Genomic DNA, 91989 nt, shown 5'->3' on the forward strand with positions numbered 1-91989 from the left:
GCCTGGGGCGCCCTCACCCCCGGCGGGCCGCCGCGCCCCCCCCCCGGGCGGTTGGTGCGGGCGGCCCGCGCGCCCCCGGCGGGGCCCCCCCGGGGGGCGGGGCCCCCCCGCCCCCCCCCGGCCCTCGGGTGGGATGGTGCCGGCAGGATCAGACCTGCTCGTCCTCCGGAATGCTGACCAGCCAGCGGGTGTCCTTGCGCGGCCGCAGGTACAGCGCCCAGTAGAGGGTGGCCACCGCCGTGATGCCGCCGGTCCACAGCAGGTACTCGACGTCCTGCATGTAGAGGACGTACGCGAGGACCGCGATGAGGACCACCGGGACGGCCGGCCACAGCGGCATGCGCCACGCCGCGACCTCGCGGTGCGCGCCCCGGCGGCTGAACAGGGCGGCCACGGCGACCAGCAGGTACATGCCGGTGACGGAGACGCCGGTGACGCCGTAGAGGGTGTCGAGGTTCACGAAGCACAGGCCCGCGCCCGGGACGCCGACCAGCAGGGTGGCCACCCACGGGGAGCCGAAGCGGCCGAGGCGGGACAGGGCGTTGTTGACGGGCTCCGGCCAGGCCTTGTCACGGGCGGAGGCGAACAGCACACGGGAGTTCTGGATGACCATCACGATGCCGGCGTTGATGATCGCGAGGGCGACGCAGAGGCTGATGAACGTGCCGACGGCCGAGTTGGACCAGGCCGCGATCATGCCGCTGATGTCACCGCCGGTGAGGGTCTCCAGGTCGCCGGCGCCGAGGGTGATGGCGACGACGGGCACGAGGATGACGGCGGTCGAGATGGCGAGGGTGGCGAGCACGGTGCGGGCCACGGACTTGCGCGGGTTCTCCAGCTCCTCGGAGAGGTAGACGGCCGTCGAGAAGCCCTGGGTGATGAAGAGGGCGATGGCGAGGCCGGAGACGACCATGGCGCCGGTGACGAGCGAGTGCGTGCCGCCCTCGGCGGCGACCTGGCCGTGGACGAGGGAGCCGATGCCCCGCTCCGAGTGGGCGAAGCCGAGGACCGCGACGATGCCCGCGGCGATCACCTCGAGGACGAGGAAGATGCCGGTGATCCAGGCGTTGGCGCGCAGGTCGAGGAGGCCCGCGAGGGTCGCGAGGAGCATGACGCCGGCCCCTGCGATCGGGGCGGGGATGTGCACCAGGGGCGCGAGGTAGTCGGCGGTTCCCATGGCGATCACCGGTGGCACGATCATCACCACCAGCAGGGACAGGACGAACACCAGCCAGCCGGCGAGACGGCCCGAGAGGGTGGAGACGATGGCGTACTCGCCGCCCGCGCTGGGGATCAGGGTGCCCAGCTCGGAGTAACAGAACGCCACGCCGATACAGAGCAGCGAGCCGATCGCGATGGTGAGGGCCGCGTACGTGCCGACGCCGTCGAACAGGTCGGGTACGACCACGAAGAGGGTGGAGGCGGGCGTCACGCACGACAGCGTGAGCAAGGTGCCGCCCACGACACCGATGGAACGCTTGAGCTTCTGCGGCACGGGGCCGGTCGGAGGGGCCAACGCGTGCGGTGCGCTGAGGGTGTCGGTCATCAGGCGGTTCCGATCGATGCGAGCGGTGGTTCTGAGCGGGAGCTGTATCGCCTCCGAGGCGGCTGGTGATCAGGTGGTTCCGGCGCTCCCGGGCTGAATGGAAGCGTGAGCAGAACCGCAGGTCAATGGGCTCTTCGCTGCGGAATCCGTTGCTCCGACACGCCCGGGCGGGGTGTCGGGGCGCTAAGAACGCGCCAAGACGGCGGAATCGCTCCGTGCGGGAACCGCAGCCCGCCGGCCAGGACTTTTCCCGCGCTTTACCGCCGCTCCACATTCCGGAACGCCGGACGACGCCGACGGCGCCCGGAAGCGCCGTGTCACATTCCCGGCCGCCGTGGCGTCCTAGAGGCGAAACGTCCTGCCCGAGCACAGAAGGAGGCTCCGCATGCCGGCAGCCGAGGCCATGAGCAACATCGCGGTGATCGAGCGCTTCCACGCGGCCACGAACAGCGGCGACCCGGTCCTCGTCGCGAAGGCTGTCGACGAGCTCACCGCACCGGACCTGGTCTTCCACGCCCCGGTGGCGATGGGCGCGACGGGTCGGGAGGCCCTGAAGCGCGTCTGGGAGGTGTTGCTGCGTGCGTTCCCCGACATCCACGTCGCCGTGGAGGAGACGATCGCGGAGGGCGACAAGGTCGTCTCCCGGAACGCCGTGACCGGGACACACCTGGGTGAGTACCGGGACATGCCGCCCACCGGGAAGTCCGTCGCCTACGGCGAGATCTTCGTCTTCCGCTTCACGGACGGACGGATCGCAGAGATACGGGGCGTCGTGGACGTCCTCACCCAGCTGCGGCAGCTCGGCGCCCTCCCGTCCTGACCGACGCCCGGGGCCCGGGTGCCGAGGTGCCCGGGTGCCGAGGTGCCCGGGTGCTGAGGTGCCCGGGTGCTGAGGTGCCCGGTGCTCAGGACGAGCGAGAAATAGTAGCCATGGACATAGTAGCCATGTACTGTATCCCTCGTGAGTTCAGCAAACGAGAGCGCCACAGCAGGCTTCCTGGTCTGGCGCCTGTCGATGAAGTGGCGGGTGGCCGTCGACCGGGCGGTCGCACCGCTGGGCCTGACCCATGCGCAGTACGCCCTGATGGGGTCGCTGCACGGCATGGCACGCTCCGGGCTCGAACCGAGCCAGCGGCAGCTCGCCGACCACACCGGGCTCGAACCCCTGTACGTCTCCAAGCTCGCCCGCGCGCTGGAGGCGGCCGGACTCGTCGCCCGCACCCGGGACCCGAACGACCCGCGCGCCATGCGGCTCTCGCTCACCGAGCAGGGCCGCGACGTCACACGCCGTGCCATCACGGTGGTACAGGGCCTCCTGGACCAGATGCTGGCACCGCTCGGGGGGCAGGACAGCCCGCGCGCCCGGCAGTTCACCGCCGACCTTGCGACCCTGCTCGACGCACCGCTCGATCCGCGCACCGACCACGACGAGGAGCAGTCATGACCACCACCGCACCCACGACCAACGGCCGCGTCATCGCCCTGGCGCACTACTCCGCACGCGCCCTCCTGGAGGGAGTCCTGACCCGCCACGGCGCCACGTTCGAGCAGAGCGTGACGCTCCGGGCCGTCGCCGTCGCGGGCGACTCCATCGGCCGGGACGAGCTCGTCACCGACGTCATGGGCTCGCTGAAGGCCGAGGAGTCGGTCGTGCGCGCCGTGATCGACGGCATGACGGCCGCGGAGCTGCTGGAGCAGGACCCGGCGGCCGACCCCCGGCTGCGGCTCACGGCGACCGGACGGGAGCTGTACGAGTCCACCACCGCCGAGACCGCCGAGATCTCCGCCCGGCTGTACGCCGGCATCCCCGCCGAGGACCTCGCGGTCGCGGGCCGCGTGCTGACCCTCCTCACGCAGCGCGCGAACGCCGAGCTGGCGGGAGCCTGAGTCGCCGCGGGGGCGCGGCAGCGCCGGGGAGGCGCTGTCGCGGCGTTTCGGCCATCACCCGGCAGGGCCATGACCCACCTCCCGCAAGGGTCGATGCATCCCGCACGAACGCGCATTCGCTCTGCTCCGGGGTTCGGGCACCGTCCGAAACACATGTGTTCGACCGGGCCGGCCTTGTCGTTGACCCCTCCGACAGCCAAGACCCCGGCCCCGGAGAACGCCATGTGCCCCTTTCCCGACCATCTCCCCCTCCCCCACCCCCACCCCGACCCCCTCCCCATTCCCCTTCCCTCAGGACCCCGCCGGCCGTGCGGCCGGGATGCGAGGTGGGCGGCATGACGACCACCACGGACGACGCGTCGTCCACGCCCCCGACCGAGACCGTCTCGGCCTCCGAGCGGCTGCTGTTCGGCGGTGAGCTCGCCTACGACCAGGGCTGGAGCCAGCACCGCGGCACCTGGGTGAAGCTCGGCATGTGGCGCATGGCCGTGACCTTCCCCCGCCAGGTCGGGATCGCCGTGCGCCTCGCCCGGCAGGCCGACCGGCGCGCCCTGTACACGGTGGCGGTCAGCGAGATCGGCCGCGGTGTCACGCAGGCATTCTCCCTCGTCGCGGTGAACGCGCTGCTCGCCGAGCTCCTCGCGTCCGGAATCCTCGTCGACCGGTTGCGGGCCGCCCTCCCCTCACTGGTGTTCGTCTCGGTGATGGCGATCGTCTCCTCACTCCTCAAGTCGGCGTCGACCGCCTCCACGGGCATCCTGGAACCCAAAGTCCAACGGGTCGCCACCGAGCGGTACCTGGGTCTCGTCGCCCGGGTGGAGATGGACGCCATCGAGGACGACGCCTTCCACAAACTGATGGACTCCGCTCAGTGGGGCGCCGACGGGGCCCGGCGCATGGTCGGCTACTGCACGGCCGTCGTCGCCTCGGCGATCTCCCTGATCGCCGCCGCGAGCGTGCTGACGGTCCTGCACCCTGCGCTCCTTCCTCTCCTCGTGGCGATGGCCCTGCCGAGCGCCTGGGGATCCCTGACCATGGCCCGGGCGCGGTACGAGAGCTGGCACCGGTTCGTCCAGCACGCGCGCGCCGCGCAGCTGCTCAGCCGGCTCCTGATCGACCAGCAGGCGGCGGGCGAGGTCCGGGTCCACGACGTGGGTCCTTTCCTGCTCGAACACTTCCGGGGCATGGCGGAGACGAGCGAGCGGGAACAGACCCGGCTCGCGTGGATCGGGGCCCGCACGGGACTGCTCGCCGACGGCGCCCGTGGTGTGGCCACGGTCGCCGCGTACGCGGTGCTCGGTCTCCTCCTCTGGAACGGACAGATGGCGCTCGCCGTCGGCGGTACGGCGGTGCTCGCCATCAGGGCCGGGTCGGCGAGCATCACCGACCTGGTGCTGCGCGTCGCCGACCTCCAGGAGGAGTCCCTCTTCGTCGCCGACCTGGAACGGCTCTGTACCGAGGCCGAGCGGCGGGCGATCCCGGAGGCGGGCCTTGACCTGCCCGAGGACTTCGACGCGATCCGTTTCGAGAAGGTCACCTTCTCCTACCAGGGGGCCGAGGAGCCGTCGCTGCGGGAGGTGGACCTGGTCATCCCCCACGGCAGGACCGTGGCGCTCGTCGGGGCGAACGGGTCCGGCAAGACCACGGTGTCCAAACTGCTGTGCGGCCTGCACATGCCCGCGACCGGCCGGGTGATGTGGGGCGAGGTGGACGCTGCGGCAGCCTGCCGGGCGCGGCTCTTCTCCCGCGTCGCCATGGTCGCCCAGAACTTCCAGCGGTGGCCGTTCACCGCCCGGGTCAACATCGGGATCGGCCGGCCCGGCGGCGCGATCGACGACCGCGACGTCGAGGCCGCGGCCGCCTACGCGGGCGCCGACGACGTCGTGGCGAAGCTCCCCCGCGGCCTCGACACGCTCCTCGCCCGCGGCTATCAGGGCGGTCAGGAGATCTCCGGCGGACAGTGGCAGAAGGTCGGCCTCGCCCGTGCGCGGTACCGGAACGGACAGGTCCTGGTCGTCGACGAGCCGACCAGCGCCCTGGACCCGGTCGCCGAGCAGCGTGTGTTCGACCAGATCCACCGGCTCGCCGGCACGGGCCAGACCACGGTCCTGATCACCCACCGGCTCCACAGCGTCCGCCACGCCGACCTGATCTACGTCCTGGAGCGGGGCCGGGTCGTCGAGCACGGCACGTTCGAACAGCTCATGGACCCGGCCTGTGGCACCGGAGCCTTCCGGGAGGCGTACAACCTGCAGGCCCGCCAGTTCCTGGCGCCCACCGTCCCCGAACAGACCGGGCCCGAGACCGCCCCCCGGTGATCCGCTGGGTGACCCGCTAGCGACCCTGCCCCCGCACACGCGGGGGCACGGTCACATCGGCCACGCCTGTCACACCGATCACACCGACCTATCGCTCACACCGGCGAACGCGGCGCCAGCTACGTCCTGTATGTAGTCGCCGTACTGGCGCCCCGTCCCGGTGCCGTTGGGGTTGAAGGAGTAGACCAGGCGGCGCTGGAGGTCACGGGTGGCGAACATCCCGTTCTCCCAGCCGGGGCGGGACCCCGTCTTGCCCCAGACGGTGACGCCGTTGTTCAGCGTGAGCCGCATCATCCCGCCGGGGCTGAAGCACGCGGTGCCGGCCTTGAGGCAGTTCTTGTTCGCCGGGGAGTTGGGCACCTCGGGGACCGAGAAGGCGACCTCCTGCTCGGCCGGCGGAAGCAGTCGGCCACGGAAGAGGGCGGTCATGAAGCGGTCCAGGTCGGCGGCGGTGGATATCATCCCGCCCTCCGCCCACGGGTAGGGGTTCTGCTCGGTGACGTCGTCGCCGCCGACGTACACGCGGGTGTGCGGGCTGGGGAGGCTGAAGTCGTCGGCGGCGGGCAGGCTGGTGTCCCGCAGCTGGAGGGGGCGGAGGATGCGCCGGTCGAGCTCGTGCCCGAAGGTGTGGCCCGTGACCTTCTCCACCAGCAGGCCGATGATCACGGTGTTGATCCCGTTGTACTGCTGGACCGTGCCGGGGGCGGGCCGGTGTGCGTTCCACTCGTGGTCCTGCGCGGCGAGCGCGAAGGTGTCCCGGACTCCGTCCGAGGGCGTCACGCCCTTCAGCCACCACCCGGGCTCGCCACCGGGGCTCGGCGGCGGGCCCGGTGTGGGCGCGGGCTTCGGAAGTCCGCTGGTGTGGTCGAGCAACTGCCGTACCGTGACCGTGCCGTAGTCCGCCGGGATCAGCTCCGGGAGGTGGCGCCGTACCGGGTCGTCGAGACCCATGCGGTGCTCGGCGACCAGCTGCAGGGCCACCGTGTGGGTGAAGACCTTCGTCACACTGCCGATGCGGAAGTGGTCGTCCGCGGTGACGGGACCGGCCGTACCCGTCCACAGCGGCCCGCGGCCCGGTCCGTCGACTCTGACGAGTACCCCGGCCTGGTAGCTCGGCAGGGGCGTGACCAGCTTCCGCAGGGGCTCGGGGTCAAAGACGGACGCGGTGCCCGCCGTGCGCGGCTGCCCCGGGGCGAGGGCCGTCGCGGCGGGGACGCCGGCTCCGATCGTGAGGACCGAGGCGGCGAGGCCGGCCACGGCGAGGCGGCGGAGAGTGATCGGACGGACGAGCACGGGCTGCTCCGTTCTGCTGAGGCGGTGGGGCTCACTGCGCCCCCCTGACACCCTCAACTCTCGCTTCTCCGCGGCCCGGTGAGTATCCGTGATCACCCGGAGTCGACCCCGAATCCCCCGGACCTGGCCCCTGAGACTCGACCCCGAGCCCCCGAAGCCGAACCCGAGCCCCGCACCCCCGAACCCGACCCCGAACCCGAGCCCGGAACCCCCGAACCCCCCAACCCCGAACCGGTTCCCCTACCGCCCGCGCATCAGCTCCAGGTCCTCGCCCCATGCATCCAGTACCCCTCCGTGCCCGTGGCGTCGGGCCGCTTCCTCCACGCGGGCGAAGAGCCCGTGTTGGGCGGCCACATCACCCGAGCCCGAGATGCGGCCCAAGGCGTCGAGCAGCGCGTCGGTGTCCCAGCCGGGCAGGGGGTACCGGGCGAGCTCCCACTCCAGGTACTTGTTGTAGGGACGGGGGCGACGGTCGAGCGCGAAGAGCAGTTCCAGCAGGTGGCCGATGCTGTCGCCGGCGTCGAGCCGGGCAGCGAGGCCGTGTCCGTCCCTGTCGTTCTTCAGGGAGCGGTAGAGGGAGTTGGCGTAGGCGTCGAGCCACGTCGCGGCGGCGCGGGACGCTTCGTCGGCGCTGAGGCGCGCCTTGGCGGCCAGGATCCGGCCGATCTCTCCGTCGAGCCGGTCAAGGACGACCCGGGCGCGGGAGAGGGCGTACCGCTCGAAGCCCGGCATCCCCACGGCCCGGAAGGTGTCGAGGGAGAGGAGGACGAGGTCGAGCTCCCGGCTGCGGTGCCCCGCGTACTCGGTGAGCGGCGTCGACACGCCTTCGGCGAGGACGACGTAGAGGTCGTGGTCGGAGTGCTCGGTGGTCATACCCTCGTGCGCGCTGGACCCTTTCAGGACGAGGCCGAGGACCGCCGGGTCGGCCGAGGCGAGCTCGACGAACGCGTCGTAGGTGAGGGGCTGTTGGGCGCTCATCGCGAGATCCCGCATGCTCCGAGCACCAGGTGCAGCCGTTCCTCGGTGGTCCGGGTCAGGGGCGGGAGGAGGAGGGTCGCGAGGCCGGCTTCGACGGCTCCGCCGTCACGGGCCGAGCGGTCGCCGACCATCAGGGCCTCGCCGGGGCGCACCCCGAGCTGGTCGAGGGCCACGCCGAAGAAGGCGGGGTCGGGCTTGCACAGGCCGTGCTCGAAGGAGAGGGCGTAGCCGTCGGCGTACGCGTCCAGGCCGGTCTTCTCGAAGGCGGGCCGGATGTCGAAGTGGATGTCGCTGATGACGGCCACCTTCAGGCCGGCGGCCTTCAGCGCCGCGAGGGTGGGTGCGACATCCGTCGCGAACGGGTTGCCGGCGGGGTCGGAGAGGGTCGTGTAGAGGGCGTCGGCCAGGTCCGGGGCGATCGCCGCCGCCCGCACCCAGGTGTCGTAGCCCCCGCGGTGCGCGGCGGCGGACACGTCGGACCAGCCCCCTGCCACCTCCGGCAGTCTGCCCGCCTCGCTCAGGGCCTCGCTGATCCGCCGTATCTCCGGTTCCGACGCGTCACGGCCGAGCTGGAGCAGGGTCCGCTCGATCCACGTGGCCCCCTTCGGCCGGTCGTCGGGTGCCGGGCCCCACTTGGGAACGACGAGCGTTCCGACCCAGTCGAACAACACTGCTTCGAAGTAGGGCATGTCTCCCCCGAGACCGTCAGTTCATGATCGCAGGCAGATTCTCAGGCGCGTTCGGAGGCGTCAATGCCTCCTCCTCACCAGGGGTGTTCAGTCGTCGAGCAGGCGCCATGTGGTGAGGGCCAGCCGGGCGCGGGTCAGGCCCGTGGGGGTGGTGAGGTCCAGGGCGAGGCTCTTTCCGATGTGGTCGAGGCGGCGGGCGATGCTGCTGTGGTGGAGGTGGAGGAGGTCGGCCGCGCGACGCACGGAGGCCGTGGCGCAGTACGTCTCCAGGGTCTCCAGGTCTTCCGGGGAGAGCCGGGCGATCGCGGTCACGTCGGGGTTGTCCCGTACGGCGTCCTCGGGGATGTCCGCGAGGAGGGCGAGTGCGCCCAGCTCGGCGTGGTGGACGACGGGTTCGCGCGGGGAGGTGAAGCGGAGCGCCGTGCGGGCCTGACGCCAGGCGCGGTCGGGGCTGTCGGTGGCGCCGATGCCCGCCCGTACCCCTGCGGGGAAGCCCGTACGGTCCAGGGTGGTGGCCAGGATGACGCCCACGTCGGCGAGCGGGGCCGCCTTCACCGGGCGGGCCGGGCAGACCAGGGTGCCGACGCGGTCGAGCGGCAGGCACGTGCGTACGGCGACGACGTGGACGGGCAGGTCGGGGGCGAAGCCGAGGAGGCGGAGGGCGCGGGCCCGGGCGGCGTCGTCGCTCTCGGCGCTGACGGCCAGTTCGACGAGGGCCGGGTCGGCCATGGTGGTGCGGGCGGGGCCGTAGCGTTCGGCGGCGGCAGCGGCGGCGAGGGCGAAGCGGTCGAGAAGGACCTCGTCGAGGGGGTTGGGCGGGCCGGGGCGCTCCAGCCAGACGGTGCCGATCTCCTCCTCGTCGAGGGTGATCGGCGCCTCGGTGGAGGCGGGCGCCGGCGGGGTGGACGCCTGGGTGCCGTGGGGCGAGACGCGGGTCGAACGGCCGGTGCCGTGGAGCCGGATGCCGGCGACGCATTCGGCCAGGCCCGCAGAGGCGCGGGCGAGCGCCGCGAGGTCGACGCGGCGGCGCATCAGGGTGTCGTAGAACGCGACGATGCGCATCGCGCCGTCGACGTACGGATCGAGTCCCGACAGCCGTACGGCCAGTGCCTCCATGGCACAAGGATCGCAGAAGGACGGGCGGACGGGGCGCGCCGACCGGCGCGTGATCGGGGCGGGACGCGCGACGGATGGCGGGTGACCCCGCGGACGCCCGCGGCGGAGGATGGTCGTCATGGACCCCGAACTCGAAGCGTTCATCCCCTTCTTCCCGCGCAACGACCTGTCCGACCCCGTCTCGTCCCGCCTGTACTTCGCCTGCCTGGCGGCCGCCGTGCCCGCTCCGGACACCTCGGAGATGGAGGTCGAGGACCGTGTCGTGCCCGCCGATCCGGACGTAATGGTACGGATCTACCGGCCGCGCGAGGCGCAGGGCGCCGTGGTCTGGCTGCACGGCGGCGGATTCGTCATGGGCGACGTGGACACGGAGCACCCGTGGGCGAGCCGCATCGCGGAGAGTTCCGGCGCGGTGGTGGTCTCGGTCGGCTACCGGCTGGCGCCCGAGCATCCCTTCCCGGCCGCCCTGGACGACGCCTACGCCGTACTGAACTGGACCGCCGAGCACGCCGCCGAACTCGGCATCGACCCGGCGCGGATCGCGGTCGGCGGCCACAGCGCGGGCGGCGGGCTCGCGGCGGCGGTGGCGCTGCGGGCGCGTGACGAGCAGGGGCCGCCGATCCGTTTCCAGCTGCTCAACCAGGCGGGGCTCGACGACCGGCTCGACACGTGGTCGGCCCGGAACTTCACGGACACGCCGTGGTTCCACCGGGACAAGGCGCTCGCCGCGTGGCGCCACTACCTGGGCTCCCGGCCCGCCACGCCGTACGCGGCCCCCGCACGGGCCACGGATCTGTCCGGCCTCCCGCCGGCGTACATCGCCTCCGCCGAGTTCTGCCCGAACCGCGACGAGGACCTCGCCTACGCCCTCCGGTTGCTCCAGGCGGGTGTCTCCGTCGAGGTCCACCAGTGGCCCGGCACGTTCCACGGCTCGCAGGCCATCCTCTCCGCCGAGGTCTCGCAGCGGCAGAACGCCGAACTCGGCGCCGCACTGCGCCGCGCCCTCGCCGACTGAGCCCGCGGACACCGGTCGGTCAGACCGGGGTCGCGGGCACCCGTCGGTCAGACCGGCCCGCACACCGGTCGATCAGGCCGAGCCCGCGGACACCCCTCGTCAGACCGGCCCCGCGGCACACCCGTCCGTCAGGCCCGGCCCGTCGCCAGGTCCATCAGGCGGGCGAGGACGCGGCCGCCCGAGGCGGAGAGGCCGTCGTGCTCCCACTCGTTGGTGACCCAGACGCGCGTGGCGCCGACCTCGCGGGCCGTACGCAGGGAGAGGCCCGCGTCCACGTACATGTCGTCGTGGTAGACGACCGCGGCGAGCGGCACCTCGTTCGCCGCGAGGCGGCGCGGGTCGTACAGGGGCTGCCAGTCGGAGCGTGCGGCGAGGAGGTCGGCGGCGTCCGCGAACGGTCGCAGGCCGCGGATCTCGCGGACCATCCAGGGGTACATCATCTCCCCGGTGAGCAGGAGCGGGTCGGCGTCCTCGGCGAACTCGGGAAAGTCCGCGAGGGCGCGGGAGGCCGCCCATGCGGTGGGGCCGCCGCCCTGCCCGTACAGGCTCTCCTGCAGGACGGCGAAGAGCGGGTTGTCGGCGAAGCCGGTCAGGGACATCACCTGCTGGAGGAAGGTGTCGGTCGGCTCGCCGTCGGAGTCGAGGGCTTCGTCGAGCAGCCAGTGGAGGCGTTCGAAGCCGTCCCCCATGCCGAGGACGAGTCCGAGCGTGCGCAGCCGGCGCGGGGTGAGCCGGTCGCCGTCCGGCAGGCGGACGTCGCCGGCCGCGAGGAGGTCGGCGAGCTTCCGCAGCCGGGGAGCGTCCTGCGGGTACCGCGCGTAGAAGTCGAGGACCCGGTCGCGGACCCGGGGATAGGTGCGGGCGTACACGTCGTCGGCGGTGGCGGTGAGACCGGGCAGGCCTCCCGTGACGTAGCAGGCGCGCAACCCCTCAGGGGCCTGCGAGAGGTAGGTGAGGGTGAGGAAGCCGCCGTAGCTCTGCCCGAGGGTCTCCCAGGGGGTGTCGCCGCAGAGTTGGCGGCGTATCAGCTCCGCGTCGGCGACGATCGAGTCGGCGCGGAAGTGCGCCAGGTGGCCGGCGAGGAGCTCCGCGGACGCGAAGCGGGCGGCGGAGCGCGCGGTGACCGGGCTGGAACGGCCGGTGCCGCGCTGGTCGAGGAGCAGCACCCGGTGGGTCTTCAGGGCATGGGGCAGCCAGCCGGGCGAACCGGCGGACGGCCGGGGCGATTTACCGCCGGGCCCGCCCTGGAGGTAGAGCAGCCAGGGCAGTTCCTCGCTCGCCCGGGCCGGGTCGGTGACCTCGCGGGCGAAGACCTGGAGGGTGGGGCCGTCGGGGGCCCGGTGGTCCAGGGGGACGGTGAAGGTGTGGTCGACGGTCGCGTACGCGGGATTCACGGCTTCTCTCGCTGTCGTGGGGGCGGGCGGTCCCTCGGTGCGTACGGTGGTGAGCCGGGCCGGACTCGCCACCGTACGAGGTCAGGCCGTCGGGCCCGCCGGCGCCAGGGTGTACGTCCGGCCGGACGTGTAGAACTCCAGGGCCGCGCGGCCCTGCTCGCGCGGCCCGTGGCTGGAGGCCTTGGAGCCGCCGAACGGCAGATGGAAGTCGACGCCGGTGGAGGGGGCGTTGATCCGGATCATGCCGGTGTCGAGCAGGTCGAGGCCGTTCAGGGCCGTGTTCAGGTCGGCGGTGTGGACCGAGGTCACCAGGCCGTACGGGACGGAGTTGGTGATCCGGATCGCGTGGGCGAGGTCGTCGGCGGCCAGCAGGGTCGCGACGGGGCCGAAAACCTCCTCGCGCAGCAGCTGGTGTCCGGGCGCGACCTTCTCGACGAGGGTCGGGGCCGCGTACCAGCCGGGCCTGTCGAGCGCGGTGCCGCCGGCGAGCGTGCTCAGTCCGCGGCAGGCCTCGACCATCCGGTCGCGGGCGCCTTCCTGGATGAGCGGCCCGCACACGGTGGCCGGGTCGGCGGGATCGCCGACGGGGAGGGCCTTCAGCGCTTCGGAGAGCGCCTCGCGCAGCGGGTCGAGTGCCGCGCCGACCGCGATGACGCGGCTGGTGGCGGTGCACTTCTGGCCCGCGTATCCGGCGATGGAGGCGGCGATGTGGCCGGCCGCCTGCTCGATGTCCGCGTCGGGCAGGACGAGCGCCGCGTTCAGTCCGCCCATCTCCGCCTGCGCCGGGATGCCCCGGGCGGTCGCGGCCCGGGCGACGGCCCGGCCGACGGGGGTGGAGCCGGTGAAGGAGACGACGTCGGCGGCCGAGACGAGCGCGTTGCCCTCGGTCGCGCCGCCGGGGAGGACGGTGAACACCGCTTCCGGGACGGCCTTCCGGACGATCTCGGCGAGGCGCTGGGCGCAGGCGGTGGCTTCGGGCGCGGGCTTGAGGACGACCGTGTTCCCGGCCGCGAGGGCGGGGGCGGCCTTCCAGGTGGGGATGGCGAAGGGGAAGTTCCAGGGGGTGATCAGGCCGGCCACGCCGTGCGGGCGGCGCCGGGTCAGGAGCAGTCCGGCCCCCGCCGCCGTCTCGTGGACGGCTCCGGTGGGCTCGTACGGGGCCTGGGCGTAGTAGCGCCAGATGGCGGCGGTCCTGGCCACCTCGGCTCTGGCCTCGGAGAGCGGCTTGCCGACCTCGCGGACGGCGAGCTCGGCGAGTTCGCCGGCCGCGGCCTCGACGGCGGCGGCGATCGCGCCGAGGGCGGCCGACCGCGCGGCGGCGCCGGCGAGCAGCCAGCCGGGCTGGGCGGCACGGGCCCGCTCGACGGTGTCGACGGCGGCGAATGCACCGGGCGCGGCCGTCCGCAGGAGCACGTCGGCCGGGTCGGCCGGGTTGCGGGAGACGAGGGTGGGAAGTGCGTCGGTCACGGGAGGAGGCCTCCAGGGAAGGGGTCGTCCGGGAAGGTGCCGCGCGGCGCCGACGGCGGGTGTCAGCCAGCGCCGTCGGTGAGCCGCTTCAGCGGGGGCGCGTCAGTGGTGGCCCTCCGCGACGGCCTTCTCCGTCGCCGTCCGGACCGCGGCCTCCGTCGCGCCCGTCAGCGGGTGGCGCGGCGGGCGGGTGGGGCCGCCGGGGCGGCCGGCGATGTCCATGGAGAGCTTGATGGACTGGACGAACTCCGTCTTCGAGTCCCAGCGCAGCAAGGAGTGCAGGGATTTGTACAGCGGCAGCGCGGTCTCCAGGTCGCCCGCGACGGCGGCCTGGTAGAGCGTGGCGCAGCTGGCCGGGAAGGCGTTGGGGTAGCCGGCGATCCACCCGACGGCGCCCGCGACGGCCAGCTCCAGGAGGACGTCGTCCGCCCCGATCAGCAGGTCCAGCTCCGGGGCGAGTTCGGCGATCTCGTAGGCCCGCCGGACGTCGCCGCTGAACTCCTTCACCGCGACGATGCTGCCGTCGCCGTGGAGCCGCGCGAGCAGCTCGGGGGTGAGGTCGACCTTCGTGTCGAAGGGGTTGTTGTACGCGACGACCGGGATGCCCACGCCGGCCACCTCCGTGTAGTGGGCGCGTACGGCGGCCGCGTCGGCGCGGTAGGTGTTGGGCGGCAGGAGGAGGACCGAGCCGCAGCCGGCCTCGGCGGCCTGCTCGGCCCAGCGGCGGGACTCGGCGCTGCCGTAGGCGGCGACGCCCGGCATGACCCTGGCTCCGTCGCCGGCCGCTTCGACGGCGGTACGGACGACCTGGGCGCGCTCGGCGTCGGTGAGGGTCTGGTACTCGCCGAGGGAGCCGTTCGGGACGACGCCGTCGCAGCCGTTGGCGATCAGCCAGGCGACGTGCTCGGCGTAGGCGTCGTGGTCGACGGAGAGGTCCTCGCGGAAGGGGAGGGTGGTGGCGACCATGATGCCGCGCCAGGGTCGGTCGGTGTTCCAGGTGGTGGCGACCATGCCGATGACCTTTCGATAGTGTGTGACATTTTACAGAGGGGCGAAAGCAGAGAGGCCTGCACAGGCCTCTCCTGCGGGCTCTAGGAAGCGTCGGGGTCCGGATCCTCGTCCAGCTCGGCGAGCACGGAGAGCCGGACCGGGACGGCGAACGGGCGTCGTTCCGCGGGTGGTTCGGCGGCGCCGTCGCGGGCGGCGAGGCAGGCGACGGCCGTCCCGCACATCCGCCCCTGGCACCAGCCCATGCCGGCCCTGGTGAGGAGTTTGACGGTGCGCGCGTCCCGTGCGCCGAGCTCGGTGACGGCCTCGCGGACGCGGCCGGCGCTGACCTCCTCGCAACGGCACACGTCCGTGTCGTCGGTGAGCCAGCCCTGCCATCCGGGGCCCGGGGCGTGGGCCGCGGCCATGACCTCGGCGAAGGCGCGCATCCGGTTCCGGCGGCGCCGGAGTTCGGCGACACGGCCCGCGCCGGTACGGCGGCCGAGGAGTCGCGCGGCGATGGCCCGGGCGGCCAGCTCACCCTCCGTACGGGCAAGTTCCGCCCCGCCCACGCCCCCGGTCTCCCCCGCCGCCCACAGTCCGCGCTCCGAGGTCTCCTGGAGGTCGTCCAGGGCGAGGCCGAGGGTGCCGTCGGGGAGGGGCCGGGTGGCGCAGCCCACGGTCGTGGCCAGTTCGATCTGCGGGACCAGGCCGTGTCCGACGGCCAGGGCGTCGCAGGCGATCCGGCGGCCCGTCCCCGGCACGGGGCGCCAGTCGGCGTCCAGGCGGGTGACGGTCACGGCCTCGACCCGGTCGGTGCCGTGGACTTCGGTGACGGCACTGCGCAGCCGGACGGGGACCCGGTGGCGGAGCAGTCCGGCTCCGTGCAGCAGGGCCTCGGCGGCCTTGCCGGGGTTGGCGAGGAGGGTCCGGGGGCTGCGGGCGTAGCGGAGGTATCCGGCGGCCTCGACCACGGCCGGCACCTGTGCGCCGGCGGCGGCGAGGGAGGAGGCGACGGCGAGCAGCAGGGGGCCGCTGCCGGCCACGACGATGCGGCGGCCGGGCAGCACGAGGCCGGACTTGAGCATGGCCTGGGCTCCTCCGGCGCCGACGACGCCGGGCAGGGTCCAGCCGGGGAAGGGGAGTTGGCGTTCGTACGCGCCGGTGGCGAGCAGCAGCGCCCGGGCCCGGATGCGTACCGGCCGCTCCCCGCCGCCGTCGGCCCCGGTGACCGCGTGGACGGTCCAGGTCCCGTCGTCCGCCCGTACGGTGGACCACACGTGGTGTCCGGCGAGGTGGGCGACGCCGCTTTCGGCGAGGCGTCGGCGGAGGTCGGTGTAGGCGGACCAGTCGTGGTGCAGGGCCTCGGGCCGTACGGCGCCGAGCGCGGGCGCGGGGTGCCGGTAGAACTGCCCGCCGGTCTGGGTGGAGGTGTCGAGGAGGGCGACGGAGAGGCCGAGTTCGGAGGCGGTGACGGCGCCGGCGAGTCCCGCGGAGCCGGCTCCGACGACCACCAGGTCGTAGGTCTCGGGCTCAGACGGTGAGGCGGTCATGGCCGTGTCCCTCCTGGGTGGTGATCGCGTCGCCGGGGCGGGCCGGCACCAGGCAGGCGCGCCGGTTGGGTTCGCCGTTGACGGTGGCGAGGCAGTCGTAGCACTGGCCGATGCCGCAGAAGGCGCCGCGCGGCCGCCCGCCGTCCCGGGTGGTGCGCCAGGCCAGGATGCCGGCGCCCCAGAGGGCGGCGGCGACGGTCTGGCCCGGCAGGGCGGTGACGCGACGGCCGTCGAAGGTGATCTCGAACGGCGGATCGGGCTGCGCGCCGACGAGGTCGGCGGGGGTGCGGGCCACGGGCCCTCCTCTCGTGACGGTGGGTGCGCGGTCAGTCCGCGAGGTCGGCGAACCGCTCCGGTCGGAACGGATGGATGTCGAGGGGCGGTTCGACGCCGGTGATGCACGCGGCGATGATCTGCCCCGTGACGGGCGCGAGTCCGATGCCCGCTCCTTCGTGGCCGCAGGCGTGGAGCAGTCCGGGGACGCGGGGGTCGGGGCCGATCGCGGGCAGGTGGTCGGGCAGGTAGGGGCGGAAGCCGAGGTAGGTGCGCAGGGCCCGTACGGTCCCGAGGACCGGGAACAGCGCGGTGGCCCCGGCGGCGAGCCGGCGCAGGACCTCGGTGGAGAGCGTGCGGTCGAAGCCGACCCGTTCGCGGCTGGCGCCGATCAGGACCGGGCCGGCCGGGGTGCCCTCGACGACGGCGGAGGTCTGGAGCGCGGCGGAGCCGCTGGCGACGTCGGCCACGTAGTCCGCGGCGTACACCTTGTGGCGCACGACGCGCGGGAGGGGTTCGGTGACGAGGACGAAGCCCCTGCGGGGCAGTACGGGCAGGTGCACGCCGGCGAGTTCGGCGAGGGAGCCGCCCCAGGTCCCGGCGGCGTTGACCACGTACGGGGCATGGAGCTCGCCGCGCGTGGTCCGTACGCCGCGGATCTCGCCGGCCGCGCCGGTGAGCAGGGCGGTGACCTCCTCCCCCAGGCGCAGCCGGATCCGGTCGCCCTCCGTGCGGAGCAGTCGGGCTGCCGCGTGGGCGGGCATCACCTGGGCGTCCTGGGGATAGTGGAAGCCGCCCGCCGGGGTGGGTGCGAGGTGGGGCTCCAGGTCGTGGAGCCGGTCCGCGGGGACCTCCTGGCTGGTGACGCCCGCCTTCTCCTGGCGGGCCGCGAAGTCGCGCAGGGCGCGCATCCCGGACTCGTCCGAGGCGACGACGAGGCCGCCTTTCGCCTCGTACTCGACCTCCGGCGGGAGCAGTTCGGCCAGCTCCTGCCACAACGTGGTGGAGATCAGGGCGAGTTCTAGTTCGGGCCCTGGTTCCTTGTCGGAGACCAGGAGGTTTCCCTCGCCCGCTCCCGTGGTTCCGCCGGCGACGGAACCGCGGTCGACGACGGTGACGGAGAGGCCGGCTCGGGCGGCGTAGTGGGCGCAGGCCGCGCCGACGACGCCGGCGCCGACGACGATGACATCCGAGGTGTTTCTCGTGGGCACAGCAGTAATATTTCACATGGCACTGGAGTTGCCAAGGCCCGCGGGGAGCTTCTCAGTTGGCGCGTCGCCGCCGGACCCGACGCCCGGACACGGATCAGTAACGGAGCTCCCGACACCTTGTCAGTACAATTTCACATTACTATGTTACCGGTCACATTCCAGCCGCTCGCTTCCTCGACGCCGGCTGTCCGACTGCTGCTCTCTCGGAGTGACCACCCATGAACCAGCGCACCCGCACCTTGGCCACCGCCCTGGTGACCACCCTCGCCCTCGGCGTGACCGGCTGTTCCGGCGGCGGGAAGTCCGGCGGCTCCCCGGACCGCAAGAACCCCGCGACCTCCACCAACGGCGCGATCGTCGGCGGGACCCCGCAGCAGGGCGGCACGCTCACCGTCCTGTCCAACCAGGACTTCACCCATCTCGACCCGGCCCGCAACTGGGTCATGAGCGACATGGACTTCGGCACCCGGCTGCTCTACCGCACCCTCGTGGCGTACAAGGCGGAGCCCGGCGCGAAGGGCGGGCAGCTCACGCCCGACCTCGCCGAGGACCTCGGCACCTCCTCCAACGGCGCCAAGACCTGGACCTTCCGGCTCAAGCCGGGCCTGAAGTACGAGGACGGGTCCCCGATCACCGCCCAGGACGTCAAGTACAACGTGGAGCGGTCCTTCTCCCCCGACCTGCCCGGTGGCCCCGACTACGCGGCCCGCTACCTCGTCGGCGCCGAGGGCTACCAGGGCCCCGCCAAGGGCAGGCACCTGGACTCCGTGAAGACGCCGGACGCCCGCACCATCGTCTTCGAACTCCGCAAGCCCTTCGCCGAGTTCCCCTACGCGACCGTCCTGCCCACCTTCGCGCCCGTCCCCCAGGCTCAGGACAAGGGACCCCAGTACGACAACCGCCCCTTCTCCTCCGGCCCGTACAAGATCGACTCGTACGCCCGCGACAAGCAGCTCGTCCTCGTCCGCAACACCCACTGGGACCCGAAGACCGACGCGGTCCGCAAGGCGTACCCGGACCGGATCGTCGTCACCATGGGCCTGAAGGCCAACCAGATCGACGACCGGCTGATCGCGGCCGCCGGCGCCGACGCCTCAGCCGTCGCCTGGGACAAGCTCCGCCCCGAGTCCACCCCCAAGGTCCTCACCAGGCCCGAGGTCAGGGCCCGGCTCCTCGCCGAGTCGACCAGCTGCACCGAGATGGTCCAGATGCACACCGGCCGGGCGCCCTTCGACGACGTCAGGGTCCGGCAGGCGGTGCAGTACGCCCTCGACCGCGAGGCGATCCTCACCGCCTCCGGCGGCCCCGCGCTCAACGACCCCGCCACCGCGCTCATGCCCGCGTCCCTCTTCGGCGGCAAGCAGCCCGACACCCTGAAGATCCCGCTCACCGGCGACGTGGAGAAGGCGAAGCAGCTCCTCAAGGAAGCGGGTAAGAGCGGCGGCCTCTCGACGAGCATCACCGTCTCCAACGGCGACAAGTCGGTGGGAGAGGCGATCCAGCAGTCCCTGGGCCGCGCCGGGATCAAGGTCACCATCGAGACCGTCGACCCCTCCGCCTTCTACGACACGATCGGCGACACCAAGAACCGCACGGACCTCGTCTACACCGGCTGGTGCCCCGACTTCCCCTCCGGGTCGACCTTCCTGCCCTTCGTCTTCGACGGCCGCTACATCAAGGAGAAGGGCAACTCCGGCAACCACTCCCTCTTCCGTGACGACGCCACCATGAAGCGGATGGACGCGATCGCCGCGATGACCGACGCCGCGCAGGCCGACAAGGCATGGCGGGAGCTCGACGGCGAGATCCTCGCCAAGGCCCCGACCGCGCCCGTCGTCATCGAGCGCAGGCCCCTGCTGCTCGGCACGAACATCGCAGGCGCCTTCGGCCACACCTCCTTCGGCGGACAGATCGACTTCGCGACGGTCGGCCTCAAGGACCCGTCGAAGAGCGCGAGCTGACGGCAGCCATGACCACCACCTCGACCTCCCCGCCCCTGACGGGGAGCAGCGGGCCCTGGCAGCTCGCCAGGACCGAGCTGCGCCGCCGTACCTCCGTGAAGCTCTCGCTCGCCGTCGTCGTCTTCTTCGCGCTCCTGACCGTGGCCGCCCCGCTGATCGGCTCGCTGGGCGGCTGGGGCCCGGAGGAGTTCGACAAGAGCGCCGTCGATCCGTACCTGGGCGGTCAGCCCATCGGGCCGCTCGGCGGCGTCTCGGCGGAGCACTGGCTCGGCGTCGAACCCGTCACCGGCCGCGACCTGTTCGCCCGGGTCGTGCACGGCGCCCAGGTCTCCCTGCTCATCGCGTTCGCGGCGACGGCGATCGTCGTCGTCGCCGGGACGGCGGCCGGCATCGCCGCCGGGTACTTCGGCGGCCGCACCGACACCGTGCTCTCCCGGCTGATGGACCTCACCATGTCCTTCCCCTCCCTCATCTTCATGATCGCGATGATGTCGGTGGCGCGGGACGTCAACCGGATCGTCCTCATGACCGCCGTCATCGGCCTCTTCGGCTGGCCCGGCATCGCCCGCGTCGTCCGCGGCCAGACCCTGTCGCTCAAGCACCGCGAGTACGTCGACGCCGCACGCGTCGGCGGCTCGGGACCGTGGCGGATCCTCGCCCGCGACATCCTCCCGGGCGTCGCCGGGCCCGTCATCGCGTACACCACCCTGATCGTCCCCGGGATGATCGCCACCGAGGCGGCCCTCAGCTATCTCGGCGTCGGCGTCCGCCCGCCCACCCCGTCCTGGGGCCAGATGATCGCCGAGAGCGTCGCCTACTACGACACGGATCCCATGTACTTCGTCGTCCCGAGCCTCTGCCTCTTCCTCACCGTGCTCGCGTTCACCCTCCTCGGCGACGCGCTGCGCGACGTCCTCGACCCGCGCGGGAGCGGCACGTGATCCTCTACCTCGGGCGCCGGCTCCTGGGCGTGCTCGGCGTCCTCGTCGCCATCGCCGCCGTCACCTTCACCATCTTCTACGTCCTGCCGTCCGACCCGGCGGCCGCGGCCTGCGGCAAGTCGTGCAGCGCCGAACGCCTGGAGGCGATCCGCGCCCACATGGGCCTGGACGCCCCGCTGTGGCGGCAGTTCACCGACTTCGTCACGGGCATCTTCACGGGCCGCACGATGGGCAGCGGCCAGTACGCCCTGCACTGCGACTTCCCCTGCCTCGGCTACTCGTACGAGAACAGCCAGGGCGTGTGGGACCTGCTCGTCGACCGGCTGCCGGTCTCCGCCTCCCTCGCCCTGGGCGCGGCCGCGATCTGGCTGCTGCTCGGGCTCTCCGCCGGCGTCACCGCCGCCCTGCACAAGGACACGCTCACCGACCGGGCCCTGATGGTCGGCGCGGTCGCCGCCGCCTCGCTGCCCGTCTACTTCACCTCGGTGCTGCTGATCTACGGACTGATCCGGGTCTCCGGACTGCTCCCCTACCCGCAGTACGTGCCCTTCGGCTCCGACCCGCTGTCCTGGGCCACCAACCTGCTGCTCCCCTGGCTGGCGCTCGCGATCCTGTACGCCGCGATGTACGCGCGCCAGAGCCGCAGTTCGATGATCGAGTCCATGGCGGAGCCGTACATCCGCACCGCACGCGCCAAGGGGCTGCCGCGCCGCACGGTGGTCGTCAAGCACGGGCTGCGCGCGGGCATGACACCGATCCTGACCATCTTCGGGATGGACCTGGGCGGACTGCTCGCCGGCGCGGTGATCACCGAGTCCATCTTCGGACTGCCCGGCATCGGGCGCCTCTTCTACGGCGCCCTGTCCACCGGCGACCAGCCCGTCATCCTCGGGGTGACCCTGCTCGCCGCCACCTTCATCGTCGTCGCCAACCTGGCCGTCGACCTGCTGTACGCCGTCGTCGACCCGCGAGTGAGGTACTGATGGGCGACCTGGCCCCCCTACTGTCGGTACGGGACCTCACGGTCACCTTCCCGACCAAGCGCGGCCCCGTCCGGGCGGTCGACTCCCTCTCCTTCGACGTCCCGCCCGGGCGCACCCTCGGCATCGTCGGCGAGTCCGGCTCCGGGAAGTCGGTCACCTCGCTGGCCGTGATGGGGCTGCACACCGGAGCCGAGGTCACCGGCTCCGTCGCCCTGGCCGGCCGCGAACTGATCGGCCTGCCGGAGCGCGAGCTCAACCGGCTGCGCGGCCGGAGGATGGCGATGATCTTCCAGGACCCGCTGTCCAGCCTGCACCCGTACTACACGGTCGGGGAGCAGATCGCCGAGCACCACCGGGTCCACTTCGGGTCCCGCCGCGCGGCCGCCCGCGAGCGGGCGGTCGAGGCGCTCGGCGAGGTCGGCATCCCCGAGCCGCGCCGCCGGGCCGGTGAGTACCCGCACCAGTTCTCGGGCGGCATGCGGCAGCGCGTGATGATCGCGATGGCGCTCGCCTGCGAACCGGACCTGCTGATCGCCGACGAGCCGACGACGGCGCTCGACGTCACCGTCCAGGCGCAGATCCTGGAGCTGATCGCCCGCCTCCAGCAGGACCGGGGCCTCTCCGTCGTCATGATCACGCACGATCTGGGCGTGGTGGCCCGGGTCGCGCACGACGTCCTGGTGATGTACGGCGGCCGGGCCGCCGAACACGCCCCGGTGGACGATCTGTTCGCGGTTCCGGCCCATCCGTACACCCGGGGGCTGCTCGACTCGCTGCCCCGCCTCGACGACCGCGACGACGCGCCGCTCCGGGCGATCCCCGGCAGCCCGCCGTCCCTGCTCGACCCGGCACCGGGCTGCGCGTTCGCGCCCCGCTGCTCCCGCGCGGCCGCCGGCTCCGAGGAGGAACGGGCCCGCTGCACGGGCGAACGCCCGCTGCTCGGCGGCCCGGACGGACACCCGGCCGCCTGCCACTTCCCCGCGTACGAAGGCGTTCCCTCATGACCACCACTGCTCCGTCCCTGTTGAGCGTCCGGGACCTGACCATGACGTTCCCCGGCCGCCGGGCCCGCTCGGCGCCCGTCCGGGCCGTCGACGGCGTCTCCTTCGACGTGGCGGCGGGCGAGACCCTCGGTCTCGTCGGCGAGTCCGGCTGCGGCAAGTCGACCACCGGCCGCATGATCGTGCGCCTCCTGGAGCCGACCGCGGGCTCCGTCTCGTACGACGGGCGCGACATCAGCCATCTCTCCCCGCGCGAGCTGAAGCCGCTGCGGCGCGAGCTCCAGATGGTCTTCCAGGACCCGCACTCCTCCCTCAACCCCCGGCAGACCGTGGCCCGGATCATCTCCGACCCGCTGCTCGTGCAGGGGAGTCCGGCCGCCGAGGCGCGCAAGCGGGCCGCGGAACTGATGGAGCTCGTCGGGCTCATCCCGGAGCACATCGACCGCTACCCGCACGAGTTCTCGGGCGGCCAGGCCCAGCGCATCGGTATCGCCCGCGCGCTGGCCACCGGTCCCCGCCTCGTCGTCGCCGACGAACCCGTCTCCGCCCTCGACGTCTCCGTGCAGGCGCAGATCGTCAACCTGATGGAGCGGCTCCAGCGCGAACTCGGCCTCGCCTACCTCTTCATCGCCCACGACCTCTCGGTCGTGAAGCGGGTCTGCGACCGGGTCGCCGTGATGTACCTCGGGCGGATCGTGGAGATCGGCGCGAAGGAGCGGGTGTACGAGGCGCCCGCCCACCCCTACACCCGGGCGCTGCTCTCCGCCGTACCCCTGCCCGACCCGGCGGCCGAGCGGGCCCGGGAGCGGATCACGCTGCTCGGCGACCCTCCGAGCCCGGCCGCTCCCCCACCGGGCTGCACCTTCCACCCGCGCTGCCCGAAGGCCCGGGACATCTGCCGCACCGAGGCGCCGCTGCTACGGATCGCCGCCCCGGGCGAGGCCCGGCAGGTGGCCTGTCACTTCCCCGAGGGTCGGGAGGAAACCTGAGGGCCCACCCGGACTCTTGACAACTGCTCATGTTTCTCGTCCTCATGTCCCTGACAGAACTGTCACCACACCACGGGGGGACGATCAGAGCATGACCAAGCCCGAGAGCGCCGGACCCGACCACGACGTCGTCATCAGCGGGGCCAGCCTCGCCGGCTGCACCGCGGCGATCCTGCTCGCCCGGCGGGGTGCCCGCGTCGCACTGCTCGAACGCCGCTCGCGCCCCACGGCGTACAAGGCGCTGTGCACCCACTCCATCACCGCCAACGCCACCCCGATCCTCCAGGAACTCGGCCTCGTACCGGCGCTGGAGAAGGCGGGGGCCGTGCGCAACGAGGCCCGCTGGTACACCCGTTGGGGCTGGATCGAGCCGAGCGCCGCGCCCGGCCCCGAGCTGCCGTACGGCTACAACGTCCGGCGCAGCGTCCTCGACCCGCTGATCAGGTCCCGTGCGGCCGAGACCCCCGGCGTCGACGTCCTCCTCGGCCACAAGGTGACTGGTCTGATCGAGGAGGACGGACGCACGGTGGGGGTGCGGGCGTCGACGCCCGAGGGGGAGCGCGAGATCCGGGCCCGTCTGGTGGTCGGCGCCGACGGCAAGGACTCGGCCGTGGCCGGGTTCGCCGGGGTGCCGGCCCGACAGCACGAGAACGCGCGCTTCGGCTATCTCGCGCACTTCCGGAACCTGCCCCTGCGGGACGGGATCAGTCACGCCTGGTTCCTGGTGCCGGACATGGCGTACGCGTTCCCGAACGACGACGGGGTGACGGTCGTCGCGGTGCTCCCGGACAAGAAGCGGCTTCCGGCCTTCCGGGAGGATCTGGAGGGCAGCTTCCTGGAGTTCGTCCGCTCCCTGCCCGACGCGCCGGCCATCGACGCCGCCGAACGCGTCACGAAGTTCACCGGCGCGGTCGACTACCCGCTCCACACGCGCAAGGCGGCCGCACCGGGGCTCGCGCTCATCGGCGACGCCGCCCTGACGGGCGATCCGCTGTGGGGCGTGGGATGCGGGTGGGCGCTGCAGTCCGCGCAGTGGCTGACGGACGCGGTCGCCCCGGCCCTCACCGGCTCGGGCGACCTCGACAAGGCGCTCGCCGTGTACGCGCGCAGGCACCGGCGCCGGCTCGGCGGGCACCAGTACCTGGCGGCCGACTTCGCCAAGGGCCGGCCGTTCAATCCCCTGGAGCGGCTGATGTTCTCGGCGGCGGCGCGCGACGGGGCCGTGGCCCGGCACATGCACATGTTCGCGTCCCGGCTGATCGGTCCGCCGGGCTTCCTGAACCCCGTGATGGTGACCAGGGCGGCGCTGGTGAACCTCAGGCATCGCGGGGCGTGACCCTGTGCGGGTCTTCCGTCCGGGCACGCCGACGCCGGCACCGCTTCACACGAGCGGTGCCGGCGTCGGTGTGCTCAGGCGGCCTCGCGGGCCGCGCGGTACAGGGCGCCCGCGACGGCGAGGTCCTCCCAGGCCATGCCGACGCTCTTGAAGAGCCGCGGGCGCCCGGAGGGGACCCGGCCGCGCACCAGGTCGGCGAGGGTGCCCGTGATGTGCTCCTCGCCGATCGCCCCCTCGGCCAGGGGGACGAGCAGGTCGCCGGCCTCGCGGAGCGCCGCCGAGCGGGCCTCCACGTAGACCTCGGCGCGGGCCACGAGGGCCGTGTCGGTCTCCCGGGCCGCCGGCTCGTGCGAGCCGACCGCGACGACGGTGGCGCCGTCGGCCACCAGCGTGCCGTCGAAGAGGGGTTCGCGGGCCGTGGTGCAGCAGACGACCAGATCGGCCCCGGCCACGTCGTCGGCCGTGCCGGCGCGGGCGGACACGTCGAGCGTCCGCGCGTATCCGGCGAGGGCGCGGGCGCCCACCTCGTTGCGCCCGACGACGACCGCCTCGGCGACCTCGCGCACGCCGAGGACGGCCTCCAGATGGCCGTACGCCTGGGGCCCGGTGCCGAAGAGGACGAGCCGCAGGGGCCGGTCGTCCGGCGTCAGATGCCGTACGGCGAGCGCCGATACGGCCGGGGTGCGCAGCTCGGTGAGGACCGCGCCGTCGAGCAGGGCGAGCGGCTGGAGGCTGCCGCCGTCGAGGAGCAGGTAGGAGCCGGTGATGCGGGGCAGCCCGAGGGCCGGGTTGCCGGGGGCCACGCCCGCGATCTTCACTCCGGCGTACGTGTGATCGGCGGCCGCCATGAGGAGGAGCTCGCCGGCCGGGACGGGCACAGCGGTGCGGGGCGGGGCGGTCTCGGGGTCGAACCCGGCGCGCAGGACGTCGGCGAGGACGTCGACGGTGGCCGCCGGGGTCAGGAGGCGGGTCATGGCGGGGGCGTCGATGTGCAGCAGGCCGGTCCTGGCCGTCGTGGTCGTCGTCATGCTGCTGCTCGTGGACGTCAGGCTCGTCTCGGTCGTCAGGCTCGTCTCGGTCGTCAGGCTTGTCTTGGACGTCAGGCTCGTCTTGGTCGTCACAGCAGGAATCCTGTGCCCAGCTCGTCGTGGGGGTCCAGGACGAAGGTGTGGGTGCCGGTGCGGTGGGTCGCGCCGGTCACCTCCGTGATCCCGCCGGGCAGCAGCCGGCCCGTGAACACGGTGTCCGCCACGGACTCGTGCGTGAGGGTGTCCCCGGGGGCGAGGCGCCCGTCCTCGCCGAGCAGGGCGAGCCGTGCGGAGGTGCCGGAGCCGCAGGGCGAGCGGTCGATCTGGCCGTCGGCGAAGACGGTGACGTTGCGCTGGCGAGGCCCCTGGGGAGTGTCGGGCAGGTCCTCGTACAGGATGACGCCGTACACGTCGTGCTCGGGGAGCGCGGCGCGGATCTCCCGTCCGGCCCGGACGAGCGCGGGCAGGGAGCCGCGCGTGGTGTCGAGGCCGAGGGCGGCCGCGGGGACGGAGGCGTAGCAGGCGCCCGAGTCGGCGAGGTCGACCTCGACGGTGCCGGAGGCGAGGGTCACCGGGACCTTGCGCGCCAGGACGCGGGTCGGGACGTTGCGGAAGGTGACGCCGGTGGTGCGGCCGCCCGCGCGGTGGACGGTCGCGGTGACGCGCCCGGAGGGCACGTCGATGCGGACGGGGACGTCCCCGTCGTCGGGTGCGGGGACGCGGCCGGTGTCGACGGCCCAGGCGCCGAGCGCCATCGTGCCGTGCCCGCAGGCGGTGGAGTAGCCGTCCTTGTGCCAGAACAGCACGCCGAAGTGGGCGCCGTCGTCGTCGGGCGGGACGATGAAGCCGCCGTACATGCCGGAGTGTCCGCGTGGTTCCCGGACCAGGAGGCGGCGCAGCTCGTCGAGGGGGCCGAGCCGGAGCGCGAGGGCGCGGCGTTCGGCGACGGTGTCGCCGGGGATCGGCGGCAGGTCCTCGTCGACGATCCTGAAGGGTTCGCCTGCGGTGTGGTAGTCGGTGGTGCGGACCGAGTGCGGGGTGGTGCTCACGACGTACGGCCTCCGGAGGAAGGGTTTGTGGTGCCGGGCCGGCCCCTCCCCCCGTGGAAGGACCGGCCCGGACGGTGTGCGGTGCGGTGCGGTCAACTGCGGAGGGGGCCCTCGCAGCTGTAGGACGACGTGCCCGCGACCTTGGTGGACCAGATGTCGATCGGTCCGAAGCTGCAGTTCATGTCGGCCAGGTTGTTCGAGGCGGCGCCTGCGCGGTCGAGGATGAAGTAGTCGACGGTCTCGGACATGTCCTTGAAGTTCTGGTCGGAGCTGGCCCAGTTGGACAGGTTGGCGGTGATCCGCCCGGTGCAGAGGAAGCGTCGCTTGCCCGGCTCGCCGTTCTCCACGCAGTCGGGGTTGCTGGCGGTGGCGGCGGAGAAGGAGGACTTCACGGACGCGACGTCCGCGTCGCGCAGCTGGGCGTTGGGCGTGTACGTCGTGTTGGGGACGTACAGCTGGTCGACCTTGGCGATCTGCGCGTCGAGGAAGCGGTCGTAGTCGCGCTGGAGGGCGGCGTCGGAGCTCAGCCGGCTGCGCCAGGCGTCGTACGCCGTCACGTCGTTGTTCCGCAGGTGGGTGTACATCTCGCGGAGCAGCGAGGGCTTCTCGGTCCAGAGGAACTCGAAGAACGTGCCGGCGTAGTTGTAGAAGCGGAAGCCGTCGCCGTCGTAGGTGGCGTGGAGGATCTGGTGGAGGTTCATCCGGGGGCCGCCGCCGGCGGTGTCGTTGATGATGCCGCGGACGAGGGACTTGCGGACGGCGATGCCGTTGTCGCGGGTGGCTCCGTCGAAGAACTCGGCGGTGCCCTCGTCCATGGCGGTGGTGCGGTCGCCCTGGTACCAGGGGCCTTCGCCGAAGGAGCCGGGGACGGCCCAGCGGCCGTTGAGGTAGTGGGTGTACTCGTGGCGGAAGAGCTCTTCCAGGGTGAGGGAGGAGTCCTGGGGGACGCGCCGCTGGTAGGTGTAGAAGGTGGCGCCGCGCTCGATGTAGATGCCGCCGTTGTTGGTGCCCATGCCGGTGAGGATGGGGTGGTAGTTCTCGTAGTCCGCGCGGGAGGCGTAGAGCACGATGTTCAGGGTGGAGTTGGTGTCGCCCGCGAGCGGCTGCTCCGTGCCGAGCACGCGGTGGTACTGCGCCTTGACCTGCTTGCTCGCGTAGTAGAGCTGGTCGACGGTGGCCCGGTCGAGGGCGGTACGGACCTTGATGGCTCCGTTGTCGTAGGTGTACGTGTACGGGAAGAGCTGCTTCTCGATGTCCTCCTTGCACACGCCGTACGGCTTGCAGGCCTCGTAGAAGTTCAGCCAGGAGACGACCTTCGCCCACTGCTCGCTGCCGCGGCCGAAGGTGTTGACGACGGTGGTGAGCAGGGTGCCGAGGTCGGCGACGGTCGCGTCCCTGAGGCCGTCGACCTGGCCGAAGCGTCCGTACTCGCCGACGGCGTCGCGGGCGACCCAGGCGTTGGCGGTGCCCTTCAGGTGTCCGTAGCCGGCGAAGGCCTTGTAGACCGCGCGGTACGCCGGGTCGGCGGCGACGGCCGCGTGGAAGGCGCTGTCCTGGTTGCCCGGGTAGATGCCGAGGTAGTTCACCGAGAGACCGGCGAGCGCGGCGCCGGCCCAGGCCGGGTCGAGGTTGGTGGCGGTGTGCGAGGGGTCCATGGTGGCCAGGACCCGCTTGATCAGACCGAGTTGGTACTGGCGGAGGCCGGGCGCGCTGGCCGCGTAGAGCGCTTCGCGGAGGGTGTTCGCGTTGGTCTTCGTGACGTCGAAGGTGCGGGCGGCGGCTCCGAAGTCGGCGACGGCCTGCCGGATCGCGTTCACGGTGGGCGCGTCGGTGGTGTCGATCTCGTCGCGTGAGTAGTCGTGGTACGCCACGGCGTGCAGGTAGGTGAACATCTCCTCCAGGTGCGAGGAGTTCCGTCCGTCGTGGGCGGCGGACAGGGTCGATATGCGGCGGGCGACGGCCTGGACGTGGGCGTCGGACATCACGGGGGCGAGCCGGGCGTCCCAGGTCCATATGAGGCCGCGCAGACAGCCGTCGGCGGTGACCGCGGGGTCGGCGAGGAAGTCCGCGAACCGGTCGGGGGCGAGGCCGGTGATCCCGTCGAGGGTGCAGGGGACTCCGGTGGTCGTGGTGGCGGCCGCCGCGAACGAGCGTGCGGTCGTGCCGGCCGGGGCCCGGCCCGGAACGCGGCCCGTGGCGTGGCCGCCGGGGGCGGGGGCGGGCCCGTAGCTGGTGCGCGGGGCGGCGGCCAGGTGCTCGACCTCGTCGAAGGGGTTGGCTCCCGGCTGCGCCTGCGGGGCCGGTGCGCCGAGCGCGGGGGCCGGGGCGGGCTTGTCGTCGGTGCTCGCCGCGGAGGCACCGGCCTGGCCGACGGAGGCGAGGAGGGTGACGGCGATGGCGGAGGCGAGCAGGGACGAGCGCACACGTCTGTGGAGGGACAACAGAACTCCTGCTGGTGAGGGGGGTTGGTGCGGGGATGGGTCCGCGGCACTGGTCAGGTGCGCGAACTGGTCGCTGTCGCACGGCGTATGACGGACGTTCATCAGACCGTGTGCGCTGTAACATAGTAATGTGAAATTGCACTGACAACCCCTGTGGCGGCATCACTTCCCCGGCGGCGCCCGCAAGCCCCCGCCGAAGTGGGTCAATCCGTCGCACAAGCCTCAGGATTCGGCGTGCTCGCCGCGCTGCCGCAGCAGGTACCGACGATCTCCATCGCCCGCAGGTGTCCCGCCCCGGCCGCCGCCCGCGGCAGCGGCTCCGCCTTCGCGATCGCCCGACGGACCCCGGGGGCCGACGAAGCCGCGCAGGGGGCTGGTCTTCCGCCCCCTCAACCCCCACCATGCTCGTGACTACTCGTGCGTAACTCATCTGAGGGGGAAGCGTGTTGAGACTCCGTGGCCGGACCGCCGTCGCACTGCTCGCCGTCGTCGCGTCCCTGTCCCTGCCGACGGCTCCGGCCCAGGCCGAGGCGTCCGCCCGTACCCCCGTCGTCTTCGTCCACGGCTACAACGCCGACCCCGGCGTCTGGGGCGGGCTGCGCGCGGACCTCAAGGCCGACGGGTACACCGACGCGGAGCTGTTCTCCTTCGGCTACGACACGCACCAGTCCGTCAACGAGGTCCTGTCCGGCCAACTCGCCGCCTACGTCGACGGCGTGAAGCGGCAGACGGGGGCGAGCCGGGTCGATCTCGTCGCCCACTCCTTCGGCAGCCTCGTCACCCGCTGGTACGTGAAGTTCGACGCCGCCGGCCCGTCCTCCGTCGCCCACTGGGTCTCCCTCGCCGGACCCAACCACGGCACGAGCACCGCGTGGGCGTGCGCGCTCTGGGACCAGGCCTGCCGCGACATGACCCCGGGCTCCTACGTCCAGAAGCGGCTCGCGGAGGGCGACGAGACGCCCGGAGCCGTGCGCTACGCGACCTGGTGGTCGAACTGCGACGAGGTCATCAACCCGGACAGCAGCGTGCCGCTGGCCGGCGCCGCCAACAACGGCGCCGGGTGTCTCGACCACAACGAACTCCTCGGCGACGACACAGTCTCCCAGGGGGTCCGTGCCTTCCTCCGCTCCTAGACGAGTTCCCGGACCGGCGCCCGGTCGGCGACGGCAGCAGGGGGAAGGTCAGAAGCGCGCGAGGCCGGCGGCGGGGGCTTCGTGCGGCGCGCCGGCGTGGTAGTCGATCGCGCAGTGGGTGACGTCGAGGCCGATGGTGAGGAGGGTCCCCCACTGCTCGTGCCGCGGCTTGTTCGCGTCGGGCCGCATGCAGACGACGGCCTCGGCCCCGCCGTCGCCGCAGAAGGCCCGTGCCCGTGCGGCGGGCGGGAGGCCCGGCATCGCGGTGCGCACCTCGCACAGATGGGCGAGCCGCTCGGCCGTCATCGAGTCGGCCGGGCCGGTGTCCGCGGCCGCGAGTCCGGCGTCGAGGAAGTGGTTGGTGTGGAGCAGCCAGCCGTCCTCGGCCGCCGGGATCACCGCGAGGCCGGCCGGGGAGAGCTCCAGGCTCGCGGCTGCGGAGGCGGTGACCACGGTCAGCGAGGTGGACGCGCTGACGCGTGCGGTCGAGGCGATCTCGACGGCCCGGTCGAGGGTGTCCGCCTCGTCGAGGATGCGGCGGGCGACGGCGTGCACGGGTACGCCACCGCTCGCGGAGTCGGACGCGTGGAACAGGATGTTGAAGTGCACGCCGAGGCCGCCGCTGTTGACGCCGATCTTGCCGGGGGCGCCGAACTCGGTGAAGAGCTTGACCGTGCGTCCCTCGCCCGGCGTCAGCTCGTGCAGCAGCGCGTCCGGGACGAGCAGGTCGTGCCAGTCCCAGGTCTGCACGGTCTGGGGCGCGGCCCCCGCGGGTGCGAACACGGCGGTCGAACACTCGCCCTTCCCGGGCTGCGGACATGCGGCGAGGATCTCGGTGCGGGCGCCGACGGCGGCCACCGTCCACCGCTCGACGCCGGCCGCGTCGGCGCAGGCGTCGGACTCCTCGGCCAGGTGCGGCGCCCAGGCCCGCAGGGCCTCGTGGCTGCGGGTGGCGAGGGAGCGGACCTGGCCGGCGGGCATGCCGAGTGCGGCGAAGTGCTCCCGGTAGAGCTCGGCGACGCGCCGGACCCGGGCGCCGAACCGCGTGCCGAGCAGGGTTCCGCGTTCGCGGGGGTCGGTCGTCTCGGTGGTGAGGGTGTGCAGTTCCACGCGGGTCCCTTCGAGGCTGGTGTGGCCGCATGCCAACGGGGGCGACGGGCATCAAGCTAGGAACGTAAAACGTTTTATGCAATGCTTCGGGGACGCATTCGGGAGGATTCGTTTCGGGACGGGCGGCACGATGGCACGGACGCGGGGCATCACGATCAAGGACGTGGCGCACAGGGCGGGGGTCTCCGTCACCGCCGTCTCGCACGCGCTCAACGACAAGGGCACCCTCAGCGCGGCCACCCGCGCGCACATCCGGACCGTCGCCGACGAGATGGGCTACGAGGCGGACGCCCTGGCCCGGGGCCTGCGCCGCTCCCCGATGGGGGCCGTGGGTCTCGTCCTGCGCTCGCTCGACGCCCTGGGCGACTACGCGCCGGCCGGCGTCGACGTCTTCGAGCGCTTCGTGGGCGCGGCCGCCTCACAGGCCCTGGCCCGCGGCCTCAGCCTCATGCTGGTGCCGGACCTGTCACGGACGCCGGTCCCGCCGCTCGCCTTCTCCCTCGACGGCTACGTCGTCACCAACCCGCACGTGGACGACCCGGTCGTCGCCCGCCTCGAGGAGCGCGGCATCCCGTACGTGACCTACGGACGCCCGCCGGGACGCCCGGACTTCACGCACTGGGCCTCGGAGGACGACGAGGTCGCGGCCCGGCTGATCCTGGACCACCTGACGTCGGCCGGGGCCCGCTCCGTCGCCTTCGTACGGGGCACCGACCCGAACGCCTGGAACCTCGAACACCAGGACATCTACCTCGCCTGGTGCGAGGAGCGGGGCAGTACGCCACGGCTGTACGAGCTCCCCGAGCGCGCGGGCGTCGAGGGCGGCGCGGCCCTCGCGGACCGGCTCGTCGAGGACGGGCTGCCGGACGCCGTCTTCTGCCTCACCGGGCGGCACGCGGCCGGCGTGCAGCGGGGGCTCATGGCGCGGGGCGTACGGGTGCCGGCCGACACGATGGTGGTCGCCGGGTCCGACTCCGAGCACGCGCGCACCAGCCGGCCCGCCATCTCCGCGCTGGAACTGAACCCCGTCGACAGCTCGGCGGCCCTCCTCGACATCCTCCAGTCGCTGATCGCCGGCCGCCCGGCCGACTCCCCCCGCCTCACGCGGGCCCGGTTCCGCCCGAGGGCATCGACCCGGCGGTAGGCCGAAGGGAGGAGCCGGGTCAGCGGGAGAAGAGCCGACCGGTCGGCCGGGGAGCGCGGCCCGAGCGGGCCGCGGCGAGCAGGGCCTCCCTGTCGACGATCTTGACGCGGGGGCGGCCCCGGAGCCGGCCTTCGGCTCGCTCCTGTTCGTCGATGGCCCGCCAGCCGTCGAGGCCGACGGCGTCCGGGTGCGCGCCGGACGCCGGGGTGCCGCCGACGGGCCCGGTGAGGAGCCCGGCCTCGAGATCGTCGAGCAGCGCCGAAACGGTCTCCTGGGCACAGGACTTGTTGGTTCCGATGAATCCGCTGGGGCCGCGTTTGATCCAGCCGGCCACGTACACGCCAGGCCGGACCCTGCCCCGGTCATGAGGCACCGTGCCGGTGGTCTCGTCGAACGGGAGGCCCGGGACGGGCCGGGCGCGGTAGCCGATCGCGCGCAGGACGAGCGAGGTGTCGACGGTCTCGACGGTCCGGGTGTCGGGGGCCGTCCCTTCGACGGTGAGACCCGTCACCCGGTCGTGGCCGACGATCCGTACGGGCCTCGTCCGGAAGCGCAGGACTATGCGGCGCCGCCCCGGTACGGGGGTCCGGGCGGCCAGTTCGGCGAGGACCGCGGTCTTCGGCGTGGCGTCCGCCGGCAGGTCCGCCGGCCACCCCTCGACGAGGATGTCGATGCCGTCGAGGGCGGCGAGGGCGAGCAGTTCGGGCAGGGTGAAGGCCGCCTCGGCGGGTCCGCGGCGGCCGAGGACGACGACCTCGCGGATGCGGCTCGTGCGCAGTGCGGCGAGCGCCCGGTCGGAGATGTCGGTGCGGGAGAGGCTTTCGGGGTCCGCGGTGAGGATGCGGGCCACGTCGAGGGCCACGTTGCCGTTGCCGATGACGACGGCCCGTTCGCCGTCCAGGGCGTAGCGGGTGGCGCTGTGGTCGGGGTGGCCGTTGTACCAGGCGACGAAGTCGGTGGCGGAGGCGCTGCCGGGGAGTTCCTCGCCGTCGATGCCGAGCCGTCGGTCCGTGGCCGCGCCGACGGCGTAGATCACGGCGTGGTGGTCGCGGAGCAGGTCCTCGTGATGCAGGTCGCGGCCGATCTCCGTGTTGAGCCGGTACGTGAAGCCGGGCTGGCTCTCGACGGCCCGGAAGAGCCGGGCGACCTGCTTGGTGTCCTGGTGGTCGGGCGCCACTCCCGCGCGGGCGAGCCCGTACGGGGTGGGGAGCCGGTCATGGACGGTCACCGTCACGCCGGGATACCGGAGGAGCTCGTCGGCGGCGAAGAGGCCGGCGGGTCCGGCGCCGACGACGGCGACCCGCAAGCCCTGCGCGGAGGTGCGGCGTTGCGGGGGCACGACGGCCATCGGCGCCCGGTCCTCGTGCGGATGCTCGTCGTAGTAGGCGCGGTTGAGCGCGAGGAACGGCAACTCGGCGTCGGTGAGCTTGGTGTGCGGCTTGAGCGCGTCCACCGGGCAGGCGGTCGTGCAGGCGCCGCAGTCGACGCAGGTGCGGGGGTCGACGTACAGCATCTCGGTCTTCCCGAAGTCCGGTTCGCCCGGGGCGGGGTGGATGCAGTTGACCGGGCAGGCGAGGACGCAGGAGGCGTCGGCGCAGCACGACCGGGTGACGACGTAGGGCATGGCTCTCCGTTCCAGGGGCCTGCGGGCCGCGTCGGGCGGCGTGCGAGGCGGGTCAGGCGGCCCGCGGGCCGCGTCAGGCGGCGTGCGGGGCGGGTTCGCCGCGGTGGCGGGACGGGCGGCCGTCGATGCGGAGCGCCTTCCACACCCGCCGCGAGGTCCTGTTCATCAGGCCGATGTCCTCGGCGAGCATCCGTACGTCGGAGAAGAGGTCGCGGAGCATCTTCTCGCCGTCGGGCGACTTCCAGAAGATGTCCTTGATCACCCAGTGGGGCACCCCGATGGTCTCGGCGGTCTTCCGGTCGGGAACCATGATGACGTCCCCGAGCACCCGCATGATCACCGGGAAGGCGACCGACAGCGCGCCCCTGCGTGCCCTGCCGTAGCCGGGGACCTTGGCGCGGAGGAACTCGTGGGCGAAGGAGATGTGCCGGGCCTCCTCGGCGACGTGGATCTGCATGAGCCGGCGCATCAGGGGGTGCATGTCCTCGCCGCCGCGCAGGATCGCCTTCTGGAGGTGGTCGATGGGTTCCTCGCCGGCGAGGACGCCGGTGAAGAAGGACTCGGGGATCAGGGAGCCGGCCAGCGGCAGGAAGCGGCTGAGGACACGGAAGGAGCGCCGACCGCCGGGCACGTCGGCGCCCGCGCGGTTCACGAACTCCTGGAACATCTGGGTGTGGTGGCACTCCTCCGTGACCTCGTGGGTGAGGTAGCGGAACTCCGGGTCCTGGTTGCGCAGCGAGAAGAGGTAGTCCATCACACCGCGTATGAGGACGTTCTCGAACTGCATGCCCACCTTGACGATGTTGGCGTACCGCCACAGTCCGATGCGCGTCCGGACCTCCAACGGCTGCTCCTGGTACCACGGGTGGCCGCCCAGGGGGTCGGCCGCGGGAAGGACCCAGCGGGGGTCCGCCGGGTCGATGGCGAAGTCGGGGTGGTCCCAGTCGATGTCGGTGAACGCGTCGAAGTGGATGTGCACCGAGGCCTCGGAGAGGGTCCGGAGCCGCTCGTGATAGCTCTGCACACTGGTCATCGTGGTCCTCCTTCGCTGAGCGCGTGGTCGAAGCGGAGTGCGGGGTCCTCGATCGGCGACCGCCGCAGGGCGCGGCGGTCGCGGTAGTAGTTGTTCCAGATCCGCCACGGGTCGCGGGTGCCCTGGCGGGGCATGATCGCGTCGCCGCGTGCGATGTAGCCGGAGGTCAGCGACTCGCCCATGACGGAGACGGAGGAGCGGTCGGCCTCGGCGGCGACGGGGGTGACGGTGCTGAGGCCGTGCCGGTCCATGTGGGCGACGAGCCGGCTGATGTAGTCGGCGGCGAGGTCGGCCTTGAGCGTCCAGGAGGCGTTGGTGTAGCCGATGATCATCGCCAGGTTGGGGACGCCGTCCAGCATCACGCCCTTGTAGAGCAGGTGGTCGCGGGTGACGACGGGCTTGCCGTCGACGGCGAGTTCCATGCCGCCGGCGAGCTGCATGCGCAGGCCGGTGGCGGTGACGACGATGTCGGCGGGGATCTCCTCGCCGGACCTGACCTTGACGCCGGTCTCGGTGAAGGTCTCGATGTGGTCGGTGACGACCGAGGCCCGGCCGCTCTTCAGCGTCGTGAACAGGTCGCCGCCGGGGACGACGCAGAGCCGCTGGTCCCAGGGCTTGTAGGCCGGGGTGAAGTGGCGCATGTCGACGCTCTTGCCGAGCCGGGCCCGTACCGCCCCGAGGAGCACCCTGCGCATGAGGCGGGGGGCCTTGCGGCACAGGGCGTAGAGGCCGCGCTGCATCGCGATGTTGCGGGTGCGCCCGACCCGGTGGACGAGGGCGGCCGGGACGCGCAGCCGGCGCAGGAGGACCGAGAGGGGGTCGTCGGCGGGGAGGGCCAGGATGTACGTGGGCGAGCGCTGGACCATGGTGACGTGGGCGGCGTCGGGGGCCATCGCGGGGACGAGGGTGATGGCGGTGGCGCCGCTGCCGATGACGACGACGCGCTTGCCGGTGTGGTCGAGGTCCTGCGGCCAGTGCTGGGGGTGTACGAGGGTCCCCCGGAAGCGCTCCTCGCCGGGGAACTCGGGTCGGTGGCCCGCGTCGTAGTCGTAGTAGCCGGTGGCGCCGACGAGGAAGCGGGCGGTGAGGACGTGGGTCTCGCCGGTGGCCTCGTCGAGGGTCTCGACCGTCCAGCGGGCTTCCTCGCTCGACCAGTCGGCCCGGACGGCCCTGCGGCCGAAGCGGATGTGGTCGGTGACGCCGTGCTCCTCGGCGGTGGCCCGGATGTAGCGGCGGATGTCCGTGCCGCCGGCGAGGACCTTGGTGCCGTGCCAGGCGCGGAAGCCGTAGCCGAAGGTGTACATGTCGGAGTCCGAGCGGATGCCGGGGTAGCGGAACAGGTCCCAGGTGCCGCCGATCGCGGAGCGCCGCTCGATGAGGGCGTACGTGGTTCCGGGGTTCCCGGCGAGCAGGTGGCAGGCGGCACTGATGCCGGAAAGCCCCGCACCGATGATCAGCACGTCGACGTGCCGGTTCTCCATGTCCATCCCCTCTGCGGCCGGTGGTGGCGGTGCATTCTCCCCCGCACTCTCCCGGGCACCGGAATTTACCTGCGTCACCGCGTCCAGGGTACCGGCGGTAACGTGACGCGCGCCACCCCCGACGCGCCGCTCCTTCTTGATCGCCGGGTACGATCCACGCCGTGGCCGAGGACAGACACACACGCAACGACGGGCGCCCCGACGGCCGCGACACCCGCTGGACCGGCCACCGGGCCGAGCGCCGGGACCAGGTCCTCACCGCGGCCCTCACCGTCATCGGACGCGAAGGAACGGCGGTCAGCGTGGCGGCGATCGGCGCCGAGGCCGGCATGCCCCGCTCCGTCGTGTACCGGATCTTCCGCAGCCGCGAGGACCTCGACGAGCAGATCCGCGCGCGGATCACCGACGAGCTGATGGCCTCCCTCTCCCCCGCGCTCGACCCCCGGGGCACCATCCGGGAGTCGATCGAGCTCGCCGCCGCCACGTACGTCGGCTGGGTGGCACTGCACCCCGAGCTGTACCGGTTCCTGGGCGCCGGCTCCCCCGCCGTCACGGGCACCCGCACCGCCGTCGCCCTCCACCTCGCGCGGCTCCTGGACTCGTACGCCGACCGGTTCCTCGACGGCGAACCGGCGCCCACCGGCTTCAACCTCAACCTGGCGTTCGGCATGGTGGGTCTGGTGGACGGCGTGGTGAACCAGTGGGCCGCCCACCCCGAGTCGAGGAGCTCCCTCGACGACCTGACCGTCTTCCTGAGCGACGCCCTCTGGGGCCTGCTCGCGAGTGCCACCGCGCGCCTGGGCATCAAGCTCGACCCGGACCAGCCGATCGGGCCGAGCTGACCCGCGTCGACGGGCCGGTGTCCACCGACCGGTGGACACCAGGTTCAACCGGCCGATCCTGTCGGCCGCACCCCTCCGCCGACGAGTCTGGGCGCATGACGAACCCGACCGTACGCATGGCCCGCCACAGCTCCCGGCACCCCTGGCGCGCGCTGATCGGCTGGCTCCTCTTCGTGGCCCTCTGCCTCGGCGCGGGCATCGCCCTCGGCGCCCGCCCCGCGACCACGGAGGACTTCCGCATCGGCGAGGCCGGCCGGGCCGAGGCCCTCGCCGCCGAGGGCGGCCTCCAGCAGAAGCCCCTCGAACGCGTCCTCGTCCAGGCCGCACCCGGCACCGGTCCCGCCGACCGGGCCGAGGCCGAGTCCGCAGCGCGCGAGATCGCCTCCCGCATGCGGCAGTTGCCCGAGGTGCTGTCCGTGGCCGGCCCGGTCGCCGACGCGCACCACACCGCGCTGCGTGTCGACGTCACCATGAAGGGCGCCGAGTTCGACGGGAAGAAGCACGTCGACGCGCTCCTCGCGCAGACCGCCGAGGTACAGGCCGCGCACCCGCGGCTGCTCGTCGAGGAGGTCGGCAGCCCCTCCATCGGCAAGGGCGTCGACAAGCTCCGCGGCGACGACCTCTCCCGTACGGAGGTCATCGCACTGCCCGTCACCCTGATCACCCTGCTGCTCGTCTTCGGCTCCGTGGTGATGGCCGTCGTCCCGCTGCTGCTCGCGCTCTCCTCGATCGTGGCCGCCGTCGGCCTGTCGATGATCGCCTCGCACGTCTTCCCCGACGCCGGGGTCGGCACCAACGTCATCCTGCTCATCGGCCTCGCCGTCGGCGTCGACTACACGCTCTTCTACCTGAAGCGGGAGCGCGAGGAACGGGCCCGGGCCGCCGGCGGACGCCTCGGCACCCAGGCCGTCGTGGAGCTCGCCGCCGCGACCTCGGGCCGGGCCGTGGTGGTCTCCGGGCTCGCCGTGGCCGTCTCCAGCGCCACCCTGTACCTGGCGGACGACGTCATCTTCTCCTCCATCGCGACCGGGGCCGTCGTCGTCACCCTGGTCGCCGTCCTCAGCTCCCTGACCGTCCTGCCCGCCGTACTCACCCTCCTCGGCGAGCGCGCCGAACGCCGCCGGGCCCGCGGCAAGCGGGTACGGGACCGCGCTGCGCGTACGGGCCGTACCGGCGGCCGGCTCACCGCCGCGGTCCTCCGCCCCGTCGCCAAGCACCCCGCCGTGACCCTCGCCGTCTCCACCCTCGCGCTCCTCGCGCTCGCCCTGCCCGTCCTACAGATCAACATCACCGAGATGAGCCGCGAGACGCACTCCCGCGCCATCCCCGCCATGCGTACCTACGACCGGCTCATGGCCGCCTATCCCGAACTGAAGGCCATGCACCAGGTGGTCGTACGAGCGGACGCGGAGCAGTCCGACGAGGTCGCCGGCGCCCTGCGCGCCCTCGCGGACCGGGCGGGCGCCGAGGACCCGGCGATCGGCGGCACTCCCGTCCTGCGGACCTCCGCCGACCGCCGCACGACCCTGCTCGAACTGGCCGTCCCGCGCTCCGTGAACAGCCCCGAGGCCCGGGCCTCACTCGACCTGCTGCGCACCGAACTCGTCCCCGGAACCGTCGGCACGCTCGCCGGAACCGAGGTCGCCGTCACCGGCGAGGTCGCCCGCTACGCCGACTACCCCGACCACCAGAAACGGAAGCTGCCGCTCATCGTCGGGGCGCTGCTCCTCGTCACCTTCGTGATGACGGTCTGGGCCTTCCGGTCCGTGGTCCTCGGGCTCGTCGGCGTCCTCCTCAACCTGCTGTCCGCGTTCGCCTCCCTCGGCGTCCTCGTCCTGGTCTTCCAGCACCGATGGGCCGAAGGGATCCTCGACTTCACCTCCACGGGCTCGATCGGATCCCGCGTCCCGCTGTTCCTGTTCGTGATCCTCTTCGGACTCTCCATGGACTACCAGGTCTTCGTGATCAGCCGGATCCGTGAGGCCCGCGCCGAAGGCGTCCCCACCCGGCAGGCGGTCCTCCAGGGACTCTCCTCGTCCGCAGGGGTCGTCACCAGCGCGGCCGTGGTGATGGTGACGGTCTTCGCGAGCTTCGCCGCGCTCCACCTCATCGAGATGAAGCAGATCGGCTTCAGCCTGGCGGTCGCCGTCCTCCTCGACGCCTTCGTGATCCGCGTCCTGGTCCTGCCCTCCCTGATGCTGCTGCTCGGCGAGGCGAACTGGTGGCCCGCTCGCGGCTTGGCCCGGTCCGCGGAGCCCGAGCCGGCCCGCATCCCGCCGCTGTCCGTAGGCTGACCGCATGACTGACGGGACGACACACGCGGTGCCGGAGCGGCCGGCCCTCACCGCCCTCCGCCGCTGGTACACGGCCGCCTGGCTGCTCCTCGGCCTGGTCCCCTCCGTCATCGGCGTCGGCAACGACTCCGGACCCGTCAAGTGGGCCTCCCTGTCCCTGGTGGCGGCGGCCCTCGCGTACACCGCCGTCCACCGGGCCCGCCACCACGCGCCGGTCTACCTGGCGGCCCTGGCCGCCGGGCTCGGCGTGATGGCGGCCCTCCCCGGCGGCGGCGCGGCCCTCCTCATCGCCGCCCTCCCCCAGTTCTGGTTCCAGAACCGCGGCCCCCGGACCGCCGTGCTGCTCAGCGGCTGCGCGGCGGCCGCGACGGCGGCCGGGAGCATCTGGCGCGACTCGCCGGGGAACGCGGCCGCCGCCCTGACGGGATACGCCGTGTCCGTCCTGGCCGGGCTCCTGCTGCACCGGCTCGTCGCCGACGGCGAGGCCCGCGCCACCGCCCTGGCCGGCGAACTCGCCCTCACCCAGGAACAGTTGGCTGCCGCTCATCGTGCCCAGGGCGCGGCGGACGAGCGGGAGCGGATGGCCCGCGAGATCCACGACACCCTCGCCCAGGGCTTCGCCTCCATCATCGTCCTCGCCGAGGCCGCCCGCACCGGACTCGACGCGGACCCGGAGCAGACGGACCGGCAGCTGCGCGCCATCGAGGCGATCGCCCGCGAGAACTTCGCCGAGGCCCGCGTCCTGGTGGGCTCGGCCCCGCACAGCGGCCTCACCCCCGGCTCCGTCGTCCCGACCCTGCGGCGCACCCTGGAGCGGTTCGCCCAGGACACGGGCATCACGGTCGACGCGGAGCTCGCCGAGGACGTCGACTGCGACCAGCAGACCCGGATCGCGCTCCTCCGCTGCACCCAGGAGTCGCTCGCCAACGTGCGCAAGCACGCCGACGCGAGCACCGTCGGCGTGGTCCTCACCCAGGGTCCGTACGCCATCGAGCTGGAGATCACCGACGACGGGCGCGGCTTCGTGGTCGAGGAGTCACGCGGCTTCGGCCTGGACGGCATGCGCAAGCGGCTCGCCGAGCTCGACGGGGAGCTGACGGTGACCAGTTCGGTGGGGGACGGCACCCGCGTCCTCGCGACCTTCCCCACGCCTGTGCCCACGCCCACGCCCGTGCCTACGACCTCGCCCACGCCCTTGCCTACGACCTTCCCCACGAACGGACGGCCCTGACATGACCGAAGCGCACGCGCCCCTCCGGGTCGTGGTCGTCGACGACCACACCGTGATGCGCGCCGGAGTGGTCGCGCTCCTGGCGCCGGTCCCGGACATCACGGTCGTCGGCGAAGCGGCCGACGGCCGCGAGGCTCTCGGTCTCATCGAGCGGCTGACGCCCGACGTCGCGCTCGTCGACCTGCGGATGCCGGTCATGGACGGGGTCGAGGCCACCGCCGCGATCACCGCGGGCCCCGCCCCGACCCGGGTGCTCATCCTCACCACGTACGACACCGACGTGGAGATCGAGCGGGCGGTCGAGGCCGGCGCGATCGGCTACCTCCTGAAGGACACCACCGCCGAGCAGCTCGCCGAGGCCGTCCGCTCCGCGGCCCGCGGCGAGACCGTCCTCGCGCCCCGCGTCGCCGAACGCCTGGTCGCCCTCATGCGCCGGCCCGCGCCGGTCGTCCTGACCGCGCGCGAACAGGACGTGCTCGGCGCGGTGGCCGACGGCCTCTCCAACGCCGAGATCGGCCGCCGTCTCGTCATCGCGGAGGCCACGGTCAAGACCCATCTCCTGCGCGTCTTCGCGAAGCTGGACGTCAGCGACCGCACCCACGCCGTGGTCGTGGCCCTGGAGCGGGGCCTGCTGCCGGGCAGGGGCTGAGGACGGGCCCGCCAGATCTCGTCCGGCGGGCCCGCTCGTGCGGAAGGCCCGGCATCGTGGGGTCAGGGGCAGCTGATGCGGGAGTCGCCCGGGTCGGTGGTGCAGGAGTCGATGCCGGAGCCGCCGTTGGCGATGTCGTTGCCGGAGACGCCGTCGGTGGTGGTGAGGCGGTCGTTGCCGTAGTAGCCGGCCAGGGTGTCGCTGCCCGGGCCGCCGTCGAGGGTGTCGTCGCCGAACCCGCCGTCGATGTTGTCGTTGCCGAAGCCGCCGTACGCCGTGTCGTTGCCGTAGCTCGCGCGGATGGTGTCGTTGCCTCCGAGGCCGCAGATCACGTCGTTGGAGAAACTGCCGGTCAGGGTGTCCGTACCGCTGGTGCCGATGAGGGTGCAGCCGCGGGAGTTGTTGACGGCGGTGGTCGCGGTGGCCGTGTTGTCGGCGGTCACCGGGTCCGTCTGGGTGGCGCTGACGCCCGCGGTGTCGGTGAGCGTGCCGGTGGCGCGCGGCTCGGCCGTCACCGTGACGGTGGCGGCGGCGCCGGGGGCGAGGGAGCCGAGGGCGCAGGTGGCGCCCGTGGCGGTGGTCGTGCACGTCCCCTGCGAGGGGACCGCGGAGACGAGGGTCGCGCCGCCGCCGGAGAGCGTGTCCGTGAGCGTGACGCCGGTCGCGGTGGCGGTGGAGGACGCCGCGTTGGTGACGGTCACCGTGTAGGTGGCGCGGTCGCCGATGCTCACCGTGGTCGTACCGGACTTGGTCACCGACAGGTCGGCGTACGGCGTGGGCGGAGGCGTACCGTCGCCGCCCTGGTAGCGGGCGAGGGCGAAGGCGAAGCCCGCCCCGTAGCCGGCCGCGACGATGGTGCCGTCCGGCTGGACGAGCACTCCGCGGGCCTCGTCGAAGTCGTTGAAGCCGGTGACCGCGAAGCCGTCGCCGGCGAAGCCGGTGTCGACGGTGCCGTTCGGATGGAAGCGGACCAGGCCGAAGTCGTTGGCCTCGGAGCTGTTCGGGTCGGTGGCCCGGCCGGCGAGCACGATCTTGCCGTTCTGCTGGAGCGCCATGGCGTACGCGATGCCGCCGTCGCCCGGGGCGTTGACCGAGGTGCGCCCGGCCGTGCCGAAGCCCGTGTCGGGGGTGCCGTCGCTGTTGTAGCGGAGCAGGGCGAAGCCGGCGCCGCCGGAGCCCGCCGCGAGGATCTTGCCGTCGGGCTGTACGGCCACGGCCTCGCCGAACTCGGTACTGCCGAAGTCCGCGGTGACCATGCCGTCGCCGCTGAATGCGGTGTCGAGCGTGCCGTTGCCGTTGTAGCGGGCGACGCCGATGTCGAAGGCGGTGCTGCCCACATAGCCGACCGCGACGATCTTGCCGTCCGGCTGGAGGGCCATGCTCCGGGCGATGCCGCCGGCGTCCTGGGGCGAGGTGGGCGTGAACCCGGCGACCACGGTCCCGTCACCGCCGAGGCTGGGGTCGAGGTTGCCGCCGGCGTCGAGGCGGACGAGCGCGAAGCCGCTGCCACCGGGCTTGCCCGCGGCGATGATCCTGCCGTCCGGCTGCACGGCGATGTCGGCGCCGTCCGCTGAGCCGCCGAACTCGTCGATGCGGACGAGGCCGCCGTTGCCGAAGTCCGTGTCCAGGGTGCCGTCGGTGTGGTAGCGGGCCACGGAGAAGAAGCAGCAGCCCCCGCCCTCCTCGGCGATCACCTCGGTGGTGCCGACCACGACGATCTTGCCGTCCGAAGGCTGGATCGCGACGGCGTTGGCCGAGGCGGCCCCGCCCTCGAAGGCGCTGGTCGTCGTGCCCCCGACGCCGAAGGTGGAGTCGAGGTGGCCGTCGGTGGTGTAGCGGGCGAGCGCGAAGCCGGCCTCGCTCGCCCCCACCACGACCAGCTTTCCGTCGCCCTGCCGCGCGATGTCGTGGCCCTCCGCGTACCCGGTGATGGGCGTCGTCACGCGGCCGCCGGTCCCGAAGGTCGGGTCGAGGTCACCGGGGGCGGCGAGGGCGGTGCCGGGCAGGGCGAGGACGAGCGCGAGCCCGAGCGCCAGCGGCGCCCCGGCCCTCCCGCCCGGTCTGCGGCGCCGTGCCGCCGCTCTGAGAAGTGCGTGGGTCATGGGTGGAGGAACCTCCGTCGTCGCAGGTGAACAGTGGTCTCGAAGGGGGACAGTGGTCGAAGGGGGACAGGGGGCAGCGGACAGCTTCGAGCGGGAGCACCCCGCCTCCACGCGGACCGTGCCGCGCTGCGCCCCACTGGCCCTCGGGGAACCACCCCCGCGGGGGAGCGCGTGGGGGCGCGAGGGACGGTGGGCGCCCCTGATGCGGAGTCGGGGGAGGTTCGGGGGCCGCCCGGGGAGATCCCCGGCGCAGGCGGTGGCCGGGGCACCGCGTACCCTCGCCTGCGAAGGCTGTGGGACAGACGGTGGGCAGGGTACGGAAGATGGCTGAGGCGCCCGGGCGGGGTACGGAGTCCGGCGACGGGGACAGGGCGCGGACCGCGACCGTGCGCGTGTTCGTCGCGCTCGCCCCGCCGGACGACGCGAAGGACGAGCTGGCGCGCGAGCTGGGCCCTGCGTACGAGACGTACCCGCGGATGCGGTGGAACCGGATCGAGGACTGGCACATCACGCTGGCGTTCCTCGGTGAACTCCCGGTGGAGACCGTCCCTCTGCTACGGCCGCCGCTGGCGGAGATCGCGGCGGCGCACCGGCCGGTCGAGCTGGCGCTGCGCGGCGGGGGGCACTTCGACGACCGGGTGCTGTGGAGCGGGATCGACGGCGACCTCGACGGACTGCACCGGATCGCCACCGAGGTGCGGACCGTCGTCAAGGAGTGCGGCATCCCCTTCGAGGACCGTCCGCTCCGTCCCCATCTGACACTCGCCCGTGCCCGCCGCGACGATCCGACGTCCGTACTGGAGGTGGCCGCCGCGCTCGCCGGGTTCACCGGCCGCCGCTGGCCGGCCGACCGCCTCCACCTCGTCGGCAGCGACTACGGCCGGGGCCCCGGCCCGATCCGCTATCGCGACATCGAGTCCTGGGCCTTCGCCCGGCGGTAGCCGTGGGTGCGGCACTCGAGGGTGAAGCCGAGTGAGCCGTACAGCCTCGCGGCGGCCAGATTCTCGGCGTCGTGGTTGACCGTGACCCGCCGGAGGCCGAGTTCGGCCATGCGCCGCATGGACTCGGCCATCACCGCCCGTGCCAGGCCGAGGCGGCGGAAGGCCTCGTGGGTGCCGACCGGCTCGAAGTGCCCCAGTCCGTTGCGGGTGTCGACCCAGTGGACGGTGTAGGCGCCGATGCGTCCGTCCGGGGCCTCGGCCACGATCTCGCGGGCCGGGTCGTATCCGGGCCGGGTCATCATTCCGTCGCGGTAGGCGGTGCCCGTCCAGTCGGAGCCGAAGGAGGCGTTGCGTGCCTCGGCGAGGGCCTCGGCGTCGTCGAGGGTGGCCGCCCGGACCGTGAATCCCTCGGGCACCTCGGCGGAGGGGAGATCGGTCAGGTCGCGGGTGTTCACGTCGTCCCAGACCCGGAACTGGGTGAAGCCCAGTTCGTTCAGCAGACGTCCGCGGACCGTGTCGGTCTCGAAGAGGTCGGTGAGGACGTACTCCTCGTCGTCCGCCATGTGCCGCGTGGTGGTGTCGGCGGCGAACGTCAGCATCGCGCGCTCGGTGTCGGTGCCGCGCAGTTCCGGCGCGCAGAAGGCGTCGAACGCCGCGCCGAACCGGAGGCCGATCGTGACACCGCCGATCCGGCCGTCGTGCTCGTCCTCCCAGACGTGCACCAGGTCACCGACGGGTAGACCACGCAGGTTGTCGTACACGCGGTGCGGGAGCTCGCCCACGTGGTCGTAGGAGTCGCGGCCGGCGGTCGCGATCCACTCCGCCACGGCCTCCTGGAGAAGGGGCATGTCGGAGTGGAGGAAGGGGCGCGGTCTGATCATGATCGTCTTATAGCCGGGCCGATCGGAGCGGTTCAATTGAGTTTCCGCCCGGCGGGGACGAGGAGCCGAGGTCAGCGGCCGTACAGGTCGCGGCAGAGGTCGGCGGCGCCCATGGGGGCCTGGATGGACTCGGCCTGGCCGCACAGGTGCCGCATCTCGGGCGGCCGCGCATCCGTCGGGCGGTGCGGGCGGGCGGGGCCGGGCCGGTGGTTCTGCGGGGAGCGGGGGACGGTCCTCGTGACGGGCTTCCTGTTGGCAGGCTTCCTCGGTCTGTTCGGCTTGTTCGGGGTGGTGTGCGGGGGGTTCGGGGCTGCCCTGTGAGCGGGTGGGCGGCGGGCGGTGTGGGCCTCGGTGGCCCTGCCGGCGGTCTTCCGGCCGGGGGCCTTCGTCGGCTGGGAGGTGGTGGGGCGGGGGTCCGTGGTGGTGAGGGCCTCGCGAGGGGCGGGCTCGGTGGGGACGGGCCAGGTGGGGAGGGGCGCGGGGGGACGGTCGGCGGCGGGGGCGAGTCCGCCGGGGCGGGGCGGTGGGGCCGGGGCGGGACCGTGCGGGACGGCCACGCATCCGGTGGTGAGGAGCGCGATGAGCAGCAGGAACGTGGTGCGGCGGGCGTGCATGGGAGTCACGGTGCCCGAGCCTCGGCGGGCGGGGACGGTGGCTCGGCCCGAGTCCACCGTGACGAGTGAACCGCGGCCGTGGGTGGACGGAGTCGTACCGCCGTGTGCGACCCGGATCGCGCTCGCGGCCTCGTCGGCCGTGCTCGGAACAATTCCCTGGCGGGCCCGGGGCCTCGCGCACGAGGATGGGTCTATGAATGATCATCCCGAGCGGTGGAGCCAGGCGACCGTCTACCCCGACATGTGGGCGGATCCTGCCGACGACCCCCGTGACAACGGCGAGGCCCCGGAGGGCGAGCTCGCGACGCTCCAGGACTTCCTCTCCGGTTACCGTCTGACCCTGCGGATGAAGTGCGAGGGTCTGGATCCGGAACAGCTGGCCCGTCGTTCCGTTCCGCCGTCGACGATGTCGCTGCTCGGCCTGATCCGGCACCTCGCCGAGGTGGAACGGGACTGGATCACCTGGATCACCGGTGAACCACTGCCGAAGGTGTACGGCGTGCGCGACGCCGACTTCCACGAGGCCGTCGCCGACCAGGCGGTGGTCGACGCCTCGTACGCCGATCTGGAGCGCGAGCAGGCCGCGGCCGACGCCGCCCTCGCCGCGCACACGGACCTGGGCGAGCGCCTCCCGAAGGACGGGATCGCGGTGCGGGAGCTGATGGTGCACCGGATCGAGGAGTACGCCCGCCACTGCGGGCACGCCGACCTGTTGCGCGAGTGCGTCGACGGGCGCGTCGGCCAGTAGCCGGCCGGCCCGGCCCACGTCACCGGGCCGTGAGGAGCTCCGCCAGTGCCTCGCTCGTGGCCGGGTGGGCGGCGAGGAGCGCCGCGCCCGGCTCCGTCGGGGCGGTGGCCGTGGTCCATCCCTCCGCGCTGCCGAGGAGCTCCGCGAGGGCGTCGCAGGTCGTCGGGTGGGCGGGAAGGAGTGCCGCTCCCCGAGGGGCGGTGCGCGCCGGAAGGGCACGTGGGGCCGCCGGTTGGGCGTGCCAGGGCGGGACCCAGGTGTCCAGGGCTGCGAGCCGGGCCGGGAAGATCCGTCCCGCCTCCCGGATGAGCAGCGGGGCCAGTTCCGACGCGTTCGAGCGGAGGGTCGTGATGAGGGCCGGAAGCCACGGCAGCAGGACGGTGTCGGGCAGGCGGCCGAAGGCGTTCGACACGGCCTCCACCACCACGTCCGCGAGCCCCGGCACCGGCTCCAGGGCGTGCACGAAGCCGCTGAGGTAGCGCGGATAGGACGGCACGACCAGGGGGTTGGCGAGCAGCTCGTCGCAGCGTGCCCGCAGCTCGCCCCGGGAGAGCGTGCCCAGCTGCACCTGCGCCGCCCACAGCAGGGCCGTCTTCGCGGGGTCCTCTGGGTGTGCCTGGGCGACGGCCAGTTCCAGCTGGGTCCGGTCGCAGCCCAGGGAGAGCGCCAGGCTCTCCATGCTGAACAGGAAGCCGAGCATCGCCGCGACCTGTCCCACCGTCGCGTCCTCGTCCCGGAACGCCGTCGGCAGGAGGGTGCAGTAGTGCGCGTACCCGGTTCTGACGAAGGACTCGATCCACGCCGGAAGCACCGGCTCGCTGGTGCGGTAGTAGGCGAGGAGTCCGCGCACCCGGCGAAGGACCTGCGGTGCCCCGTCGACCGTGCGCTCGCCCGCCAGGACGTCGAGGGCGCGGGTGCCGAGCTCCTCGGCGAGGCGCTGGCCGCCCAGGTAGAGGGTGGCGTCCTCGACGGCGGCGAGAACCTCGGCGGTCGTCGCCTGCGGACCGTACGCGGTGCGGCGCAGGCGCTGTTCCAGGACCTGTTCGAGGCTCACGCCCTCGTAGCCGAGCTCGATGAGGGCCCTCTGGTGAGTGCCGAGGGCGAGGTCCCAGGACTCCTGGATCGACCGCTCGCCGAGCCGCCGCTCCCCCATGACCGGCCGTGCGGCGCCGTGCGGCATCAGGCGGCGCAGCATCCACAGGACGTCCGAGCAGGCCCGCAGTTCGGGCCGGGAGGTCATGTCGAGGAGGGCCCGGCGGACCCCGCGCTGCTGGAGGTTCAGCTCCAGGGGGGCGAGCCGGTCGTGGACGTCGCGGGCGAGCGGCGGCAGGGCTTCGTAGCCGACCTGGCCGATCCGGTCGCCGCCCATCATGATCTCGACGAGGCGGCGCACGTCCCGGCGCCCGGGCACGCTGTCCTTCTCGATGCAGGTGACCGCGGCGTCCTGGAAGTCGTACGGGGTGGGCTTGGCCCGGTCCCGCATCCCGGCGAGCAGGATCGAGGTCTCGAAGACGGCGATCGCGTCGGCGGTGGAGGCCAGGTAGCCGTTGCGGCGGGCGGCGCGGACGATGTCCACGGACCAGCCGAGGAGTTCGGACTCGTCGAGGGTGTCGAGGACGGGCGGTCGCTGGAGGAAGCCGGAGAGGCGGTCCTCGGCGGGGGCGGCGGTGTCGGGGAGGGCGGCCGGCGGGGTGGCCCGCATCCCCGTCTCCTGGGTCCCCGTCTTCTTCGTGGCCGTCTTCTTCGTGCCGGCCTGGCCGTCGAGGCGGTACGGCTTCACCCGGGTGCGCTTGAGGTTCTTCGTCCACTGCGTCGCGGCGATGGACACGGAGCCGGAGGCGAGGCCGAACTGGGCCTCGATCGCCGCGTTGCTGGAGGGGATGAGGCCGTACTGCCAGGTCGTGGCCGTGCGCGGGGAGATCTCGAAGCCGTCGCCGCCGTGCACGCCGAACTCGTCGACGCGGCTGGCCGCGTGGAAGGCGCCGCAGACGTACAGGCAGTCCGCGGGGTCGGTGCCGGTCGTGGCGAGGTGCTCGCGCATCCGGGTCCACATGTGGCGCTCGCGGTCCTCGTCGACGCGGACGCGGTCCCCGTCACCCGGGGCGAGCCGCCGGAACAGGCTGCCGATGAGGAACATGACCTGGCGGTAGGTGTCGTGGTCGCTGTCGCCGAGGGGCACCTCGACGTACTGGTGCCACCACTCCGACCAGTGCCGCACCTTGCCGTGGCGCAGCAGGTGTTCCTCGAGTTCGGCGAAGCGCGGCCGCAGGTCGCCGATCTCGACGCCGACGGCCTCGCCGTGGAGCGCCGTCTCGGTCTCGGTGCCGCCTTCCTCTCGGGCGGGCGGCTCGTCGGTGCGGTCGTGCCGGGAGTCCCACTGGAAGACGTGGTCGGAGGAGCGGTCGACGAGGACCAGTTCCACGCCGGGGGTGTCGAGGGCGTAGGCGATGGCCTGGTACTCGGCGGAGGCCTCCGTGATCGGGGCGACGACGGACAGCGGCGCCCAGTCGGGCGGGAAGCCGTCGATGTCGCTCGCGAACGCCTGCACCGCCACCGGCAGCCGGCAGTTGCGCAGCTCGGTGAGGAGCGGCGTCATGTCCTCGCACAGCTCCAGGTACACGACCTTGGGCTGCTTCTCGCGCAGGCGGCGGGCCATGGCGAGGGCGGAGGCAGGCGAGTGGTGGCAGACGGGGAAGATCTCCAGGGGTTCCGCCACGGCGCGGTCGACGTCGTCGACGAGGCCGAGGAGGATGCCTTCCAGGGCGTCCTGACCTCCGGCGAACTCCGCTGCGGCCTGGTGGAGTTGACCGCGCAGGGCGGTGAAGGGGGTCCCGGTCACGACAGCTTCGCGATCGCTTCGCGGCCGCCCTCGAGGAACTCGGGCCACGAGCCGCCCTCTTCCTTGCCGCGCGGCTCGACGACGCCGTGCAGGTACTTGTTGAGGATGGCCAGGTCCTCCGGTTCGCGCCGGGCGAGCGTGCCGACCAGCGAGGCGGCGAGGGCGCGGGCGGTGAGGGTGCGCTCGCCGAAGAAGTTGCTGTGCAGGATCGAGTCCTCGAGGACGCCGATCTGCTCGGCGGTGGAGAGGGCGGACTCCAGCTTCTCGTCGTCGCTGCCGGCCGCGGCGGCGGAGGCCCGCAGGTCGGCGAAGCTCTGGAGGAGGACGTCGAGGAGCGTGGGCGGCACGTCCAGCTCGATGGCGTGCCGGCGGAGCAGTTCCTCGGTGCGGAAGCGGACGATCTCGGCCTCGCTCTTCTTGTTCGTCACGACCGGGATGCGGACGAAGTTGAACCGGCGCTTGAGCGCGGAGGAGAGGTCGTTGACGCCGCGGTCACGGCTGTTGGCGGTGGCGATGATCGAGAAGCCGGGCTTGGCGAAGACGATGTTCTCGCCGTCGGCGCCGTCGAGTTCGGGGACGGAGATGTACTTCTCGGAGAGGATCGAGATGAGCGCGTCCTGGACGTCGCTGGTGGAGCGGGTGAGCTCCTCGAAGCGGCCGATGGTGCCGGTCTCCATGGCGGTCATGATCGGCGAGGGGATCATCGAGGCGCGGGACTGGCCCTTGGCGATGACCATCGACACGTTCCAGGAGTACTTGATGTGGTCCTCGGTCGTGCCGGCCGTGCCCTGGACCACCTGGGTGGAGTTGCGGCTGATGGCGGCGGCGAGGAGTTCGGCGAGCCAGCTCTTGCCGGTGCCGGGGTCGCCGATGAGGAGCAGGCCGCGGTCGGAGGCGAGGGTGACGATGGAGCGCTCGACGAAGCTGCGGTCGCCGAACCACTTCTGCGTCACCTCCCGGTCCAGGCCGTCGGCGCGCTCGGAGCCGAGGATGAAGAGGCGGACCATCTTCGGGGAGAGGCGCCAGGAGAAGGGCTTGGGGTGGTCGTCGATCGACTCCAGCCAGTCGAGTTCCTCGGCGTACTTGATCTCGGCGGGAGCGCGGAGCAGGTCGGACATGCGAAGGGCCTTTCGGTCTCAGGTGAGGAAGGTCTTGAGTTCGTGCACGAGCTTGTCGATGTGGCCGGAGATCACCGGGGTGCCGAGGGCCTTGAACCGCTCCCGGAACCAGGGGTTGACCTCCTGTCGTCCGGAGCTGGTCACCGAGCCCACGGGGATGAAGCGCACCCCGGAGCGGTGGACCTCCTCGATGCCCTCGAACAGGGGCTGTGAGCGGCCGAACTCGTAGAAGTCGGAGATCCAGACCATGACGGTGTTCTTCGGCTCGGCGATCTTGGGCCGGGCCATGGCCATGGCCACGGGCCCGTCGTTGCCGCCGCCGAGGTTGGTGCGCAGGAGCACGTCGAACGGGTCGTGGACCCAGGGGGTGAGGTCGATCGCGCGGGTGTCGTACGCGATGAGGTGGACGTCCACCTTGGGCAGCCCGGCGAAGATCGAGGCGAGGATGGTGCAGTTGACCATCGAGTCGACCATGGAGCCGGACTGGTCCACGACGACGATCAGCCGCTGGGGCGTGGTCCTGCGGACGGTGTGCCGGTAGTAGAGGCGGTCGACGTAGAGCCGCTCCTCCTCGGGGCTCCAGTTGGTGAGGTTCTTCCAGATCGTGCGGTCGAGGTCGAGGTTCCGGAAGACCCGCTTGGGCGGCACCGAGCGGTCGAGCTCGCCGACGGTGGCCTTCTCGACCTGGGTACGGAGCACCTGGGCGACCTCGTCCACGTACCGCCTGATCAGCGCCTTGGCGTTGGCCAGTGCGACGCCGGAGAGGTTGCCCTTGTCGCGCAGCAGCTGCTCGATCAGGGACATGCTGGGGGTGAGCTGTGCGGCGAGCGCGGGGTCGGCGAGGACTTCGCGCAGGTGCATGCGGTGGACGAGGTCGGCCTCGATGGCGCCGAGTTCGGTTCCGAGGCCGCCGCCGGTGAGGGCGGCTCCGGCCGCCTTTCCGCCGCGCGGTCCGCCGGGCGGGGAGCCGAGCGCGCGCTCCAGCCGGCCGGCGTCGGACTGCCAGCGGGCGAGCTGCCCGGCGGAGACGGTCCCGGAGCCGGTGGCGAAGACGTTGAGCAGCAGCTTCGAGGCGAGTGCGGCGCGCCGTACCTCGGCGGCGCGGTCGCGTGCGCCGTCCGGCTCGGGCTCCGGGGTCATCAGGCCGTCGAACTCGTCGGCGAGCTCCGGGTGGCGCTGGACCACGGAGTCCACGGAGGTGCCGGGGTCGAGCAGTGCGGACGGCAGGCCGATGTCCTCGACGACGGCGAGGCTCGCCGATTCCAGGGCGGCCTGCTCCTCGGGGTCGAAGAGCCGGGCGAGCAGCCGCCAGTAGAGGACCTGCCGCCGGTTGTCGTCGGGGTCGGGCGTGAACGTCTCGTCGGTCATGAGCGCAGCAGCCTTCCCGCTCGTTCGCGGAGGACGGCGACGGCGTCCGTGGCCGCCTTCTCCGCGCGGACTCCCGTCTTGTCGGTGGTCCCGCCGGCCCACGCGCCCGCGTGGACGGCGACGGTCTTCTTCCGGACGGTCGTCTCGACGGCCAGCGGCTGGAGGAGGAACTCCCCGGCGTCCCAGCGGAGGAGGCCCAGGCACGCGCCGGACGCGGCGATGGCCTCCGGGGTGAGCGGGCCGGCGGCCGGTCCGCGGTCGGTGTCCACGGGCAGCCGGTGGCCCGCGAGGGTGAAGGTCAGCTGCCCGTCGTCCGCGTGCTCCGTCGCGTACCCCTCCAGGAGGACGGGGACGGCGATCCGTACCGGGTGGCGGTCAAGGGGGGCCGTGACCGGGTCGGTCGCGGTGGCGAGGGCGACCCTGGCGGTGGCGAAGGGGTCGGCGGACTCCCCCGGGCGGGCGCGCTCGTCGTCCCAGACGAGGTCGCCCTCGGCGGTGACGGGCATGGCGTCGAGTTCCATGGCGAGGCCCTCGCTCACGGCGGTGAGCAGGGACATGCGGGGGCGGAGCAGCTGCCAGAGGCCGGCGCCGACGACGGTGTCCGGCTTGGGCGCGGACACCGCCGCCCGGACCAGGCGCGGGGCCGTGCCGTCGGCCGGTTCGAACACGGCGTGGACCTGTGCCTGGACGGCGGTCGCGTGTTCCTGCACGTCGACGCCGAGGGGCAGCAGGCGGCCGGTCGCGGTGGATCCGGCGGGTGTGCGGGCGGCTCCGGGCTGGGTGAGGAGCAGGGCGCGCGACCACAGGTCGGCCCAGCGGCGCACCGGGATGCGCTCCAGGGTGGCCCCGGGGCAGGATGCGGCGAGTTCGGCCGAGAAGCCGTCGAGCAGGGTGGCCTGTCGGCGGAGCGCGGGGTCGGACAGCATCGCGGAGACGACGGGCGCGGCGCCGCCGACGAGTTCGTGGTCGATGCCCTGCCAGCCGGAGCGGGCGAGGTCGCAGAGCCAGGCACGGGCGGCGGCGAGCACGTTCGGGGCGGGCTCGTCATCGCCCGTGGGCCGCGGGGGGTCGTCGGCCGTGGGGCGTCCGGTCACGTCGGCGACGCGGGACGTCAGGGCGTCGTGGACGGAGCCCATGAGGGCGGTGCGGGCGGCGGCGAGCGCGAGGAAGTGGTCCTCGCCTGCGGCGCCGGCCATGGCCTTGTCGGCGGCCTCGGCGACGAGGGAGGCGAGCGGCGTGCCGGCGAGGGCGTCGGCGAGCGCGGCGAGTCCGGCGGTCTGGGCGGGCTGGGGGCGGAGCAGTCCGGCGACGAGTGCGTCGTCGAAGGCGTCCACGGCGGCCAGCGCCTCGTCGAGTCCGTCGACGGGGTCGGCGAGCAGGTCCGTACGCATCAGGCGACCGCCCTCGTCGGCGGGAACCACTGCATCTCGGGCAGCGGCGCGGTGACCGGGTCGAGTTCGAGGTAGGCGAGGTGGCGCAGGAAGCGGCTGAACACGGGGGCGGCGGCCGAGGTGTCGCCCTGAGCGGGGCGCGTGGCGGTCATCGCCGCGACGAGGGCCTGGGCGTCGGGTTCCCGGTCGGGCGTCTCGGCCTTGAGGTAGCGGGCGACGCGCTGCGCGCCGTACTGGAGGACGGCCTCGGTGACGAGGGCACGGATGTGGTTGCAGTACGAGCCGCGCGCGCCGCCGCAGGGGCGGTTGTTGTTGGTGCTGCACGCGAACGCGTACGTCCCGGCGGCGATGGAGGACACGTACACGCGTCCTATGTCGGAGCCGCTGGACACGACGCCCTGCAGGCGTCCGTCGGCCAGTTCGACGAACGGCACCTTCGCGAGTTTCCGCGGCCGCGCGGGCGGTACCACCCGTGCCGCGCTCGACCTCTCCCAGACCGGCAACGCACTTCTCCCATGCACGTCAAAGGGGATGTTCACGCCGGAGCGGCGGAACATCGACAACGTATCCCCGCCCACTGACAACGCCTTCGGACGCCGTGGGACGGCAGGGGTGAAGCGCGGGACCGGGGCGCCGGGCCGACGGCTGGGTCCGGAAGGTGATCGAACCGGGCGGCGGACGGCAACCCCCGGACGGAAAGCCCGGGTTGTCCCCGCGACCGCTCGCGACCAGGTTAAAGAACAAGCCAAGCTCGGCCGGTTCGTTCCTGCCGGAACGTCCTCGGATCGCGGGTGCCTACAGCCCGGTGAACGCCCGTCACCACAGGTCACAAGGCACGTCGCCGCGAAGAAGGCTTCTGCGGGTGATTGTCCGACGGAGGATCAACCTCCAAACGTTCAGCACAAGTTGCTCACATCCCTCTTCTGGAGGGCTTTGATGCTCTAGATTGACCTTGCTTCACAAGCCCGGACACCAGGCGACAAATCCATCGCCTGGATGGGGTGTTCGAGTAGCGCTGCGGTACCCGGTACGTCATTCGCGGGGTGGGCGGATGGCCGGGAGAGGGAACAGCGCGGTGCGGGGGGCGGGGGCCTCCCGAGGGGAGGAACAGCGCGGGAGGCGGGGGCCTCCCGGGGGGAGGAACCGTGTGGAGCCAACACGTCGAGTCCACTGGCACCCTGGGGGGGTCCGTGCAGCAGGGGGAATTGGTCAGCCCGTTTCCATCGGCGCGCGACCGGCTGGACAGCGGGACGATCAGCCGGACGGCGAGCGACTGGGAGCAGCGGTACCGCCGTGCGGTGATCGCCAGCGACACCGTGGCCACCGCCTTCGTCGTGGCGGCGATAGGCGGCTTCTTCGGGGCCCGGCAGGCCGCCAACTGGCATGAGAGGTGGGGCATACTCGCCTTCGGCACCGAGCTGCTCGTCCTCGGCGCGCTCGCTGTGAACCGGTCCTGGGCGCCGGCCGTCCTCGGCCAGGGCGCCGAGGAGTTCCGCCGGCTGGGGCGCTCGCTGTTCACGGCGACCATCGTGCTCGCGCTCGGTGGGATCGCCCTGACCTCGCACAACATCAAGCTGTGGATCTTCGTCGCGATCCCCGCGATCGCGCTCATCACCATGACGACGCGGTATCTGCTGCGTCTCTGGCTGCACAACCAGCGCAAGGAAGGGCGGTGCCTGAGGCCGGTGCTCGCCGCCGGGAGCCCGGCCACCCTGCGCGACCTGATCTCCCGGACCCGCAAGTTCCCGCACCTCGGCTGGCGGGTGGACGCGGTGTGCACGACGGACGGTCTCGGGCCGGAAGGCGACCAGGTGGACGGCGTGCCGGTCGTCGGCCCGCTGGCGGAGGTCGCCAACCACGTCCGCCGCGACGGCTACCGCGTCGTCGCGGTCACCCCGGACCCGCACTGGTCGCCGGACCGGCTGCAGCGGCTGGCGTGGAACCTCGAGGGCAGCGAGGCCGAGATGGTCGTGGCGCCCGTACTGATGGAGGTGGCCGGTCCGCGGCTGCACATCGACGCGGTGCTCGGGATCCCGCTGCTGCGGGTCAGCATGCCGACGTTCACCGGGGGCCGCCGGGCGATCAAGGGGGTCGTCGACCGGGTGGGCGCGGCGATCCTGCTGATGCTGTTCGCGCCGCTGATGCTGATCGTCGGACTCCTCGTCCTGGCGGACAGCCGGGGCGGGGCGCTGTACAGCCAGCGCAGGGTCGGCAAGGACGGCCGCGAGTTCACCATTCTCAAGTTCCGCACGATGGTCGTCGGGGCCGATCGGGCACGTGCCGCGCTGGCCGACCGCAACGAGGGCGCCGGGCTGCTGTTCAAGCTCCGCCGGGATCCGCGGGTGACCCGGGTGGGGGCGGTGCTGCGCCGGTACTCGCTCGACGAGCTCCCGCAGCTGTTCAACGTGCTCACCGGATCGATGTCGCTCGTCGGGCCGCGGCCTCCGCTGCCGGAGGAGTGCGCCGCGTACGGCCCGGACGTCCGGCGGCGGCTGCTCGTCAAGCCCGGCCTGACCGGCCTGTGGCAGATCAGCGGACGCAGCGACCTGTCGTGGGAGGAGGCGGTGCGCCTCGACCTGCGGTACGTGGAGGACTGGTCGCTCGCCCTGGACACGGTGATCCTGTGGAAGACGCTGCGTGCGGTGCTGTACGGGCAGGGGGCCTACTGATGCGCGGGGACCGTCGGGCGGCCGGCACGTGGACCGCAGGCCGGGAGGGCCTGCTTGGGGGGAGGAACGGGTCATGAGAGTCAGCGTTTTCGGGCTCGGCTACGTGGGCTGCGTGTCGGCCGCGTGCCTGGCCAGCTTGGGCCACGAGGTCATCGGGGTGGACGTCAACCAGGTGAAGGTCGACCTGGTCAACGACGGCAAGGCCCCGGTGGTCGAGGAGCGGATCGGTGAGCTGATCGCCGAGGTCGTGCGGACCGGTGCGCTGCGCGCCACCGCCGACGTCCGCGAGGCGGTCGAGGCCAGCGACGTGTCGCTGGTCTGTGTGGGCACGCCGTCGGAGCCCAACGGCAGCCTGTGCACCACCTATCTGGAGCGGGTCACCGAGGAGATCGGTGCCGCGGTGGCCGAGCGGGGCGGCCGGCACACCGTGGTCTTCCGCAGCACCATGCTCCCGGGCACCTGTCTGAACCTGCTGGTTCCGATCCTGGAGAAGTACGTCGGCGGCACTGCCGGGGTGGACGTCGGGGTCGCGGTCAACCCGGAGTTCCTGCGCGAGGGCACGAGCGTGCGGGACTTCTTCGACCCGCCGAAGACCGTCATCGGCGAGCTCGACCCGGCGAGCGGCGACGTGGTGGCGGCGCTGTACGAGGGACTGCCCGGCGAGGTGTTCCGGGTGCCGGTCCCGACGGCCGAGGCGATCAAGTACGCGGACAACGCGTTCCACGGCCTCAAGATCGGCTTCGCCAACGAGCTGGGCGCGGTGTGCCAGGCGCTCGGGGTGGACTCGCACCAGGTGATCGACGTGTTCCTCGCCGACCGCAAGCTGAACATCAGCCCCGCCTATCTGCGGCCCGGCTTCGCCTTCGGCGGCTCCTGCCTGCCCAAGGACCTGCGCAGCCTGGTCCACGCGGCGCAGCGGGCCGACGTCTCGGTGCCGATCCTCTCCCACGTGCTGCCGTCCAACGCCGACCACCTGCAGCGCGCCGTGGAGCTGGTCGAGCGGACCGGCAAGCGGCGGGTGGGCATCTTCGGGCTCTCCTTCAAGCCCGGCACCGACGACCTCCGCGAGAGCCCGCTCGTCGAGCTGGCGGAGCGGCTCTTCGGCAAGGGGTACGAGCTGCGGATCTACGACCCCAACGTGAACCTCTCCCGGCTGCTCGGCGCGAACCGCGAGTACATCGAGACCCGGCTGCCGCACCTCGCGCAGCTGCTCGCCGAGTCCGTCGACGAGGTCCTCGACCATGCCGAGGTGTGCCTCGTCGGGACCAGGGATCCGGATGTCCTCGCGGCGCTGCCGCACGGCGAGAGCCCGGTGATCGTCGACCTCATCCACGTTCCCGACGCCGAGGCGCGCCGGGCCGAACCGGGGTACGTGGGCCTTGCTTGGTGAGAAGACCGGTGGTGCCGGGCCCGCCCGGCGCGCGCTGATCCTGGTGGAGAACCTGTCGGTGCCGTTCGACCGGCGGGTCTGGCAGGAGTGCACGACGCTGCGCGACGCGGGCTGGGAGGTGCACGTCATCTGCCCGCGCGGCGAGAAGCGGGACACGGAGCCGGAGGCGGTGATCGACGGGGTGCGGATCCACCGCTATCCGCTGCGGGCGGCCACCGGTGGGCCGGCCGGCTATCTGCGGGAGTACGGCACGGCGTTGTGGCACACGGCGCGGCTGGCCCGCAGGGTCGGCCCGGTCGACGTGGTCCACGCCTGCAACCCGCCGGACCTGCTGTTCCTGCCCGCCCTGTGGCTGAAGCGGCAGGGGGCGCGGTTCGTCTTCGACCAGCACGACCTGGTGCCCGAGCTGTACCTGTCCCGGTTCGACCGCGGCAAGGACCTGCTCTACCGCGGGGTGTGCGCGCTGGAGCGGGCGACCTACCGGGCCTCGGACGTCGTGCTCGCCACGAACGAGAGCTACCGGGACGTCGCGGTGCGCCGCGGCGGCCGGCGGCCCGAGGACGTGTTCGTGGTGCGCAGCGCGCCCGACGTCGACCGGTTCCACCCGGTGCCGGCGGAGCCGGAGCTGAAGCGCGGCAAGCCCCATCTGCTGTGCTACCTGGGGGTCATGGGCCCGCAGGACGGCGTCGACTACGCCTTGCGGGCGCTCGCGAAGCTCCGCGACGAGCAGGGGCGTACCGACTGGCACGCGGTGTTCGTCGGCGCGGGTGACGCCTTCGACGCGATGGTCGAGCTGTCCCGGCGGCTGGGGCTCTCGGATCAGGTGCAGTTCACCGGGCGCATACCGGACGCCGATCTGGCGCGCTATCTGTCCACCGCGGACGTGTGCCTCTCCCCCGACCCGCGCAATCCGCTCAACGACGTGTCGACCATGAACAAGGTCCTGGAGTACATGGTGATGGGCCGGCCGATCGTCTCGTTCGACCTCCGGGAGGCGCGCGTCTCCGCCGGTGAGGCCGCCGTGTACGCGCCCGCCAACGACGAGGCGGAGTTCGCGAGACTCATCGGGCTGCTCCTCGACGATCCGGAGGAGCGGGAGCGGATGGGCAAGATCGGCCAGGAGCGGATCGGCGGGCCGCTCTCCTGGCGGAACTCCCAGCAGTCGCTGCTCGCCGCCTACGAAGCCGCCTGTCGTGACCGCGCGCCGCTGTCGGCGGGCGGCCGGGACCGGGGACGGAAGAGGCCGCGTCGTTGAGCGATGACACGATACGTCTGGTCACGGTCGGGCGGATTCTCCGTCGGCGTGGGCGGTTCCTCATCATCCTCGCGGTGGTGGGCGCCCTCGTCGGCTACGGCACGTCTCTGCTGCTTCCGCCGCGCTACACGACCTCGGCCTCGGTGCTGCTTCCGGGGTCGTGGGAGGAGCGTGAGCTGCTGACGCAGACGCAGGTCGCGACCAGTTCGGTGGTGGTCGACCGCGTGGCCGGCGCGCTCGGCTGGGCCGGGGTCGACGGCCGTGAGCTGAAGGAGCGGGTGACCGCCGAGGCCGCCGACGGGAACATCATCAAGATCTCGGGGACGGCCGACACCCCGGAGCGCGCCCAGCAGCTCTCCGACCAGGTGGCCCGGCAGTTCGTCGCGTTCGCCTCGAACATCGTGGGCGACAGCAGCGACCCCGAGGCGGCGGCGCGGACGGAGGCCCTGCGGAAGACGGTGGCGCAGACCAACCGCCGTATCACCGAGCTGGCCGACGAGGCGGGTCCGGGGCGGTCCGTGGAGAGCGTGCAGACCCGCACGGAGCTCGCGAAGCTGCGGACCTCGCTGCAGGAGGCCATCGACAAGCTGGACCAGGCGGGTCCGGCGACCAGCAAGGCCGGCATGGTCGTCATGGGGTCGGCGGCCCGGCCGACCGGTGAGGCGCCGCCGACGAGGACGCAGCTCGTCGCCGCCGGGGCGGCGCTGTTCTTCCTGGTCGCGTTCCTCGGTCATCTCGCCGCCGCGCGGATGAGCCGCCGGCTGCGCACCGAACCGGAGATCGCCGCGGCGCTGGGCTCGGCGCTCCTCGGCACCGTCGACGTGCCGGGCGATCGGTTCACGCACCGGCCGGAGGCCCGCGGTCCGCGGACCTGGTTCCGCCGGCTCCTCGGCGTCGACGCCCGGTGGGACGTTCCGGCCCCGCGGACGTCCGGCGACGAGGCCAGCCGGCAGATCCGCTACCGGCGGTTGTACGCGCGCCTCCAGGACCGGGTTCCGGCTCCCGGGCGGCTCCTCGTCGTCGTTCCGGAGGGTGACGGGATCGCCCGCCGGGCCGCCGCGCAGCTCGTCGCCGCGGCCGGGGGCGATCTGACGCTGCGGGTGGTGGAGGTCTCGGTGTCCCGGCCGATGGTGCCGGACCGGGACAAGGAGTCCGGTGCCCTGGTCGTGCTCAGCGTGGGCAGCTGGACCGCGGGCGAGCTCGCCGGCATCGCCGAGGCGTGTGCCGACGCCCGGCACGAGCTCGTCGGCGTCGTCCTCGCCGGCCCCGTCCGGGCCCCTTCGGCACGGTCCGCCGGTCGTTCCCGGCCCACCGGGACGCCGGCATTCGTGATGGCCAACGACACGACGGAAGGTTCAGGGTGACGACGAGTACGACTTCGGAGTCGTCGGCCGCCGCTCCACTGCTCGACCTGCACGTGCTGGTGGTGGCGGTGCGCAGACGGCGCCGTCTCTGGGGCTCCCTGGCGCTGATCGGACTGCTCCTCGGGGCCGCTTCGGCGATCCTGCTGCCGCCGCGGCCGACCGCGGTGGTCAAGCTGCTCGTCGCGCATCAGGCGGACCAGCCGAGCGACCCGGGAACGCTGATCCGTACCGATGTCGAGCTGCTGCGCACCACGCGGATCGCCAGTCAGGCCTTGAAGTCCCTCGGGTCCCCGGTGAAACCGGAGGACTTCATGAAGGAGTACGAGGGCGCCGGGCTGACCAACAACGTGCTGCAGATCAGCGCGACGGGTGACAGCGACCGCGAGGCGGTGGCCCGCGCCGGGGCGCTGGCCGACGCGTTCCTCGCGGACCATCTGAGCCGGATCCAGGAGACCGCGGACGCCGAGGCCAAGGCGCTGCTCGACCAGCGTGACCGCATGCGGGACGAGCTCGCGCAGGTCAACAAGGCGATCGCGGACGGCTCTTCGGACAGCGGGTCCAACAAGTCGGCCGACTCGGAGTCGCTCTTCGCCCGCCGGGCCGAGCTCACCTCGCGGATCGCCGACTTCGACCAGCGGGCCGCGGAGGCGCGCATCGGCACGCCCCATCTCATCGCCGGTACGCAGATCGTGGACGCCCCGCGCGCGGTGCGGCACTCGCTGGCCAAGACCGCCGGCGTCAACGGGGTGATCGGGCTCGCGCTCGGGCTCGCGCTCGGTCTCGCGGTGGCCGCGGTCGGCTCGGTGGTGGCGGACCGCCCCGTGCTGCGCCGGGACATCGCGGCCAACCTCGGCGCCTCGATCGTCGCGGAGCTGCCCCGACGGCCGGCCCGCTGGTGGGGGCGCCGACGGAACCGGGCGGCACGGGCCCGGCTGACCACGTCCCTGGCCCGCACCCTGCGCGGCTCGGCGGAGCCGATGTCGCTGCTCGAACTGGGCTGCGCGCGGAGTACGGGCGAGATCGCCCTGGAGCTCGGCCGGGCGCTGACGGCGGAGGGGCCGATGGTCGTCGTCGACGGTCTGCCCGGCACGGAGCTCGGCGACCACCGGTCGGCGCCGGGCGATCCCGTCGTCGTCAGCAGTGAGCGTGCCGCGGCCGGTGCGCATCAGGAGCGCCGGCTCGGCGTCGGCTCGGTGGCGCCCGGCACGGCCTGGACCGACCTGCGGTACCTCGGGACGCGGACGGTGCTCGTCGTGCGCGCCGGGCACGGCAGCGCGGCCTGGCTGCACACGGTGGCGCGGCAGCTGGCGGAGCAGCGGATCGCGGTGATCGGTGTGGTGCTGATCGACCCCGACGCGCGGGACCGGACCGACGGCACGCTGTGGGACGGGCCGGGGACGGCGCTGCGCGGAAGGAACGAGCCGCAGGCCCGGCAGAACGGGGCGGGCCGGTGGCGGACGGAGCGGGTGCCGATGTGGGCCGGACGGGTCCCGGACGACGACCAGGAGGTGCGGTAGCCCATGTGCGGCATCGCAGGAAGTTACCGATGGCCGGACGGGAAGGCCGTGACCGACCGGCTCACCGACACCCTCGCCCACCGCGGCCCGGACGGCGCGGGCCGGTACAGCCACCCCGTGGGTGACGGCGAAGTCCACCTCGGGCACCGGCGGTTGGCGATCGTCGACCTGTCGGAGACCGGCGCCCAGCCGATGGTCTCGGGGGGCCTCGTCCTGACGTACAACGGCGAGCTGTACAACGCGCCCGAGCTGCGGGCCGAACTGGCCGCCGCCGGGGTGCGGTTCCGCGGTACGTCGGACACCGAGGTGCTCCTGGAGGCCTGGCGGCGCTGGGGCACGGACTGCCTGCCCCGGCTGCGCGGCATGTTCGCGTTCGGGGTCTTCGACGAGCGGACCGGTGAGCTGGTGCTGGCCCGCGACCAGCTCGGCATCAAGCCGCTGTTCCTGCTGCGGCGCGGTGAGGGCCTGGTGTTCGCGTCCGAGCTGAAGGCGCTCGCCGCCGTCACCGGCGGGAAGCCGGAGGTGGACCACGGGGCCCTGGTGGCCTCGCTCCTCTACTACTGGGTGCCGGACTCGCGGTGCGCGCTGCGCGAGGCGGAGAAGCTGCCGCCGGGGAGCTGGCTCCGCTTGCGGCCCGACGGCCGGGTGGACCGCGGCCGGTTCTGGAGCCTGAAGGACGTCGCCGCCGAGGGCCGGGAGCGGGCCAGGTCCGGCGAGCTGCCGGACATCGCCGCCGTCGTCGAGGAGTCGACCCGGCGCCATCTGCTCGCCGACGTCCCGGTGGCGACCTTCCTCTCGGGCGGCCTCGACTCCAGCTATCTGACCGCGCTGGCCGCCCGGGAGCAGCCGGGGATCTCCGCCTACACGATCGGTTTCCGTGCCGAGGACGCCAGGTTCGAGGCGATGCCGGACGACCTGCGCTACGCCCGGCAGGTGGCGGAGCGGTTCGGCGTCGACCTGCACGAGATCGAGATCGCTCCCGATGTGCTCGATCTGCTGCCGCGGATGACGTACCACCTGGACGAGCCGATCGGTGATCCCGCCGCGATCAACACGTTCCTGATCTGTTCGGCCGCCCGGGAGGCCGGGGTCAAGGTGATGCTGTCGGGGATGGGCGCCGACGAGCTGTTCGCCGGCTACCGCAAGCACCTGGCCAACCTGATCGCCCTGCGCTACCAGCGCGTCCCGCGGCCCCTGCGGCGCGGCGTGGCCGGTGTCGTGGACAGGCTGCCGGTCGCCTCGGCCCGCCGGGGGTACCGGTCGGTGCGTTTCGCGAAGAGGTTCCTCTCCTTCGCCGACCTGCCGGAGGAGACCGCGTTCCGGCGCAGCTACACGATGTACGACCAGGAGGAGCTGCTCGCCCTGGTCGATCCGGATCTGGCCGGGACGGTCGACGACGTGCTGACCGAGCACGCGGACGTCTACGGGGACAACGACCTCGACGACTTCGTGAACCGGATGTGCCTGGGTGACGCCCGGATGTTCCTGCCGGGCCTGAACCTCGCCTATACGGACCGGTCGAGCATGGCCGCGTCGACCGAGGTGCGGGTGCCGTACGTGGACGTCGAGGTGGTGAAGGCGGCGTTCGCCGTGCCCGGCGATCGGAAGATCGTCGGCCGGCAGGGCAAGGCCGTCCTCAAGGAGGCGGCCACCTCGATCCTGCCGCGGGAGATCGTGTACCGGCCGAAGGGCCTGTTCAGCGCCCCGCTGCGGGCCTGGATGAGCCGGGATCTGGCGCCGCTGGTCCGCGAGGTGGTGAACGACGGCGTGCTGGTCAGCTCCGGCTTCCTGCGCCGTGACGCGCTGGCGCGCATGGTCGCCGAGGACGCCGCCGGGCAGCGGGACTTCTCCAAGCATCTGTGGCATGTGCTGACCCTCGAGTACTGGTATCGCGGCATGGCCTCCGGGGCCGGCCTGGACGCTCGCCAGACGGCGTAGAAACAAGGGGACTTCTGGTGAAACAGGTTGTGCAGAACTACAAGAGCGGCGAGCTGGCGGTTCTCGACGTGCCGGTGCCGGGGTGCAAGCCGGGGGGTGTGCTGGTCCGCACGGCCTACTCGCTGATCTCCACCGGGACCGAGCTCATGAAGGTGTCCGAGGCCGGCATGTCGATGCTGGGCAAGGCCCGCTCGCGTCCGGACCAGGTGGCGAAGGTCATGCAGAGCGTCGCCACCAACGGGGTGCCCGCCACGTACCGCAAGGTGATGGGCAAGCTGGACTCGTACACGCCGCTGGGCTACTCGCTGTGCGGGGTGGTCGAGCAGGTCGGCGCCGGGGTCGACGACGTGAAGGTCGGCGACCTCGTGGCCTGCGCCGGCAACGAGCACGCGCTGCACGCCGAGCTGAACTGGGTGCCGAAGAACCTCTACACCCCGCTGCCGGACGGCCTCGCGCCCCGGCACGCGGCCTTCGGCACGGTCGGGTCGATCGCGCTCCAGGGCGTCCGCCAGGGCGAGCCGCAGCTCGGCGAGGTGGCCCTCGTGATCGGTCTCGGTCTCATCGGGCAGCTGGTGGTGCAGCTCCTCACCGCCTCGGGCGTCCGTGTCGTCGGGGCCGACCCGGACCCGGCGCGCTGCGAGCTGGCCGAGCGCCTCGGCGCCGCGGCCTGCGGTGATCCCGCGTCCCCGGCCGTGGAGGCCGCCGTCGTCGAGCTCACCGGCGGTCACGGCGTGGACCAGGTGTATCTGGCGGCCGGCGGGGGCAGCAACCAGCCCGTCGAGCTGGCCGCCCACCTGAGCCGGGACCGCGGCCGGGTGATCGACATCGGCAAGTGCCGGCTCGACCTGCCGTGGAACGCGTACTACGAGAAGGAACTCGACGTCCGGTTCTCCCGCTCGTACGGTCCCGGCCGCTACGACCCGGAGTACGAGCTGGAGGGGCGGGACTACCCGATCGGCTACGTGCGCTGGACCGAGCGCCGCAACCTGGCGTGCTTCCTCGACCTCATGGCCCGCGGCAGCGTCGACGTGGAGCCCCTGATCTCGCACATCGCCGACTTCGACGACGCCGTCAAGACGTACCAGAGCCTGAAGGACGGCGAACTGAAGGCCGTCGCGGTGCTGTTCCGGTACCCGGACCACGAGGAGGCCGGCGAGACGGAGGCCCCGAAGGTGGCCCTGCCCGAGGTGCGGCGCGGCGACGCGGCGCCCGTCCGGGCCCGGTCCGCCACCTCGCCGGTGCGCCTCGCGTTCGTCGGGGCGGGCAACTACGCCACGTCGATGCTCCTTCCGCACCTGGTGGGACGCGACGGCGTCGAGCTGTCCACGGTCGTCACGACGACGGCGCTGTCGGCGGCCAACGCGCAGCGGAAGTTCGGCTTCACCGAGGCGACCACCGATCTCGACGCCGTGCTCGGCGATCCGAGGATCGACGCGGTGTTCGTGGTCACCCGGCACAGCTCGCACGCCGCACTGACGAAGAAGGCGCTGTTCGCCGGCAAGGCGGTGTTCGTGGAGAAGCCGCTGGCGCTCGACGAGGCGGAGCTGGCCGGGGTCCTCGCCGCGGTGGAGGAGTCCGGCAACGACCGGCTGCAGGTGGGCTTCAACCGCCGGTTCGCCCCGCTGCTGCAGGAGGCCAGGAAGCGGTTCGGGGCCCGGACCGGTCCGGCGAGCCTCCGCTACCTGGTCAACGCGGGCCGGCTCCAGCACGGCAGCTGGTACCTCCAGCAGGGCACCGAGGGCTCGCGGTTCGCCGGCGAGGGCGGGCACTTCATCGACACGGCGAGCTGGCTGCTCGGGGCCGATCCGGTCTCGGTGTACGCGACCGCCGCCCCCGGCAACGAGGACCTCCAGGTCGTCCTGCGCTACCCGGACGGCTCCACCGCCACCCTCAGCTACGTCACCAACGGCGCGCCCGGCTTCCCCAAGGAGACGCTGGACCTCGTCGCGGACGGCAAGGTGCTGCGGCTCGACGACTTCGTCCGGGCCTCGGTGCACGGTCCCGAGAAGTGGGTCAGCTCGCGGCTGCCCAAGGCGCGGGACAAGGGCCAGAACGCCGAACTGGCCGCGTTCGTCAGGGCCGTGCGGACCGGCGGGCCGATGCCGGTGCCGCTGGAGTCCCTGGTCGCCACCACGGCGGCCACCCTCGCCGTACAGGCCGGCCTGGCCGCCGGTGCGCCGGTGACCCTGGCGGGGGCGCGATGAGCATGAGCGCGGGCTGGTACCTGCGGCGGCTCTCCCGGATGGGGCCGCGGGAGGTCGGCGGCCGGGTGGGCGACACGCTGCGCAGGCGCCGCTGGCGCTCGGCACGCCCGCAGTCCCCGGCCGTGGCCGGAGCCCGGTTCACCGCGGTGCTGCCCGCGGGGACGCTCGGCGCGGTGCCGCCGGACGCCGCGAAGCGTCTCGTCGCCGAGGCGGACCGGCTGATGGCCGGACACGCCGAGTACTTCGGGGTCGAGCGGGACGACCTGGTCGACCCGGACTGGTTCCTCGACCCGAAGACCGGGCGGCGGGCTCCTTCGGGGTACGCCTTCGACGTGCCGTACCGGGACGAGGAAGCGTCCGGGGACATCAAGCAGATCTGGGAGCCGTCCCGGCACCAGTACCTCACCGTGCTCGCCGCCGCCTACGCGGTCACCGGGGACGAGCGGTACGCCGAGCGCGTGGCCGAGCACCTGCGGTCCTGGTGGGCGGCCAACCCGCCGCTGCGGGGCGTGCACTGGATCAGCGGCATCGAGCTGGGGATCCGGCTGCTCTCCTGGGTGTGGATCCGGCGGCTGCTCGACGGCTGGCCGGGCGCGGCCGGTCTGTTCGAGGGGAATCCGGTGGCGGTGCGCCAGATCTGGCACCACCAGCGCTGGCTGGCCGCGTTCCCCAGCCGGGGTTCCTCGGCGAACAACCACGTCATCGCCGAGGCCGCCGGGCAGTTCGCCGCGGCCTGCGCGTTCGGCTGGTTCCCCTCCTCGGCGCGCTGGCGTGCCGACGCGCTGCGCTCCCTCGAACGGGAGCTGCGTCGCAACACGTTCCTCTCCGGTCTCAACCGTGAGCTGGCCACCGAGTACCACGGGCTCGTCCTCGAACTCGGTCTGGCCGCGCTGGCCGAGGCCGATGCCACGGGTGTGCCGGTCCCCTCGACGGTCCGGCTCGTGCTGCTGCGGATGACCGACGCGCTCGCGGCCGTCGTGGACAACCGGCTGCGGCCGCCGCGCCAGGGCGACGCGGACGACGGGCACGGTCTGATCGTGGACGGCCCGGACACCGACCGCTGGGCCTCGCTGCTGGCCACCGGGGACGCCGTGTTCGGCCGGCTCGACTGGTGGCCGGAGGTCACCGGCACCGATGTGCGCACCCCGCTGCTCGCCGCGCTCCTCCGGCCGTACGCGAGGGGCGGCACCGTGGCGCGCCCGGCGGCCCGACCGGGCCACTTCGCCGACGCGGGCATGACCATCCTGCGGGGTCCCGGTGAGATCTGGGCCCGCTGCGACGGCGGTCCGCACGGCTTCCTGTCGATCGCGGCGCACGCGCACGCGGACGCGCTGTCCGTGGAGGTCCGGCACGACGGGGTCGACGTGCTCGCCGACCCGGGGACGTACTGCTACCACGGGCAGCCCGAGTGGCGGCGGTACTTCCGGTCGACCCTCGGCCACAACACGCTCCAGTGGGACGGCGCCGACCAGTCCGTCTCCGGCGGCCCGTTCCTGTGGACCCGGCAGGCCCGTACCCACGTCCTGGTCGCCGACACAACGGGCATCAGCACGGGCGCGGGCACGGGCGTGGGCGCGGGCGTGGCCCGCTGGTCGGCCGAGCACGACGGCTACGGGCCCGTCGTGCACCGCCGCCGGGTGGAGCTGACCGCCGTGAGCCGGGAGCTGCGGGTGGTCGACGAGGTCCGCGGCGGGAGCGGGCCCGTGCGCCTGGCGTTCCACCTCGGCCCGGCGATCGCCGCGGAGCTGGTGGGGAACCGGGCGGTGCTCACCTGGACCGTGGACGGCGAGGACCGCTCCGCGGTGCTCGACCTGCCCGCGCGGCTGTCCTGGCGGGCGCACCGTGGCGAGACCGAACCGCCGCTGGGCTGGTACTCCCCCGGCTTCGGCCGCAAGGAACCCGCCACCACGCTCGTCGGCACCGGCTTCGCCGACGGGATGCAGGAGTTCACGACCGTACTCGGGTTCGACGGCTAGGGGGGTTCGGTGTTCGACAGGCGGCGCTGGGCGTTGCCGGTGGCGGCGCTCGCGCTGGCCCTGCCGGCGGCGGCCGGCTGCACGAGCACGCCGGACGCGCCGGCGAAGGCCGGAGGTGCGACTTCGGCGTCCGCCACACCCGGCCCGCCCCCGGCCCGGGTGTGCGACAGGCCCGCGGCCGGGCCGTCGCAGGCGCCGCCGGGCGCGGTGACGGTCGACCCCTCGGTCGTCGGTGACCTGGACGCGAAGACCGACGACAACCCCCCGCACACCACCTTCTGGCTGCTGCCGGGCACGCACACGCTCACCTCGGACCCCTACGCCCAGGTCATGGCCAAGCAGGGGAACCGCTACCTCGGCGCGCCGGGCGCGGTGCTCGACGGCCGGAAGACCAACCACTACGCGTTCGGCGGCACCGCCCCCGACGTCACCATCAGCCATCTGACCGTGCAGGGGTTCACCGCGCCGCAGGACGAGGGCGTGGTCAACCACGACATGGCCGACGGGTGGGTGATCGAGCACGCGACGATCCAGCACAACTCCGGGGCCGGGCTGATGGCCGGCGCCCGCCAGCAGCTCCGTGCCAGCTGCGTGCGGGGCAACGGCCAGTACGGCATGAACGGCTACAAGACCGGTGACTCGATCCGCGGCCTGGTGGTCCAGGGCAACGAGATCGTGGGCAACAACACCGACGACTGGGAGCGGCGGCAGCCCGGCTGCGGCTGCAGCGCCGGGATCAAGTTCTGGGCCGTCGACGGCGCCGACGTGCGCGGGAACTGGGTGCACGACAACCGTGGCGTCGGACTGTGGGCGGACACCAACAACAACGACTTCCTCTTCGAGGACAACGTCATCGAAGCCAACGACGGTGCCGCGCTGATGTACGAGACCAGCTACAACGCGATCGTCCGGAACAACACGATCCGGCGGAACAACTGGGTCGAGGGCCGCAAGGAGGCCGAGGGCGGCGACGACTTCCCGTACGCGACGGTCTACGTGTCGGAGGCCGGCGGCGAACCGCGCGTCCGGGCCCGGACGGACAGGATCGAGATCTACGGGAACGTGCTGGAGGACAACTGGAACGGCATCACCCTGTGGGAGAACGCCGACCGGTTCTGCAACAGCCCGGCCAACACCTCGACGGAGTACTGCACGTTGCTGGTGAAGGGCACCGCCCGGTGTGCCCGGCCGGGGATCGCCACCACGCCGCTGTACGACGACTGCCGGTGGAAGACCCAGCGGGTGGAGATCCACGACAACCGCTTCACGCTCGACCCGTCCGTCGTCGGCTGCACGGCGGAGTGCGGCCGCATGGCGGTCCTCGCCAACTACGGCACCACGCCGGACTGGTCGCCGTACCAGGGCGAGCGGGTCGCCGAGGCGATCACCCTCCGGCAGCGGAACCGCTGGTACGACAACGTGTATCGCGGACCGTGGAGCTTCGTCGCCCACGACACGAGCCGGAAGCTCGGCTCCGGGCAGTGGCGGGGCGCGCCGTACGGGCAGGACGCGGGCAGCACCTTCGACGCACAGGCCGGTGGGTGACATGGCCGAACTGCTGAAGCCGGGCGGACCGGACACGGTGGGTACGCGGCCCGGTGCCGTACCGCACCCCGCGGGCACGCCGAAGACCGTGGGGATCATCTGGGCGTTGCTCGCCCTCAACACACTGGGCTCCGCCGGGGCGCAGACCGTGTTCACGATCCCCCGCTCCCTCATCCAGATGGCCACCATGGGCGCGCTGGTCGCCGCGTTCCTGCTGGCGCTCGCGCTCAATCTGCGGCTGCGCGTCCGGCCGAGCGCCTTCGTGTTCCTGCTCACCCTGCTGCTGGTGCCGAGCCTGATCTCCAGCGTGCAGCTGGCCGGGTTCGGCGCACTGTTCCGCTGTACCCGGCTCGCTCTCTTCGTCGGCACGCTGTGGCTGCTCAGCCGCTGGTGGGACGGCGGCCTGACCTTCGTCCGCTACCACATCCGGATGTACTTCGCGGTGCTCGTCCTGGTGGCCGCGGGCCTGGCCGTGTCACCTTCGACGGCCATGCCCGAGTACTACGGCGGACGGCTCGTCGGGGCGCTGTGGCCGCTCACCCCGCCGCAGATCGGGCAGTACTCGGCGGTGATCATCGGGCTCACCGTGCTGCTCCTGCTGGGCCGGCGGACCACCGGGGCCGGAGCGGCGGTGATCATCGTGCCCTCGCTCGTGCTGCTCGCGATGACCCACACCCGGACGGCCACGCTCGGTCTGCTCATCGGCCTGGGTCTGGCGATCGGCTCGCTCGTCCTGACCAGCGCCGCCGCCCGCCGGTTCTTCGCCTGGGCGGTGGTGTGCGCCGCGGTGGCCGCGGTGGTGTTCAGCTCCGCGCTGCGGGCGTGGTTCCTGCGCGGGCAGAGCCAGGAGAACTTCGCCAACCTCACCGGCCGTGCCAAGGTGTGGGACTCCCTGCTCGCGGCGCCCCGGACGACCGGGGAGAAGGTGTTCGGTACGGGTCTGGGCGACAAGTCGTTCGACGGGCTGCCGATCGACAACAGCTGGCTGGCGGTCTACGACGAGCAGGGCCTCCTCGGCGTCACCATCGTGGCGGCGATGATCCTCGTGCTGGGCGGTGTGGCGCTGCTGCGGCCGCCGTCGCTCCCGAGGGCCTGCGCGATCTTCCTGATCAGCTACTGCGCGCTGTCCTCGTACACCGAGGTCGGTCTCGGCGACGCCTCTGCCTATCTGCTGCATCTGACGCTGGCCGCCTCGCTGTTGGTGGCACCCGCCGGGGCCGCGCCCCTGCCGGCCGTCGAGATCCCTCGACGGCGTGTCCCGCGATGGGCCCGGAGGTGACCTGAGCGATGCATGTCCTTGTGGTGCACAACCGCTACTCCTCGGCCCAGCCGAGCGGGGAGAACCGCGTCGTCGACGAGGAGGTGGGGCTGCTGCGCGCGGCCGGCCACCGGGTCGACGTGTTCGAGCGGCGCAGTGACGACATCGCGGCGCGGTCGCTGCTCGGCAAGGCCGCGGTGCCGCTGCTCGTGCCGTGGAACCCGGCGGTCCGTACGGAGCTCGCCGCCCGGCTCCGTGCCGAGCGGCCGGACGTGGTGCACGTGCACAACGTCTTCCCGCTCCTGTCCCCCGCGGTCCTCGCGGCCTGCGCCGACGCCGGGGTTCCCGTCGTCGCCACGCTGCACAACTACGCCCAGGTCTGCCCGCCCGGCACACTGCACCGGGACGGCCGGCCGTGCACCGAGTGCGTCGGGTCGGCGGCGTCGCTGCCGGGGATCCGGCACGGCTGCTACCGGAACTCCCACCTCGCTACGGTTCCGCTCGCGGTCAGCCTGTCGGTCAACCGGCGCCGGTGGTGGTCCGGTGTGGAGCGGTTCTTCTGCATCTCCGCGACGCAGCGCGACCTCCTGGTGCGCTCCGGCATGCCGGCCGAGCGGCTGACGGTGAAGCCCAACTTCGTGCCCGACCCGGGCACGGTCCGTGAGGGCGCCGGGGACCATCTGCTCTTCCTCGGCCGGCTCTCGGAGGCCAAGGGCGTACGGGTGCTCATGACCGCGTGGGACGAGGTCGCCGCGGACGGCGGGGTGGGCGTGCCGCTCGTGCTCGCCGGCTCGGGCCCCATGGAGCCGGAGGTGACCGCGTGGGCGGCGGGCCGGGACGATGTCCGGTACGCCGGCCTCCTGGACCCGGCGGAGTGCCGGCGGGTCACCGCGCGGTCGGTGGCCGTGGTGGCTCCCTCGCTGGCCAGGGAGACCTTCGGCCTGGTGGTCGGGGAGGCGATGGCGGCGGGCGTGCCGGCCGTCGCCGCCGGTCACGGGGGCTATGTCGACCTCGTCGAGGAGGGGGTGACCGGGCTGCTGCACAGCCCGGGCGACGCCGCCTCGCTCGCGTCCGGCCTGCGGCGGATCGCCGTGGACCCGGGGCGCAACCAGGAGATGGGCCGGGCGGCCCGGCGCCGGTACGAGCAGGGGTTCAGCCCCGCCGTCGGCCTCGCACGCCTGGTGGAGGAGTACCGCACCGCGATCGCGGGGCGGTCGGGCGGCGCGCTCGGCGCGCCGCCGGTGGGGAACGACAAGGCCGACTCGCGACGGGTCACCCGCGCGGGCGGAGATGGGGGGCAGGAGAAATGACACGATGCCGACTCTGCGGTTCGGCGGCGCTGGCGAGCGTCGTCGACCTGGGGGCGACACCGCCGTGCGAGAGCTTCCTCGCCGCGGACCGGCTTGACCTGCCGGAGCCCGCGTACCCGCTGCATCTGCGGGTCTGCACCGACTGCTGGCTGGCGCAGATCCCGCCGCTGATCACGCCCGAGGAGACGTTCAAGGAGTACGCGTACTTCTCCTCGTTCTCGACCTCCTGGGTGGAGCACGCGCGGGTGTTCGTCGCCGACGCCGTCGAGCGGGCGGGCCTCGGCCCGGACGCCTTCGTGGTGGAGGTGGCGAGCAATGACGGTTATCTGCTGAAGCACGTGGTGGACCGCGGGATCCGCTGCCTGGGCATCGAGCCGTCGGTGAACGTCGGTGCCGCGGCGCGGGACGCGGGGGTGCCGACGCTCACGGAGTTCCTGTCCCCGGAGACCGGTGCGGCGGTCCGTGCCGAGCACGGCCCGGCGGACCTGGTCGTGGCCAACAACGTGTACGCGCACATCCCCGACGTCGTGGGGTTCACCGAGGGGCTGCGCGCCCTGGTCGCCGACGACGGCTGGGTCTCGATCGAGGTGCAGCACCTGCTGACCCTGATCGAGGAGAACCAGTACGACACGATCTACCACGAGCACTTCCAGTACTACACGGTCGCGTCCGCGATCCGGGCGCTCGCGAGCGGCGGGCTCACCCTGGTGGACGTCGAGCTGCTGCCCACGCACGGCGGCTCCATCCGGCTGTGGGCGCGGCCGTCCGAGGCGGCCGGCGAGCCGACGGCCCGGGTGGCCGAGGTGCTCGACCGGGAGAAGGCCGCGGGGCTCCAGGAGCTCTCCGGGTACGCCGAGTTCTCCGCCCGGGTGGCCAAGGTGCGCCGGGACCTGCTGCGTTTCCTCATCGACGCGGCGGAGCGCGGCGAGACGGTCGTCGGGTACGGCGCCCCGGGCAAGGGCAACACCCTGCTCAACCACTGCGGGATCCGGCCCGACCTGCTCGCGTACACGGTCGACCGCAACCCGTACAAGCACGGGAAGTTCACTCCGGGCACCCGCATCCCGATCCTGGCGCCCGAGCAGATCGCCGCCGACCGGCCGGACTACGTGCTCGTCCTCCCGTGGAACCTGCGGGCCGAGCTGGTCGAGCAGTTGTCCTTCGTGCACGAGTGGGGCGGCCGCCTTGTCTTCCCCATCCCGGAACTGAGCGTGGTCGAGGTGGAGCGATGAAGGTCGTACTGTTCTGCGGCGGTTACGGAATGCGGATGCGGAGCGGCGCCGCCGACGACGTGCCCAAGCCGATGGCGATGGTCGGTCCGCGGCCGCTGATCTGGCACGTCATGCGCTACTACGCGCACTACGGGCACAAGGAGTTCATCCTGTGCCTCGGGTACGGCGCGCACCACATCAAGGACTTCTTCCTCAACTACGAGGAGACGACGTCCAACGACTTCGTGCTGCGCGGCGGACGGACCGAGCTGCTGTCCACCGACATAGCCGACTGGACGATCACGTTCGCGCAGACCGGCATCGAGTCGCCGATCGGGGAGCGGCTGCGCCGGGTCCGGCACCATCTGGACGGCGACGAGATGTTCCTCGCCAACTACGCCGACGTGCTCACCGACGCCCCGCTGCCGGAGATGATCGAGCGCTTCTCCCGGCGGGACGCGGGCGCGTCGATGACGGTGGTGCCGCCGCAGTCCTCGTTCCACTGCGTGGACCTGGCCGAGGACGGTCTGGTGGGGGGCATCACCGCGGTGAGCGACATGCCGCTGTGGGAGAACGGCGGCTACTTCGTGCTCCGCCAGGAGGTCTTCGACCACATACCCGAGGGCGGGGACCTGGTCGCGGACGGTTGCGCCGGTCTGGCCAAGGAGGGCCGGCTCGTGGCGTACCAGCACCGCGGCTTCTGGAAGCCGACCGACACCGTGAAGGAGCGGGCCGCGCTCGACGAGGCCTACGCCCGCGGCGAGCGCCCGTGGGCCGTGTGGGAACAGGACGCCGCGGGGGTGAGGGCGTGATCCGGCTCGGTTCCGGTCGCCTGGACCGGATCGTCGCGGTGGGGGCGCACTGCGACGACATCGCCATCGGCGCCGGCGGCACCCTCCTGACCCTGTGTCACGCGCGGCCCGGCATCCGGGTCGACGCGCTGGTGCTCTCCGGCGGTGGGAGCGAGCGCGAGGACGAGGAGCGGGCCGCGCTCGCCGCGTTCTGCCCGGGCGCCGACCTGCGGCTCACCGTGCTGAAGCTGCCGGACGGCCGGCTGCCGGCGCACTGGGAGGAGGCCAAGGCCGCCGTCGAGGAGCTGCGCGAGCGGACCGACCCGGATCTGGTCCTGGCCCCGCGCACCGAGGACGCGCACCAGGACCACCGCGGCCTCGCGCAGCTGCTGCCCACCGCGTTCCGCGACCATCTCGTGCTCGGCTACGAGATCGTCAAGTGGGACGGCGATCTCGGCCGTCCGACGGCGTACCAGCCGCTGACGCCGGAGGTCGCCGAGGAGAAGGTCCGGCTGTTGCAGGAGCACTACGCCTCCCAGCGGCACCGGCCCTGGTACGACCGGGAGGCCTTCCTCGGCCTCGCGCGCATCCGCGGCATCGAATGCCACGCGCGCTACGCCGAGGCGTTCGCCGTCACCAAACTCACGCTGGATCTCGGCACTTTCACCCTGGGGGAATGAACCTTGCGCGTACTGCTGACCGGACACCAGGGCTACCTGGGCACCGTGATGGCCCCGGTCCTCGCGGCCGCCGGACACGAGGTCGTCGGCCTCGACTCCGGCCTGTTCGCCGACTCCGTCCTCGGCCCGCTGCCCGCGGACCCGTCCGGGCACCGGGTGGACCTGCGCGACGTCACGGCCGAGCACGTGGCCGGGGTGGACGCCGTGATCCACCTGGCCGCGCTCTCCAACGACCCGCTGGGCTCGCTGGCGCCGGAGCTCACCTACGACATCAACCACCACGCGTCCGTCCACCTGGCCCGGCTGGCCCGCGACGCCGGGGTGCGGCGCTTCCTGTACGCGTCGACCTGCTCGGTCTACGGGGCCGCCGGCGGCGACGAGCTGGTGACCGAGGACGCCCCGCTGCGCCCGGTCACTCCGTACGCGGAGTCCAAGGTGCGGGTGGAGGACGACCTGCACGCGCTGGCCGACGGCGACTTCACCCCGGTGTACATGCGCAACGCCACCGCCTTCGGCTACTCCCCCAGGCTGCGCGCCGACATCGTGCTGAACAACCTGGTGGGCCACGCCCTGCTGTCCGGCGAGGTCCTCGTCCTCTCCGACGGCACCCCCTGGCGTCCGCTCGTGCACGCCGCGGACATCGCGAAGGCGTTCACGGCCGCGCTGACGGCGCCGCGCGAGGCCGTGCACGACCGGGCGTTCAACATCGGCAGCGAGACCAACAACGTCACGGTCGCGGAGATCGCCGAGCAGGTCGCCGAGGCGGTGGACGGCGCGAAGGTGCGGATCACCGGGGAGAACGGCGCCGACCCGCGCTCGTACCGGGTGGACTTCGCCCGCTTCCGCGCCGCGATCCCCGGCTTCGACTGCGAGTGGACGGTGCGGCGGGGCGCGCTCGAACTCGCCGAGGCGTACCGCGAGCACGGTCTGACCCGGGAGGCCTTCGAGCAGCGGTTCACCCGTCTCGCCGTGCTGCGCGCGGCGTCCGACGCGGGCACCGTCGACGAGACCCTGCGGTGGCGCCGGTGACCGCGCCCGGTGAGCAGATGTACGAGCTGGTGGAGCGGCTCTACCCGCTCTGCCGGTCCATCACCGGCGACGGTGTGCGCGCCACCCTGGACATCGTCGGCGAGTACATCCCGCTCCAGGTGCACGAGGTGCCGACCGGGACGCAGGTGCTCGACTGGACGGTGCCGCAGGAGTGGAACATCCGGGACGCGTACGTCGCGGACTCCACGGGCCGGCGGGTCGTCGACTTCGCCGCGTCCAGCCTGCACGTGCTCGGCTACAGCGTGCCGGTGTCGGCGACCATGCCGCTGTCCGAGCTGCGGGACCACCTGCACACGCTGCCGGACCAGCCGGATCTCGTGCCGTACCGCACCAGCTACTACCAGCCGGCCTGGGGGTTCTGCCTGGCCCAGAACACCCTGGACGCACTGCCGGACGGCGACTACGAGGTGCGGATCGACTCCACCCTGGAGGACGGGCACCTCACCTACGCCGAGCACGTGGTCCCGGGGCAGGTCCCGGACGAGGTGATCGTCTCCTGCCACGTCTGCCACCCGTCGCTGGCCAACGACAACCTGGCCGGCGTCGCGGTGGCGACGTTCCTGGCCCGGGAGCTGGCGGAGCGGAAGCCGTACTACACGTACCGGTTCCTGTTCGCGCCCGGCACCATCGGGGCGATCACCTGGCTGGCCCGCAACAGGGAGCGGATCCTTGGGGTATCCCCTGCTCGAGCGGAGCCGAGAGCTCGGGGAAGTGTGAAGCACGGGCTCGTGCTGGCCTGCGCGGGCGACTCGGGCCAGGTGACGTACAAGCGGAGCAGGCGCGGTGACGCGGAGATCGACCGGGTGATGGGGTACGTCCTGGCCGCCTCCGAACGCCCGCACCAGGTCAAGGAGTTCACTCCGTACGGCTACGACGAGCGGCAGTTCTGCTCGCCCGGCTTCGACCTCGGCGTGGGCTCGCTGTGCCGGACCCCGTACGCCGGCTATCCCGAGTACCACACCTCGGCGGACAACCTGGACTTCGTCTCCCCCGAGGCGATGACGGACACCCTCGCCGTCTGCCGCGAGGCGTTCGACGTCCTGGACCGCAACCGGCGGTACGTCAACCTCAGCCCGTACGGCGAACCACAGCTGGGACGGCGGGGGTTGTACGAGTCGCTCGGCGGCCGCAGCGACGCGAAGGAGGCCCAGATGGCCATGCTCTGGGTGCTCAGCCTCTCCGACGGCGAGCACAGTCTGCTCGATGTCGCCGAGCGGTCCGGGCTGCCGTTCGACACCGTCGCCGTCGCCGCCGACGCCCTGGGCGCCGCCGGGCTGATCAAGGAATGACGCCGATGACCACCGAGGAGGAGGAGAAGCCGGCGGCGCGGCGGACCGGCAGGCGGGCGCTCGTCGGCCGGCTGTCCTGGGGCCTCGCCGACCAGGCGGCCTCCAGCATGTCCAACTTCGCGGTGGGCATCTACGTGGCCCGCTCCCTCGGGGTGACCGCGTTCGGTGTGTTCAGCCTGGCCTGGGTGACGTACGGCGTGGTCCTGAACGTCTCCCGCGGGGTGGCCACCGACCCGCTGGTGGTGCGGTTCAGCGGGGTGCCGACCGCGCCCTGGCGCACCGCGGTGGCCCGGTCGTCGGGCGCCGCGCTCGGCGTCGGGGCCGCCGTCGGCGTGGGGTGTCTGCTCGTCGGCCTGGCCCTCGGCGGCAGCGTGGGGCCCGCGTTCGTCGCCCTGGGCGTGGTCCTGCCGGGGCTGCTGCTCCAGGACGCCTGGCGGTTCGCCTTCTTCGCCGCCGGCGCCGGGAAGAAGGCGTTCGTCAACGACCTGGTGTGGGGCGTCGCGCTCGTCCCGGCCATGGTGGTGGCGCACCACGTGGGCAGTGTGGCCGCCTTCATGCTCGCCTGGGGCGCGTCCGCCGCGGTGGCCGCGGCGTACGGCCTGGTCCAGTCCGGGATCCGGCCCCGGCCGGGCGAGGCGCTCGGGTGGCTGCGCGAGCAGCGCGATCTCGGCTCCCGGTACCTCGTCGAGAACGTCAGCCTCAGCGGCGCGGGCCAGCTGCGGGCGTACGGACTCGGCGCGATCGCCGGGCTCGGCGCGGTGGGCGCGGTCCGCGGCGCCGAACTCCTGCTCGGCCCGTTCCTCGCCCTCCTGATGGGCCTGTCCCTGGTCACCGTCGCGGAGGCGGCGCGGGTCCTCAAGCAGGCCCCGCACCGGCTCGGCACCTTCTGTCTCGTCCTCGGCGGCGGGCAGGCCGCCGCCGCGGTGCTCTGGGGCGCGGCGCTGCACGTCGTACCGGAGGGCATCGGCGAGTTCGTGCTCGGCGACGTCTGGCCCTCCGCCGCGAAGCTCATCATCCCGGTCACCCTCGGCCTCGCGGGCGCCGGCCTCGGCACCGGCGCGGCGGCCGGGCTGCGCGCGCTCGGCGCGGCCCGGCGCAGCCTGCGCGCCCAGTTGTTCGCCTCCGTCTGCTACGCGGGCGGCGGCCTCGGCGGAGCGGCCGCGGCCGGCGCGGCCGGCTCGGCCTGGGGCGTCGCCGCCGCGACGCTGGGCAGCTCGACCGTGTGGTGGCTGCAACTGCGGTCCGCCCTGCGCGAGCACCACCGCAACTCCCTTCCCGAAGTGAGGACCTCATGACCGCCCGACCCAGGCTGACCATCGGCCTGCCCGTCTACAACGGCGAGGAGTACCTCGCCGAATCGCTCGACGCCCTGCTCGGTCAGACCTACGAGGACTTCGAGCTGGTCATCTCCGACAACGCCTCGACCGACGGGACGCAGGAGATCAGCCGCGCGTACACGGCGAAGGACTCACGCGTCCGGTACGTCCGGCTGCCCCGGAACGTCGGTGCCACGCCGAACCACAACCGGGTGTTCGCCGAGTGCCGCACCGAGCTGTTCAAGTGGGCCTCGCACGACGACCTGTACGCCCGGGACCTGCTCCGCCGCTGTGTGGAGGCCCTCGACGAGCACCCCGACGTGATCCTCGCCCACGCCGACCAGGCCGTCATCGACGAGGACGGCCGGGTGAAGGTCCCGTACGAGTACGGGCTCGCGACCGCCTCGCCGCACGCGCCGGTGCGCTTCCGCAGCATGCTGTTCGAGCCCGGCGGCGACGACTTCTACGGGGTGATACGGACCGATGTGCTGCGCCGGGTGAAGCCGCTCGACAGCTACCACCACGCGGACCGCACGTTCGTCTGCGAGATCGGGCTGCACGGGCGCTTCCACCAGGTGCCGGAGCTCCTCTACTTCCGCCGCGACCATCCCACCCGCGCCGAGCGGGCCAACCCGTCCAAGCGTTCCCGGTGCGTCAACCTGGACCCGCGGCGGGCCGGGGCGCTGCACCCGACGCCCCGGCTGCTCGCCGAGTACGTCTGGGGTTTCATCGACGCGATCCGGCGGGCGCCGCTGTCCGCCGCCGACCGGCGCGCCTGCTACCGCCACCTGGTGGAGTGGGCGACCAGCCGGGCCAGGCCCAGCGCCGGCGAGCGGGTCGAGGACCGCGCCCCGGTCGACCCGGCCCGGCTCACCCTCTCCGTCGACGACCTGGTCGCCGGCCGCGAGGGCGGGCGGGCATGACCTCCCGGAACCGGATTCCGATACGGGTCGGGGTGTTCGGACTGCTCGGCTCCGGAAACCTCGGCAACGACGGGTCGCTCGAAGCGATCCTCGGCTACCTGCGCGCCGAGCACCCCGAGGCGGTCGTGGACGCGCTGTGCGGCGGGCCCGAGGTCGTCTCGGCCCGCTTCGGGATCCCCGCGACACGGCTGAACTGGTACCGCGGGGAGTACCGGACGGCCTCGCGTGCGGGCTCGATCGCTTCGAAGGCCGCGGGCAAGTTCGTCGACGTCTTCCGCACCGCCGCCTGGGTGCGCCGGCACGACGTGGTGATCGTGCCGGGCATGGGCGTACTGGAGGCCACGCTGCCGCTGCGGCCGTGGGGCTTCCCGTACGCGCTGTTCCTGCTCTGCGCGTCCGGCCGGCTGTTCGGGACCCGGGTCGCGCTGGTCAGCGTCGGCGCCGCCGCGATCCGCAACCGGCCGACCCGGGTCCTGGTGCGCTGGTCGGCCCGGTTCGCCACGTACCGCTCGTACCGGGACACCCAGGCCCGCGACGCCATCCGGGCGATGGGCGTGGACACCGCGCGCGACGAGGTCTACCCCGACCTCGCCTTCTCCCTTCCGGCCGTGCCGTCCTCCGGGCTCCCGGCGTCGCCGGGCCCGGTCTGCGTCGGCGTCATGGCCTTCCACGGCGGGAACGACGACCGCGACCTGGCGGAGGAGATCCACCGGCGGTACCTCGACGGGACGATCCGCTTCGTCCGCGCGCTCGTCGAGGACGGCAGGCCGGTCCGGCTGCTCACCGGCGACGCGGTCGACGCGCCGGTGGTCGACGCGATCCTCGACGCGGTGGACTCGCCGCTGGTCACCGCCGCCGAGGCGTCCTCGCTTGCCGACCTGATGAAGGAGCTGGCGGCCGCCGACAGTGCGGTGGCGATCCGGTACCACAACCTGATCTGCGCGCTGAAGGCCGGCACTCCGGTGCTCGCGGTCACCTATGCGGCGAAGAGCGAGGCGCTCATGGACGGGATGGGCCTCGGCGCGTACTGCCATCCGGCGCGCGAGGTCGACGCCGACCGGCTGCTCGACCAGTTCCGCGCGCTGGAGGAGCGTTCGGCCGAACTGCGCCGGATCCTCGCCGAGCGGAACGAGGACGCCGTCCTGCGCCTGAGACACCAGTTCACCGCCCTGACCGCGGCTCTGTTCCCGACGACCGACGACCGCCCCACCCACCCCCACGCTCACGCTCACGCTCGGCAGGAGACTCCATGAAGGCCACCCAAGTCCCGGCGATCGCAGGGGCGTTCCTGTTCGAGCCGACGCCGCACGCCGACGAGCGCGGCTTCTTCTGCCGCACCTTCGACGCCGACGTGGTCCGCTCGGTGGGCCTCGACCCGAACGCCTTCCTCCAGGACAGCGTGTCCCGCTCGGTCCGGGGCGTGCTGCGCGGTCTGCACCTGCGCTCGGGCGCGGGCGAGGCCAAGCTGGTGCGCTGCTCGTACGGGAGGATCTTCGACGTCGTCGTCGACCTGCGGGCGGACTCGCCGACCTACCGCAACGTGGCCACCTTCGAGCTGTCCGGCGAGACGCAGGCGACCCTGTACATCCCGGCGGGGTGCGCGCACGGCTTCCAGGCCCTGACCGAGACCGCCGACACCTCGTACCGGATCGACCGTCCGCACGATCCGGCCGAGGACGTGACCATCGCCTTCGACGACCCGGAGCTCGCCGTCCCCTGGCCCCTGCCCGTCACCTCGATGTCCCTGCGGGACCGGGAGGCGCCGCGCCTCGCCGAGGCCCTGAAGCACGCGGAGAAGTGAGGCCGGCATGGACACCGAGGAGTTCCTCCTGCCGCGGTCGCGGACGGCGAACGAGCGGCTGCACGCCCTGATCCCCGGCGGCGCGCACACCTACGCCAAGGGCGACGACCAGTACCCGGAGCACCTGGCCCCGGTCATCAGCCACGGCCGCGGTGCCCATGTGTGGGACGTCGACGGCAACCGCTACATCGAGTACGGCTCCGGGCTGCGGTCGGTCAGCCTCGGCCACGCCCATCCGCGCGTCGTCGAGGCGGTGCGGCGGGAGATCGACCGGGGCAGCAACTTCGTCCGGCCGTCGATCCTGGAGGTCGAGGCGGCGGAGCGGTTCCTGGCGACGGTGCCGACGGCCGAGATGGTGAAGTTCGCGAAGAACGGCTCCGACGTCACCACCGCCGCGGTACGGCTCGCCCGCGCCGTCACGGGACGCCCGCGGGTGGCCATCTGCGGCGACCACCCCTTCTTCTCCGTCGACGACTGGTTCATCGGCACCACGCCGATGTCCGCCGGCATACCGGTGGCGACCAACGAGCTCACCGTCTCGTTCCCGTACGGGGATCTGGCGGCCACGGAGGAGCTGCTGACCCGGTATCAGGGCGAGGTCGCCTGCCTGATCCTCGAACCGGCCGGGCACACCGAGCCGCCGCCCGGCTATCTGGCGGGCCTGCGCGAGCTGGCCGACCGGCACGGCTGCGTCCTGGTCTTCGACGAGATGATCACCGGACTGCGCTGGTCCGAGGCGGGCGCCCAGGGCCTGTACGGCGTCGTCCCCGACCTCTCCACATTCGGCAAGGCGCTGGGCAACGGGTTCGCGGTGTCCGCGCTCGCCGGACGCCGTGAGCTGATGGAGCGGGGCGGGCTGCGCCACTCCGACGACCGGGTGTTCCTGCTGTCCACCACCCACGGCGCCGAGACCCACTCGCTCGCCGCCGCGATGGCGGTCCTCGAGACCTACGTCGAGGAGGGCATCACCGCGCGGCTGCACGCCCTCGGCGAGCGCCTGGCCGCCGGTGTCCGCGAGGCGGCGGCCGGCATGGGCGTCGGGGACCACGTGGTCGTACGGGGCCGGGCCAGCAATCTGGTCTTCGGCACCCTCGACGAGGAGCTGCGGCCGTCGCAGGAGTACCGCACCCTGTTCCTGCGCCGGCTCCTCGCGGGCGGGGTGCTCGCCCCTTCGTTCGTGGTGAGCAGCGCGCTGGACGAGGCCGACATCGACCGCACGGTCGACGTGGTGGCGGAGGCGTGCGCGGTGTACCGGAAGGCGCTGGACGCCGGGGATCCGAATCCCTGGCTGGCCGGGCGGCCGGTGAAGCCGGTGTTCCGGCGCCTGGCCTGACGGGACGTCGGCGGCATGTCGCCAGGGGGCGGTGCGGGTGACGTGACATCGGCGGCGTGTCCTCAGGGGCGGTGCGGGTGACGTGACGTCAGCCGGGCCGCCCCGGGGCGCCGTCGGCGGTCCTGTCGATCAGCCAGGCCGTCACCGGCACCACCACGAGGGCGGTGCACAGGCCGCCCACGGTGTCGGTCGGGTAGTGCGCGCGCGTCACCACCTGCGCCCAGCCCATGGCGGCGCCGGCGACGAGCGTCGTGGCGAGCACGAGCAGGGTGCCGGCCGTCCTGCCGAGGCCGAGGCGGCCCGTGGCGAGGAGCGCCACCACGAGGGCGAGCGCGGTGAGGAAGGCGGTGTGCCCGCTCGGGAAGGACAGGTTGTCGCCGTTGATGGTGCGCCCCACCAGGGACTTGAGCACCTTCGTCGCCGCCACGCTCAGACCGGAGCCGACGACGACGAGCACCGCCGTGCGGGGCCACCGGAGCAGCAGACAGGCCGTCACGACGGTCACGATCGAAAGGACCGCTCCGGCGGGTTCGCCGAGGAAGTCGAGGGCCTCGGCGGCGTACCACCAGGGCGGCCGCACATCCTCCAGCACCGGCTGGATCCATACGTCCACCGTGGCGGGATGGGTGTGGCCGGCGTACCGGATGCCCAGCACGAGGAGCGCCAGGGCGGCGAGGCCCGCGATCGGCCCGAGCGCTGCGGGTGCCGAACTGCCCGTCACGGGCCCGCCGCGCCCGCTCGGTGTGTGGTGGTGCCCCTTGTTGTCCGGCGATTCCACGCGAGCCCCCCGTCGTGTCCGACCTCTTCGTCACCCTAACGAACGAGCGCGGCGGGGTTCGCCGCGACCGCCCGAGGAGCGGCGAAATCCGGCCATCCCGGAGATAATCCTCTTTAGGGGGACTTTGACATTATCTTCACCTACGGGGTACATTTACGCCGTACGTATCCGCTATAGACATGGCTGGCGGTTCGGCCGGTTTATAGCTCTTGCCGGACATGAGTATGAGGTCGGCCTTCTCGGCCGTAACCCTCACCATCGCCGGTCGACGCCGGCGACTGATGCCGCAGCAGGACGGACGACCCTCGCACGGGGCGCCCGGTAGGCCGTCCGCCCGGCGCGCGGTCCGCCGCTCCCGCCAGGCCCTGGAGAAGGTCCCGGGGGCGAGGCCGGTGGAGCGCGCAGTCGCTCTGGAAGGCAGGACCCTGCCGTGGTCCACAAGATCCTTTCTCTCAGTCTTACGTTCCGGAACCTGATCCTCGGTGTGGCCGCGGCCGTGATGGCCCTGGGCTTCATCCAGCTCCCACGGGGGGCGTCGGCAGACGTCTTCCCGGAGTTCGGACCGACGCAGGTGCAGATCCAGACCGAGGCGCCGGGCCTGTCGGCGGCCGAGGTGGAGCAGCTCATCACCGTCCCGATGGAACAGGACCTGCTGAACGGCGTGGCGTGGCTCGACACGATCACGTCCGAGTCGGCCCCCGGTCTGTCCTCCGTCGACCTGGTCTTCGAGCCGGGCACGAACGAGCAGAAGGCCCGGCAGGCCGTCCAGGAACGCCTGATCCAGGTGGGGGGTCTGCCCCAGGTCGGCAAGCCGCCGGTCATGATCCAGCCGCTGTCGTCGACGAGCCGGGTGATGATGGTCGGGCTCACCTCGAAGGACGTCTCCCGCATCGACATGTCCGTCCTCGCGCGGTGGAGCATCAAGCCGCGTCTGCTGGGCATCCCGGGCGTGGCGAACGTGGTCATCTGGGGTGAGCGGGACCGGCAGTTGCAGGTCCAGGTCGACCCGGACCAGCTGCGCGGCCAGGGCGTCTCGCTGGACCAGGTGGTCCGCACGACGGGCAACGCGCTGTGGGTGTCGCCGCTGACCTTCGTGGAGGCCTCGACCCCGGGCACCGGCGGATTCATCGACACCCCGAGCCAGCGCCTCTCGATCCAGCACGTGCTGCCCATCACCAAGGCGCAGGACCTGGCTTCCGTGGCCGTCGAGGACACCGACGCCAAGAAGCTGCTCATCGGTGACGTGGCCACCGTGGTGGAGGACCACCAGCCCCTCATCGGCGACGTGACGCTGAGCGGCGGCCCCGGGATCATGCTGGTGATCGAGAAGTTCCCCGGCGCCGACACCCGTGAGGTCACCCACGCCGTCGAGGACGCGATGACGGCACTCCAGCCCGGACTGTCCGGCATCACCGTCGACACGCATGTGTACCGGCCGGCGTCCTTCGTCGACACGGCGCTCGACAACGTGGGTGTGTGGGCGCTCATCGCCGTGCCCGCCGTCTCGGTGCTGCTCGGCCTGTACTTCCTGTCCTGGCGTGTCGCCCTGATCAGCCTCGTCTCGATCACGATGGCGGAGATGGCCGCCCTGTGGGTGCTCTATCTGCGCGGCTCGCCCTTCAACATGATGGTCCTGGCCGGTCTGACGATCGCTCTCGGTGCCGTCATCGACGACATCGTGATCGGATTCGACCGCATCCAGAGGCAGTTCCGGCGCGAAGGCCGGAGATCCGGCGAGCACCGTTCGGTGTCCGATGTCGTGGTCGACGCCACGGCGGCGGTGCGGCGGCCTGCCTTCTTCGCCACGCTGATCCTGCTGCTCGCCGTGGTGCCCATCGTGTTCCTGAACGGGGTGGGCGGAGCGTTCGCCCGGCCGCTGGCCCTGTCCTACGTGCTGGCGGTGGCCGCCTCCACCGTCGTCGCCCTGACCCTCACGCCCGTGCTCGCCGCCACACTGCTCGCGCGCACCAGGCTCGGACACCGCCGCAACCCGGTACTCGGGTGGCTCCACCGCGGCTTCGACCGTGTCGGCCCGAAGACCCTGCTCCGGCCCGGCCGGGCGCTGATCGCGGCCGCCGTGCTCGCCGGCGCGGCCTTCGCGGTGTGGCCGCAGCTCGACGGCGCGTCGCCCATCCCGGCCCTGCAGCAGCGTGCGCTGCTGATCCGCGTGGAGGCGCCGCCCGGTACCTCGCTGCCCGAGATGAACCGGCTCGGCCAGGCGGCCACCGACGAACTGCGTGCCGTGCCGGGCGTCGAGAGCGTCGGAGCCCATGTGGGCCGTGCCAGGGAGTCCGACCAGGTCGCCAACGTCAACTCCGGTGAGTTCTGGGTCAACATCAAGAGCTCGGCCGACTACGGCAAGACCGTCGCCGCGGTCCACCGCATCATGAACGGCCGGGCCGGCCTCGACAGCGAAGTGATGACCTACCCGCAGGCGCGGCTCGACGAGGTCCGGGCCGCGAACGGCGACGGCGCGCCGGTCGTCGTACGCGTCTACGGCAATGACCTGACGGTCCTGCGGCAGCAGGCCGAGCAGGTGAGCAAGGCCCTCGGGCAGGTCCCCGGGGTCGTCCGGCCGACGATCCCGAACGTGGTCGAGGAGCCGACCCTCGAGGTCAAGGTCGACCTCGCGGCGGCCCAGAGCCACGGGATCAAGCCCGGTGACGTCCGCCGTACGGCCGCCACCTACTTCTCCGGCCTGCCGGTCGGCAGCCTCTACGAGGAGCAGAAGGTCTTCGACGTCGTGGTGTGGGGTTCGCCCACGACCCGATCCGCTCCCCAGCAGGTCCAGGACCTTCTGATCGACACGCCGAACGGCAGCCATGTGCGCCTCGGTGACGTCGCCACCGTCCGCGTCACCCCGTACCCGACGGTCATCGAGCACGACGCCACCTCGCGCAGCATCGACGTCGTCGCCGACGTCAGCGGGCGTGATCTGAACTCCGTGCTCGACGACGTCAGGAACCGCGTCCAGGCGATGCCGATGCCGTACGAGTACCACGCCGAGGTGCAGAGCGACCCCGCGCACCAGCAGAGCCAGGACCTGCGCATCGCCGGACTCGTGGGCGCCGCGCTGCTCGGCACCTACCTGCTCCTGCAGGCGGCCTTCGGCAGCTGGCGTGCGGCGACGCTCGTCCTGCTCGCACTGCCGCTGGCCGGCGTGGGCGGTGTGCTGACCGCGTTCGCCGTCGACGGCATCATGTCGATCGGCGCGCTCGGCGGCCTGCTGCTCGTGCTGGGCATCGCCGTGCGCAACCTGGTGCTGCTCATCCGCGGGTACCAGGAGACCGAACCGCGCGCGGACGGCACCGTCGACCCGCAGCGCATCGTCGACGCCACCCGAGACCGGGTCGGCCCGGTCCTGCTGACCGCCCTGGCCACGGCCGTCGCGGTGCTGCCCGCCGTCTTCCTCGGCACGGTCGAGGGCATGGAGGTGCTGCACCCGCTGGCTGTCGTCGTGCTCGGCGGACTCGTCACCTCGACCCTCGTCACGCTGTTCATCGTGCCCGCCCTCTACATCCGCTTCTACCCCGCCCCCGGCGGCGTCAGGCGGCGTTCCACCGGCCCGGAGCCGGTTCCGGCGACGGCCGGCCGAGCCCCGAACGCGGAAGCCGCGGACGACGGCAGGACGGAACGGCGCGCGGCGCCCTCCGGCGGGTTCCGCCGGCGTCTCACCCGGCGCCGGTGGGCCGCGGGCCTGTCGGCCGCGGGGCTGCTGATCGCCGGCGGAGCGGGCCTGTCGGCCTGCGGCGACTCGGGCAGCGGCTCGGCCTCGGCCGCCGTACACACGGACCAGCCGCCCGCCCAGATCGAAGACGTCCAGGAAGGGAAGATCCCCCGCCTGACGCTGGCCGAGGACACGGTCGCGCGGATCCACCTCACGACGGAGCCGCTGCGGCACGCGCCGCTGGACGGCTCCGGACCGCCTCGGACGCTCATCCCGCTGAAGGCGGTGGTCTACGACCCGGAAGGCAAGACCTTCGCCTTCACCAACCCGAAGCCCTTCGTGTACCTCCGGACCCCCGTCGAACTGGGGGAGTTCGGTAAGGACTACGCGGTCGTGAAGTCCGGCCTCGCGACAGGCACCCACGTGGTGACGGTCGGGGCAGCCGAACTGCTGGGCATCGAGTACGAGACGGACGGCGAGCACTGATGGCTGAGGAACGCCGTACCCTGATGCGCTGGATCGTCGGATTCAGCCTGCGCTTCCGCTACCTCGTGGTCGCCGCGGCCGCGGTGATGATGGTCGTGGGCATCACGTCGCTGCCCCAGCAGCGGGTGGACGTCTTCCCCGAGTTCGCGCCACCACGGGTCGAGATCCAGACGGCCTGCCTCGGCCTGTCCACGGCCGACGTGGAGTCCCTGGTCACCGTTCCGCTCGAACAGTCCCTCAACGGGCTCGACGGGCTCGACGACCTGCGCTCCAAGTCCGTCTCGCAGCTCTCGTCGGTCCAGCTGATCTTCCACGAGGGAACCGACCTCTTCAAGGCACGGCAGGAGGTCCAGGAACGGGTGCAGCAGGTGTCACCCAGCCTGCCGACCTGGGCGGCCCCTCCGGTGATCATGCCGCCCGTCTCGGCGACCAGCCGTGTCATGAAGATCGGGATGTCGTCGGAGGACCACTCCGACAAGGCCCTGATGTCCATGTCCATGACGGCGTACTGGGAGGTCAGGGCCCGCCTGCTGCGGGTGCCCGGCGTCGCCAACGTGAGCATCTTCGGCGAGCGGCTGCAGATGATGACCGTCCAGGTGGACCCGGTCAAGATGCAGGCCCACAAGGTCAATCTCGACCACGTCATGGAGGCCACCGGCGAGTCGGTGGACTCGGGTCTGCTCAAGTTCACCACGGGTTCCGTCATCGGCACCGGCGGCTGGATCGAGACCCCCACGCAGCGCCTCGGCATCCGGCACGTCCTGCCGATCGTGACGCCCACCGACCTCTCCCAGGTGCCGGTGCGCACCGAGGACAACCGCACCGTCCGGCTCGGCGACGTGGCCCTGGTGAAGGAGGACCACCAGCCGCTCATCGGCGACGGCGTCGTCGGCGGCGACCCCGGTCTGCTGCTGATCGTCGAGAAGCTGCCCTGGGGCGACACACCGGAGATCACCAAGAACGTGCAGGAGGCGATCGCCTCCCTCGAACCCGGCCTGCCCGGCATCACGTTCGACACGACCATCTTCCAGCAGCAGGACTTCATCCACACCGCGATCGACAACCTGACCCAGGCCCTGGTGATCGGGTTCCTGATGGTCGTCGTCGTCCTCGCGGCCTTCCTCTACGAGTGGCGCGTCGCGCTGATCAGCCTGCTGACGATCCCGCTGTCCCTCATGGCGGCCGTGCTGGTCCTCTACTGGCGCGGGGACACCATCAACACGATGGCCCTCGCCGGACTCGTGATCGCCCTGGGCGCCGTCGTCGACGACGCGATCATCGACGTCGAGAACATCCTCAGACGACTGCGCGAGCACCGGAAAGCCGGCGGTGAGACATCGGTGGCGAGGGTCATCCTGAACGCCTCGCTGGAGGTCCGGAGCCCGATCGTCTACGCGACGGTGATCATCGTCGTGGCCACGGTGCCGGTGTTCCTGCTCCAGGGACTGGCGGGCGCGTTCTTCCGCCCCCTCGCCGTCTCCTACACCCTGGCCATCCTCGCCTCCATGGTCGTGGCCCTGACGGTGACCCCCGCCCTGTGCCTGATCATGCTGGCCAAGGCCAAGGTCGAACGCCGGCAGTCCCCCCTGCTCCGCTGGCTGCAGACCGGCTACACAAGGGGACTCCGGCGCATCATCAAGCAGCCCGTCTACGCCTACATGGTGTCCGGCGTGCTCGTGGTCGTCGCGGCCCTCCTGGTGCCACAACTCACCCAGTCCCTGATGCCCTCCTTCAAGGAGCGGGACTTCCTGATGCACTTCATCACCACGCCCGGCACGTCCGTACAGGAACAGCAGCGCATGACCTTCCAGCTGAGCCGTGAAGTGCGGGCCATCCCCGGAGTGCGCAACGTCTTCGGGGCCCACACCGGACAGGCCTTCCTGGGCGACGAGGTGGTGGGGGTCAACTTCGGCGAGGGCTGGATCAGCATCGATCCCAAGGCCGACTACGACAAGACCCTCAAGGAGATCAAGAAGACCGTGACGCGCTACGCCGGCGTGGAACACGACGTCCAGACGTACCTCAACGAGCGCGTCGACGAGGTGCTCACCGGCTCCAAGTCGCCGATCGTCGTCCGTCTCTTCGGCCAGGACCAGAAGGTCCTGCGCGAGAAGGGCCTGGAACTCCAGGAGAAGATCGGCAAGATCGCCGGCACCGAGGACGTTCACACCGACCTGCAGCTCGACATCCCGCAGGTCCAGGTGACGGTCGACGTCGCCAAGGCGGCGAAGTACGAGCTGAAGCCCGGTGACGTGCGCCGCGCCGCGTCCACCCTCGTGGCCGGGGAGGAGGTCGGAGACATCTTCCGCGGCGGCAGGGCCTACGACACGGTGGTGTGGAGCACCCCCGAGACACGCAGCGACGTGACGGCCATCAGCCGGCTCCCGATCGACACGCCCTCCGGCACCACGGTGCGACTCGGCGACGTCGCCGACGTCAGCGTCCGGCCCGTGCCGAACCTGATCGCGCGTGAGAACGGTTCGCGTCGCCTCGACGTGGACGCCACCGTCTCCGGACGCGAGTTCAGCGCCGTCGTCTCGGACGTCGAGAAGGCGATCGCCTCCACGGACCTCCCCCGCGGCTACCACGCGGAGCTGCTCGGGGAGCACGAGGAGCGGCAGGCCGCTCAGCGGGTCCTGTTCTACAGCGCGATCTTCGCGGCTCTCGCGATCCTCGTGCTGCTCCAGGTCTCCTTCAGCAGCTGGCGGCTCGCACTGCTGTCCTTCCTGACCCTGCCCATGGCCCTGGTCGGCGGTGTCCTCGCCGTCTGGATCGCCGGCGGGAACATCTCTCTGGGTTCCCTGGTCGGCTTCTTCACCGTGCTCGGCATCGCCGCGCGCAACGGCATCCTGCTGATCAACCACTGCCAGCACCTGGAGGAGCACGAGGGCATGGAGTTCGGGCCGGCCCTGGTGCTGCGCGGTGCGCGCGAACGGCTGTCCCCCATCCTGATGACCTCGCTGGCGACCGGACTCGCGGTGCTGCCGCTGGTCTTCCTCGGGAACCGGCCGGGCCACGAGATCGAGTACCCGCTCGCCGTGGTCATCGTGGGCGGTCTGGTTACGTCCACCTTGCTGAATTTGCTCGTCGTGCCTTCCCTGTACCTGCGTTTCGGCAAGGGCTTCAGACGCCACCGGCCGCAGCATGAGGCGGTCGCCACGCACTGAGGCAGGCGGCGGACGGGGCCGCCGCCTCCCGGTGGAGCCCCACCTTGGCTCCACCGAGAGGATCAAGCTGAATGCCCCCTGTCTTCCGCACGAGCGCCGCCCTGCTGAGCCCGATCGTCGCCGCGCTGCTGCTGGCCCCCGGCGCGGAGGCCACCGGCACGCCCCAGGCTCCCTCCGCCGCCCCGGTCAGCGGCGCGAAGGCGCAGGGCAACTGCGGAAATCCCCCCGCCCTTCGCCCGTTCAGATTTCCCGCCCGCCCGGAGGTGAACAACACGTTCCTCCCGCTGACGCCCGGGACCCGGCTGGTCCTCACAGGCGACGTCGCCGGTGAGGACCACACCGTGGTGACGACGGTGACCGATCTGACCAAGGTCATCGACGGCGTGCGCACCGTGGTGGTGTTCGACCAGGACCTCAACGGCAAGAAGGTCGAGGAGTCGGAGCTGGCGTTCTTCGCCCAGGACTGGCGGGGAGCGGTCTGGCGCCTCGGGGAGTACCCGGAGATCTACGAGAACGGCAAGCTGGTCGGCGCGCCCGACACCTGGATCTCGGGCGTCCAGGGCGCCAAGGCGGGCATCGCCATGCTGGCCAGGCCGCGGGTGGGCAGCCCCACCTACACGGAGGGGCTCGCACCCGAGATCGACTTCCTGGACTGCGCCACGGTGTCCCAGACCGGCCAGAGCGTCTGCGTCGAGGCCGGCTGCTTCGACAACGTCCTGGTGACGGACGAGTTCGCGCCGCTCGACCCCGAGGGCGGCCACCAGCTGAAGTCGTACGCGCCGGGCGTCGGCAACATCAAGGTGGAGCCGGTGGGCGAGGAGAACCCGGAGACCCTGTCCCTGACCGAGTACACCCTGCTCAGCCCCAAGGAGCTCGCGGCCGTCCGCAGGGAGGTACTGAAGCAGGACGCGCGCGGCTACCGGATCAGCCCCGACGTGTACGGCACGACCCCGCCCGCGGAGCCCGCGCTCGCGAAGGCGGTCCTGGCCGCGCCGTAGTACTCCGCAGCATGCGGTGCCGGCCGCCCCCGGGGGGGGCGGCCCCCCCCGCCCCTAAGCCCCGGGTGAGGGGT

At 72.6% G+C, this 91989-nt stretch carries 70 protein-coding genes; 43 read left to right on the forward strand and 27 right to left on the reverse strand.

All coding sequences use genetic code 11. The features are described 5' to 3' along the window. Positions 1-148 precede the first annotated feature (148 nt). Positions 149-1546 carry an APC family permease gene (locus tag ACWGN5_RS03720; protein WP_453510987.1) on the reverse strand — a complete coding sequence of 466 codons (1398 nt, stop codon included), beginning with the start codon at positions 1544-1546 and terminating at the stop codon, positions 149-151. A 385-nt stretch (positions 1547-1931) separates the two neighbouring features. On the opposite strand from ACWGN5_RS03720, the gene ACWGN5_RS03725 reads away from it, so the two are divergent. The 4 genes from ACWGN5_RS03725 to ACWGN5_RS03740 all read left to right on the forward strand — a co-directional run bounded on the left by ACWGN5_RS03725 (position 1932) and on the right by ACWGN5_RS03740 (position 5751). Further along, a complete protein-coding gene (locus ACWGN5_RS03725; RefSeq protein WP_453510988.1) occupies positions 1932-2366 on the forward strand; it encodes an ester cyclase in 435 nt (144 codons plus the stop codon). Between the two features lie 141 nt (positions 2367-2507). Then, a complete protein-coding gene (locus tag ACWGN5_RS03730; RefSeq protein ID WP_453510990.1) occupies positions 2508-2990 on the forward strand; it encodes a MarR family winged helix-turn-helix transcriptional regulator in 483 nt (160 codons plus the stop codon). Further along, positions 2987-3433: a MarR family transcriptional regulator gene (locus tag ACWGN5_RS03735; protein WP_453510991.1), complete on the forward strand. Its 447-nt coding sequence runs from the start codon at positions 2987-2989 to the stop codon at positions 3431-3433. Before ACWGN5_RS03730 ends, ACWGN5_RS03735 begins: the two co-directional genes overlap by 4 nt. Before the next feature lie 335 nt (positions 3434-3768). Next, positions 3769-5751: an ATP-binding cassette domain-containing protein gene (locus ACWGN5_RS03740; RefSeq protein ID WP_453510993.1), complete on the forward strand. Its 1983-nt coding sequence runs from the start codon at positions 3769-3771 to the stop codon at positions 5749-5751. A gap of 78 nt (positions 5752-5829) precedes the next feature. Here the strand turns inward: ACWGN5_RS03740 and ACWGN5_RS03745 are convergent, their stop codons facing one another. The 4 genes from ACWGN5_RS03745 to ACWGN5_RS03760 form a co-directional block, all read right to left on the reverse strand. Further along, positions 5830-7044 (reverse strand): serine hydrolase domain-containing protein, encoded by a 1215-nt coding sequence (locus ACWGN5_RS03745; RefSeq protein WP_453510994.1) that lies wholly within the window; start codon positions 7042-7044, stop codon positions 5830-5832. 240 nt (positions 7045-7284) lie between these two features. Continuing rightward, positions 7285-8022 carry a hypothetical protein gene (locus tag ACWGN5_RS03750; RefSeq protein WP_453510995.1) on the reverse strand — a complete coding sequence of 246 codons (738 nt, stop codon included), beginning with the start codon at positions 8020-8022 and terminating at the stop codon, positions 7285-7287. Then, the gene (locus tag ACWGN5_RS03755; RefSeq protein ID WP_453510997.1) at positions 8019-8711 is read right to left on the reverse strand and encodes an HAD family hydrolase; all 693 of its coding nucleotides are present in this window, start codon (positions 8709-8711) and stop codon (positions 8019-8021) included. The genes ACWGN5_RS03750 and ACWGN5_RS03755 overlap by 4 nt, the downstream gene beginning before the upstream one ends. A gap of 87 nt (positions 8712-8798) precedes the next feature. Continuing rightward, on the reverse strand, positions 8799-9827 hold the full coding sequence (locus ACWGN5_RS03760) for a helix-turn-helix domain-containing protein (protein ID WP_453510999.1): 1029 nt from the start codon (positions 9825-9827) through the stop codon (positions 8799-8801). Between the two features lie 118 nt (positions 9828-9945). Between ACWGN5_RS03760 and ACWGN5_RS03765 the strand changes: the two genes are divergently transcribed. Continuing rightward, positions 9946-10842 (forward strand): alpha/beta hydrolase, encoded by an 897-nt coding sequence (locus ACWGN5_RS03765; protein WP_453511001.1) that lies wholly within the window; start codon positions 9946-9948, stop codon positions 10840-10842. Between the two features lie 128 nt (positions 10843-10970). On the opposite strand, the gene ACWGN5_RS03770 is transcribed toward ACWGN5_RS03765, so the two are convergent. The 6 genes from ACWGN5_RS03770 to ACWGN5_RS03795 form a co-directional block, all read right to left on the reverse strand. Beyond that, positions 10971-12236 (reverse strand): alpha/beta fold hydrolase, encoded by a 1266-nt coding sequence (locus tag ACWGN5_RS03770; RefSeq protein WP_453511002.1) that lies wholly within the window; start codon positions 12234-12236, stop codon positions 10971-10973. 81 nt (positions 12237-12317) lie between these two features. Next, complete coding sequence (locus tag ACWGN5_RS03775) at positions 12318-13703, reverse strand: aldehyde dehydrogenase family protein (protein ID WP_453511004.1); 1386 nt, start codon at positions 13701-13703, stop codon at positions 12318-12320. Between the two features lie 102 nt (positions 13704-13805). Next, complete coding sequence (locus ACWGN5_RS03780) at positions 13806-14714, reverse strand: dihydrodipicolinate synthase family protein (protein ID WP_453511005.1); 909 nt, start codon at positions 14712-14714, stop codon at positions 13806-13808. Between the two features lie 80 nt (positions 14715-14794). Further along, complete coding sequence (locus ACWGN5_RS03785; protein WP_453511006.1) at positions 14795-16243, reverse strand: FAD/NAD(P)-dependent oxidoreductase; 1449 nt, start codon at positions 16241-16243, stop codon at positions 14795-14797. Continuing rightward, a complete protein-coding gene (locus ACWGN5_RS03790) occupies positions 16224-16538 on the reverse strand; it encodes a (2Fe-2S)-binding protein (protein ID WP_184930662.1) in 315 nt (104 codons plus the stop codon). Before ACWGN5_RS03790 ends, ACWGN5_RS03785 begins: the two co-directional genes overlap by 20 nt. Before the next feature lie 31 nt (positions 16539-16569). Continuing rightward, entirely contained in the window at positions 16570-17727 is a 1158-nt protein-coding gene (locus tag ACWGN5_RS03795) for an NAD(P)/FAD-dependent oxidoreductase (protein ID WP_453511007.1), read from the reverse strand. 218 nt (positions 17728-17945) lie between these two features. Here ACWGN5_RS03795 and ACWGN5_RS03800 point away from each other — a divergent pair, with 218 nt between their 5' ends. The 6 genes from ACWGN5_RS03800 (at position 17946) to ACWGN5_RS03825 (ending at position 24938) form a co-directional block, all read left to right on the forward strand. Continuing rightward, a complete protein-coding gene (locus tag ACWGN5_RS03800; RefSeq protein ID WP_453511008.1) occupies positions 17946-19688 on the forward strand; it encodes an ABC transporter substrate-binding protein in 1743 nt (580 codons plus the stop codon). An 8-nt stretch (positions 19689-19696) separates the two neighbouring features. Further along, positions 19697-20629 (forward strand): ABC transporter permease, encoded by a 933-nt coding sequence (locus ACWGN5_RS03805; protein WP_453511010.1) that lies wholly within the window; start codon positions 19697-19699, stop codon positions 20627-20629. Then, a complete protein-coding gene (locus ACWGN5_RS03810) occupies positions 20626-21612 on the forward strand; it encodes an ABC transporter permease (protein WP_453511012.1) in 987 nt (328 codons plus the stop codon). Before ACWGN5_RS03805 ends, ACWGN5_RS03810 begins: the two co-directional genes overlap by 4 nt. Then, entirely contained in the window at positions 21612-22616 is a 1005-nt protein-coding gene (locus tag ACWGN5_RS03815) for an ABC transporter ATP-binding protein (protein WP_453511013.1), read from the forward strand. Before ACWGN5_RS03810 ends, ACWGN5_RS03815 begins: the two co-directional genes overlap by 1 nt. Continuing rightward, entirely contained in the window at positions 22613-23602 is a 990-nt protein-coding gene (locus ACWGN5_RS03820) for an ABC transporter ATP-binding protein (RefSeq protein ID WP_453511015.1), read from the forward strand. Before ACWGN5_RS03815 ends, ACWGN5_RS03820 begins: the two co-directional genes overlap by 4 nt. A 91-nt stretch (positions 23603-23693) precedes the next feature. Continuing rightward, positions 23694-24938, forward strand: a complete 1245-nt coding sequence (locus tag ACWGN5_RS03825; RefSeq protein ID WP_453511016.1) for an NAD(P)/FAD-dependent oxidoreductase — start codon at positions 23694-23696, stop codon at positions 24936-24938. Positions 24939-25012: 74 nt separating this feature from the next. On the opposite strand, the gene ACWGN5_RS03830 is transcribed toward ACWGN5_RS03825, so the two are convergent. From ACWGN5_RS03830 to ACWGN5_RS03840, 3 genes are all read right to left on the reverse strand, one after another. Beyond that, complete coding sequence (locus tag ACWGN5_RS03830) at positions 25013-25912, reverse strand: ornithine cyclodeaminase family protein (RefSeq protein WP_453511155.1); 900 nt, start codon at positions 25910-25912, stop codon at positions 25013-25015. Positions 25913-26055: 143 nt separating this feature from the next. After that, the gene (locus tag ACWGN5_RS03835; RefSeq protein WP_453511018.1) at positions 26056-27015 is read right to left on the reverse strand and encodes a proline racemase family protein; all 960 of its coding nucleotides are present in this window, start codon (positions 27013-27015) and stop codon (positions 26056-26058) included. Between the two features lie 92 nt (positions 27016-27107). Next, entirely contained in the window at positions 27108-29456 is a 2349-nt protein-coding gene (locus tag ACWGN5_RS03840) for a collagenase (protein ID WP_453511019.1), read from the reverse strand. 476 nt (positions 29457-29932) lie between these two features. Between ACWGN5_RS03840 and ACWGN5_RS03845 the strand changes: the two genes are divergently transcribed. Beyond that, positions 29933-30589, forward strand: a complete 657-nt coding sequence (locus ACWGN5_RS03845; RefSeq protein WP_453511157.1) for an esterase/lipase family protein — start codon at positions 29933-29935, stop codon at positions 30587-30589. Positions 30590-30637: 48 nt separating this feature from the next. On the opposite strand, the gene ACWGN5_RS03850 is transcribed toward ACWGN5_RS03845, so the two are convergent. Continuing rightward, the gene (locus tag ACWGN5_RS03850) at positions 30638-31699 is read right to left on the reverse strand and encodes a C45 family autoproteolytic acyltransferase/hydolase (RefSeq protein WP_453511021.1); all 1062 of its coding nucleotides are present in this window, start codon (positions 31697-31699) and stop codon (positions 30638-30640) included. Between the two features lie 130 nt (positions 31700-31829). Between ACWGN5_RS03850 and ACWGN5_RS03855 the strand changes: the two genes are divergently transcribed. Then, a complete protein-coding gene (locus ACWGN5_RS03855) occupies positions 31830-32843 on the forward strand; it encodes a LacI family DNA-binding transcriptional regulator (protein ID WP_453511023.1) in 1014 nt (337 codons plus the stop codon). Between the two features lie 19 nt (positions 32844-32862). Here the strand turns inward: ACWGN5_RS03855 and ACWGN5_RS03860 are convergent, their stop codons facing one another. The 3 genes from ACWGN5_RS03860 to ACWGN5_RS03870 form a co-directional block, all read right to left on the reverse strand. Then, on the reverse strand, positions 32863-34467 hold the full coding sequence (locus tag ACWGN5_RS03860) for an FAD-dependent oxidoreductase (protein ID WP_453511024.1): 1605 nt from the start codon (positions 34465-34467) through the stop codon (positions 32863-32865). 73 nt (positions 34468-34540) lie between these two features. Beyond that, positions 34541-35500 carry an AurF N-oxygenase family protein gene (locus tag ACWGN5_RS03865; protein ID WP_453511026.1) on the reverse strand — a complete coding sequence of 320 codons (960 nt, stop codon included), beginning with the start codon at positions 35498-35500 and terminating at the stop codon, positions 34541-34543. Then, positions 35497-36981, reverse strand: coding sequence for a flavin-containing monooxygenase (locus ACWGN5_RS03870; RefSeq protein ID WP_453511027.1), 1485 nt, complete (start codon positions 36979-36981; stop codon positions 35497-35499). The genes ACWGN5_RS03865 and ACWGN5_RS03870 overlap by 4 nt, the downstream gene beginning before the upstream one ends. A 161-nt stretch (positions 36982-37142) precedes the next feature. Between ACWGN5_RS03870 and ACWGN5_RS03875 the strand changes: the two genes are divergently transcribed. The 4 genes from ACWGN5_RS03875 (at position 37143) to ACWGN5_RS03890 (ending at position 41997) form a co-directional block, all read left to right on the forward strand. Continuing rightward, positions 37143-37823 carry a TetR/AcrR family transcriptional regulator gene (locus ACWGN5_RS03875; protein WP_453511028.1) on the forward strand — a complete coding sequence of 227 codons (681 nt, stop codon included), beginning with the start codon at positions 37143-37145 and terminating at the stop codon, positions 37821-37823. Between the two features lie 95 nt (positions 37824-37918). Continuing rightward, the gene (locus ACWGN5_RS03880) at positions 37919-40117 is read left to right on the forward strand and encodes an MMPL family transporter (RefSeq protein WP_453511029.1); all 2199 of its coding nucleotides are present in this window, start codon (positions 37919-37921) and stop codon (positions 40115-40117) included. A gap of 4 nt (positions 40118-40121) precedes the next feature. Beyond that, positions 40122-41348, forward strand: a complete 1227-nt coding sequence (locus tag ACWGN5_RS03885) for a sensor histidine kinase (protein ID WP_453511030.1) — start codon at positions 40122-40124, stop codon at positions 41346-41348. 1 nt (position 41349) lies between these two features. Further along, entirely contained in the window at positions 41350-41997 is a 648-nt protein-coding gene (locus ACWGN5_RS03890) for a response regulator (RefSeq protein WP_453511032.1), read from the forward strand. Between the two features lie 62 nt (positions 41998-42059). Here the strand turns inward: ACWGN5_RS03890 and ACWGN5_RS03895 are convergent, their stop codons facing one another. Next, positions 42060-44099, reverse strand: a complete 2040-nt coding sequence (locus ACWGN5_RS03895; RefSeq protein ID WP_453511034.1) for a calcium-binding protein — start codon at positions 44097-44099, stop codon at positions 42060-42062. A gap of 323 nt (positions 44100-44422) precedes the next feature. Here ACWGN5_RS03895 and thpR point away from each other — a divergent pair, with 323 nt between their 5' ends. Then, positions 44423-45040, forward strand: a complete 618-nt coding sequence (gene thpR / locus ACWGN5_RS03900; RefSeq protein ID WP_453511035.1) for an RNA 2',3'-cyclic phosphodiesterase — start codon at positions 44423-44425, stop codon at positions 45038-45040. Here the strand turns inward: thpR and ACWGN5_RS03905 are convergent. Together ACWGN5_RS03905 and ACWGN5_RS03910 are read right to left on the reverse strand one after the other, a co-directional pair. Continuing rightward, positions 45001-45921 (reverse strand): GNAT family N-acetyltransferase, encoded by a 921-nt coding sequence (locus tag ACWGN5_RS03905; RefSeq protein WP_453511037.1) that lies wholly within the window; start codon positions 45919-45921, stop codon positions 45001-45003. The genes thpR and ACWGN5_RS03905 overlap by 40 nt on opposite strands. A 71-nt stretch (positions 45922-45992) precedes the next feature. Further along, on the reverse strand, positions 45993-46535 hold the full coding sequence (locus tag ACWGN5_RS03910; RefSeq protein WP_453511038.1) for a hypothetical protein: 543 nt from the start codon (positions 46533-46535) through the stop codon (positions 45993-45995). 193 nt (positions 46536-46728) lie between these two features. On the opposite strand from ACWGN5_RS03910, the gene ACWGN5_RS03915 reads away from it, so the two are divergent. Continuing rightward, positions 46729-47283 carry a DinB family protein gene (locus ACWGN5_RS03915; protein WP_453511040.1) on the forward strand — a complete coding sequence of 185 codons (555 nt, stop codon included), beginning with the start codon at positions 46729-46731 and terminating at the stop codon, positions 47281-47283. Between the two features lie 19 nt (positions 47284-47302). On the opposite strand, the gene ACWGN5_RS03920 is transcribed toward ACWGN5_RS03915, so the two are convergent. The 5 genes from ACWGN5_RS03920 to ACWGN5_RS03940 are packed head-to-tail and all read right to left on the reverse strand — an operon-like array spanning position 47303 to position 54502. Next, positions 47303-50122: a hypothetical protein gene (locus ACWGN5_RS03920; protein WP_453511041.1), complete on the reverse strand. Its 2820-nt coding sequence runs from the start codon at positions 50120-50122 to the stop codon at positions 47303-47305. Next, positions 50119-51240: an ATP-binding protein gene (locus ACWGN5_RS03925; RefSeq protein WP_453511043.1), complete on the reverse strand. Its 1122-nt coding sequence runs from the start codon at positions 51238-51240 to the stop codon at positions 50119-50121. Before ACWGN5_RS03925 ends, ACWGN5_RS03920 begins: the two co-directional genes overlap by 4 nt. A gap of 18 nt (positions 51241-51258) precedes the next feature. Continuing rightward, positions 51259-52608, reverse strand: a complete 1350-nt coding sequence (locus tag ACWGN5_RS03930) for a VWA domain-containing protein (RefSeq protein WP_453511045.1) — start codon at positions 52606-52608, stop codon at positions 51259-51261. After that, entirely contained in the window at positions 52605-54029 is a 1425-nt protein-coding gene (locus ACWGN5_RS03935) for a hypothetical protein (protein ID WP_453511047.1), read from the reverse strand. The genes ACWGN5_RS03930 and ACWGN5_RS03935 overlap by 4 nt, the downstream gene beginning before the upstream one ends. Next, a complete protein-coding gene (locus tag ACWGN5_RS03940; protein ID WP_453511048.1) occupies positions 53999-54502 on the reverse strand; it encodes a hypothetical protein in 504 nt (167 codons plus the stop codon). The genes ACWGN5_RS03935 and ACWGN5_RS03940 overlap by 31 nt, the downstream gene beginning before the upstream one ends. Positions 54503-55189: 687 nt before the next feature. On the opposite strand from ACWGN5_RS03940, the gene ACWGN5_RS03945 reads away from it, so the two are divergent. The 21 genes from ACWGN5_RS03945 (at position 55190) to ACWGN5_RS04045 (ending at position 82819) form a co-directional block, all read left to right on the forward strand. Next, positions 55190-56668, forward strand: coding sequence for a sugar transferase (locus ACWGN5_RS03945; protein WP_453511049.1), 1479 nt, complete (start codon positions 55190-55192; stop codon positions 56666-56668). Positions 56669-56741: 73 nt separating this feature from the next. Continuing rightward, complete coding sequence (locus ACWGN5_RS03950; protein ID WP_453511051.1) at positions 56742-58058, forward strand: nucleotide sugar dehydrogenase; 1317 nt, start codon at positions 56742-56744, stop codon at positions 58056-58058. Further along, entirely contained in the window at positions 58048-59313 is a 1266-nt protein-coding gene (locus tag ACWGN5_RS03955; RefSeq protein WP_453511053.1) for a glycosyltransferase family 4 protein, read from the forward strand. Before ACWGN5_RS03950 ends, ACWGN5_RS03955 begins: the two co-directional genes overlap by 11 nt. Further along, complete coding sequence (locus ACWGN5_RS03960; protein WP_453511054.1) at positions 59310-60677, forward strand: Wzz/FepE/Etk N-terminal domain-containing protein; 1368 nt, start codon at positions 59310-59312, stop codon at positions 60675-60677. The genes ACWGN5_RS03955 and ACWGN5_RS03960 overlap by 4 nt, the downstream gene beginning before the upstream one ends. Continuing rightward, positions 60674-62194, forward strand: a complete 1521-nt coding sequence (locus ACWGN5_RS03965; RefSeq protein WP_453511055.1) for a Wzz/FepE/Etk N-terminal domain-containing protein — start codon at positions 60674-60676, stop codon at positions 62192-62194. The genes ACWGN5_RS03960 and ACWGN5_RS03965 overlap by 4 nt, the downstream gene beginning before the upstream one ends. A 3-nt stretch (positions 62195-62197) precedes the next feature. Then, positions 62198-64132, forward strand: a complete 1935-nt coding sequence (asnB, locus tag ACWGN5_RS03970; RefSeq protein WP_453511056.1) for an asparagine synthase (glutamine-hydrolyzing) — start codon at positions 62198-62200, stop codon at positions 64130-64132. Between the two features lie 17 nt (positions 64133-64149). Beyond that, complete coding sequence (locus ACWGN5_RS03975; protein WP_453511058.1) at positions 64150-66336, forward strand: bi-domain-containing oxidoreductase; 2187 nt, start codon at positions 64150-64152, stop codon at positions 66334-66336. Further along, positions 66333-68312, forward strand: a complete 1980-nt coding sequence (locus tag ACWGN5_RS03980; RefSeq protein ID WP_453511059.1) for an alginate lyase family protein — start codon at positions 66333-66335, stop codon at positions 68310-68312. Before ACWGN5_RS03975 ends, ACWGN5_RS03980 begins: the two co-directional genes overlap by 4 nt. Before the next feature lie 9 nt (positions 68313-68321). Next, entirely contained in the window at positions 68322-69857 is a 1536-nt protein-coding gene (locus ACWGN5_RS03985) for a right-handed parallel beta-helix repeat-containing protein (protein ID WP_453511061.1), read from the forward strand. A 1-nt stretch (position 69858) separates the two neighbouring features. Beyond that, positions 69859-71136 (forward strand): O-antigen ligase domain-containing protein, encoded by a 1278-nt coding sequence (locus ACWGN5_RS03990; RefSeq protein ID WP_453511062.1) that lies wholly within the window; start codon positions 69859-69861, stop codon positions 71134-71136. 8 nt (positions 71137-71144) lie between these two features. Next, a complete protein-coding gene (locus tag ACWGN5_RS03995; RefSeq protein ID WP_453511064.1) occupies positions 71145-72425 on the forward strand; it encodes a glycosyltransferase in 1281 nt (426 codons plus the stop codon). Beyond that, on the forward strand, positions 72422-73657 hold the full coding sequence (locus ACWGN5_RS04000) for a class I SAM-dependent methyltransferase (RefSeq protein ID WP_453511065.1): 1236 nt from the start codon (positions 72422-72424) through the stop codon (positions 73655-73657). The genes ACWGN5_RS03995 and ACWGN5_RS04000 overlap by 4 nt, the downstream gene beginning before the upstream one ends. Beyond that, on the forward strand, positions 73654-74448 hold the full coding sequence (locus ACWGN5_RS04005; RefSeq protein ID WP_453511066.1) for a glucose-1-phosphate cytidylyltransferase: 795 nt from the start codon (positions 73654-73656) through the stop codon (positions 74446-74448). Before ACWGN5_RS04000 ends, ACWGN5_RS04005 begins: the two co-directional genes overlap by 4 nt. After that, the gene (locus ACWGN5_RS04010; protein WP_453511067.1) at positions 74445-75107 is read left to right on the forward strand and encodes a PIG-L deacetylase family protein; all 663 of its coding nucleotides are present in this window, start codon (positions 74445-74447) and stop codon (positions 75105-75107) included. Before ACWGN5_RS04005 ends, ACWGN5_RS04010 begins: the two co-directional genes overlap by 4 nt. A 3-nt stretch (positions 75108-75110) precedes the next feature. Beyond that, complete coding sequence (locus ACWGN5_RS04015) at positions 75111-76136, forward strand: NAD-dependent epimerase/dehydratase family protein (RefSeq protein WP_453511068.1); 1026 nt, start codon at positions 75111-75113, stop codon at positions 76134-76136. Continuing rightward, positions 76124-77446, forward strand: a complete 1323-nt coding sequence (locus tag ACWGN5_RS04020; protein WP_453511069.1) for a DUF4910 domain-containing protein — start codon at positions 76124-76126, stop codon at positions 77444-77446. The genes ACWGN5_RS04015 and ACWGN5_RS04020 overlap by 13 nt, the downstream gene beginning before the upstream one ends. A gap of 5 nt (positions 77447-77451) precedes the next feature. After that, positions 77452-78741 carry a hypothetical protein gene (locus tag ACWGN5_RS04025; RefSeq protein ID WP_453511070.1) on the forward strand — a complete coding sequence of 430 codons (1290 nt, stop codon included), beginning with the start codon at positions 77452-77454 and terminating at the stop codon, positions 78739-78741. Then, on the forward strand, positions 78738-79685 hold the full coding sequence (locus ACWGN5_RS04030) for a glycosyltransferase family 2 protein (protein ID WP_453511071.1): 948 nt from the start codon (positions 78738-78740) through the stop codon (positions 79683-79685). The genes ACWGN5_RS04025 and ACWGN5_RS04030 overlap by 4 nt, the downstream gene beginning before the upstream one ends. Further along, positions 79682-80938 carry a polysaccharide pyruvyl transferase family protein gene (locus ACWGN5_RS04035; RefSeq protein ID WP_453511073.1) on the forward strand — a complete coding sequence of 419 codons (1257 nt, stop codon included), beginning with the start codon at positions 79682-79684 and terminating at the stop codon, positions 80936-80938. The genes ACWGN5_RS04030 and ACWGN5_RS04035 overlap by 4 nt, the downstream gene beginning before the upstream one ends. Then, the gene (locus ACWGN5_RS04040) at positions 80935-81486 is read left to right on the forward strand and encodes a dTDP-4-dehydrorhamnose 3,5-epimerase family protein (protein ID WP_453511074.1); all 552 of its coding nucleotides are present in this window, start codon (positions 80935-80937) and stop codon (positions 81484-81486) included. Before ACWGN5_RS04035 ends, ACWGN5_RS04040 begins: the two co-directional genes overlap by 4 nt. Before the next feature lie 7 nt (positions 81487-81493). After that, positions 81494-82819, forward strand: a complete 1326-nt coding sequence (locus ACWGN5_RS04045) for a glutamate-1-semialdehyde 2,1-aminomutase (protein ID WP_453511076.1) — start codon at positions 81494-81496, stop codon at positions 82817-82819. A gap of 88 nt (positions 82820-82907) precedes the next feature. On the opposite strand, the gene ACWGN5_RS04050 is transcribed toward ACWGN5_RS04045, so the two are convergent. Further along, positions 82908-83540: a phosphatase PAP2 family protein gene (locus ACWGN5_RS04050; protein ID WP_453511158.1), complete on the reverse strand. Its 633-nt coding sequence runs from the start codon at positions 83538-83540 to the stop codon at positions 82908-82910. A 487-nt stretch (positions 83541-84027) separates the two neighbouring features. Between ACWGN5_RS04050 and ACWGN5_RS04055 the strand changes: the two genes are divergently transcribed. The 3 genes from ACWGN5_RS04055 to ACWGN5_RS04065 all read left to right on the forward strand — a co-directional run bounded on the left by ACWGN5_RS04055 (position 84028) and on the right by ACWGN5_RS04065 (position 91915). Beyond that, positions 84028-87750, forward strand: a complete 3723-nt coding sequence (locus tag ACWGN5_RS04055) for an efflux RND transporter permease subunit (protein ID WP_453511077.1) — start codon at positions 84028-84030, stop codon at positions 87748-87750. After that, a complete protein-coding gene (locus ACWGN5_RS04060) occupies positions 87750-90917 on the forward strand; it encodes an efflux RND transporter permease subunit (RefSeq protein ID WP_453511078.1) in 3168 nt (1055 codons plus the stop codon). The genes ACWGN5_RS04055 and ACWGN5_RS04060 overlap by 1 nt, the downstream gene beginning before the upstream one ends. A gap of 71 nt (positions 90918-90988) precedes the next feature. Then, positions 90989-91915 (forward strand): hypothetical protein, encoded by a 927-nt coding sequence (locus ACWGN5_RS04065; RefSeq protein WP_453511080.1) that lies wholly within the window; start codon positions 90989-90991, stop codon positions 91913-91915. Positions 91916-91989: the final 74 nt, after the last annotated feature.

The organism is Streptomyces sp. NPDC055815 (assembly GCF_053616475.1).

What these genes read in the sequence shown, in the direction of transcription:
- ACWGN5_RS03720 (WP_453510987.1), bottom strand. Translation starts at nt 1,546, where the DNA reads ATGACCGACACCCTCAGCGCACCGCACGCGTTGGCCCCTCCGACCGGC.
- ACWGN5_RS03725 (WP_453510988.1), top strand. Translation starts at nt 1,932, where the DNA reads ATGCCGGCAGCCGAGGCCATGAGCAACATCGCGGTGATCGAGCGCTTC.
- ACWGN5_RS03735 (WP_453510991.1), top strand. Translation starts at nt 2,987, where the DNA reads ATGACCACCACCGCACCCACGACCAACGGCCGCGTCATCGCCCTGGCG.
- ACWGN5_RS03740 (WP_453510993.1), top strand. Translation starts at nt 3,769, where the DNA reads ATGACGACCACCACGGACGACGCGTCGTCCACGCCCCCGACCGAGACC.
- ACWGN5_RS03750 (WP_453510995.1), bottom strand. Translation starts at nt 8,022, where the DNA reads ATGAGCGCCCAACAGCCCCTCACCTACGACGCGTTCGTCGAGCTCGCC.
- ACWGN5_RS03755 (WP_453510997.1), bottom strand. Translation starts at nt 8,711, where the DNA reads ATGCCCTACTTCGAAGCAGTGTTGTTCGACTGGGTCGGAACGCTCGTC.
- ACWGN5_RS03760 (WP_453510999.1), bottom strand. Translation starts at nt 9,827, where the DNA reads ATGGAGGCACTGGCCGTACGGCTGTCGGGACTCGATCCGTACGTCGAC.
- ACWGN5_RS03765 (WP_453511001.1), top strand. Translation starts at nt 9,946, where the DNA reads ATGGACCCCGAACTCGAAGCGTTCATCCCCTTCTTCCCGCGCAACGAC.
- ACWGN5_RS03780 (WP_453511005.1), bottom strand. Translation starts at nt 14,714, where the DNA reads ATGGTCGCCACCACCTGGAACACCGACCGACCCTGGCGCGGCATCATG.
- ACWGN5_RS03785 (WP_453511006.1), bottom strand. Translation starts at nt 16,243, where the DNA reads ATGACCGCCTCACCGTCTGAGCCCGAGACCTACGACCTGGTGGTCGTC.
- ACWGN5_RS03800 (WP_453511008.1), top strand. Translation starts at nt 17,946, where the DNA reads ATGAACCAGCGCACCCGCACCTTGGCCACCGCCCTGGTGACCACCCTC.
- ACWGN5_RS03805 (WP_453511010.1), top strand. Translation starts at nt 19,697, where the DNA reads ATGACCACCACCTCGACCTCCCCGCCCCTGACGGGGAGCAGCGGGCCC.
- ACWGN5_RS03815 (WP_453511013.1), top strand. Translation starts at nt 21,612, where the DNA reads ATGGGCGACCTGGCCCCCCTACTGTCGGTACGGGACCTCACGGTCACC.
- ACWGN5_RS03820 (WP_453511015.1), top strand. Translation starts at nt 22,613, where the DNA reads ATGACCACCACTGCTCCGTCCCTGTTGAGCGTCCGGGACCTGACCATG.
- ACWGN5_RS03825 (WP_453511016.1), top strand. Translation starts at nt 23,694, where the DNA reads ATGACCAAGCCCGAGAGCGCCGGACCCGACCACGACGTCGTCATCAGC.
- ACWGN5_RS03830 (WP_453511155.1), bottom strand. Translation starts at nt 25,912, where the DNA reads ATGACCCGCCTCCTGACCCCGGCGGCCACCGTCGACGTCCTCGCCGAC.
- ACWGN5_RS03855 (WP_453511023.1), top strand. Translation starts at nt 31,830, where the DNA reads ATGGCACGGACGCGGGGCATCACGATCAAGGACGTGGCGCACAGGGCG.
- ACWGN5_RS03860 (WP_453511024.1), bottom strand. Translation starts at nt 34,467, where the DNA reads ATGCCCTACGTCGTCACCCGGTCGTGCTGCGCCGACGCCTCCTGCGTC.
- ACWGN5_RS03865 (WP_453511026.1), bottom strand. Translation starts at nt 35,500, where the DNA reads ATGACCAGTGTGCAGAGCTATCACGAGCGGCTCCGGACCCTCTCCGAG.
- ACWGN5_RS03870 (WP_453511027.1), bottom strand. Translation starts at nt 36,981, where the DNA reads ATGGAGAACCGGCACGTCGACGTGCTGATCATCGGTGCGGGGCTTTCC.
- ACWGN5_RS03880 (WP_453511029.1), top strand. Translation starts at nt 37,919, where the DNA reads ATGACGAACCCGACCGTACGCATGGCCCGCCACAGCTCCCGGCACCCC.
- ACWGN5_RS03885 (WP_453511030.1), top strand. Translation starts at nt 40,122, where the DNA reads ATGACTGACGGGACGACACACGCGGTGCCGGAGCGGCCGGCCCTCACC.
- ACWGN5_RS03890 (WP_453511032.1), top strand. Translation starts at nt 41,350, where the DNA reads ATGACCGAAGCGCACGCGCCCCTCCGGGTCGTGGTCGTCGACGACCAC.
- ACWGN5_RS03895 (WP_453511034.1), bottom strand. Translation starts at nt 44,099, where the DNA reads ATGACCCACGCACTTCTCAGAGCGGCGGCACGGCGCCGCAGACCGGGC.
- thpR (WP_453511035.1), top strand. Translation starts at nt 44,423, where the DNA reads ATGGCTGAGGCGCCCGGGCGGGGTACGGAGTCCGGCGACGGGGACAGG.
- ACWGN5_RS03905 (WP_453511037.1), bottom strand. Translation starts at nt 45,921, where the DNA reads ATGATCAGACCGCGCCCCTTCCTCCACTCCGACATGCCCCTTCTCCAG.
- ACWGN5_RS03910 (WP_453511038.1), bottom strand. Translation starts at nt 46,535, where the DNA reads ATGCACGCCCGCCGCACCACGTTCCTGCTGCTCATCGCGCTCCTCACC.
- ACWGN5_RS03915 (WP_453511040.1), top strand. Translation starts at nt 46,729, where the DNA reads ATGAATGATCATCCCGAGCGGTGGAGCCAGGCGACCGTCTACCCCGAC.
- ACWGN5_RS03925 (WP_453511043.1), bottom strand. Translation starts at nt 51,240, where the DNA reads ATGTCCGACCTGCTCCGCGCTCCCGCCGAGATCAAGTACGCCGAGGAA.
- ACWGN5_RS03930 (WP_453511045.1), bottom strand. Translation starts at nt 52,608, where the DNA reads ATGACCGACGAGACGTTCACGCCCGACCCCGACGACAACCGGCGGCAG.
- ACWGN5_RS03950 (WP_453511051.1), top strand. Translation starts at nt 56,742, where the DNA reads ATGAGAGTCAGCGTTTTCGGGCTCGGCTACGTGGGCTGCGTGTCGGCC.
- asnB (WP_453511056.1), top strand. Translation starts at nt 62,198, where the DNA reads ATGTGCGGCATCGCAGGAAGTTACCGATGGCCGGACGGGAAGGCCGTG.
- ACWGN5_RS03980 (WP_453511059.1), top strand. Translation starts at nt 66,333, where the DNA reads ATGAGCATGAGCGCGGGCTGGTACCTGCGGCGGCTCTCCCGGATGGGG.
- ACWGN5_RS03990 (WP_453511062.1), top strand. Translation starts at nt 69,859, where the DNA reads ATGGCCGAACTGCTGAAGCCGGGCGGACCGGACACGGTGGGTACGCGG.
- ACWGN5_RS03995 (WP_453511064.1), top strand. Translation starts at nt 71,145, where the DNA reads ATGCATGTCCTTGTGGTGCACAACCGCTACTCCTCGGCCCAGCCGAGC.
- ACWGN5_RS04000 (WP_453511065.1), top strand. Translation starts at nt 72,422, where the DNA reads ATGACACGATGCCGACTCTGCGGTTCGGCGGCGCTGGCGAGCGTCGTC.
- ACWGN5_RS04005 (WP_453511066.1), top strand. Translation starts at nt 73,654, where the DNA reads ATGAAGGTCGTACTGTTCTGCGGCGGTTACGGAATGCGGATGCGGAGC.
- ACWGN5_RS04025 (WP_453511070.1), top strand. Translation starts at nt 77,452, where the DNA reads ATGACCACCGAGGAGGAGGAGAAGCCGGCGGCGCGGCGGACCGGCAGG.
- ACWGN5_RS04030 (WP_453511071.1), top strand. Translation starts at nt 78,738, where the DNA reads ATGACCGCCCGACCCAGGCTGACCATCGGCCTGCCCGTCTACAACGGC.
- ACWGN5_RS04035 (WP_453511073.1), top strand. Translation starts at nt 79,682, where the DNA reads ATGACCTCCCGGAACCGGATTCCGATACGGGTCGGGGTGTTCGGACTG.
- ACWGN5_RS04040 (WP_453511074.1), top strand. Translation starts at nt 80,935, where the DNA reads ATGAAGGCCACCCAAGTCCCGGCGATCGCAGGGGCGTTCCTGTTCGAG.
- ACWGN5_RS04045 (WP_453511076.1), top strand. Translation starts at nt 81,494, where the DNA reads ATGGACACCGAGGAGTTCCTCCTGCCGCGGTCGCGGACGGCGAACGAG.
- ACWGN5_RS04060 (WP_453511078.1), top strand. Translation starts at nt 87,750, where the DNA reads ATGGCTGAGGAACGCCGTACCCTGATGCGCTGGATCGTCGGATTCAGC.
- ACWGN5_RS04065 (WP_453511080.1), top strand. Translation starts at nt 90,989, where the DNA reads ATGCCCCCTGTCTTCCGCACGAGCGCCGCCCTGCTGAGCCCGATCGTC.